This is a genomic window from Paenibacillus rhizosphaerae (genome assembly GCF_014192015.1).
In the GTDB taxonomy this organism is placed as follows: Bacteria; Bacillota; Bacilli; order Paenibacillales; family Paenibacillaceae; genus Paenibacillus_AQ; species Paenibacillus_AQ rhizosphaerae.
The window spans coordinates 1,497,923-1,613,265 of the sequence record NZ_JACHXJ010000001.1; the positions used below are offsets into that span (position 1 = coordinate 1,497,923).

Sequence of the window (115,343 nt, forward strand, 5' to 3'; positions counted from 1 at the left end):
GTCCGAAAGGAACCGGTGTGGTGTTTGAATCGAGCCAGGGCATGTCTGGCTATGCGAAGACCCAGCATCCGAAGGAAGTGGCCGAGCTGATGAACTTCTGGATCAACGATCCGGAAGCGGTAAAAATCCTGGGCAGCAACCGTGGTGTTCCGGTAACGGCGGAAGGCCGCAAGACGCTGGAGGCCGAGGCCAGCGCTGCAGACAAGATCGTCTATGATTTCACGAGCCGCGTGTCCGAAGCGAACAAAAAAGAGCCTTTTGCCATCAGCTACAACCCGCCGGGGAACGCCGAGTTTATCAAGCTTGCGGATAATACGGTCCAGCTGATCGGCTTTGGGAAAGAAAGCGTGGAAAAAGCGGTGACCGACTTCTATGCGGGTACGGTGAAAATTTTCCAAAGCAATCAGTAAGCGTTGCGGTTGTGTCGCCGATCCAATGAAAGATGCCCCCGATGGGTCCTCCGTTTCGGTGCGACCTTGACGGGGCTTTCTTTCGATATAAGAAAGTATCAGATCCGGCTTAGAAGGTACCCCGATAGGTTTCTTGATATAAGTTAGCACAGAAAGCGAGGAGAACGATTGTGGATGAGAAGGAGCTGTTAAAAAAATTAAGGTCGATGAACGTGGAACAGCGGATTGGGGAAACCGGTAAAGCGCCGGACCCGGATATTGCTGCCGAATGGAAACGGAGCGGTGTCCGGTTTGCCGCATCCGAAGGCAGGCTGGAGGAGGTCTATTATAAGGGGCTGCGGAGGCTGCATGATTGCATTGCCATGATAGACGGCATCCCGATGCTGCAGGAAGGAGGGATTTACCTTGGCTGCTGGCTCGAAAGCACCGGCACGATCAATGCGGAGCTGCTGTCGCGTTTCCTGCCGAGCGTGGCCCAATCGACGTTCCGCTCCTTTGCGGTACACCAGCGGGCCGATGGGCTGCTCCCTTACAAAATTACGGGTGGCGGGCCGGCTTACCGCCAAATTCAGCTCGTGACTCCGCTTGCCCGCAGCGTCTGGAATCATTATTTGCTGCAAGGGCGGGATGAAGCGTTTCTGCGAATGATGTACCAAGCAATGGAGCGTTATGACCGCTGGCTAGACACGTATCGCAATACCCGGGGGACCGGCTGCGTTGAGGCATTTTCCGCTTTCGATACGGGCCATGACCTGTCGCCGCGTTTCTGGCATGTTCCGGATACGCCGCACCGGAACGATCCGTGCCGGTATGATCCGGATTCGCCTGTTTTGCCGTTTCTGGCGCCGGACCTTACGGCGAACGTATATTGTCAGCGTTTATATTTAGCCAAAATCGCCGAGGAGCTGGGCTTACCAGGTGATGGGTGGATCTCCAAGGCTGAGCAGAGTGTTGACCACCTCTTTCGGTACTGCTTCGACGAGGAAGACGCCTTCTTCTACGACCGTGACCGTCAGGACCGATTTGTCCGTGTTCAGTCCGATATTCTGCTGCGTGTACTCGCGTGTGAAGTCGGTGACCGCGAATTCTTTGATGACATGCTGTCGCGATATTTGCTCAACACGCGCAAGTTTTTTGCCAAATATCCGTTTACTTCCTTGGCGATGGATGATCCGCGGTTCGACCCGTTCTCCAGCTACAACAGCTGGGCGGGACCGTCGAATTTTCTCAGCCTGATCCGGGCTCCGCATGCCTTTGAGCATCATCACCGGCATGTCGAGCTGACATGGGCAATGCAGCCGATCTTGTGTTCATTAGCCAGGGCCGAGCGTTTCGCGCAGACCGTCAGTCCCTGGACGGGGGAGGAGGGCTTCACCGAAGCGTATTCGCCTGCCATCCTGTGCCTGCTCGACTACGTGGAGCGGCTCTGCGGAATTCTGCCCAGACCCGATGGGGAAGTCTGGTTTACGGGGCTCCTCCCGTCTGCGATGGATCACGGGGAGGAGGTCGCCGGCGAAACGGCTTACGCGCGATCCGTAGACAGGGTGCTCTATGAACTGGTCAACCTGCGGGACAAGTCTGTTATGTATCGGGAGGGCCAAGCCTATATGACGTTCCCTTCCGGTGTCCGGGTCATTACGGATCGGCAGGGAAGCCTGCTGGGTATCGTTGGGATGAGTGTGCGGACGGTCAATGGCCGATTGGAATGGGAAGGCCGGAGCATCCCATTTTCCGTCAAAGGAAATGAGTATCTCAGGTACAGTCAGGGGGGACTGAAACAAGCCAGAGATGTTGGCATCCTTTATCCTACTTTTTCTTAAGGAGGTCTTGTCATGAACAGGAAGGAAATTCAAATTCGGGACCCGTTTGTATTACCTCTCCAAGAGGAAGGCAAATATTATTTATACGGAAGCACGGATGCCAATATTTGGGGACCTGGGACCGGATTCGACGCCTATTTGAGCAACGATCTGGAGGATTGGGACGGGCCGTACCCCGTATTCAGGCCGGGTAGCGATTTTTATTCCGATACAAATTTTTGGGCACCTGAGGTTTATGCATGGCAAGATAAGTTCTATATGTTCGCCACCTTTCGCCGCCGCGATAACGGACTTCTTGGTACGGCGGTTCTGCTGGCATCCGGCCCGTTGGGTCCTTTCGTGCCTCACAGCCGCGGCCCTGTCACTCCGGAAGCCTGGAGCTCATTGGATGGAAGTCTGTTTATGGACGCAGAAGGGCAGCCGTGGATGATCTTCTGCCATGAATGGCAGCAGATCGGAGACGGCGAAGTGTGCGCGATGCGATTGAGCACCGATTTATCCGAGCCGGCCGGAGAACCTGTCACGCTGTTTCGGGCGTCTGAAGCGCCGTGGGCGACACCTTACGAGTCTCCGCGATACAAGGATACGGCCAATTATGTCACGGATGGACCTTTTTTGTTCCGCGGTGAATCCGGTCATGTATACATGCTGTGGGCCAGCTTTATCGACAACCGGTATGCGCTGGGCGTCGCACGGTCGGCGACGGGGGACGTCATTGGACCATGGATTCATCAGCCGGAAGCGCTGTATCGCAATGACGGGGGACACGGCATGGTATTCCGGACGTTTAACGGGCAGCTTGTATTGACCATTCATGCTCCTAACCGTACACCTGACGAACGTCCGTTATTTCTGCGGATAGTGGAAACAGAGGGACGGATTCAGCTCCTCTGAAAATTTACAAATTCGATCATTTAAAGAAAGACTCTGCCACTCATACTGGCAAAGTCTTTATGAAAGAACCCGTTGAACGCGTTTGACGGTCCAAAAGGGTACGAGGACAGGTTTACGGTCAGTGGAAACGATAACGAATGTCCTGGGGTCGTCGGTCCTTTGGCAAATTCCGGTATAGAACTCTCCGCTCACCAGATGAATCGTAATTTTTGTATTCGTTTCAACTGCAGAAAGAATTAAATCCTTATTCAATTTGGAATGGTCACCCCCGTGCATGATCATTAATCAACTATAATTAAACAGAATATCGGAAATTAATCAAGATTTTTGTCGAATGATTAGAAAAACTTTTATCGACAAACATGCGAGGGAGACAGACCGCATTTAGCGGTTGTTATCTTGCGAACTAAGGCAGCCGTGTCTCCGAAACCTGTATTTCTATCTTAAAAAAGAGCCGAATACTTCCTGTAAAGGAAGCAACAGCTCATGAGAACAATGGTGAGAAGTAGTTCATTCTTTATTTCGCTTCGGCAATCTTGCTGAACAAATCGCGGAATACGGCATCCCGGTTCACATGATAAATATATCTGATCTGATGCCGCGTAGGGTCATTCACCCAACGGAAATCTTCAGAGATGCGCGGGCTGGGTACCAAAATACTGGGGCAAGCTTCCGGAACAGCCAGCCAGGCGATTACGGATATATCCCAAATGACACGGGAGTACGCGTAATGATCCGGCGAACAATTCCGGTACGTGTCGTAGAGATATTGTCCCACTTCTCCCTTATGCTTAATATGGGTTTCCAGCTCCGAGAGGGTCGTCAGGAGATGGGAGGCCGCTCCCATGCACGGGACAAGAACAAGAGGTACACCGCAGCCGAGCAGCAGCCTTGAGCCATGCAGATCCTGCGCGAGATTGAACTCTCGCGTATCCGGCCAATGCAGCGAATGGCCGCCCAGCCATACGACGACGATCCGGTTAATAATCTCCGGTTCCAGCAGAATGGCCGAGGCCACATTCGTGATGGCTCCGATCGCAACGACATACAGCGGATCGTCCGGCGGTGAGGCCAGAGCCCGTCTGACCAGATCCCGTGCCGCATCACTTTCCACAGGCATATCGGGGCCGGGTAGATAGCTTCCTGATCCCCGGTATACAGGAATATCTTCCCGCTGGGCAAGCTGCCGGATTTTAACGATTTCCTGGTAGCTTTTTTCCATGCCGTCTAACGGGCTTTCCGACAGTTCGTTGTAAAAGGGGGCGGCATACAACGCTTCGACAGTAACGCTGGTGTTTGATTGCATGGCATAGATGACAGCAAATTGGTCATCGATTTCGTTAAAGGTATCCGTATCCAAAACGATTCTTACCGGTCTTCCAGGATGCTCCAGACGTCTGATCCGCTCATTGTCCGGGATATGAGGAAATGTGGTCACGCCTTACGTCCTCCTTTTCTCCATTCCGCTATTGAATTTCCATCTTTAACCTCAATATATCACAGAAATGGGCAGGCAGGCTGGTTCAAGGCATGTTTATTTTAATTCTACTATAGGTGTCAGCTCTTCCCCCGGAACTTACAAGTCTGTAAGACAGGTGTAAGTCAAATCAATAGGTGGCAAACCGGTTCACATGTATACTTTGAATAAATAGGAAAGGGAAAGAGAAGGTGAACCGTATGGAAGAGAAACAACCAAACCATCTATTGAACATCCTGCTATACGTCATGCTGTTTGTCATTCTGATCTCCTGCTTCGGGCGGCTGATCGATCACTCGATCTATTTCGCGGAGAATGCTCTTAGTATGCTGATCCGAGTGATTGAACGTATTTTATCGTTTTGAGTCCAAAAGTTTGTTCCGTGCGCTGTGATTCGTCACAGCTTTTTTTGTTATGACTTTGATACGGCTGAAGGAGGATATCCTTTGATCGACTTAAATACGTTGCTGAAATACGAGATATCATGGAATCCGCAGCGGTCCGCAACCTGGGTCACCGTGAAGCCTCCGGTGGACAGCAGCATTTCCGCCTGGTTGATCCGGATCTGGTTCACATATTCCTTAAAGGAATATCCCGTAACTTGTTTGAACAATTTGCCGAAATAGACGGGGTTCAGGTTAACGATGTCCGCCATGCCGGTTAAATGCAGATCTTCCGGATAATGGTCGATGATATATTCGAGCACCTTATTGACGCGAGGGTCAACAAGGTGCTGTGCATCGCTGCGGTAGGCGTTGGTGATGAGGACATGATGGACGATGAGCATAAACAGCGCTCTTGCATGCATGATATAGCCCGGATGCTTGCGCATCCATACCTGGGTGAACTGCTTGATGTAACCCAGAATTTCGCTCGTGATGAGGTTCTTCGTCACCGTCTGAAGTGGCAGCGCTTCCGATTCACCGGAAGAAAGCCATTTGAAGTTAAACGCATAAGAGTGCATGGGACAGTCCGTAAACGTGTATGCTTCGCGGACGCTGCCCACGGGGATGTAAATCACATCCCCGGCTTCCACCGTATATTTAACTCCGTTAATAAAATAATTGGATTTTCCTTCGACAACAAACGTCAAATCCTGAAAGTCGATCGTCTGGCGAATAATTTCCCATTGCGGAAAACAGCGTCTGTCTACGAAGAAAACGACGTCGGGAACGAGATGCTGCAGCCTCTCCAAATTTATGCGGATCACCCCTTTTCCGTTTTAATGAACGATCGGCCGGCATGATGAAAGCCATATTTAATAATTACAAATAATATTTAGTTGCTCTATGGATTCTAAAAATGGTTTAATTTTATAATAAGCATAGTAGTAATGAGGGAATCCAACCACCACCAGTCAGTGCAAGCCGGATAACATGATTAAAAATGTGCCAATTCCTATTTACTTGTTACAAATTTTATCATCGTATTGAGGAACAGCCATGAGTACCATATCACGAATGGTGCGTTCGATCAAACCGTTTTTGTAAGCGATTACCGAAATGTTGAGCTATCAGGTTTGCTAGGATTGCATGCTGGGATTTTCACGCTGGAATTGCCATGCTAAGAAAACGTTTTTGATGATAGAGGGTCAACAAATTTTAACGGATAAGGGGTTCGCATGACGAAGGATACGGTACTACAGGAACTATTCAACTTGGAATCCAATTTGAAAGAAATTATCCATGGCCTGCGGCAGATTGATGGCACGTGGAGTAAGCATTTTGATCCGGCTGATCCGGACGATATGTATCTCTGTACGACATTCGCCAAAGTGGAAGACGAGCTGTCCGCCGTCCGCCGAATGATTCAAGGCATTGGGGCCCGGGTGGTTGCCCAAGGCATGTTAATTAAGAACGGTGATGGGCAGTATGTCATTGAAAACGCAGACGCTGTATTAACTGCAGGATCTGTCGTCGAGGTGTTGTTCCGCAGTTCGGAACAGGATGCCGAATGGATTGAAAGCGGTGTCGAATTGTGCGGTGGGGAGTATGTTTTGACTGGTTTTCCCAGACTTGACTTAGAGGGTCTAACGGTAAGGATCAAGCAGTATCCCTCCGAATAGAGAGCGCGGTGTATCGAGCGCCCCGCGTTTGTCATGAGAAGATGAGATGTGCTAGAATGGCAGCAGCTTTAAGCACTGGGAACGAGGGGGCAGCGTGAGTGGAAGTGACGTTAACTCAAGTCAAAACCGAAGAGGAGATTGCAGCTCTGGCTGACTTAGCCTTCGGGATTTGGCACGAATACTTTATCCGCATCATCTCAAGGGAACAAATTGACTATATGGTCGACAAATTTCAATCGGTTTCTGCGATGACCGACCAAATTCATCATCAGGGATACGAGTATTACTTCATCAATGTCGACGGAGCCCATATTGGGTATATCGGCGTCAAGCAGGATGAGGGCAAGCTGTTCCTGAGCAAATTTTACATTGCCAAAGAGTACCGGGGACAAGGGTACGCAAGCCGGGCCATGGAGTTTCTGAAGGCTCTGTGCAAAGAACGGAGCTTAAGCGCCATCTGGCTTACCGTGAACCGGCATAACGACTCGACGATCGCGGTATATGAGAAAAAAGGGTTCAAAACCGTGCGTACGCAAGTAGCGGATATCGGAAACGGTTTTGTCATGGATGATTATGTGATGGAAAAACCGATCGTGTAAAACGAATGAAAGCACCCTGCACGGGTGCTTTTTTGCTGTTACAGCTTCCTGATATACCAGGCGTCACAGGCAAAATGCTCGGTCGCACTCAGCGGCTTGTCCAACGGAACAAACCCGTGCTTGAGATAAAATTTGTTGGCCGCCGTCATGTTGTGGAAGGTTTCAAGGTAGCACTGTTCGTAACGCTCTTTGGCAAAATCTAGCGCAACCCGCAGCAGCTCCGCCGCAATCCCCGTTCCCCTGGCTTCTTTGTAGGCGTACATTTTCTGCAGTTCGCAAATGTGCGGAAAGCCCGGCACCGGTCCAATGCCGCATCCGGCGGCAATACGGCCCTCATCGTCAGCAACCCAATAGTTTGATCCTTCAGGGCGGTATACGTGATAAAAGTTCCCCAGATCGGGATCAGCCCATGCGGTTCCGGGCTTGTTCGCTCCAAACTCAATCAAGCATGTCCGGATCAGCTGCTCGACCGGCTTATTGTCTTTTTCCTCGATTTCTCGGATGAACATGATGACAACCTCCATTACTGAAAACCAATCTACCGTACTATCATACGACCTAACCGGAGATTCTGTATACCCCGCCAAAGACAGTGGATCAGAAATTTGAATTAGCAATTGAAATTATTAATCCCTACTTGTTGAATCGGAATTAGAATGATAAAGTGCTGTCATAACTCCCAGTAAACGGATGGGATATTAATTATTTAACCTGTCGGCATGATTAGATTCCTAGAGGAGGCAGAGGCGATATGGCGGAGACTTTGCTGGACATCACGGCGCTGAGTAAAAACTTTGATACGGCCAAAGGACGTGTTGAAGCACTGCACAAAGTGGATTTGAATATCCGGGAAGGAGAGTTCATTACGGTCATCGGTCCGAGCGGATGCGGGAAGAGCACGCTGCTGCGCATCATCGCCGGGCTGGACGGACAGTATTCCGGCACCATTACGCTAGGCGGCCAGAAAATTACGGGACCGGGCATCGACAAAGGATTTATTTTTCAGGAGCATCGTCTATTTCCTTGGCTAACCGTGGAGAAAAATATTGCTGCGGATTTGTCACTGCGTGATCCGGAGATTAGACGCAAGGTCGACGATCTCATTGAACTGGTCAAACTTGGCGGTTTTGAGAAGGCCTATCCCAAGGAGCTGTCCGGAGGGATGGCCCAACGGGTGGCGATTGCAAGGGCACTGCTGCGAAATCCCCGGGTGCTGCTGCTGGATGAACCGTTCGGCGCATTGGACGCGTTCACCAGGGCGCATATGCAGGATGTGCTGCTGGACATTTGGCGCAGAAATCAGACGACGATGATTTTTGTCACCCATGACATTGATGAAGCGGTTTTTCTGGCCAACCGGGTCGTCATTCTCAAGCCGCGGCCGGGTCAAATCAAGAGCATCGTGCCGATCGATCTACCCTATCCCCGAAAGAAAACGACGTCATCCTTTCAAGAGCTTCGGCTCCGCGTGCTTAAGCTGCTGGACTCAATGAATGAGCTGGAGCTTACAGATGGGGCCGGTATATAAAAAATTTTTACTCTTGTCAGGAAGGCAGGTGGTTGTATGAGTCACGATATTTCAGCATCAGCAGGTCCATCCCTAAAAACAGGCTTCGGAAGGTGGAAGCTTCTCGGGCTGGGGCTGATCCTGCCGGCAGGCATCCTTGTTCTGTGGCAAATCCTCGGACAGATGGGGTATATATCCGATCTGCTGTTTCCGACGCCGCTCGAGATCTTGAAAGCCTTTGTCGGCCTCGTCCAGTCCGGTGATTTATGGGATCATTTCCGGATCAGCGCCGTGCGGGCACTTGCAGGATTTGCGCTCGGAGGAGGCCTCGGACTATTGTTCGGACTGCTGGTCGGTCTGTTTGCGAAGGCCGAAAAGATGCTTGATCCAACCCTTCAGATGATCCGTATGATTCCGAGCCTTGCTGTTGTGCCGCTGTTTATTCTTTGGTTCGGGATAGGCGAGGAATCCAAAATTCTGTTGATTGCCAAAGGGGCCTTCTTTCCGCTCTATATCAATACCTATCTCGGTATCCGGAATGTGGATAACAAATGGTTCGAAGTGACCCGTGTGCTCGGGTACAGCCGCATCCAGCAGATCAGAAGGCTGGTGATCCCGGCGGCGCTCCCTAACATTCTCCTGGGAACCCGGTTATCGATCGGGTTATCGTGGCTGGGTCTGGTGGTGGCCGAATTGATTGCTTCAACCTCGGGGGTCGGTTATATGATGTCCGATGCCCGCCAGTTTGCCGATACGCCGGTTGTTTTCGTAGGCATTATCGTGTTTGCGGCCGCAGGACTCATCACAGATTATGTCGTTCGGCTGGCGGAACGCAGGCTGTTGAGGTGAAAGGAAAGCTATAACAGGTAAGGAGGTGTTCAAATGAGCTTGCAGAGCGAAATACCTATTCCGCAAACAACGGTTAAACAAGAACGAGAAATCCATACACCTCCGCATTCACATCCCGAGGCTGGGGAGGGTGCAGTTAAAGCTGCAAAGGATATCGTCCAAACGAACAGGCAGCCGAGGAGCACCAAGAGCTGGTGGGCCGATCTATTATGGGCATCCGTGATACCGGTTGTTGTGGTGGTGTTATGGCAATGGGCAGGCGGTGCAGGTTGGATTTCTCCCGAGTTCATGCCGACGCCGTGGGTCATTCTGAATTCGTTGATTCATCTCGTTGCCTCGGGTGACCTTGCCTACCATATTGGAGTCAGTATACAGCGTACGCTCCTCGGTTTTGCGATCGGAGGGCTGCTTGGACTGGTGCTCGGATGTTTTACCGGCATGTTCCGCAAGGCGGAGTATTTGCTCGATCCCAGCATCCAGGTGCTGCGGCTGGTTCCGCATTTGGCCATCGCGCCATTGATCATTTTATGGTTTGGTTTTGGAGAAACCTCCAAGATTGCCATCATTATTTCCGGTTCTTTTTTTCCCATGTATATCAATACATACGCGGGAATTCGCCAAGTGGACGGTAAATGGTTTGAAGTGGGCAGGGTGCTCGAATTCAAGCCGTATCAACGGTTCACGCGGTTAATTGTTCCCGGGGCGCTGCCGAGTATCCTGCTTGGCGTCAGATTGTCGCTGGCCGTATCGTGGATCAGCCTGGTCGTTGCGGAACTCGTAGGTTCCACGGCCGGTATCGGTTTTATGATCAATGAAGCCAAGCAAAACTCGGATACCCCGGTTATTTTTGTCGGCATTCTCATCTTCGCGGTTGTAGGCAAGCTGATCGATTCGCTCGTTCGTCTGCTGGAGCGCAGATGGCTTCATTGGCGTGATGCTTACCGAGGTTAAATCCAATTCCGAATAAAAGAATGGGAGGCGTGTCAAATGGCAATTCAGGAACAGGCGCAGCATTTGAGAACGGACGTATTGGTGATCGGCGGGGGACCGGCGGGAACTTGGGCCGCCGTTACGGCAGCAGCCAAGGGAGCCAGAGTGGTGCTGGCCGATAAAGGGTATTGCGGCTCCAGCGGAGCAACAGCGCCTTCAGGCACGGGAGTGTGGTATGTGAAGCCCGATGAACGGCTGAGGGAAGAAGCCAAAGCCAGCCGCTATGACTTGGGCGGAAGGCTGGCGGAACACCGCTGGATGAACCGGGTGCTGGGCCGCACCTATGCCAATATGAATCAGCTGGCAGGCTGGGGGTACCCGTTCCCGCTGGATGACGACGGCAATCAGCATCGGCGCAGCCTGCAGGGGCCGGAATATATGCGCCTTATGCGCAAAGTAGTCAGGAAGGCGGGCGTGACGATTCTGGATCACAGCCCGGCGCTGGAGCTGTTGGCCGACGAGCATGGCGTGGGAGGTGCTGCGGGCGTCAATACGCAGACGGGTATTCCGTGGACGGTGGAAGCCGGAGCGGTTGTGATCGCCACAGGCGGCTGTGCCTTCCTCAGCAAGGCACTCGGCTGCAATGTCCTCACAGGCGACGGCTATCTGATGGCCGCTGAAGCCGGTGCAAATTTGTCCGGCATGGAATTTTCCAACGCCTACGCGATTTGTCCTACATTTTCGTCCGTGACCAAGACGGCTTATTACAGCTATGCCAGCTTCTATTACGAAGACGGCACGATTGTCGAAGGAGCCGGTTCCAAGCGGGGGCGTTCCGTGATCGCGCGCAACCTTATGGAAGGCAAGCAGGTTTATGCCGTTCTGGATCAGGCACCGGAGCATTTGAAGCCGCTGCTTCGGGTGGGCCAGACCAACTTTTTCTTACCGTTCGACCGCCGCGGCATCGATCCGTTCACGGACCCGTTCCCGGTGACGCTTCGTCTGGAAGGGACGGTCCGAGGTACCGGGGGCATCCGGCTGGCGGATGAGCTCTGCGCAACCGATGTGCCCGGGCTCTACGCGGCAGGCGACGCCGCCACACGGGAGCTGATTTGCGGCGGGTTTACCGGAGGAGGAAGCCACAATGCGGCTTGGGCCATGTCCTCCGGCTCCTTCGCCGGAGAAGGTGCGGCGGCCTATGTCAAGAAGCTGGGTGCCGATGATGGAAGCCGCAAATTAGAGCGAAAGTCCACCCAGCCGATCGTTGAGGAAGGCAAGGGCAGCGTTAAACCAAGCCGGGCAGCGGAATGGGTGCAGGCCGTTCAGGATGAGGTCAAACCTTACGACCGCAACCTGTTCCGGACCGGTGAGGTGATGACCCAATCCTTGAACAGGCTGAACGGCTTATGGAATGACCAGCGGGAGCAGGCTATTGAGCACACGGTGGACGGCGTCAAAGCAAGGGAAGCGGCAGCCATGACGGCAACCGCCCGTTGGATGTATACATCCGCATTGGCCCGGACGGAATCCAGGGGCATGCATAAACGCAGCGATTTTGCCGGGATGGACGACAATCAGCACTACCGTCTGATCACAGGCGGATTGGACCAATTGTGGGTTCGTCCGGAACAAGTCCGTAAGGAGGTCGTCATCCATTGATCGAAGTTATTAGTGAAAGCAAATGCATTGCTTGTAATCAATGCGTGTCCGTGTGTCCTACCAACGTATTCGAACGTGTTGTTGACGGGATCCCCGTCATCGCCCGGCAAAGCGATTGCCAGACCTGCTTTATGTGCGAGCTGTACTGCCCGGTTGACGCCTTGTATGTCGCCCCGGAATCCGAGTCGGTTATCGGTGTCACGGAAAGCGAGCTGTCAGAACAAGGCTTCATGGGGGGATACCGGGAAAAGGTTGGCTGGGGAAAAGGCCGCAAGCCTGTCGCCAGTCACGAATATATGTATCAGCTGTCGAAGCGGAGCGGATTTTAATTATCGACTAAAGTGGGGGAGCCAATCATGAATACAACGCGTCATAAACACACCCAATACGGCCGCTTTTGGAAGTCGGCTGTCATTCTGGCAGGTCTGCTAGCCGTCATCGTCGTTCAGGGCTGCTCACCGTCCAAGCGCTCCGGGGATGCTGCCGAAGCTGCTGCGGATAAGCCGACGGTCCTCAATTATGGCTATATCGGGATCAATACATTAAATGTTCCGTCAAGCGGAGCTGAAGGCTGGGGATTCCATAAAGGGATTATCCAGGAGGAACTGAAGAAGCATGGGATTACACAGGTGAACCTGACCGGCTTCCCCAACGGACCCGACCAGACGGAATCGTTAGTCAGCGGCCGGCTGGACGCGGGCAGCCTTGGCGATACGCCGGCGATCATCGCTTATGCATCCGGTGCGAAAACACGCTTGATTTCCCAGCCAGCGACCTATTCCATCGGGTACTTGTTTGCGAAAAAAGGCGGAGCTGCGTCCATCAAGGATTTGGAAGGCAAAACGATTGCCATTCAAAAGGGATCTTTTATGCACCGCTATGTCGTTGGCCTGCTCAAGCAGGAGGGCGTGAAGGATTATAAGCTGGTCCACATGCTGATTCCCGATGCGCAGGCTGCTTTGGCAAGGGGAGATGTTGACGCGTTGACCAACAACGGCGTGCAGGCGATGAAGCAAATTGACGAAGGTTATCCGCTGCTTGACGATGCCACCAAGCATCCCGATCTCATTGGAACGAGTGCTACCGTCGTGTCCGACGCTTTTCTGGCCCAATTCCCCGACTTTCCAAAAATATGGAACGAAGCGCGTAAAAAGGCGCTGGATGACTTAAAGCAGCATGAAGACGAATACTACCAGTTTGTCGCGGATGCGCAGGGAACGACTCCGGATATTGTCAAGAAGATCAGCCCGATCAGCGAGATTAAGGATACGCCCTTTACCGATGAGGGCTTAAAACTAATTGAGGGAACGAAAAATTTTCTGGTAGAAGAAAAGCTGGCGAAAAAAGATTTTGATATGAACGACTGGGTGCTGAAATAACCACGCACAAGACGACGGGAGGGAAGGCGCCTATGGCACCCAAGGCAGATATTCAATTAACCACGGATGTACTGGTTCTGGGAGGCGGACCTGCCGGAGCCTGGGCGGCATGGAGAGCCGCGTCCAAGGGAGCCAGAGTTGTGCTTGCGGATAAAGGCTTCTTGGGCAGCAGCGGAGCGACGGCCCCCGGAGGAACCACCCTGTTGGTGATACCTCCGGTTGTCGAGCTGCGGGAAGATGCCGTGCAGAGCAGGCTCAAGGCAGGCGGCTACCTGTCGGAGAACGCCTGGATTCATCGGGTCCTGGATGAGGTGGAGACCTATTTGGAAAAAGTCGGAGAATGGGGATATCCCTTTCCGAAAGATCATAACGGCAATCCGCTCCGTACGCATCTGCACGGCCCCGAATATATGAAGCTGATGCGCCGGGCGGTCCGGCAGGCCGGTGTGCGCCTATTGGATCAATCCCCTGCGCTGGAGCTGCTCCGCGATGCGAATGGCGTCGGAGGAGCAAGGGGCGTGAACCGGCTGACGGGCCAAGAATGGGAAGTTCGCTCCAATGCGGTGGTTCTGGCTACCGGCGGGTGCGCGTTTCTAAGCAATGGATTGGGCTGCAACGTACTGACCGGCGAAGGGCTGCTTATGGCCGCTGAAACGGGAGCCGAGCTTTCCGGGATGGAATTCAGCCGCCAATATGCGCCTAGCTCAGCCTTTGGCAGTGTGACCCGGGGGAGAATGCTGGCTTGGTCTACGCTTTATGATCAAGAAGGACGCGTGATCGGCCGAGGTGACCGCGCTTTCGGCAGCCTGCAGCAGCATCTTTTGAATGGACCGGTGTATGCCTCGATCAATTTGGCCGACACGGAGGAGAAGCGCCGGTTTCTTCGTCACGCGCATCCTATTTTCTTTATGCCCCTTGAGCGCGCAGGCATCGATCCGTTCCGGGATAAGTTTCCGCTCACGCTCCGGTACGAAGGGACGATGCGCGGGACGGGAGGGCTGCGGCTCACCGGGAACGATTGCCGTACGAGCGTTCCCGGTTTATATGCGGCGGGCGATGCCGCCTCCCGCGAGAAAGTAACGGGCGCCATTTCAGGCGGAGGTGCGTATAACGCTTCCTGGGCGATATGCAGCGGAAACTGGGCGGGTGAAGGTGCAGCCGAGTATGCTTTATCCCAAGCAGGGGATACCGGTAAGCGGAATCTGATGCCGGCAGGCCGATACGGCTTGGTGCAGCATTCGGACGCCGGCCGGTTGATGGACGTCCCACAAATTATCTCGGCTGTTCAGAGCGAAGTGTTTCCCCTCTCGATAAACTTTTTCCGCAGTGAACCGGTCATCAGGGCGTCTCTCGACCGTTTGCACGGGCTTGTTCCCTTTTTGCATGACAGCGTATCTGACGATCACCGTCATCGCGTCCGTGCCCGGGAAGCGGCAGGCATGGTGGCTACCGCAAGATGGATGTACTCAGCCGCCCTTGCGCGCAAAGAGAGCCGCGGTCTACATGCCCTTGCGGAATACCCCCGGCTGGATCCCCGCCAAACCCACCGCATCCTGGTGTCGGGAGTTGACCGAATCCACATCCGGGCGGAAAAGGTCCCCCATTCATCCGAACTCACGCCGGAGGAGGGGATGGTCTTATGATCGAGCTGGTCAGCCGGGAGCGGTGCATCGGTTGTTCGATATGCGTGAAGGTCTGTCCGACCAACGTGTTTGATATGGAGGATGGACAGCTCGTGATCGCCAGGCAGGAAGACTGTCAGACATGTTTTATGTGCGAAGCGTACTGTCCTGTTGATGCATTGTACGTTGCGCCATATGCGGATCGGTCTGTGGAGGTCAGCGAACAGGCTTTGCTGCATCAAGGATGGCTCGGCAGCTGGAGGGCTGAAATGGGTTGGACACCAGGCAGTGAAACGACGATGGCCGCGCGGGATACCACGCCGTTTTTCGAACAATTTACGAAAACCCACCGGCCGAAGGAAAGCTAATATGAAGTTTAGAAGCATTTGTCATGATCGTGTGAGGAGCCATCCTGTTTCCTAACAAGGGTGGCTTTTGGCGTACTGCAAACTCTTTGCCCGGAGAATGGACTGGCCATCAATTTTTCTATATAAATGCATGCATCGTTTGAGAGCGAGGGGCTTATTCGGGCTTTACAAAATCCTGGCGGCTTATCCGTTCACAAATTTCTCCTCACTATCTATTGCTCTAAAGAGTAATTTTAATTACTATATAGAGTAAGGAGGTGCTAAAAATGGATGAGGAATTACAGCTTAACGTTCCGCTGCTGCGCCGACGCGTACCGAATTTAACGACTGCGGCACGTGAGGCTGGTCTAAGAGCGGCAACGGTTTCCAATCTATGTACAGGGAAAATCCCCGTCGGCCGCGCTGAAGTGAGAACGTTGGTGGCCCTTGCTTCTTTGGCGGGATGCAGTCTTGATGAACTCATTATTAGAGGGAGTGGTGTTCGTATGATCGAGACAGGTGTAAAAGCGTTGGATTTGCTCGCCCCGGTTGTTCGCGGGGGAACGGTTGGGTTTGTGGCGCGGCCGAACATGGGTCAGCTGGTGATGCTCGCAGAGCTGATGCTCCGCATGAAGAAACGGGGATTCGCAACCGTGTTTTGGGACCCGCAATCGGATTTATCGGGAGTCGAGCTGGTCCAGGCACAATCCGAGTTTTCCTATTCAGCCAAAGAGGACGTTTATCAGCAAATCGTTCAGCTCCGCGGAGAGAAAGATATCCTCCTAGGCGTTGATCGGAGCAAGGTTTTATCCGGTGAGTTATTATCCTTGCGAGAAAGTCTTAAAGAGGTGGGTGCCCGGCCAATTACGATTGCCCTTGTAGATATCAAGTGTGAAGCGGCGGACGATGATAATGCGTATGGACCTTTGGACACCCTCTGGAGATTTGACACCGATCTGATCAGCCGCGGCATTTATCCTGCGATCGATCCGATCGGATCGACCTCGACTGTTCTGGAAGGGGCGCATCTGGATGCCGTTCATCTGACCACCCAGCAAGCGGCACGGAAATTGCTCCGCCGTTATCGAGAGCTGAGATCGCTGGTGACCGTTCTGGGGGTGGAGAAGATTTCGGATAGTGATTTGCAGCTGTACCAACGTGGCGAAAGGCTCGAAGCTTATCTTGCACAGCCTTTCTACGTATCCGAGCCCTATACCAAGAAACCGGGTGAATGGTTGACGCTTTATGATACGCTGGCCGATGTGAAGCGGATCTTGGACGGTGAAATGGATACAACCGAGCCTTCCGAGCTGTTTTTTAAAGGCCGGCTTGAAGTCACCAGCTGAAGCATGATGATTGAGATATGGTAAACGGTGCAAAGGGCCGGTTCTGCCGACCGGCTCTTACGGACCGTAGATTTTTACTTGGATCGAATGTTTATCGAAAGAGGTGAACGGTTTGATTCGCGGTGTCATACTCGAAGGCTTATCCACAACAGGGAAAACATCCGTATTGTCTGCATTAAAAAGAGTACATAGTTTAAGTTCGCATGCCGAGCGAACGATGATCGCGTTAAGTGAACATTATTCGCAAATCCTGCATTCCGATCACGGCGTGCTCCGGTCATTGGATCACAATGAACATATGAAGCTGTTGAATCAGCATATCTCTTATCTTGAACAGCTTCACGGTTGGATTGAATCTCTGGGACATACCAAACCGTCTAACGGAATTTTTTTCATCTTGGAGAGATTTCATCTTAATCATCGCGCCGCATTCGCAGATCATTCAGAAATTGAGGCTCTGGAACAGCGATTGCTGAGTCTTAATGCAAAATGCGTTCTTTTGACGATATCCCGGGAAGCAATTCCGAGCCGATTTGTCGAAAGCCGTGGTGAAGCCTGGCGGAAATATGTAATGTCGAATCACCCGTCTGCAGACGATGCTTGCCGCAAGTTTGTTGAGGATCAGGAAATTCTGCGAAGGTGTATGAAACAATCGCTTATTCCTGCTATGGAAATCAACACCGACGAAGCGTCTTGGGATGGTTATGCGAGTCAAATTTTGAAAGCGTTGGACGAATAAAGCACCAGAGCGATATACCCGGTTAAACAAACTACAGGTCTCCGAATATCGGGGGCCTGTTTGTGTTAGATAGGAGTCATCCATAATCAAAAGGAGATGTAGTGCTGGGCAACGAACTAATATTATGGAAACGGTTTAAAATCGTGGCAGAGAAGAGGACTTACCAAAGGAGAGAATCGGCCAATGAAGAGAAAAATAATGATAATATTTGGTACTCGACCCGAAGCAACGAAAATGTGTCCTGTGGTTCAAGAATTGCGCCACCATCATGAGTGGTTTGAGACGAAGGTGGTTGTAACCGGCCAGCACCGAGAACAATTGTCTCAGGCTCTTCTACATTTTAATATTCAATCCGATGTTGACCTTGCTCTTATGAAAGAGAATCAATCATTGGCCTACTTGACTTCAGCGGCAATTATTGGCCTCGACAACATCATTAATGAAGATAAACCTGATTTGATACTGGTTCACGGCGATACGCAAACCGCCATGTGTGGTAGCTTGGCAGCGTTCTTTCATAAGATACCGGTTGGGCATGTCGAAGCAGGCTTACGATCTCATCAAAAATATTCACCTTGGCCCGAAGAAGTGAATCGCAGGATTGTCGATGTCATTACAGATTTACTATTTGCGCCGACATCTGTTAGCAAGGATAATTTGATTAGAGAGGGTTATGATTCCGAAAATATCTTTATTACCGGTCAAACTGCCGTCGATGCAGCAATTCTCACCAATAAAGCGGATTATACTTTTCATAATGAACAATTAAACGATCTTGTCGAACTTCAAGGAAGATTGATTACAGTAACGGCTCACCGCCGTGAAAATTATGGGGAGCCCATGCGGCAAATGTTCAATGCGATCCGCCGTGTGGCTGATGAACATCGAGATGTTCATATTGTTTATCCGGTTCATTTAAGTCCATATGTCCAAGAGACCGCATTTAATATGTTATCCGGTCATGATCGGATCCATTTGCTGGATCCCATTGAATATCCAGATATGATCAATCTATTATCACGTTCTCATCTAGTATTAAGTGATTCAGGCGGATTACAAGAGGAAACGCCAGTATTCAACAAACCATTGATTCTCATGCGAGATACAACAGAACGGCCGGAAGCCGTTTCGGCCAATGCTGTGTACCTGTCCGGAACCCAAGAGGATTCTATTTTTAACATAGCCAACAAACTATTAACGGACTCGGATTTCTATCATCGGATGGCAAATGCGAGAAACCCATTTGGAGACGGGCTCGCCTCCAAAAGAATCGTACATATTATTGCCCATCATTTCGGATTAACCGAAGACCTGCCTAATGAATTCGAGGAGTGAGCCTCATGACCCAATACTACTATATCGCTTCAAGCCGAGAGCTTCCTATCGGCTCATTCGGTAAGAACAAAACGGTAATGACCATTCGGGATTACTTCAAAAATAAGAACCCCTCCGCTAAAGATCAGATTGTTATGGAGGCTTTGTTGGAAAAGGATCCGCAGGGGGATCAGCTGATGGAAATCTACGAAACGGAATTGGATGCAGCCGGCTTGTATGTAGCGGGTCACCCTATTTTCAGGGATTTCTGTTACAGAAATAGTAATGAAATTCATGGCGGGCAGTACCTCAGTTCGCTAACATGAGACATGGAGGTTCAAATGGTCACAGCGGATATTTTGTCCAAGGCGGCCGTATCGTTTGACTTTGATGTGAATACGCTGGAGTTTGTTAGCCATTCAACAAATGAGGTATACCGGTTTTCGAAAAACAATACATTTTATTTCCTGCGAATATCGGCTAAGCCTCTCGCCTACGCAGAAAAGATACACGCTGAAATGGAATGGGTACACGATTTGGTACAGCATGGCGTAAACGCATCTTTGCCGATCTTAACGAAGGATCAACAGTTAACCGCCGTGTATGAAAAAGAGGGGCAATATTATATGGCTTCCGTTTTCCGTATGGCACCTGGAAAGTTCTTTGATAAGGGCAACCCTCACTTATGGGGGACAAACATCTATCATGCATGGGGAGAAACCATGGGGCAGATGCACAGGCATTCGAAATCGTATAAACCCTTATTAAAGGGCAGGCAAAGAGATCATTGGAGCAAGAGCGAGTTCAGCAATCCGAATTTGCAGCATGGGAAGTACAGGGTGCTTCTCGAAAAATTACAAAGCCTTGAAGACCAAATCGATTCGCTCCCTCGGGAGGAGAATGCTTATGGGCTGATCCACAACGATTTTCATCCGTATAATTTCATGATCGACGGAGATACGATTACCGTATTTGATTTTGACGACTGCATTTATGCCTGGTACGCACTGGACATCGCCATTGCGACAGTACACGCGGTTTGGTGGGGGTCCCCAGGAGAAGACCGAAAGTCAAAAAATGAATTTGCCCGGAGATTTTTGGACGATTTTCTTGCAGGGTACTTCAAGCATCATCCGTTGGACTTCCATTGGATTCAGCGGATTCCATTGTTTATGGATTACCGAAATATATGTTCCTTCTTCTGGTGGCTGCAGGATTGGGATGGGGATGAAGGCAAACTGAATGATTTTCAGAGGAATGCTATTACTGAGGCTGTTAAAATCATCTCGGATGGCCGCTCCTTTGACGGCTGTGAGATTGAAATGTAGCGTTGCCAATATCCAATGTGACTGAGCCGGGTTCCGGAATAATCTTCAGCGATTGGAAGGTCATGGGGATTCATTTACAGTAATCCTGTTGATTCAGAATGATTAAACGATGATTGATGATTGGGCTACCTTAAGAAGACAAGGTGTTGAACAATAAGCAAAAGCCGGAGATTCCCCATCAAGGGATTCCGGCTTTGTTTGTTTTGAGGATGATAAGCGCTTAGGCCGTGAGCTGCTTCAAGATCTGCTTCGGCAGAATCCCCGATTCCTGATAAACGAGCTTGCCATCTCTAAAAACAAGGGTGGTCGGTATGCTCATAATCTGAAATTGGGAAGAGGTCACCGGGTTTTCATCCACATTCACTTTAATCACGTTAACCGAACCACTTGTATCCCTTTCAAATTCCTCCAGAATGGGAGCAAATATTTTGCAAGGACCGCACCATGATGCCCAAAAATTCACGACCGTTACGCCTTCTGTCTGCATCATATTTTTAAACGTTGAGTCTGTTGCATGCTGAATCGCCATCGTTATCTTCCTTTCAATAATAAATTTCCCGACCCTCAAATCTCTCTGGTGTACATGTTCTGATCCTGCAGTCGAATCAGTACCTTGCCAAAACGCCCACCCTGTTGAAAGGTTACTTGTCCAGACGGGTATGCTTGATCCAGATAGTCTGCAACGATTGTCTTGTTTTGCTCATCGGCAGGCAGACCATGTCTGCGAAGCCAGCTCATCATCTCCTGCAGCGCAGCTTCTATCGTCATTTCCACCGTTTTGGTTTCCCGGGTGACCAGGGACTCATAGGAATAGCCTTTGAGATACAGCAGATGGAATAGGTATCCCATTTCCGCTGGCTTGGACCTGTAAGGTTCACCGGTGACGAGCGGCCAAATTTCATTGACCAGACTATGTTCAGCGGAAGAGACAGGCAGACTGATATAACAGAATTTACGGGCACATTGAAGCACTTTCTCGACGCTCTCCCAGTCGCGAATGACCGGGCACATCGAAACGAAGACGAGGTCGAAAGCCTGGTTCAGGCCACTCGCTTGAACGTCGATTTCCTCAAACGGTACAGGGATAATCTTTACCTGGTTTTCGTCAAACTTGGCTATGTTTTCACGCAGTAATTCGACTTGCGGAGGAGAGGACTCGACGGCCGTTACACGGGCTCCCCGCTCTGCAAACGGCACCGAAAATACGCCCGAAGCGGCACCGATGTCCAGCACAGAGGCATTTTCGAATGATACCCCTTGTCCCTCAATCCAGTTCAGGATCCGATGTGTTCGTCTTCTTCCTTCAGGACTAAATGACTGCTCATGGAAAGACTTGGCTTTCTGATCAAAGTCTCGCGACGGGTCGATGCCGGCCTGTTTGGACCTGTTGATATAGGTATCTGGATCTTCTTTCCATGCTTTTTCCCAGCTGGCTTCATTAAAAAAATCGCTCATGACCTTTTAAACCTCCATAGATCTGTTATATCCATAATTGGAACAAAAAAATAAATTTGTCTGTATGTTTAAATCATTAAGTCTCTTGCTAGGCCGAAACCATCGTATACCTCACACCAAAGTACCTATAGGGAAGAGATATGGTTCAAGTGAGATCCTCCTTTCTGTTTGGCAATATTATAGATCTTTAATATCCATAATAAAATATACTCCAAGGATTTGCAATGCCTTCTTCAGAAAAATTCATTGTATAGCTGTCAATATCACTTCATAATTTTGATACGAGAGACTGAGATCTTTTTAGAGAACGTTTATGTTTGACAAAGGAGGAGTAATTTGATGTACAAGGCTATAGTCAATGATGATACATACATTTCGATTCTGGAAGACAGGCATGCTAACGAGCTTTATCAATTAATTGACAGCAGTCGTGAATCTATACGGCAGTGGCTGCAGTTTCCTGATCTTACTCATAAAGTCGAGGATACAAGAGCCTTTATTGGCCGGGCGTTAAAAAGATTCGCCAATAACGATGGGTACTGGGCAGGGATATGGTACAAGGGACAGGTTGCAGGATCCATAGGTTTTTTAGGGATAGATTGGGAAGCAGGTCGAACAGAAATAGGCTACTGGCTAGGTTCGCAATTTGAAGGGAAGGGTTTAATGACTTCAGCATGCAGAACGTTTGTCGCTCATGCGTTCCGTGATCTGCGGCTTCGTAAAGTCGAGATCGGCGCAGCTGTAGGCAATATCAGGAGCCGGGCGATTCCGGAACGATTGGGCTTCACGCAGGAAGGGATTATCCGGAATTACGAACGTTTACATGATCAATATGTAGACAGAGTCATTTACGGTCTTACTCAAAAGGAGTGGTTAGACCAGCAAGCCATGTCCTGATTGGCTATCTGATCATTGGTAACTTCCAAAACGAATATAAACGAATGTTACCAAACAGGTGTAACGTAAAATGGTAAAATAAACCTATTAGAGAAGCATTACAGATCACTAAAAAGTGAGGTTCGTGAATGACACTGATTGAAGTCCGCCATTTTACGAAAGATGATTTTCAGATGCTGGGTGATTTGTATGCTGCCGTAACTTCAAAAGGAGAAACAGTTTTCTGGTGGGTTGGAGACGAAGCAAATTGGCCGAATGTGTTCATTGCGGTGGAGGGAGAACGAATCATTGGTAAAGGGCAGGTCAGCGTCATTTCGGAAATCCCGGCTGGCAGCCCACAGGACCATAAACACCATATTTATCTCAACTTAAAGACGCTTCCGGATAGGGATAGTGACTACATACTCTATGATCTGCTATACGAACCTTTGCTGAACAGGGCATACGAGTTGAAAGCAGCCCTGCCTCCGACTCACCAGACGTTGATTGGGATCGGTAACCAGTCCACTGAAGTGAACAATACCCAGTATTTTATATCGAAAGGGTTCAGCTACAGTAAAAGTTTATATACCATGCAACGACAACTGGTTGGAGAAATGGATCCATTCGCTCTTTCCGCACCATATCGCTGTATCCAGTGGGACATACCGTCGGAAGCCGGCCTCCATGAATACTTGGCAGCAGACATGGAAATTTGGCCGGAAGCTCCAATTGGAATGGAGCGGCTCATGGAAAACCGGAAGAATCGAGCGTGGACTTCTTTTGTCGTAAGGGAGAATGATACGCTGGTCGGAAGCGTGATGGCTTGGGTGGATGCAGAGGGGGATGGCGTCATTGAGGATGTTTTTGTCAGAGAACCTTGGCGAAAACAGGGAATTGCCAAGCATTTGCTGTTCCAAGCGCTGACCTATCTCAAAAATATCGGATGTGACTGTGCCGAACTGCAGGTTGAAACCGCTAATTCATCGGCTTTATCCTTGTATCATGCCGTGGGGTTCAGAGAGGTATCGAAGGAAGTTCGGTATGAGCGGGACTTGTAACCATTAAAAATACAATCGGGCAGCCGGATCGTTTTGTCGACCGGCTGCCTGATTCGCCATTCGGATGCTTTAATTACTCATCTTGTCATCCAAGCCGGGCTGTGGGCCGAACCACCAGCTCGTTCACATCGACGTCCGCCGGCTGCTCGATCGCATAGGCGATGGCTCGGGCAATTGCGGAAGCCGGAAGAGCGTTGCGCCGGTACGATTTCATAAATTCCCTTGCCTCATCGTCCGTAATGCTCTCAGCGAGCTCGGATTCCGTTACGCCGGGTGAAACGAGCGTTACCCGGATGCCTGCACCTATTTCCTGCCGCAAGCCTTCCGTGATGGCGCGAACGGCGTATTTGGTTGCACAGTATACCGCCGCCGTTGGCGTCACCGAATAGGCACCGATGGAAGCCACGTTAATCATATGTCCAGATTGCTGTTCCTTCATTACGGGGAGAGCCGCAGCAATACCGTGCAGAACCCCGCGGATATTGACGTCGATCATCCGGTTCCATTCGTCGATTTTTAAAGCTTCCAAGGGGGATAGCGGCATCACGCCGGCGTTGTTCACGATGACATCGACCCGTCCAAAACGGCTTTGAGCCAAGCGGATGATCGACTGCATTTGATCAAGGTTCGTCACATCCAGCTGTTGATATAAGGCGGAGCCTCCTTCTGCTTCAATAAGGGAAGCCAACGCTTCCAGTCTTTCCACGCGTCTGGCCCCCATGACGACATCGGCGCCCCGGCTCGCAAGAAGCTTCGCTGTGGCTTCGCCGATTCCGCTGCTTGCTCCTGTAATGACCACGACTTTTCCATTGATTTCGGACATTGAACATTTCTCCTTTGGAATGGATTTGTGCTAAATTGCTCGATTCGAACGACTGTGATGAAAAAGGGGCATCTCCCCGCTAATTTCACGATAGAGAACCATGCCGGCGTGGTAGAGCACCGAATCGCGGAAATCGCCGTCCGCTGTAAACCCTGTATCATCCACATATTCGATATGGTCGCCTACGATGGTATATCTGCCTTGATATGCGCTCTTCCGATTACCGCGCGCTTCGTCATACCGCCCGTTCGGCAGCAGCTCATGCCGGATGTAGCCGTCTTTTGTCACCCACATGCCGACATAGGGATGGGATTGTTCGTTTTGAGTCGTCATTGAATATTCTCCTTTCATTTGCGAAAGCCGGATTGAATCCTGCCTTGTCATCGTGTTCTACGGTTAGGTTATCCGGACCATGTATCGCATTTCTTACATGTTCATTATCGTTGCAATGGGAATCAAGGCGGTAGCCGGATCATACAAGATGATTGCCTAATCCTCCAGAAGAGGATAAAGTAAAGCTAATCTTATGGATCAAAGGGGGAAGAAGAGGATGGACGAATGGTTCGAGAAACAAAGATTAGAACTGCTCCGGATCATCGAGAAGTTCACACCGGAGGACGGTACGCATGAGACGGAAGTTCCCGGTTTGCGCTTGATTCGCTTTTCCCGGTTATCCGAGCCGGTATACGCTGTCTATGAGCCTTCCCTTTGCGTCGTGGCGCAGGGTTCCAAGGTCGTTATGTTGGGACAAGAGGCGTATCAGTATGACCCTAGCAGCTATTTAACCGCTTCGGTCCATTTACCGATTACAGGGCAAGTGATGGAGGCATCGAATGAAACGCCGTATTTAAGCCTGCAGATCCTTTTTGATATGAACCAAATTTTGGATGTGATTCAGGTATCCGGTGATGCCATACGAGCTGGAAATGAGACCAGCCGGGGGTTGAAGGTAAGCCGGGTGAACGATACGCTTCTGGATGCCGTGCTGCGGCTTGTGAAGCTGGTCGAAACGCCGCGGGATATTCCGGTGCTTGCGCCATATGCCATGCGGGAAATCATTTACCGCGTGCTCCAGAATGAAAACAGCTCATCTCTGATGCAATTTGCCGTTACCGGAAGCCACGCACAGCGAATCGCGGGGGTGGTTGAGAAGATTAACCGCGATTTTGCCCTGCCTCTGCGCGTAGAAGAATTGGCTGCGGAGGCCCGTATGAGCACGTCGTCTTTGTACGATTATTTTAAGGAAGTCACAGGGATGAGTCCGATCCAGTACCAAAAGCAGATCCGATTGCAAGAGGCGCGCCGGCTGCTCTTCTCCGAATCGATCGATGCGGCGGAAGCTGCGTTTCAGGTCGGGTACGAGAGCCCGTCGCATTTTAGCCGGGAATATGCGCGGATGTTTGGAATGCCGCCGGTCCGGGACGTACGCCGATTACGGAGCACCATTGTTGACGAAATGACGATTTCAGCGGAAATCAAAGGAAAGGAAAAGAATTTATGGATTTTAAGTTAAGCCTTATTCCTTATGAAGATAAGACACTGCTCTACCATCTCATACAACTGTATCGCTACGACAGCAGTGAGTTTGACGGGCATGTGCTGAACAGACACGGACAATACTTATACAAATACATGGATCACCAATGGACGGATAAATACCGGAGGCCCTTTATGGTCACTGTGGACGGGGAAATCGCTGGATTTGTTCTGGTCAGTCTGGACGTACCACAGGAGTATATGAAATTGAGCAGGGCTGAGAAATCCAATTCAATCAGTGACTTTTTTATCATGAGAAAATACAGGCGGAGAGGGGTAGGCAAAAAAGCTGCCTTTACCTTATTCGGGGAGTTCAAAGGGACATGGGAGATCAGGCAGACGGTTGGCAATAAGCCGGCCTATGCTTTTTGGAAACATGTGATTTCAGAGTATACACAAAACGATCGTTATTGCGAAGAATTTCTTCAGAACGAGCAGTGGCATGGTCCGGTCTTTGTCTTTAATTCTGCTTTTGACGAGTCCGATGAAAGACGGTGACACAATCAGAAAGGGTTTATCCATACCTTTAACATCGTGTTGACATATCGGGAATTATCGATATAATAAAGCTCATGAAATCACTAGAACCCATTGAAGTGTTTAAAGCATTGTCCAATGAAGCGCGTTTGCAAATTTTAGAGTGGTTGAAAGATCCTAAAGCCTATTTTGGCCCCCAGGAAGGGGTGGACTTGATCGACGTTGGGGTATGCGTAAGCCAAATTACTGCCAAGTTGAACATGACTCAATCGACCACATCCCAGTATTTGTCCGTGCTGCAGCGGGCGGGGCTGATCCACGCAACCCGGATCGGCAAGTGGACCTATTACAAACGAGATGAAGAAGCGATTCAGGCCATCGCCACGTACATCCGGAAAGACTTGTAACGATAGAGACTGGATTCAATCCAATGAATTCAGTTTTTATTCACCAAACGAATCGATAATTCGGGATATGTAGTATCGATTTATTTTTTATCCAATACATCGACATATCACGAATTGTATTTTAACTATAAGGAGATGTTTTTGAATGACCAGTCCTTCTATCTTAACCAACGATACGCATTCCAGCCAGCCTAATCGGACCTCGAGCACCGCCACGCTTGTGATCGTTGCCCATCCCGATTTGGAGCATTCCCGCATTAACAGGCGACTGGCGGAAGAGCTGGAGCGGCGGGGCAATGTGACCGTACATCGGCTGTATGAAGTCTATCCGGACGAAAAGATCGATATCGCAAACGAGCAGTCGCTGCTTCTGGCGCACGACCGTGTCGTGCTTCAATTTCCTTTTTTCTGGTACAGCTCGCCTTCCTTGCTTAAGAAATGGATGGATGAAGTGTTCGAGTTCGGATGGGCTCATGGGCCAGGTGGGGACAAGCTGAATGGAAAAGAGGTGATCATCGCCATCTCCTCCGGGGGCTCTCCGAGCATGTACCAGGCCGGCGGCTTTCACAATTACTCTTACAGCGAGCTGCTCCGTCCGTTTCAACAGACGGCTAACCTGACCGGAATGGTCTATCGGTCGCCGTTTGTCATTGGCAGAATCCGTGAGATCAGTGATGAGCAGTTGGAAAAGTATGCCGCGGAATACGCAGACTATATAGAAGGCGCGAAAGCCATATCAGGTATAAGAGCTTAACACGGTAATTGATAGCTTCACATGCATAAAATCAAAGCCCCTCCAAGCGCCAAGAGCCGCAGTGGAGAGGCTTTATTCGTTTAGCTGATAGGGCTTCCGCTATGAGGTATGTTTTCGCGAATGCAATCCGTTGCCAGCTATTGTACCGCTTTTTGCTGGCTTGTAATCGTCCCCAGGTGGATAGATTCGTGCATCAAGGCAAAGTTGAATAACTCGGCAGCGGTCGTGAATTCAAAGGGTCCCAGCACGAACGGGGATTTCAGATCCTGCTCAAGCATTTCCGGCGTAATCTCCGAAATCTGGGACAGCTGATTGGCAAGCTGCTGCACCAGTTCTTCTTGGGATGGCGGCGCAATCGTCCAGTCGGCCGGCTTTGTACCGCTGTTGAACAACGTTTCATAGGATGCCGGAACCGTCGATGCTGAACCGAAGCACAGCTGCTGATATCGATCGAGCCAAAACACGATATGCCCGGCGTTCCAGCGGATCGTATTTCGGAAACCTGCCGGCGTTATGTCGACGAGCGATTCCGGTATGCCCTGAACCTGACCGATCACCAGCTGATGCAGCACCTTGCCCGTATTGATAATAGATTGTGTACTCATTTGTAATTCCTCCTTAGTGGTTTGTGGAGTGGTTTATTTCGTTCTTGTTACCAAGTTTACCGGTCCAGATCCTAAGCAACAATCACGTAATTCCGATGGTATGAATCGTTTTCACTAATGGATCATTCATCGTATGGGAAATCCTTCCGTCCTCCGTTATACTGGATGTATCACTACATATGGCAGCATACGAACCAATGGGAAGGAGACGTCCATGGAACTTCGACAGCTTGAATACTTTGCAGCGATATGTAAAGAGATGCATTTCTCCCGGGCCGCCGAAAATCTCTGCACGACGCAGTCGAATTTGAGCCAGCAAATCAAGTTTCTGGAAAAGGAGCTGGGGATGCCGCTGTTTGACAGGATCGGCAAAAAAATTGCTTTAACCGATGCCGGCCGGATCCTGCTCGAACAAAGCCAGCTCATCTTTGAAAGGGTGGATTACATTCAGGGAGCCATCTCGGATCTGAAAAAAATGGAGGGCGGCACGCTGGACATCGGCATTCTGCCAGGGGATGGGGACCTGCTGTTTGACGCGCTGCTTCTTGATTTTCACCGGGCTTACCCCAAGCTGTCCATTTCGGTCAGTGAAACGACGAACGTGTATGAAGAGGTTCTGGCCGGGACCAGAGACTTGGGCGTCACGACAATGCCAGAGCGGCCCGACGACCGTATGGCCATCATCCCGCTGTTTCATGAAGAGTTTGCGCTTGCCGTACGCTCGGATCATCCCGCTGCCCGATTAAAGGCCATCCCCTTTGAACAGCTGAATGAGCTGGATATGGTCACATTCGGCCCCGATCACCAGATCACGAAGCTGATTCGAGCCTGCTGCCAGGAAAAAGGCATGGAGCTGCATCATCCGATGGTGACGTCGACGCTATCGACGCTTCTCTCCATGGTGGAGCAGGGGATTGGTGCGTGCATACTTCCCCGGCTGCTGCTCGAACATCTCGGCCGGGAACAGATCACCGCTGTCTCGCTCCTGCATCCCACGCCGAGTCAGGAGATCTGCATCATTTACCGGACGGATAAGTATTTGGGCAAGGCAGGACGTATATTCATTGAGGCTTTGCAATCCTACATACAACGCGTGATTGAAAGTGCAAACCGTTCGCTTGGATAAATGGGGAATCTAATGAATTACAAGTAAACGACCGAATTGAAGCATCTACCTAAAGGGGAGGAGATAAAATCTATGCGCATCCAACTGGACCGTTTTCCTAATGGTGTGAATAAGGCGGTTACGCTCAGCTTTGACGACGGGCGGGATCATGACCGCAAATTGGTCCGCCTGCTGAACGACTATGGCCTTAAGGGGACATTTCATCTGAACAGCGGGAATCTTGGCAAAGCAGGATATATTGACAAAACGGAAGTCGCGGTCCTGTTTCAGGGTCATGAGGTTTCGGCTCATACGGTGGACCATCCCTTTCTGGAACAGACGCCACCGGACCAAGTGCTGGAGCAGGTGGTAGCGGACCGCAAAGCTTTGGAGGAGCTCGTCAACTATCCGGTGAAAGGGATGAGCTATCCGTTTGGGACCTACAGCGATCAGGTTGTGGCCCTATTGCGGTCCATCGGTATCGAATACGCCCGTACGGTGAACAGTCATGGCGGCTTCCATAAGCCGGAGGACTGGCTCCGCTGGCATCCGACCTGCCACCATAAGCAAATGGTCGAGTACGCCGATCAATGGATTCATATGCAGCAGCGATATCCGAGAATGTCGCTTTTTTACGTGTGGGGCCACAGCTATGAATTCGATAACGACAATAACTGGGATTTGGTAGAGCGGTTCGGTGAGATGATCGGCGGCAAGGACGACATTTGGTACGCAACCAATGCGGAAATTTACGCCTACTGCAAGGCCTTGGAAGGACTCCGGTACGCCGCCGACTCACGCCTCATTCATAATCCGTCGGCCCAATCGGTGTGGGTTAGCGTAGATGGGGACCCCATCGAAGTACGCTCAGGGGAAATCGTTCGTTTATAAACTGACCATATGAGTCAGACCCTTTTACGAGGAAGCCGCCAGGTGCGGCTTTCTTTTTTGTCGCCACCCTTAGATTGGTGCGGCTCGTCGTTTCGTAACAAATTCCATGTCCACCGTAACTTATTCATACTGGCCGTATCCCGCGCACGTTTATTATAGACATGGATTCACCATTTAGCGTGAAAGCGTAAGGCTTTTTTATCACACACGCAGGGAGTGCAGGCCAGTGAAAAAAGCAGTGGAATCTCAAGCTTCAAACATCGATATGCGCGAGCATGTCTCACGGGCGGATTTGCATTACCGCCATACCGTAGAGCGTAGTGAGGGCGGCCTTCCGCTTGGAAATGGCCGGATGGGCAGTCTCATTTGGACTTCCCCCTCGGCGCTCAAGTTTCAAATCAACCGGGCCGATGTGTACGCGAACAACAGCCGTACCAACAGCTTCAACCAGCGGCACTCGGATTATGCTTACGGATGCGGCTTTGTCGATATCGACCTGGTGGATTACGGCGGGGATGTGTTTCATGACAAAGGAATTCGCCAGCATCTAAGTCTGTATGACGCGACGGCATCGATTTCGGGTATTGGGGTGGCTGCGGAGGCCTTTGCTGCGTCCGGGCATGATGTGTTCGGCGTCCGGATCCAAGATCGCCGGCCGGTGCCGCAGGTGATCAACATTAAGCTTAAAATGCTGCGTCCGGCAGAGGTCGTGACCAAAAACCACTCGGCTGTATCACGCCTCATGATAAGGGACGGAATGATGGTGCTTCATCAGCAATTCCGCGAAGGCGATTATTTCTGCGCTTCAGCGGTCGTCATCGCCATCACGGGAAGGGACGCGCAGGTGAGGATGAACGACGAGTACGGCGGCCGGAAGCCGGTCGGCGCTTATCGGGAGAGTCTGGTGATCGGTCAGCCGAATGAAACAGAAATGCGCCTGTGTATTCAACCTGGAAACGGCAGTTTTGATATCTTTATGAGCAGTGCAGCCAGCTTTGATGAGCAGGAAGATGTCATCGAGGAAGCGATCCGAACGGTACGTCATGCCATGCGGTCGGGATATGACGCGCTGCTTTCGGAACATCGCCAATGGTGGCATTCTTTTTGGGACAAATCGTATATCCGCCTTAGAAGCGGGGACGGCCGTGCCGAATTTGTCGAACAGCATTATACGTATTATGTTTACCTGATGGCATCGAACTCACGGGATTCGCGGTTTCCTCCGAATTTCGGCGGCATGCTGCTCAGCCCGCGCGGGGATCTTCGGCACTGGGGCGCCATGCATTGGTGGAACAATATGAATTTGTATTATAACGCCGTGCTTCCAACCGGGCATTATGAGCTGTTCCATCCATATTTCAACATGTATTCGGCCATGTACGACTCCTGTGCAGCCGCCGCAAGGCAGCAGTGGGGAAGCCAAGGCATTTATATTCCGGAAGTCGTGTCCTTTGACGGGGTGGAGGAGCTGTCGGAAGACATTGCCGAAGAAATGAGGGACCTCTATTTGCTGCGCAAGCCGTGGAAGCAGATGTCCGCCCGGTTTCGCGAGTATGCTTACTCCAAGCGGCCGCATGAGAGCCGCTGGAACTGGAAGTATCACGAAAAGTATGTGGACGGCAGGTTCACGTACAAGGAACGAGGCTATGGCCCCTTTGGGTTCACGACGCACATGTTCGCTACCCAGGTCGGAATTGCATATCACTACTGGTTGTACTATGAGTTCACCAAGGATGAAGAATGGCTGCGTGAGCGGGCCTATCCAATCATCCGGGGCGCCGCCGAGTTTTTCCGCCACTACCCCAACCTGCGGAAGGATGAGGACGGTCTGTATCATATGTATCACACGACCAGCGACGAAAAATATTACGGCGGCAAAGACACGATGGACGCGATGGCGGGCATGCATACAATCTTCCCGATCGTCCTCCGGGCATCGGGCATTCTCGGAGTGGACCGCGATGTCCGACCGGCGTGGAAGGAGCTTTACGAGCATCTGGCCCCGCTGCCGCGAAGCGACCAAGCAGACGCCGTCCTGAAAACGGGAGAGGGGGAAGCGGCCGTATGGGTCGGCGCTCTAGGCCCGGTGTTGGATCATAAAAGCCATATCGACGTAAAGCCTGCCTATTTCGGCAGCCTATGTTCCCTCGAAACCGCCGATAGAAACCGTGACATGTTCGAGACGACTCTGGCGACGATTCGATATCAGGAGGAGCTTCTCGGCCACGACTGGAGCCGGGCTGCCTCTGAAATGTCGGGCATGGCGCGCGTTCTGGCCAACATGGGGCTGGCCGAGCCTTTTAAGCAGGTTGTGCTGGCCCAGCTGGAATGTGTCAACGCGGAGCGGGATTACTGCTATTTTGACGATACAGGCCAAATCCGATCGTTTGAAAACCGTTTGACCGTCAGGGAAGGGGTGAACTGCATCAGCATTCAGCGTCTCGGCAACGCCGCTGCTGCGTTACAATCGGCGCTGTGTCAAAGTCAGCCTGCAGGCCCTGGCCAGGATGCGGTTATCCGGCTGTTCCCGGCATGCCCTGTAGATTGGGACGCGGAATTTTCGTTATGGTGTCCTGGTGGATTTAACGTCAGATCGGCAGTTCAGGGCGGCCATGTACAATATGTGCTCGTTACTTCCACTTTGGGTGGGAAGTGCCGTATCCGGAATCCATGGGATGGGGTGCAGGTTCAGCTGCGGAAAAAGAGCGGCGGAGTGCAGGTGTTGGAAGGCTCGCTGCTCCAGTTTGACACGGAATCAGGAGATCGATTCGAACTGTATCCGAAACGATAAATGAGTTGGAAAAGGCCGATTCACAGCGATGTGAATCGGCCTTTTTGGATACGCTGCTGTTACTCTTACGGTCGAACGTTCATAGGTACATGAATTTCATTACGCCGCAGCCAAGCATTCCCGTCGTTTGGATCGGGCCTGACAGGTCCTATGCTCCGGTAATTCTCGGCATTGGCATGGATTCTTTGCCGAGCTCCGCCCAGGCGTATTTCAGCAGGAGTTCGGTTTTGAGGGCCGCGTGCTCCGGATCATCCCATAAATTGTTCAGCTCTCCGGGGTCTTCCTGCAGATCGAAGATTTCACCGTAAGTCTGATTGTAGTAGACCGTGATTTTATAGCGTTCATCTACATACGTTTTTTGGTGGATGGTGGTCGGTTCATGCCTGAACTCACACATAGCGTGATCCCGCGCTTGCGCGGCTTCCCCGAGCCATACCTTCTTCTGGTCGATGCCCGTCATGGCATAAGGAACCGGCAGATCGCATAGGGACAAGAAGGTCGGAGCCAGGTCCACCAAAGATTGAATGGCGCTGCTCCGCTTGCCGGCCGGCACTTCACCGGGATACCGGACGATAAACGGCAGCTTGATCAAGTCCTCATAATGAAACCCGCCCTTTGCCTGCAGACCGTGCTGTCCGAAGAAATGCCCATGATCCGACGTAAAGACGACGATCGTGTTATCGGCCATTCCCAGCTCCTCCAGCTTATCGAGAATATGCCCGATGTACTTATCCATCATGCTGATCATGCCGTAATAGACGGCGACCAGCTTTTTCTTGTCATAGGCCGTCAATCGCTTCCTGCTGCCGTACTCGTAATAATGATGCGAACGGTAACCGTGAATGCCATGTCCCGTTTCCTGCAGGTATGTGAAGTCGGGATGCGCCTCCTGCGTTTTGGCAAAATGCGGCGGATTGCGGTCATGCTCGCCCGGAACCATCTCCGGGATGGTGAGCTGTTCGGGATCGTACATCGTATCCCATGGCTCGGGAACGAGGTATTCCGGGTGCGGGTCGAAGAAGCTGGACCACAGGAAAAAGCTTTCGTCGTTTTCATGATATTGTTCCAGTAAAGCATTGGTCCGCTCGGCGATCCAGGTATTGTAATGGTACTCTTCGGGGATCGGCCATTTATACGTTTGATCCCGGTCCATGGTGCCCGTAGGCGGCAGGAAGTAGTCTCTCCAGTTATGGCAGCCTTTCTCTTCCATCCACAGCGCATAATGCTGTCCGACATGGGCTTCATTGGTGTGGTTCCGCGCCAGCTCCACGTGGTCAAAACCGTAGAACCCACCTTTGTAATTTTTCCAAAACTCCAAATCCTGAAGAATGGGGTAGGCTTCCAGGGACGGAAATTCCTCGGTCGACGTTAGCGGCTGAAAATGTGCTTTACCGATCAGCCCGGTCCGGTAACCGGCTTGCTTGAAATCTTCGCCTACCGTATGTCGGTCCTCCAGCAATTTGGTGCCGAGCGTCCACGCGCCATGCTGGCTCGGGTACATGCCGGTAATCATCGAAGCACGGCTCGGCGTGCAGGTCGGATTGGGGCAATACGCCCGATCGAACGTGGTCCCTTCCCGGACAAGCCGGTCCAGATTCGGGGTATGTATTTCAGGATTAAAGGCGCCAATCGTATTCCAGTGCTGCTGATCGCTGGTAATGAACAAAATATTAGGTTTCTTCATCCGTCATCCTCCTCGAACTGATTATATGTAAAGGGGTGCTCAAAGAGAATGGCGTATTGTATGATAGATTTATCATTTTGTCGGTTCATGTAAAGGTGATTGGGAGGATGAGAATACATGATGCAGGAATATGATCACGAATTCGCGGAGTTTTTATATTACACGCCGACCAGGATCGACAAAGGCACTCCATTCTGGTTGGTCAGGGCGGGTCAGAGTACGGCTAAGCCGGGATACCGGATCGGTCCGCGCAGAATTGAATGCTACAGTATTCATTTTGTCAGGGCTGGCAGCCTGATGGTTGAATATGAGGGGCACACGTACAGGCTCCAGGCAGGCGATGCCTTTTGCATGTATCCGAACCGTACCTATATGTATTACAAGCCGGACGACGATCATTCTCTGCAGTTAACATGGCTGGCCATGGATGGTTCCGGCATGGAACCGATGCTGAATCTGGCAGGCTTTCACCCGGATGTACCCTGCTCCAGAGGGCTGTGGAGTCCCGAAGCAGCGAACTTGATCCGGCGCCTGTTTGCGGAGTGGAAGGAAGGTAAGACGGATCAGGTTGCCGCCGCCTTAAACCTAAAAGGGTTGCTGTACCAGGTGTTATCCCAGCTTATCTCAAGCTCCAAAGCAGCGGAAGAACCTCATCGGCCCGCTGCAACAGTGATAAAAAAAAGCAAAGCATCCCAGTGGACCGAGTACATCGATTGGCATGCCGCGGAGGGGATCACCGTTCAGCAGGTAGCCGAATATGCCGGCCTGAACCGTACCTATTTTTCGACACAGTTTACGAAGTTTGTAGGGATGACGCCAGCCGAGTATATTGCCAAGGTCAAGATGGACAAGGCCAAGCAAATGCTGTCCGGGACGTCGGCCGCCGTTACGGAGATCGCCTATTCCCTTGGCTATCCGACCCTGTTTGCATTTACCCGTGCCTTTAAAAACTACTGTTCGATGTCCCCGTCAGCGTACCGGAAGCAGCGCTAAATTTTGGGGAAGATGATGCATTAAGAGGACGCCACCTAAAACGGCATCCTCTTTGCATTGGTCTCTCTAGTGTTCTGCGGACGACTAATGGACCACCTCGATAAATCTTGTTGCTGCTGCCGAAATCGGCATGTTTCGCATCACCATGAGGCCTACCTTGGAAGGGGGGATCTCAACATCCAGCTCAATTTCAAAAAGAGAGCCTTCCTTCAGCTCTTTCGCTACGAATTCGCGCGTGACATACGAAATGCCCAGCCCTCGCTTGGCGAATTCGATCAGCAAATCGACGCTTCCCACCTCGATGTCGGGCTTCAGCTCGTGTCCGTATTTTTCAAACAGCTCTGTAATGGCCATACGCACCCGGCTGTTCCGTGAGAACAGAATTACGGGATATTCCATCAGCTGTTCCATGGACAGCGCCTGTCCTTTCAGCTCCGCATATCGTTCGCCCGCCACAAAGCAGTCCTGCAGCTCAATGCTCTCTGTTACCTCCAGCTGGGAGTCAAAGATCGGCATCCGAACAACGCCGAGGTCGATCCGTCCCTCCTTCAGATAGGAGATCACTTCCGGTGTCGTGCCGTGATTCAGGTGCAGCTTGATTCCCGGATACTTGACATGGAAGTCCTCGAGAAAAGGAAGCAAATAGTGCTTGAACAACGAATCGCTTCCGCCGATCCGCAGCTCGCCGCTGTCCAAATTTTTGAGGGCCACCATTTTTTCTTCTGCCAGCGAAATGAGGATTTGTGATTGCTCAATATAGGAAAATAAAATCTTGCCTTCCTGTGTCAGGCTGACCCCTTTGGAGTTGCGATAAAACAACGTGACGCCGATCCGCTCCTCCAGCTGCTTGATAGCATGGCTGACGCTAGGTTGTGTCAGGTACAGTGCCTTGGCAGCCTGCGTTAAACTTCCCGTCTTTGCGGCCCAATAAAACACTTTATACAACTCGTAATTGTTAGTCATAGATATGGTCTATATCTCCTCAGAAATATATTGATTACATGTATGGCACATATTTGTATTATAGTGAATCCAAGACACAGAAACCAGAGCTTTTTCGACAGCAGCAAAAAGTGGAAGTCGTAGAGCTTTGAAAGGAAGGAGCAATTGAGATGAATCCTACAACTTTTGTATTGTTTGGTGCGACTGGCGATTTGGCCAAGCGCAAAATATACCCTGCTCTGTATCATTTATATATTCATGGAAAGCTTCCGGAAGCTTTCTCCGTGATCGGCCTCGGCCGTAAAGAAATGACGGATGAGACATTCCAGGCTCACGTCAAGCAGTCGCTGTACGACTTTTACCGGCTGGACGTGAAAGAGGACGACTCCCTGCAGTCTTTCATCCGGCTCTTCGGATTCAACATCCTGCACATTGATGAGACGGATCACTTCGTCCGGTTAAAAGATCGGGTGGAAGCCTGGGAGCAAGGAATCGGCGGTAACGCGAACCGCTTGTTCTACTTGTCCGTTGCTCCGAACTTCTTCGGTACGATCGCTTCCCAAATCGAGAACAGCGGTCTTGGCAGCGTATCAGGCTGGAAACGCCTCGTGATCGAGAAGCCGTTCGGCCATGACGTTGCTTCGGCCCGCGAGCTGAACGCCCAGCTCAGCCAAGCTTTTGCGGAAGAAGAAATTTACCGGATCGACCATTACCTCGGCAAATCCATGGTACAGCGGCTTGAAGCATTGAAGCAGGCGAATCCTGTGATTCAGGCGCTGTGGACGAACCGCTTTATCGCCAACGTCCAAATTACGGCCGACGAAACTGTAGGCGTAGAGGAGCGCGCTGGATACTACGATAAAGCCGGCGCCCTGCGGGATATGTTCCAGAACCACATGATGCAGCTGCTCATGATGCTGACCATTCACGCACCGCACAACATGGCTTCGGCAGAGAACGTCCAGCTCAAGAAAAAGCAAGTGCTTGAAGCGCTGGATCCGCTGCAAAAGCAGGATGTGCTTACCAACATCGTGCGCGGGCAATACACAGCCGGATCCATTCAAGGCAAACCGGTTCCTGCATACACAGCCGAGCCCGGCATCTCCGAGGGTTCGATGAACGATACGTTTATCGCGGCCAAGCTGCATATCGATAATTACTACTGGCGCGGCGTTCCGTTCTACATCCGGACAGGCAAACGTCTGGCCTCGAAGAGCACGCGCATCGTGATCGAATTCAAGGAACCGCTCACCACGGCGACGCAAGCAGAGCAGGCCACCGTGCCGAACCTGCTGGTCATTGAAATCGGCCCGAAGGAAGGCATTACGCTGCAGCTCAATGCAAAAGACCCGGATCACCCGAACGGCTTTAAACCGGTATACATCGATATGTATCCGGACCGCAAAGAAGCCCAGGAAGCTTACGAAACGCTGATTCACGATGCACTGAACGGAGATTCGACTTTCTTCGTCCATTGGGATGAGGTCGACCTGTCCTGGCAGTGGGTGCAGCCGATCCTGGAAGCCTTCGCCGCGGGTGAGGTGCCGCTGCATCCTTATGCCGCCGGCTCGCACGGTCCGGAAGCGGCTCACGAGCTGCTTGCCGCAGACGGATTCCATTGGTGGTTCGACGAGGAAGGGGAAGCCGGCCAGGCCGCTTCCGAGCCGCTTGTCGAGCAAGTTACCGCCAGCTGATTTTGGGTTCTATGCTCGGTTTACCGAGCCAATCATATATTGAACATTCACAGGAGGTTGTAAGATGAAATTTTTTATTGATACCGCCAATCTGCAGGATATTCAATCCGCCTACAAAATCGGGGTTCTGTCCGGAGTCACCACGAATCCGTCCCTGGTTGCCAAGGAAGGCGTGAAATTCGAAGACCGGATCGCCGAGATTTGCCAGGCTGTGCCGGAAGTGGAGTCTGTGTCGGCGGAAGTGACGCCGGATGCGGAAACCGCTGAGGAAATGATCGCGCAGGCAAATGAGCTGATCAAGATCAACAACAACGATGAGAAAATCACGATCAAGCTGCCGATGACCCTTGCCGGTCTGGAAGCCTGCCGTTATTTGTCCCAAAAAGGGGTCAAAACGAACGTGACCCTGATCTTTACCGTGAATCAGGCGCTGCTGGCAGCCCGTGCCGGGGCAACTTACGTATCGCCATTCCTGGGTCGTCTGGACGACATTTCCGAAGACGGCGTTCTACTGGTGGACAAAATTGCGCAGCTGTTCCGCACGCATAACCTGGACACGCAAATTATCGCAGCTTCGGTACGCCATCCGGACCATGTCACCCGCGTCGCCATGGCTGGCGCCCACATTGCGACCGTTCCGTTCGGCGTGATTGCACAAATCGCCAAGCACCCGTTGACGGACCAAGGTTTGGTTAAATTTGCGGCCGACTGGAAAAGCAGCGTCAAGTAAAAAGAGAGAGATCTGGAGGAGAGAGAAACGATGAGCAAACAGCAAATCGGTGTGGCCGGTCTTGCCGTCATGGGTAAAAACCTGGCTATGAATATGGAAAGCAAAGGCTTCGCAGTCGCTTTATATAACCGTTCGCCGGAAAAAACGAAAGAACTGCTCGCCGAAGCCGAAGGGAAAAACTTCGTCGGCACATTCAGCATCGAGGAGTTTGTGCAGTCCCTGGAAACACCACGCAAAATTATGATGATGGTCAAAGCCGGCGGACCGACAGACGCACTGATCGAGCAGCTCGTTCCGCATCTGGAAGAGGGGGACATCCTGATTGACGGCGGGAACGCCTTCTTCCCGGATACCGAGCGCAGATATCGGGAGCTTCAGGCGAAGGGCATCCGCTTCATCGGAGCCGGAGTATCCGGCGGCGAAGAAGGTGCCCTGAAAGGACCGGCCATTATGCCTGGCGGCCAGAAGGACGCTTACGAGCTCGTTGAACCGATCCTTACGGCCATCTCAGCCAAAGTCAATGGAGATCCTTGCTCGACGTACATCGGTGAAGGGGGATCCGGCCATTACGTGAAAATGGTCCATAACGGCATTGAGTATGGCGACATGCAGCTGATCGGCGAAGCCTATCACCTGCTGAAGGATGTGCTGGGACTCGGAACGGAAGAGCTGCACGACATTTTCACTGAGTGGAACCGTGGCGAGCTGGACAGCTACCTGATCGAGATTACGGCTGATATTTTCTCCAAGAAGGATCCCGACACCGGCAAACCGATGGTTGACGTCATTCTGGATGCGGCGGGACAAAAGGGAACAGGTAAATGGACGAGCCAGAGCTCGCTGGATCTCGGCGTACCGCTGTCCATCGTGACCGAATCGGTATTTGCCCGCTTCTTGTCCGCGATGAAGGAAGAGCGTGTGGAGGCGAGCAAAATCCTGAAAGGGCCGCACACCGCTCCATATGAAGGCGATGAGCGGGAGTTCGTGGAAGCCGTACGCAAGGCGCTGTACGCCAGCAAAATCTGTTCGTACGCCCAAGGCTTCGCGCAGCTCCGTGCCGCATCCGAAGAGTTTAACTGGAATCTGAACTTCGGCAGCATTGCGATGATTTTCCGAGGCGGCTGCATTATCCGCGCCCGTTTCCTGGAAAACATCAAGCAGGCTTACGACAAAAATCCGGAACTGAAGAATCTTCTTCTGGACGATTACTTCGGCTGGGTCGTTACCAACTACCAGGATGCTTGGAGAAACGTTGTGGCCGTTGCCATGCAGCGCGGCATTCCGGTTCCGGCCTTCGCTTCCGCACTGGCTTATTACGACAGCTACCGTACGGAGCGTCTGCCGGCCAACCTGCTGCAAGCGCAGCGCGACTATTTTGGCGCGCATACGTTCCAGCGTGTCGACAAAGAAGGCACCTTCCATTTCCAATGGATCGAGTCCGAAGAATAATCGGTTAGTGTATTAAAGAAAGCGTGTCGATGCGAGAGCATCGGCACGCTTTTTTTGTTTAGCTATAAGAACGTTTAGGCGGCAGACGTATTTGATCAGCGAAGGGAACTCCTAGTCATCGAGTGGGCCGGTGTCATAAACGATTTGTCCTCGATCATCATATCCGGTAAACCGCATTGGCGGGTATTGCGGCTCATCCAAAAGCACATACCAGTATACGGTGCCGTCGGATGTTGAGATCAATTGGGCTTCGGTCTTTACTTTGCGTGTCTCTACGATGACGGTTCGGATATCCTTGTTATTGACCGTTCCGACAAACATCGGACTAAGCTCGTTTAAGTTGCAGTAACTCCAATCTATATCCTGCTCAAGCTTGATATCCGAGTTTGTTCCGACGATCCAGGTCCAACTTTGACGCTTGTGCTTCAGCAGGCCAACATTGTATTGGTGGTCATTTCTATAGAAAACCACCGTATGCTTATTGTCTGGATCAAAGGTTTTTAAAATGTCGTCATAAGGAATGTCGGATTCGTTCATTGCTTCTTCGATCGTAGATGGGGAATGGGAACAGCCCGCAATCAGTACGAAACATAACAGGATGAGCCATCTGATTTTCATTCGTCACATCCTTCACCAGAGATCACAGCGTACGGGTACTTTTCACTTCAATAGTAAGACGCAGTATTTCGTGGTTTGGTTGGAGCGGTAAATACATATTTTTGCTTAGGCATCCGATTTCTGCGCTCCCATCATCTCCACAATACACGAAATCGCCCTAGATGCCGCTGGGGAGCATTTCTTAAAGGACACCGCGGCTAGAGCAATGGACCTCGAAGCTTCCGGGGACAGCGGCCGGACCACCAGCCCTGCGGGAGCTGAAGCAAGGATCGTTTCCGGCAGGATGCTGACGCCGAGTCCGCTACGCACCATCGCCATGATGGCGTGGTCGTCCTCAAGCTCAAATCGCACGCGGGGAGCCGCTCGTTGTCCGTCAAACCACGCTCTCACATCCGTATCGCAGCCTTTGGCAGGCATAATAAACGGTTCATCCGCAATATCCTCCAGCGATATCGCAGATTTCATGCCTTGTTTATGGCCTGCCGGAAGAACGCACATCATCAGATCCCGTATGAGCGTCCTCGTTTCCAGGCCATGCGAAGAAGGCATATTCACGAATCCAAAGTCTGCAGTCCCATCGGCAATCCAGCGCTCGATATCGTGATAATGCCCGTCGAGCAGCCTGATTTCGATCTGCGGGTACTTCTGCTGGAAACGGTGAAGAATATCCGGCAGCCAATGGATCGATATGCTGGTGAATGTTCCAATGGTGACGGTTCCCCGCAGCAGCCCCTTGATCTGATCCGCCTCCTGCAGCATGTTTTCATGAAGTTGGAGCATTTCCTTCATATATCCCCACAACCGTTCTCCGTCATGGGACAGCCGGACGCCAGACCGGCCCCGGGCAAGGATTTGGATGCCCAATTCCTGCTCCAGGCTGATGATGGCACGGCTTACTGCCGACTGTGTTAAGCTCAACTGTTCCGCCGCTTTGGTCAGGTTTCCGGTTTCGACGACTTTTCCGAGAATTTCGTATTTCGCCAAGGTCATTTTCAAACACTCCCGCCATGAAAAATAATCATTACAACCATTTTAAACATTCATTTTATTTATTGTAAGAGTCTCGGTATAATTCAGATAAAAAACGGATAAGGGGAGAACAGGGATGGGAGCTATAGCAAAAACGCCGCAACCGCCGTACTATGCGGTTATTTTTACTTCGGAAATGTCCGAAGGAGAGAACAGAGGGTACGGGAAAATGGGAGATAAGATGGTCGAGATCGCATCGAAACAGCCGGGTTTTCTCGGAGTCGAAAGCGTTCGGGGAACGGATGGGATCGGAATTACCGTCTCGTATTGGGAGTCGCTTGAGGCAATCAAGGCCTGGAAAGAAAATTCCCTGCACAGGGTGGCTCAGGACAAAGGGAAAACCGCGTGGTACGCACGGTTCGGTTTGCGGGTGAGCAAGGTCGAGAGGGACGATTTTATGAATATCTAAGCCTAAACGAGCCCGAGTCTGAAGGGGAGCCCCCATTTCATGAACACTCATAACTAAAATGTATGATTACGCGGTAAAAATATATTTTTAATATGCAGCGGACTAACATACAATGAATTTAATTAAGCGACAGAGTACGAATGGGGGGATTCAAATGGGGAAACAATTTCCGGCCATGCTGCCTGAGCATATGGACTTTATACGCAAGCAGCACATGTTTTTCGTTGGTACGGCACCGTTATCACAGGAAGGACACGTCAACTTGTCCCCAAAAGGGTATAACACGTTCCGAATCTTGTCCGAGCGCCGGGTCGCGTATCTGGACTTGACCGGAAGCGGCAATGAAACCAGTGCCCACTTGGATGAAAACGGCCGGATCACGATTATGTTCTGCGCGTTTGAAGGGCCAGCGAACATCATGCGGCTGTACGGAACCGGGGCGGTGGTTTTACCGGAAAGCAGCGAGTGGGAGACGTTATACCCTTTGTTTGATCCGATGCTCGGGGCCAGGCAGATTATAACGATCGATGTGCATAAAGTACAGACGTCCTGCGGTTATGCGGTCCCCTTCATGACCTATGAAAAGGAGCGGGATACACTTCAACGGTGGGCGGAGCATAAAGGTGAACAGGGCCTGCACGACTACTGGCAGGAGAAAAACAGTAGCACGATCGACGGCCTGCCGACTCCTTTAGGAAAACGGTTGGGACGATAGTCATTGTAAAAGAAGCCGTATGATCAAAATAACCGATAACGAAAAACAAGCCGGGAAGGATCCGGGCTTGTTTTTTTGTATAGGCAGCGTCGTTGTATCGGGCTTGTGAAAAGGGGGTGGGGAGCATCTCACCAATTTTTTTCTTATCCAGCAATCAATCTGCAAGGTCGTCGCCAGAGGGCAAGCTAAGCACAGGCACACCCAGAAAACGGGAAATCGCCAGCGCGCAGGCACCCATGACGCAGGATTTCCGCCCCATGCCGGACAGTGTGATCTCCCGGTAATGGCTGATTTGCGAGTGGAGTTGGTTTTGAATACTCTGCAGTGAATTGGGAATTACGCGCAGGAGCTCGCTATCGATGACGACGACGTCCGGATTGTACATATTGATGACATTGTTCAACCCGATCGACAGGTAATAGATGAATTGATTCAGGGCATCAAGTACTTGTGCGTCGCCTTCGGCAATACGCCGGCCAATCCATTCATAATTCGAGGCTTCGTCAGGTTCGGCCGCGAGGATGTTCCGAAGCACACTGGTCTCCGAAGCATACTTCTCCCAACACCCGCGGTTGCCGCATGCACAGGGCTCCCCGCCGGGAACGACGATCATATGTCCGATCTCGCCGGCAAAGCCTTCATGACCGCGAAAGAACTTGCCATCCATGATCATGCCGAGTCCGATGCCGGAATATAGCGTCACGCAGAGCAGGTTGTCGGTCGTATGGTGAGCGTACGCACGTTCTGCAAAAGCGCTGAGGTTCGCATTATTTTCCAAATGGATGACCGTACCGACTGCGCGCTCCAGGTCCTGCTTCAAGTCAACATCCTGCCATTGGAAACGGGGCACGAATTTGATTTTCTCTTCATTGGATACGAGGCCGTGGACGGCCAATACAATGCCGACCATTCCGTAGCGGCTGCCCGCGCATTGGCTTTGATATCGGCGGATCGAGGAGGCAAGCAGCTGCACGATATCCTTATAGGTCTTAGCTTGGATCGGAATGATGTCCGTTGCAACCGGTTGGCCGGTTAAATCGGATAGCATGAATGTCGCTTGTCCTGCGTCCAGGTCAATGCCGAGCGCATATCCAGCCTGGGCATTCAGGGAGAGCATGATCGGCTTGCGTCCAACGGGATTATGCTCCAGCTCGGTTTCGACGACCAGCTCTTCTTCCAGCAAATCCGCTACCTGCGCCGAGATCGTAGCCCGGGTCAGGGCCGTGATCTTGGACAGATCCGCTCTGGAAATCTTTCCTTCCTTCAAAATTTCCCGTATAATCAACGCCCGGTTGATCTTTTTAATATATGAGGCGTCACCCGTTACCATTTGTTTCCTCCAATTTCTGAACATAATAACAATTCAGCATAAACCATTTTGTAGCACGGAACAGCCCCTCCCGCTCTGAAATTACCCGATTGACAAAGACGTAGGGAGTTGGTACAGTACGAATATATTTTGTAAGTTTAATAAACAAATTAATTTTTGTAAAGGGTTTCACCATTCTATTGATCCTTGGAGAGGAGAACAGGATGAGCCATTTTCTCGATTCGGAATTTTTGCTTGATACCCCTGCAGCGGTTCGGTTATATGAAAAGGCGGCTGCTGATTTGCCGATTTTCGATTTTCACTGCCATTTGGATCCGAAGGAAGTATGGGAGAACAAGCCTTGGGCCAACATTACGCAGCTATGGCTGGGAGGCGACCATTATAAGTGGCGCACGATGCGGATGCATGGCATCGGAGAGCATCTCATCACCGGTGAGGCGGAGGATTGGGATAAGTTTATGGCCTGGGCGGAGACGGTTCCATACCTGATCGGTAACCCGCTGTACCATTGGACGCATTTGGAGCTCAAGAACGTATTCGGCATCGAACAAATCCTGAGCCCGGCCACGGCCAGCGACATCTGGGAGGCATGCAACGCCAAGCTGCAGCAGCCCGATTTCCTGCCGAGGGCGCTGATCGCCAGAGCCCGGGTGAAATTCATCGGCACGACCGACGATCCGCTGTCCCCGCTGGAATACCACGAGCGGCTGGCAGCTGACGACAGCTTCCAAACCATCATCGCACCGACGTTCAGACCGGACGGAGCGCTGTATATCGAGCGGCCCACTTACACTGAATGGGTGCGTAAGCTCGGGGAGATTACAGGTCAACCCATCAATTCCCTGGATGCTTTCTTGAATGCGCTTCAGCAGTGCGTGGATTACTTCGATGAGCATGGCGGACGCGCATCCGACCACGATATTCCGCACCTGGATTTCGCAGATGTCACGAAGGAAGAAATCAACCCTGTCTTTACTAAAAGAATGAATGGTGAAGATCTGTCAGGCACTGAAATTAACGCATACCGCTCTTTCCTGCTGAAGGAGCTCGGCAAAATGTACGCCGGCAAGCAGTGGGTCATGCAGCTGCATATGGGCGCGCTGCGCAACACCAATACAAAGATGAAAAACCGCATTGGTGCGGATACCGGTTTTGACTCTGTGGGAGAAACAAACCTTGCGCAGGGTTTGGCCCGCTTCCTTGATGCGCTGGATCAGGAGGACGCCCTGCCGAGAACGGTGCTGTTCAATTTGAATCCGAAAGACAATGCCGTCTTGGCCGCAATGACGGGCAACTTTTATGAGGAAGGCGTACCTGGTAAAGTCCAGTTCGGGTCTGGCTGGTGGTTTAACGATCATATAGATGGTATGGAAAAGCAGATGAAGGACCTGGCGAATGTTGGACTGCTCAGCCATTTTATCGGCATGCTGACCGATTCGCGCAGCTTCCTGTCCTATGCAAGGCACGTATACTTTCGGCGTATTCTTTGCAATCTTCTCGGCACTTGGGTGGAGAAGGGGCTCGTGCCGGATGATATGGAGGCTCTGGAACGGATGGTTCGAAACATCGGTTACGGCAACGCCGAAGCCTATTTCATGAAACGATAGCGGGGAAGGGGAAAACGCATGGGTATTTTGCAGGAGCTTTTGAAGGATATTCCGATTCCGAAAATGGCTAAGGTCAACGTCCAGTTCAACGCTGAACAGATCGTGGACTTGGGCGGCGACCTTGGGGCCAAGCTGCGTCGGCCGCATATCCTGGAGAAGATTAAGCCCGGCATGGAAATTGCGATCGCTGTCGGCAGCCGGGGTCTTGACCGCATCGTGGAATTAACCGCTGTGACCGTTAAAGCATTGAAGGAAGCGGGGGCCAAGCCGTTTATCGTGCCAAGCATGGGCAGCCACGGAGGTGCCACGGCGGAAGGACAGCGGGAGGTGCTGGCGCATTTGGGCGTTACGGAGGAGAGCGCCGGCTGCGAAATCCGCTCGTCGATGGAAGTCGTTCAGCTCGGCACGCTTCCGAACGGTCTTCCGGTGTATTTGGACAAATACGCCGCAGCGGCGGACGGCATCGTCGTCATTAACCGGATCAAGCCGCATACGGCTTTTCGGGGACCGGTAGAGAGCGGCATCATGAAAATGATCAGCATCGGCCTTGGCAAGCAAAAGGGGGCGGAGGCCTGCCACCAGCTAGGGTTTAAATATATGGCCGAGAATGTCCCGGCCATGGCCAATATGATCATGGAGAAGAAGCCGGTTCTGTTCGGCGTAGCTACGATCGAAAATGCGTTTGACAAGGTTTCGGTCGTTGAGGTCCTAACACCGGAGGAAATTATCGACAAGGAACCGCAGCTGCAGATCCAGGCCAAGGAACTGCTGCCTAGGCTGTTTTTTGACCAGCTGGAAGTGCTGATTATTGACGAGATCGGCAAAAACATCAGCGGCGACGGCATGGATCCGAACATCACGGGCCGGTATCCGACGCCATATGCGCATGGTGGGCCGGATGTCAACAAAATGGTCGTCCTGGATCTGACCCCGCAATCGGAGGGAAACGCAAACGGCGTGGGCACGGCGGACTTTACGACGCAGCGGCTCGTTGACAAGATGGATTTGGAGGTTACGTATGCCAACGGGCTGACGTCCACCGTCGTTGCGCCGACAAAGATCGCCACCACGCTGCCAAATGACAAGGAAGCGATTCAGGCGGCGGTAAAAACGAGCAATGTGCTGGATTTTAACCAGGCGAAGATCGTCCGGATCAAAAATACGCTCGTTCTGAGCCAAATCGAGGTGTCCGAGGCGCTGTTTGAATATGTGAAGCAGCATCCGCAAATGGAGCTGGCCTCGGAGCCGTATGATCTGACTTTTGACGAGCACGGAAATTTACCGAAAACGGAGGGGAGACACTAGATGACGGGTTTGTTTGATTTATCGGGGAAAACGGCGGTAGCGGTCGGCGGTAACAGCGTGCTCGGCTCGGCGATTGCCGAGGGCTTCGCCGAACACGGCGCCAAGGTGGCGATCGTAGGCCGGAACCTGGACAAAGCGGAGGAGGTCGTGAGCGCCATCCGGAGCCAAGGCGGCGAAGCCAAAGCATTTCAGGCGGATGTCGGTTCTCGGGAGTCTCTGGTCCAAGCGGCCGCAGATATCGAAGCATGGTCAGGCGGATGGGATATTCTGCTTAATGCTCCTGGCACGAACAGCACGACGCCCTTTTTCGAGCTTGAGATGGAAGAATGGGACAACATTATGGACGTGAACCTGAAGGGCATCGTGCTTACCTGCCAAATTTTCGCCAAGCGCATGGTCGAGCAGAAGCGCAAGGGCAGCATCATCAACATCTCGTCAGTGTCCTCAACGACACCGCTCTCCAAGGTGTTTACGTATTCCGTGTCCAAAGCCGGATTGAACAGCGTCACCCAATTCCTGGCTCGGGAGCTTGCGCCGGAGGGGATCCGTGTGAACGCGATCATTCCAGGATTCTTCCCGGCTGTGCAGAACCAGAAAATATTAAGCCCGGAACGGGTGGAATCGATCATGCGGCACACGCCAATGAACCGCTTTGGTACGCCGGATGAATTAAAAGGGGCTGCGATCCTGCTTGCATCGGATCAGGCGTCAAGCTTTATCACCGGCTCGCTGCTCCGGGTAGACGGCGGATTTGGCAGCATGACGATCTAAGATCATACGGGAAGGAGGCATGAGTGTGCTCACCGAAAAATATGAGAAACTACAGTCTATCCTGCGGGAGCTAAATTCGGTCGTGGTTGCGTTTTCGGGAGGGGTGGACAGCACTTTTCTGCTTAAAGCGGCTGTCGATACGCTCGGTCCCGATCAGGTGCTGGCGGTGACCGCGGATTCGGAAACGTATCCGTCGACGGAGCTTGCGGAGGCGAGGGAGCTGGCCGAATGGATCGGAGCGCGGCATCAGGTCATTGAAACCTCCGAACTGGCCATTCCCGGATATGCCGAAAACACGAAAAACCGCTGCTATTTTTGCAAAAGCAGTCTCTTCGACCACTTGGTCCCCGTACTGACGGAGCAATCCTATAAAAATATCGTTTACGGCGTCATTGCCGATGACATGAATGAATTCCGGCCCGGCATGCAGGCGGCGAAGGAAAGGGGCATTCGCGGGCCGCTGCTGGAAGCCGGACTCTATAAGGCAGAAATCCGCGAGCTGTCCAGAGGATTCAGCCTGCCCACTTGGGATAAGCCATCCTTTGCCTGCTTGTCCTCAAGAATCGCTTACGGGGAACGGATCACCAAGGAGAAGCTGAGCAAGGTCGAAAAAGCGGAGGCCTATTTGAAATCGCTCGGCATCCGCCAGGTTCGGGTGCGTACGCACCAGGATACGGCCCGGATCGAAGTGGAACCGAAGGACATGCAAATCGTTCTGGAGCATCACTCGCAAATTTCCGGCAGGCTGCAGGAGTACGGCTACAAATACGTAACACTTGACCTGGTGGGTTATCAGAGCGGCAGCATGAACAAAATTTTGGCATAACGAAAGCTCTGGAGGAGGATGAGAACTTTGCTGGACGACGTTCTGGAGCAAGTGCGCAGTGGAGCCCTGAGCGTGGCGGAAGCCAAGGCGCGGTTGTCGGCATTTGAAGATCTTGGCTTTGCCAAGGTAGACCACCAGCGCAGTAAACGCCAGGGTTTCCCCGAGATCGTGTATGGGGAAGGCAAAACGGCGGATCATATCATTTCCATCACCAGCGCTCTGCAAGCCCGTGGCAGCAGCGTTCTGGTTACACGTGTGGACAAGGAAAAAGCCGAGACGGTGCTGCGGGCTTGCCCGGATTACATATATCACGAGACGGCAAGGGTTTTGTATTGGAAAAAGGAAGAAATACATGCTGACGATCCGCAAGGGTATATCGCCGTAATTGCGGCAGGAACCTCGGACCTGAGCGTGGCGGAGGAGGCGGCTGTGACCGCCGAAGTGCTTGGCAGCACGGTCCATCGGATATATGATGTGGGCGTTGCGGGGATCCACCGCTTGTTCAGCCATCTAGAAGAGATTCAGCACGCGACAGTCTCCGTCGTGGTGGCCGGGATGGAAGGAGCGCTTCCCAGCGTCGTCGGCGGCCTGGTCTCCCATCCGGTTATCGCGGTGCCGACCAGCGTCGGGTACGGAGCGCATTTCCAAGGCTTGTCGGCGCTGCTCACCATGCTGAATTCATGCGCCTCAGGTATCAGTGTGGTGAATATCGACAACGGATTCGGCGGGGGTTATAACGCCGCGCTGATCCATCAGCTTGTACATAGAGGGGGGCAACGGATTGAAAACACTATACCTTGACTGCTTTTCCGGCATCAGCGGAGACATGTTCATCGGGGCGCTGCTGGATGCCGGCGGCGATGCGCAGCGGATGCAGAAGGAGCTGCAAAAGTTAAACATCGAAGAAGAATATACGCTGCAGTGGAGCAAGGTGAACAAAAACGGGATCACCGCGACCAAATTTGATGTGCATTTGCAAGAAGCGCAAGAGAAGGGTCCTGTCCATTCCCATGAGGATCATCTCGCAGTGGATGGCTCCGGCGAAGTTCATCACGGGCATGATGGAGCGCATCTCCACAGCCATAGCCATGAACACAATCACGAACAAAATGATGGGCATGATCACAGCCACGAACATGTGCACGATAACCATCACGACCACGCTCACGATCCTCATGAGCATATCCACCATCATCATGCCCATGATGACCATGACCACGACCATGCTCATCACAAGCATAGCCATAATCATCACCATCATAGCCATGAACATTCGCATAGTCACAGCCATCATCACCATCATCACCGGGCTTACAAGGATATCGTCCAAATGATTGATGCGGCCGGCTTTGAGGAGCAGGTACGCGACACGGCACTCCGTATTTTCAAATTGATCGGGGAAGCTGAGGGAAAGATACACGGGGTTCCGTTAGACGAAGTTCATTTTCACGAAGTAGGCGCCGTAGACTCCATCGTCGATATTGTCGGCGCCTCGATTTTGATCCATCAAATGGGCATTGAAGCGATCCATTCCTCGCCGGTACCGGTCGGTATGGGCAAAATCCGGATCGACCACGGCATTTATCCGGTGCCGGCACCTGCGACCCTGGAGATTTTGAAGGGGGTGCCGCTGGAAGCGTCGGACGTCCGCTTTGAACTGACAACACCGACGGGTGCGGCGATTGTATCGGTGCTGGCGCAGCAGTACGGACCTATTCCGTCCATAAAGGTGTCCGCTATCGGTTATGGAGCAGGGACTAAAACGTTTGCCGACCGGCCGAACGTGCTGCGTGTCATCGTGGGCGAATAACGCTCTGGAGCCGAAAGGAGCCTGTCTTATGAAATCTGAGCTGCCCCCAAATCATGAACATGTCGATCACGACATGGTGAAGATGGAAGTCAATTACGACGATATTTCGGGTGAATGGCTGGGCTACGTGATGGAGCTTCTCCTCGAAAATGGCGCAAACGACGTGTTCTATACGCCCATTTATATGAAGAAAAACCGGCCGGGAACGATGCTTCAGCTGCTATGCACCAAAGAAAAGATCGACCGGATGAAAGAAATCATCTTTCGTGAGACGACCACGCTCGGCATTCGGTATTATCCCCTAACGGTGCATCGTCTGGAACGAATGTTTACTCAGGTCCCTACGGAATGGGGAGCCGTTACCGTAAAACTGGGCATTCATAACGGAGTGACCGTCCAATGCGCTCCGGAGTTCGAGGATTGCAAACGTATAGCCCAAGAGAACAGTATTCCGATAAAGTCCGTTTACGAACAAGTGTGGAAATCTGTCGGGTTCCTGCCTGCCAAGTTATAAATGCTCCCAATCTCCTTTTATTGGTAATTCCCCCATACGTTCTCTAGCATTTCCGCATAGCTTAGTAGAGAACTGGACATGAAAGCTTCCCGAAAGGGAAGTTTTCGTTTGTCTGATCGAGAAAGGAGAATGAAGATGGGGAGAAGAACGATTCAGGAACTTCAATCCGGCTACAAAACAGGCTCATGGACGACGCAGGACATCACGAAGTATTATTTGAAACGGATTAAAAAGAAAGAGCCTGTACTGAATTCATATATTACGGTAGCCAAGGATCGGGCAACGGGAGAAGCCAAGCGGCTTGAAGCCAAATCCTCTGCGGGAGAGCAGACCGGTCTCCTGTACGGAATTCCGCTTTCATATAAGGATAATATCGATACCAGAGGTATCCGCACCACTTACGGCTCCTCGATTGACGCCAACCACGTACCAGACAAGAATGCTGCCATCGTTCAGCGGCTGCTGCTGCAGGATTCAATCCTGCTGGGTAAAAACAATCTGCATGAATATGCCCTCGGTGTCACCTCAAATAACCCGCATTACGGACCTGTGCACAATCCTTGGAATCATGAATACACGCCGGGAGGCTCCAGCGGCGGATCAGCCGCGGCAGTAGCCGCTGATTTGACGGTAGCTGCCATCGGCACCGATACGGGCGGCTCCGTCCGGATCCCAGCCGCATCCTGTGGCGTTGTCGGGTTAAAACCTACGTACAACAAAGTACCTACCGAGGGCGTATTTTACGTTTCTTGGACACTGGATCATGTGGGACCGATCACGGCCAATATGACCGACTTGGCTGTCCTGTTCGGTGCCATGACGAAGCAGTCCTACCTGCCATATCTGAATCAAGACATCCGGGGACTACGCGTCGGCGTGCCGACCAGTTATTTTAACGAGCACATCGACCCGGAAACCTATGCATTGTATCTTCAGTCACTTGAGTCGCTTGAGTCGCTCGGTGCCATTTTGATCGATACGGACGTCTCCTTTGTGGAGGGGAACAGCGAAGTATCGCTGATAATCGCGGCGTCAGAAGCCGGTTATGTCCACAAGAGCCGGATGGAATGCTGCATAGCGCAATACGGAACGGATGCGAGAGCTTTTTTGGAATCGTCCCGGGATATCACCTCCCTGCAGTATATTGAGGCGCTCAAGACAAAAGAGATGTACATGAACACGTTTAACCAACTGTTCCATGAACGCATCGATGTGTTGGCCACACCGACGATCCCGATCCCTGCGCGGAAAATTGGCGTGGACGAAGTCCGGTTTGGCGATTATACGGAAAGTGTCTTTGACGCGATGACCCGTTATACGGGGTTGTTCAACATGGTGGAGGTTCCCGCTTTATCCGTCCCGTGCGGACTGACAAGCGAAGGCCTTCCCGTAGGATTGCAGCTCGTGGCCGGAAAGGATCGAGAAGACTTGCTGATTCGCGCCGGATACGCCTACGAGCAGGACCAGCTGAAGGAATTCTACCGTCTGCGAGATCAGATATGCGCAGGATATTAATTAAGTACCTTGAGAGGAACACTGTCTGCACTGCCGTGCAGCGGTGTTCCTTTCTTATTTTCTGTTCATCCGCTAGGCCGGAGAAATTAGAGAACTCTCGTTTACCGAATTTTTCAAGCTGTTCTGACCATACTAAAAACATGTATCGAAGAAACTTCAAAGTAGCCAGACCGCGTTTAGAGGAAGTTTTTAGTGCAATATAAGAAGGCGATTCAACGAAGCCATGACTGTTCTTATATCTAACTAAAATGTATATTGATGTACCTTCAAAGAAGTCGGACCACGTTTAGCGGAAATTTTTAGTGCGATATAAGGGAGATGGCTCTCGGAAGCCTACACAATTTTATATCTAACTAAAAACATGTATCGAAGAAACTTCAAAGTAGCCAGACCGCGTTTAGAGGAAGTTTTTAATGCGATATAAGGGGGGCGATTCAACGAAGCCATGACTGTTCTTATATCTAACTAAAAACATGTATCGAAGAAACTTCTAGGAAGCCAACCCGCATATAGCGGAAATTTTTATTTTGCCACCAGTATGGACTTTTGCCGGTTGGGGGTGTGGACATGCAAACCAATGAAAAGGTCATCTTCTCGGATCATTTACAAGAAAATATATCTCATCTTAAACAGCGGTATGCGGATTGCTTTGATGTCGTGTTCCACGACTTCAACTGCGGCCAAACGCCTGCGGTCATCGTCTACTTTATGGGTTTGACCGACAGCGATATGATTAACCGGTACATACTCGAACCCACGCTGAAACAGATATCCAAAGACGGAGGCACCACCCTGGGGGATTTTTGCAAATGCTTGCCGGTGTCCTCGTATACCATGATCCAAACGATGGATCAAGCATTGATGGAGATTGGTGACGGTAATGTCGTCATGCTGATGGATGGGGAAGACCGGGCCATCTCTCTGTATCTGGCAAAATGGGAGCAGCGCTCGATCACGGAACCTGAGGCGGAATCCGTCGTCAGAGGCCCGCGCGAAGGGTTTATCGAAACGCTGATGGTCAATGTATCCATGATCCGCCGGAAGCTGAAGTCGCCCGACTTGAAGATGAAATCGATCCGGATCGGACGGTTTTCCCAGACCGAAGTTGTCGTCGCTTTCGTGAGTGGAATCATCGAATCCTCGCTGGTCACTGAAATCGAAAGCCGTCTTACCCGCATTGACATCGACGGAATCTTGGAAAGCGGGATGATTGAGGAGCTTATCGAGGATAATCCATATTCGCCCTTTCCGCAATTACAGACGACGGAGCGGCCGGACGTGGTAGCGGCCAATCTGCTTGAAGGCAAAGCGGCCATACTCGTAGAAGGAACTCCCATTGCCTTGATTGCTCCAGCAACGATTTTTACCTTTCTGCAATCGCCGGAAGATCATTACCAGCGCTATTACATCGGGACAGCCATCCGCTGGCTGCGATATTTTTTCACGTTCATTGCTCTCATCGGGCCCTCATTCTATGTCGCTATCGTTACCTATCATCAGGAGATGATTCCTACGACGCTGCTGCTTAATATGACCAAATCGAGGGAGCAAATACCGTTCCCGGCTCTGGTCGAAGCGCTGCTGATGGAAATCACGTTCGAAGCCCTGAGAGAAGCCGGGGTCAGACTGCCTAAGCAGATTGGCGCCGCGGTCAGCATCGTGGGAGCGCTGGTCATTGGTCAGGCGGCTATTGCCGCCGGCCTCGTCTCTTCGCCGATGGTCATGGTCGTAGCGATCACCGGTATCTCCTCGTTTCTGATTCCCCATTTCGCCTTTGGCATATCGATCCGGCTGCTTCGGTTTCCCATGATGCTGCTGGCAGGTTTTATGGGCTTTTTCGGACTGATGATGGGGCTCACCTTAATCCTGACGCATCTGTTCGCGCTTCGTTCGTTTGGCGTTCCTTATGTTTCGCTGTCAACCGCCACCCGTCTCAGCCAGCTGAAGGACATCCTGGTCCGCGTCCCATCTTGGAAAATGAATACAAGGCCGCGAACCGGCGTTTGGAACAGGTATCGCCAAGGTGCTAACCAGCGCCCAGGACCCGGCCGGGGAGGCCGCGGAAGATGACAAGCGCAAGACTTGCCGCTGCATTTCTTCTGTGTACGATAATTCCATTCATTTCAGGGTGCTGGGACCGCACCGAAGTGAACGATCTGGCTTTAATTATGGCCGCTGGGATGGATGCCGCGCCAAACGGAAAGGTAGAGCTCTCCGTGCAGGTATACACGCCCAACCAGTCCAGAACGAGCAGCGACGGCGAGATGATGAACAGTGGAAACAAAGGAGATATGGTTATCGTGAAAAGCGCCATCGGGACGGATTTGGCGGATGCGGCCCAACGGCTGCAGGAGGAAATGCCCCGCAAAGTCTTTTGGGGCCACAGCGAAGTATTTATCGCCGGGGAGGAGCTCGCCAAGAGGGGAATATTGGACCAGGTCGATTTCCTCTTTCGCCATCCTCAGCCAAGGGAGCATGCTTATTTTTTTGTCAGCAAGGGCAGGGCTAAGAACATTCTGAGCATAAACACGCGGATGGAGCGGGACAGCGCTGAAACCCTTCGCGAGTTGACCGTTCTATCGGGGGGGATGGGGCTGACGCTAAAAGATTTGAGCGGGATGCTGACAGGGCGGTCGAAGGCTCTCGTTGTTCCCCTGGTTGGACGAAAGGAGGAAGCTGGAGGCAGCAATACTTATCCGTACATTAACGGGGCAGCGGTTTTAATCAAGGGGAAGATGACAGGCCAATATCAAGGGGAGGCCAAACGGTACGTTCAGATCATCCGCAACGAGCTGGAATCAACGACGGTAACGTTTCCTATACAGGAGATTAAGGGCAAGGGCGGGGGCGTTATGTCCGTCCGGCTAATCAAATGCCATACGAAATTAATCCCGACGATTCGCAGAAATCAATGGAGTATTCTGGTCCGGATTCATGGTGAAGCAAGTGTGCTTCAGAATGAGAGCCATGTCAATGTGATGCTGCCCAATGAATTGCCCCGATTGGAACAGCAGCTGAACAAAGAAATCGAGTCCAAGGTGAAAGAGACGTTTCGGCAGATCCAGGATGAGACCCACGCCGATATTTTTGGTACGGGCGATGCGTTTTGGCGAAAATATCCGAAACGTTGGACCAAGGAACAGTCCCGATGGGACGAGATTTTCCCGGAAGTCAGTGTCTACGCCGATTCTGCTGTGAACATAAAATCGCCTGGTTTTGCCGGAAAAAGCTATAAATGAGGGATAAGCGATGTTCGTTCTAAAGCTGCTAGGCATTACGCTGCTCTCTGCGGCCGTGTTTCTATATGATTTTTCGATTGTAGACCCCAAGAAGAAGAAGGAACGGGCAGCGATTGCCGTTATTACTTGCGCAGGGTGGGTGGTGGCGGTCCTGCTGCTGTTTGCTCCCGGCTTGCCCGGTCCGACCGAATGGATCAACCAAGTGACGAAACCGATTTGGATTATTTTTTATCCCGAGGGCTAGAAGGGGGGCGGCGGTATGGACAAGGAGAAAGTTTCGAATCTTCAGCTGTGCTTGATGATGTACCTGATGATCGGCGGGACCTCCATCCTCGTCGTGCCTTCCTTTACAGCGATGTATGCCAAGCAGGACATGTGGATATCGCCGATCATAGGCTCTGTTTTCGGTTTCTTCAACGTCACCGTAGCTTGGCTTCTGCATCGAAGGAATCCGGGACTAACTTTGATCGAGCAGGCGCAGCGGCTTTTTGGAAAATGGATGGGAAGCATTCTGGGGATAGTCTTCCTCTTATTCCAAATCGACGCGATTGGCTTGATTACCCGGGAATATGCCGAATTTATCGTACAGGCGTTTCTGCCCAAAACCCCGCTGGTCATGATTATCGGGTGCATTGTTTTGACATGCTCATTCGCTGTACGGTCCGGCGTTGAAGTGATCGGACGATTCGCACAGATTTTCGGTCCCATTTTTTTGTGCTTCGTCCTGGCGATTTTTCTGTTTCTTCTAGCGGAATACAACTATTCCAATATGCTCCCCGTTCTGGGGACCGGAGTCATGCCTTCGCTCAAAGGATCACTGGAGCCTTCCGTCTGGTTCATGGAGTTCATCTTCATTTCATCGGTCTACCCGTCCGTCCGACAAGGTGGCAACGGCCTCAAGGGTGGGCTGTTTGCCGTACTCCTAATGATGATCACGATGGTCATCACGAATTTTACTTGTTTGTTTTTGTTTGGGGAATCGACGGCCAACCTCACATTCCCGTTCCTGTCTGCTTCGCGCTTTGTGAATATCGCCGATTTCTTCTCCCATGTAGAAGCCATCGTGATGGCGCTTTGGATCCTTGGCGGCTTTGTACAAATCTCGATGTGGTATTATACGCTTGCTCTGGGGACGGCCCAATGGATGAAGATGACGGATTTCCGTCCGCTGGTATTTCCGGTTGGCCTGCTGATCGGCGTGTTTAGCATTTGGGTTGCGAAAAATTTTCAGCAAATGCTGCAGTATTTTCCCACTGGGGGAACGGGCAGTTCCATCATCACGTTGCTGCTGCTGCCGATCCTTTTCCTCCTGGTCAGCCTTGTTCGCGGAAGCGGAACTCGGAACTAAACTTTTTTTACAATTCTTCGCAAAGAGATGTCGATTCGGGAATATCTCTCTCGTCGTCTTATATAGGCAGCGTTATAATGCTGTATAAGACGATAAGGAGATGAAGTTATGAAATATCTATGTTTAGGTTACCTTGAGCCGGAGCTGATGGATGCCAGACCTCAGGAGGAAATCAACGGAGTGATGCAGGAGTGCAAGCCCCATCTTGAACACTTGTATCAAAGCGGGAAGGTGCTTCTAGATGCCGGGCTGGACAAGGTCGCGACGACCCTGCAGCGCAAGAACGGAAAGCTGAGAATTCTGGACGGTCCGTTTACCGAATCAAAGGAGCTGATTGGCAGCGCGTTTTTGATCGAGGCTGAGGATCTGGACGAGGCGGCCCGAGTGGCATCGCTTCATCCGGCCGTTCAGGTGAGTGCTGGCGAATCGTTTGGCTGGCGTATCGAAATTCGCCCCGTTCATCATTTTGAATCGTTCAGCCCAGAGGGCTAACCGTCGTTTTGCTTTATCTTTGATGTAATTTCACTGTTACAAAAACGGCACCCGCGACCGAAACTGCAGCCAGCACCGCCGCAAACATCGAGGCACCCAGAGAAATGCCGGTCATATCGATCAAAAATCCTGTTCCGATCGGCAGCAATGCGGCAGGTACGTATCCACCGATATTCAGTACCGCATTAGCCTCGGCGCGGTGATGTGCCGGGACATGCACGCTGATCAGCGTCAGTCCTCCGAGCTGCCCCAATCCCTGTCCTGCTCCTGCGGATATCGCGGCCAGAACAAGGAACGCGGGTGCCGAATAAATGACAGCAGAAACCAGGCATATCATAGACAAAAGGGTTGCCGCGCTTCCCAGGAGAAACAGGCTGCGAACCGGCAGTCTTTTGACAACGATTTGTATCCCCGTCGCCGCCAAGAACATGATACAGGCCGTTCCTCCAGCCACGAAGGGACTGGTCACATGAAGCAGCTTGGACAGCAGCGACGGACCCAGCGACAGCACAAAGGAGGTCGAGGTAATGCCCGGGGCAAATGCGGATATTCCCAAAGCTAGATGCAGACGGTTATGCTCAGGAACTGACGGGAAACGCAGTTTCCATTCTTCATGTGCAGGATGCCGCCGGGAGGGGAGACGGGCTGCCACCACAAAGGCTGTTGCCAAAATGATAAATTGAACGAGAAACACCGGCATAACAGGATGTGTAAGAAATTGGGCCATCATTCCGGCCAGCAGTGGCCCAAGTCCTGCTCCGAGGACCATAGCCATGGAGGCTGCAAGGGAAGCCAGCTGTTTCTTGCTGTGGCCGCCGGAGTCCACAACCGCCGCCATGCCGGCGGAGACGATGACACCGACGGCGATGCCTGTCAGCAGCCGCGCCGCGAGCAGCATGCCGACCGAATCGGCCGAAGCAAACAGCGCACAAGCGGCCACCGCTGCTAAAAGACCCGGGAACAGTACAGCCTTGCGTCCGAAGCGGTCCGATAATTGGCCGGCTGCGAGCAGGGTGCCAAGCAAGCCAATGATATATGCCGCAAAAATGACCGTCAGGGTTCCGTTCGTGAATCCCATCGCCGTCTGCCATTGTACATACAACGGCGTCGCTGAATTGGACAGCATGAATACGGCTGTTACGATCCAGGCGGTAGTCCAGATGCGGCTTGTTGATATGCGGGATTCCTCCGATGCCTGTGGAATTTCCGCGTTTTTTGCATGATCGATCAAGGTAATCTCCTCCTTTTCAAACAACCCTTCGAATGTGTACAGTGCCTCAGTGTTGTCGTGCCCTTAGAATACGTTATAATAGTTCATAACTGAAATACACATTTGGAATAGAGGGGATAACCGTCAGGTTATGTTATTGCGCGATGAAAATAAACTTGAACCATCTGAATGTCTTTATGACAGCCGCCGAGAAATTGAACATTACCGAAGCGGCGAAAGCGTTGTTTATATCTCAGCCGGCGGTGAGCAAAACCATCAAACAGCTTGAAGATGCGCTGCAAGTGAGGCTCTTTGTGAGGGATAAGCAGAAGGGGATCATTCTGACCGATGTCGGCAGAGAGATTCTCGTATTGGCCAGGCAGATGCAGTCCATTGAAAACCGTATTCACCAAGTCGCCAGCCGGGAGAGCCAGTTGCTAACCGGAAAAGTCAAAATCGGATCGTTTCCCGCTGCGTCGACCCTGTTACTCCCGGAGGCTATCGCCAGGTTCCGGGCCAAGTATCCTCAAGTTCAAATCGAACTTAGTGAGGGGGTATCCGACCAGATCAAGGAATGGGTAACCGACCGTACCGTGGAAATCGGGCTCGTCGCTTCCCCGTTTACGGGATTTGAGCATCATAGCCTGGTTCAGGATCATATGGTGGCTGTCATTCCGGATGATCATGAGCTGCAGAATACAGAGATTGTCGATCTCGGAAGATATCAGCATGACATGATTTATTGTAAAGGCGGGCATGAAGCGGCGATGAACAGCCTACTTGAACAGTACCCTATTCGTCTCGAAAGCAACTTGACCGTCCAAACCGCCGAAACCTTGATCCATATGGTCAGCAGACGGCTCGGGATCGGTCTTGTTTTCGACTTTACGCTGTCTTCCGTGTCCCATGAACTTACCGTTAAGCCCATAACGCCTGTCATCACTAGGGAGATTGGGATCATCGCGCTTTCATTTACGGAGATTTCACCGGCGTCCATGGAGTTTGTTCGAATGATGAAAGAAACTTGAACAAGCCGCTTCCGGCATATCCGGAGCGGCTTGTTTGTTCATCTATATTCAATGGATAGCTGAACAGGACGAAAATACTACTTAACGGCTGCTCTGACGATTCTCAACAGATTTCATGCGGTTTTGTTCATCGGGCGCGCGGTCATGGCCGAATTCCTGGCCGGCCTCCATTTCAGTGTGTCCCGACTGGCTGCGGGCGAATTCAGTGAATTCCGTCTTCTGCTCATCTTGCTCATGCTTTTGTTTCAGTATCTTTTTCGGATCTTGGGTTGTCATGGGGAAAGCCTCCTCGGATTCAAATTCACTTTCTTATTATTACCCGCCTCGATGCTTGCCAAACTTACGCTTCATGTACGTATAAAGATGCGGCACAGGAATCGTTATACGAAAAAAGTAAGCGGAACAAAGGTTTTAAATATTTTGCATATGGGAATGGGCGTGTTAGCATGTCGTTGAGTAGGACAAAGGGGATATGATCCATGATTCGTCTCTTTTTATGTATCGTTTGCATACTTTGGCTCAGCTCATGCGACATCTTGCCGGGCCATTCAACAGACCAATCGAAGGAACAAACGCCAACAACGGGGGTGGAAACGGTGACTCGGGAATTCATTCCATCGGCCGAAGCGGGTGATCTTGAGGCGGTAAAGAAGCTGCTTCAGGACGGAACCGATATCAACGCACAGGATGAACGCGGCAGAACGGCTGTCATGTCTGCGACATACAACCATCAGACGGAGATGGTCCAGCTGCTGATCAGCCAAGGGGCGGACATCAACATCAGGGATCATCAGCTCAACAATGTATTTCTGTACGCCGGAGCAGAAGGAATGCTGGATATTCTCCAACTGGCGATCCATGCTGGAGCAGACACCAAACTGACCAACCGCTATGGCGGAACGGCGCTGATCCCGGCTTCCGAACGGGGCCATGTCGAAGTGGTCCGGGAGCTGCTGACCCGCACTGATATCGATGTCAATCATATCAACCGCCTGCACTGGACTGCTTTGCTGGAAGCGGTCATTTTGGGCAACGGCGGGGGGAAGCATCAGCAAATCGTTCAACTGCTGATCGATCATGGCGCGGATAGGGAGATCACCGACGCGGAAGGCATCACTCCGCTGCAGCACGCCGAAAGCAAAGGTTATCGCGAAATCGCCGCAATACTGGAACGAGCAGGTTCGTAACGATCAGCATAACCTCCGAAATTGTGCATGTGAAAACCCATGCGTTAAAGAGCGAACGGTGAGGACCGTTCGCTTTTTCTGTACACATCAAAGTGAAACGGAGGTGAGCAATTGTCCATCCGCATTAAGCTCTTATTATCCTATACCGGCATGCTGCTCATCAGCCTGTTGGTTTTTGTGATGACGGCCAGCCTGTTCACGATCGCGGCGACAGGCGACGTACACAGCCTGCGCGATTTTTACAAAGTCCACTATCAGCTCAATCCGCTGACGGAACAAGAAGAGTCCATCTTTGTGGAATTGAAGTATCTTGCCAAAAATGAGCCGGATCGCCTGCAGGATAATGAGCTGCTGAAAGATTTCGATTTCAAGCTCAAAACGGTCAGAGCGGGACTCTATGTCCGCCGTGAGACCGGACGGATCTACCAGTCGTATACGTTCAACCAGCCTGAGCTGGAACAGCATTTGCCGCCTTATGATCTGAACAACAACCAAATCCGCAGTACGTTTAATATCGGTGAACGTTTTTATGCGTATGCCAAATACGACTTTCATTACTCGGATGGCCAGAAAGGCAGCGTGTTCGTCATTCGCGAGCGGAGTCCGTTCGGTGAAGTGACGAGAAAGCTTCTTCCCGCATTCGTCATTAGCTTGGCAGGCATCATCGTGGTATTCAATGCGCTGCTATTCCGCTGGATTACTCGCAGCGTTGTTAAGCCACTGGACCGGCTTCGTCACTTGGCGGAGCATATTCAGATGGGCAATCTGCAGTTTTCTCTTGAACCGAGTACGAGGGATGAGATCGGGCAGTTGAATGCAGCTTTTGAAAATATGCGGAAAAGGCTGCAGGGGTCGGTTCAGCTGCGGCTGGAGGATGAGGCGAACCGGAAGGAGCTCATTTCGAACATTTCCCATGACCTGCGGACGCCCATAACCAACATTAAAGGCTATATTGAAGGCATTCGCGATGGAGTAGCGGATACGCCCGAGAAAATGAACAAGTACGTTAACATCATCTACTCCAAGGCCGTCGACCTGGACAAGCTTGTGGATGAGCTTTTCCTGTACTCCAAGCTGGATTTGAAGCAGGTGCCCTTTACGCTTGAGGCGGTTGACATCGTTGAATTTCTGGACGACTGCATTGAAGAGCAGCGATACGTTCTGGAAGAGAAGGGAGTTGTCATTGGATGGTCTCATCGGCCGATTCCGCCGGTTGACGTGTTTGCCGATCCGGAAAAAATAAAGCGTACCGTGCTGAATATGATCGGAAACGCACAGAACTACATGGACAAAGAACAGAGGAGCATCCTGATCTCCGTTCAACCCGGACGGGAATGGGTAACCGTCGAAATCAGGGATAACGGAACGGGGATCCCGCAAGAGTCGCTGCCGCATATTTTCGAACGGTTCTACCGCGCGGAAGCTTCGCGGAATTCTTCAACCGGTGGCAGCGGTTTGGGTCTGGCCATAGCCAGCCAGATTATTGAGGGGCACGGGGGCAGGATCTGGGTGGAAAGCGAGGTAGGTGTGGGCACCCGCCTATTCTTCACACTGAGACGTACAGCTGACCAAGAGGGGGGAAGGCAGACATGGCCGGCAGCATTCTGATTATTGAAGACGAGACGACCATCGCGCAATTGGAACAGGATTATTTTGAATTGAACGGATTTCATGTGGATTTATGTCATCATGGAGATGATGGGCTGCAGCTTGCCCTTGAAACGGACTACAATCTCATCATTGTCGACCTGCAGCTTCCGGGATTGAACGGTTTTGAATTGTGCAGCCGGATCAGGCAGGCGAAGGAAGTTCCGATCCTGATCGTCTCCGCCAAAAATGAAGAGATCGATAAAATTCGGGCGTTTAACCTGGGCGCCGACGATTATATTACGAAGCCGTTCAGCCCGAGTGAGCTGGTTGCCAGGGCAAAAGCGCATGTGACCCGGTATGAACGGCTCATGAGCAGGCATGAAGCGGTTCACAAGACCGAAATCCATATCCGCGGCCTGGTCATGGATCAGGCGGCACGCCGGGTGTACGTCCGCAACAAGGAGGTCATATTTACTTCACGGGAATTCAGCCTGCTTGAATTTCTGGCCAGCCATCCGAACCGGGTATTCAGCAAAAGCGAGCTGTTTGAACGGATCTGGGGCATGGATTCGAACGGGGATATCGCCACCGTCACCGTACATGTCCGCAGACTGAGGGAGAAGATGGAGGTCGATCCCTCCAACCCGCAGTATATTGAAACGGTATGGGGAGCGGGTTACCGGTTCACTGTGTGACCGATTTAATAAATTGTTAATATAAAGTTTCGAATCTGTTCATACCGGGTTTCTTGGCTGTTTATCCTCCTCGATTACGATAGAGACATGACAAACACCAATCCATTAAAGGGATTGAAGGAGGAACCATCGATGAATAAACATGCCAACAAACTCGCCGGCTTGATGCTGGCCGCAGCACTGGGAACAGCCGCCCTGCCTATCGGAGCAGCGCATGCCGCAGGGGATTCAAGCACGCTGGCAGCAGGAGATATCAGCCAAGCAGTCAATCAGCTGTCGCGTCTTCATATCATGCAGGGGTACGAGGACGGTTCACTCGCTGTAGGACAACCTGTCACGCGTGCAGAGCTGGCCAAATTGCTTGCCCTGGCGTTTAGCCTGCAGGGAACAGATCAGGCCCAGGAAGAATTCACGGACGTCGATCCGCAGGCTTGGTTTTCGAAATACGCGGCTGAAGTGGCAGCACAAGGAATCATGCAGTCAAACGACGGGCGTTTTGAGCCTCGCGGAACCGTAACGAAAACGGAACTCGTACAGATGGTAACCAAAGCATTAAAGCGGGATGCGAAATCCGTGGAATACTGGGCCGAACGTCTTGACTCAGGCAGCGTTCCGGTTACCCGTGGTGAAGCCGCGTTTTTACTGGATACGGCGCATCGGGCGATTCCGTCAGACAAAGCCACAATCACCAGCCTTCGTTCCTTGAATGCGATTACGCTGATCGTGACGTTTGATGCGCCCTTGACGGCGGACAAAGAGGTATTTACGAAAGCTAAAGAAGACTTTGCCTTTACCGGCGGTCTTACGTTAACCAATCTGCCGCGGCTGAAAACGGGTTCCATTGCTACCTATATAGTACCGACCTCTGTTCAGCAGCCGGGTTTCCAATACTCCCTGACTTACAGAGGAGCGAATGCGGGGACATTTACCGGGAATGGGGAAAAACTGAACATGACGGAGACCAGACAGGTAACGAATGATACGTTTGAGCTGGAATCTCTTCAGGCGAACGGCGTGGTTGACTACGGATATGTCATTTCCGCATACAGCGCCGGCCGGGGAGCAGATGCCTTCGTCCTCGACGGGAACAACCGCGCAAACGGTGTGACTTATCAGATCATTTCCTCTGGACAAGCCAGGGAGGTAACGATTACGCCGGAGGGCGGACAACCGATGGTAGCTAAATATGTACCGTTCACGCAATCGACCGATGGCAGACAGGAACCGAAATTCCGTCTGCCTGAGGGCAAAACCCTGACTCCAGGCGTCACCTACACGGTGACTTCGGATTGGGCGCAGATCGAACGCCCGTCTTTCGTGGCGCAAAGCATCGCTCCGCTTGACATCATCGGTGCCGAAGCCATGAGCGACACCTCGATCGCTGTCACGCTGTCGGAGGATCCGGGAGACGAGCTCTTCTCGGGCCGCAGCGTGGAGCTGACGAATGCGGAAGGGCATAAGTTAACCGCGACGTATAAATACTCCAGCCGGAAAGGTGCCGTTGGCATTTTTGATCTTGCCCCAGACAGCAAGCTTGTGAAAGGCACGGCCTACACCGTCACGCCGGTGGGAGAGTGGGCCGGTTCTTCCCGGACTCAACTGACGGCGGATTAATTCATATAGACGTTTACTTGTTTCGGCTGCCGGATGTCCCGGCGGCTTTTTATTATTCTGTAACGCTCAGGGTTAATTGGGTCACCCTTAGCCAAGGCTTTAATAATGAGCAGTGGTTCTTCAGGTTGACACCTGACCATCCTGTAACTATAATAGTTACATATTTATTTGTTACCAATATGGTTACAATTAAGATCATCATGTGACAATGAGATCATAACGTTACAATGGAGGAATCAGGATGAAATTATTGGTGACCGGAGCAACCGGGAAACTGGGCAGAAAAGTGGTGGAGATCCTATTGCAGACCGTCCCTGCCAGTCAATTGGCGGTCAGCGTGCGCAATCCGGACAAGGCTGAGGATCTTCGGGACAGGGGCGTTGACGTCCGCCATGGTGACTTTGACCTGCCGGAAACGTTGGATACAGCCTTTGCCGGGATTGACCGGCTGCTCATGATCTCTGCAGACGGAGACAACGAAACCCGGATTCGGCAGCATACGAATGCGGTGGAGGCTGCCGCAAGAGCCAATGTCCGTTTCATCGCCTACACGAGCTTGGGGAATGCAGCTGAGAGCAAGCTGTTTCTTGCACCGCCGCATCAAGCAGCAGAACAAGCAGTTTTGAAGACAGGGATTCCGTATTCGTTCCTGCGGAACAACTGGTACCTGGAGAATGAGATTCCGAGCATTGAGGGGGTCCTAGCCGGAGCGTCGTGGGTGACGTCCGCAGGTTCCGGCAAGGTTGGCTGGGCACTGCAGCAGGAGTATGCCGAAGCGGCCGCAGCTGTTTTAGCGGGGGAAGGTCATGAGAACACCGTATACGAGCTGTCCGGCAAACCGCTGACCCAAGCGGAACTGGTGACTGCGCTGGGCGAGGTGCTGGGTAAAGAGGTACCGCTCCAACAGGTCGACGACGAACAATATGCCAACATCATGAAACAAGCTGGAGTACCGGAGTTTGCCCTCCCGATGGTTGTAGGCATTCAGCAGGGGATCCGGGGAGGCCAGCTCGAGATCGAGAGCCAGGATTTCGAGAAGCTGCTCGGCCGGCCGCTAACGCCGATAAAGAAAGCGCTGGATCAGATTGTAAGCGGGCTTAAATAAGGAAGCTTCGGCGGCGGCCTGGAGCTTGATGCGAAATGAAGAAAGCTGGAGTACCGTCAGGTCATATGCGACCCGGTCTGCAGCTTTTTTGCCGGTGTGATATCTAATGGTCTAGCTTTAGGTTATTCTTCTTAGCATCTGTCTGTTTCATCGGAAAAGCCTCTTCTTTGGAAACGCGAATCCGGTCAGGCTGGAAATGTTTGTTGAAGTATTTCAATACCCGATGATGAATATCTTTGTCGTACCAACGCGTTAATCCGTGCTCCTCGAAAAGAGCTGGCATCCCCAGTCTGGCTGAGCGTTTGCCAAGCATGCCGTCTCCAATCAGCAGTGTATCGATCCATACGTAATCCGCAATGCCTCTCAAGACTTTGGGGAAATCAGGTGTAAAAGGGAGTACCGGCGAGATGGAAGCCTGCGTCACGATGCCTGCTTCATGAATTTCCTGTAAGGCGCTGAGACGGAGGTGTATACCAGGTGCTTGCGGGGCAAAGATCCGCTTCATATCCTCCCGGTCGGTCTCCACCGTCATCGATACCAGCAGTTCGCATTTATCCTTGAGCTGGTTCAACAAGTCAATGTCTCGCGTGATGAGCGGCCCGCGCGTTTGAATTTGCAGCGAATCCGGCGGATAGCCGATCATTTCCTCGAGAACCCCCCGGGTAATGTTCGCTTTGCGTTCTATAGGTTGGTAAGGATCGGTGGCGGATGACATAAAAATATGAACCGGTTTGTTTTTCTTCCGCAGCTTTAATATCTCCTTGCGGTAATTTTCAGCCGCGTTCGTTTTGACCTCCAGCCAGGTTCCCCAAGGCATGTCTTTAAATTTCTGGATGGGCATTTCCCTTACATAACAGTATTTGCAGGCAAAGGCACAGCCGCTGTATGAATTTAACGAATGGGTGAACCCCACATCCAAGTATCCTTTTACTTCGGTGAGGATCGTTTTGGCCGTGATTTCTTTCGTATTGATGTTCATATCCACAGCTCCTTTCCCATATTGTAACCGATATGGCGGCGGTTTAGGGAGAGGCCTCTTTATTGGTTTACATAATAATTATTACGTAACCATTTATGTATCGATTATAGAACAGGCAAACTCCACCGTGCTTTTTTTTCATTTTCTAAGGTATCTTTTAGGCATTCGGTTGTGGCAATCCTTGATGAGACAACAGATATTCGGGTGACTGATAAATTCCGTACGTCGTCCCCATTAAAATTGATCTCAGCATCGGTATAATGGAATAGTGAGATGGAGTGTTTTTACAAAATGGTTTTCCTCGGTTATTAATGTTAAGAAAGGACGCGATCCCATGAAGAAAATTATGAACCGACCCGAGACACTCGTCGCGGAGATGTGCAGCGGCATCGTTTTGGCCCACCCTGAGCTGGAGTTTATCCGTAAATATAACATGATCAAGAAGAAAGTGATCCAGCAGGATAAAGTGACGCTGATCAGCGGCGGCGGCAGCGGCCATGAACCGGCACATGCCGGATTCGTCGGCAAAGGGATGCTGGATGTGGCCGTGTGCGGCGACGTGTTTGCTTCACCATCCCAGATTCAGGTGTACCAGGCGATTCGCTCTACTGCGAGCAAGAAGGGGACGCTGCTCATCATTAAAAACTATAGCGGCGACATCATGAACTTTAACAATGCGGCCCATCTGGCTGCCGAGGACGGCATCCAGGTCGACTACGTAAAGGTAGATGACGATATCGCCGTTGAAGACAGCCTGTATACCGTCGGCAAAAGAGGCGTCGCCGGAACGGTACTCGTACATAAAATCGCAGGAGCCGCTGCGGAAGCGGGCTTACCGCTGGAGGAAGTCAAGCAGGCCGCCCAGAATGCGGTCGATAACGTCAAAAGCATCGGTTTTGCCCTCACGTCCTGCACAGTGCCGGCGAAAGGCAGCCCGACGTTTGAGATCGGCGATCAGGAAATGGAATACGGCGTCGGCATTCATGGCGAGCCCGGCATCCGGCGCGAGAAGCTGATCACGGCTGACGAACTGGCCTCCCGAATGGTTGCCGAGCTGCTGCAAAGCTTACGCGTCAGCGAAAGCGCTCCCACGGAGGTGGCCGTTCTGGTGAACGGATTCGGCGGTACGCCGCTGCAGGAACTATACCTGTTGAATTATGCTGTCATACGTGAGCTTGCCTCCCGGAACGTCACTGTATATAAAGTATTCGTCGGCAACTACATGACAAGCATTGATATGGCCGGTGCGTCACTCTCGATCATGAAGCTGAATCCCCAGTTGAAGCAGCTTCTCAGCAAGGAATGCGATACGCCGGCTCTGACTGTCCGCGGACCATTTGAGCCGGTACTGTACGAACCTGATGAAGAGACCGTACTACAACCGGCATCCTTCGGCGCAGTGACGGAAGAAGCACATGGGGTCATACACGACAATCAGCTTACGCTGGATAACCTGATTTATTTGGTTGATCGTATGAGCGGCGTCATTATCGAAAATGAGATTCCGTTCTGTGAGCTGGATGCTCATGCCGGCGACGGTGACTTTGGAATGAGCGTGGCCAAAGGGTTTAAGCAGCTCAAAGCGGAATGGGCGGAGCTCATTTCCCAGACGCAGGGCATCGGCGGATTTCTCGATGCCTGCTCTCTGATCATTATGGAGCATTGCGGCGGTGCCTCCGGTCCGATCTGGGGTTCGGCCTTCCGGGCGGCAGGCAAATTTGCGGGGAACCGGAGTGAGCTGTCCGTAACAGACATTGCCGGCATGATGAGTGCCGCTGTTAAGGGGATCCAGGATACGGGCGAACGTTCCTTTGGACGGGGGGCCATCGTTGGAGACAAAACGCTGATCGATGCGCTTGTCCCGTATGCGGCAGCCTGGGCGAAGGCGGCCGAACAGGGCACAGATCTGATCGGCGCAGGCCTGTCCGCGGCAGAGGCAGCTGTTGAGGGGGCCAAGCAGACCGAGCTTATTTCGGCCCGGATGGGCCGGGCCGGAACAGTTGGCGACCGGAGCATCGGATACCCGGATGCGGGAGCCTACGCGTTAGGCGTGATATTTACCGAACTCGCACATTCCCTCAAATCGTCGGATCAGTGAGATTCTATTAATGGACTAAGGGGGCATGGAATATTGAAAGATGGCTATTTTCTCAAACCCTCCGCCCGGGATCTCATGGAATATCATGCGGAAGCTATGTTTACCCATGACCGCAGAGGGCGTCTGCATCTGGTCAATGAACCTTGGCCTGGTTCAGGCACGGCTCCGCGATTTTTCCTGGGAAGGACGACGGAGGGAAGGAACGTTTGGCGTTTCCGTCATGACGTACCCGACCAACTGGTCCAACAGCTGGAGAGTTGGTGTGCTGAAGAGGCTGCGGTCGTTGACTTTCAGGCCAGGCCGAAGCATGAGAAGGACTATTGGAACCTGCTGCAAGGTGAAAGGGCGACGATGGGGCCTTGCTTTCATATTGAAAATGAGACGGAGCATCCGTCTACCGAAGTACAGCGAGTCACGCCAGAAAATGTAAAGCAGCTCTCGCGTGGAGGATTCGAATGGCTTGCGGACGAGATCAGCTATGCACAGCCCTGTATTGCGGTTCTTCAAGGGGGCCGGGCCGTCAGCGTGTGCCGCAGCGTCCGCATCGGTACGATGGCGCATGAAGCCGGGCTGGAAACGTTGGAAGCATTCCGCGGCAGGGGGTACGCCGCTGCAGCGACAGCGGGATGGGCCGAAGCCGTTCGGGAGCTCGGCTGTATTCCGCTGTACAGTACCTCAATGGATAATGTATCTTCACAGCGCGTTGCGAGAAAAATGGGGCTTTCTTTCTATGGCGTGAACTTTTCGATCTATTAATAATAGTGGTGAGGGCGTTAGTTGATTCGCGGAAATGATTGTAGAATTCATGGAAATCGATTATAAATTCAGGTGGACGTATGGTAGTCTTTTGGTATTAGAAAGCATTCATCCCCATTCAAAGAGGTACAATCCATGACAAACGAAGAACTGGATCAGCTGGCACTAAGGTTTGGCATCCATGGGGCGTCATTCGATTTTCTCCGGCATAACGAAAACAAAACTTACAAGGTAAACGCGGGCGCCGGTCGCAAATATGCGCTGCGAATCCATCAGCCCTTTCAAGAGGGAATGACCGGTAAGCAGCACACCTATGAAGGACTGCTGGGTGAACTGCATTTGCTGGAGGAGCTATCGCATAACAGCGGCTTTAGCGTCCAGACCCCGATCCGTAATGTGGAAGGGAACTTGATCACCGTGATGGAGCATAATGGACGTCAGCTGAATTGCTCCATGCTCTCATGGTTAGAGGGGAGGGACCTCAATAAAACGGATGTCAGCCAACCCGAATTGGTACGCAGGCTCGGCACCCAAATCGGCGAGCTGCATGCTTTTTTTCGCGGTTACCATCACAAAACGCTGGAAAATCGGCCCAGCCAGGGGATGGCTTACAATCAATGGCTGGCCGAAACGGTCGGGAAAGGACTCGGCCTAGGCCTGTTTACAGCATCCGATGTAGACATCATTGACGAAACCTTGCGGGAAATCAACAAGCTTTTATCTGCGTCAGCTGAGACTCCTTCCGGCCGGTTAGGGCTCATCCATGGAGATCTGGGATTAGGCAATGTACTGATTTCACCCGAAGGCATCATGAGCTTTATCGATTTTGGTTTTTTCGGACAGGGATACGAGCTTCTGGACGTGGCGATGGGGGCCATCATGGTGCCGCCCGAACACAGGGACGTGCTGCTGGATGGATATTACGAAGCGATCGGGCGCAGCATAAGCCCAGACGATAGAGTGCTGCTGGACGGGTTTGCGCTCGTGGCAATCATCGGGTATTATGCTTTTCAAATGCCGAATGAAACGGTTCATGCGTGGATGCGGGAGAGAATGCCGCGCCTGTGCGCACAATACTGCAAGCCGTTCCTTCAGGGTGAGCGGATCTTTTCCAAAGTGTAAGCTGTAAGCAGAAGCCGGAAGCCCAAGTGGGCTTCTCTTTTGTTGTTAAAGCCTTTTATTAGATGCAGACTGGGCTGGGAACAATGGGAAATAATCGGAGAGGCATGGTTTTGTATTGGTTTGTTCATATGCCGTTCATCTCTGGAACTGCGCCCTCGAAAAATGGGAATTATTTTTCAGAATGCCAATCTGATTCCATATCTCAAGGTGGAGGAGCAGCTGATGATCGTGGCAAAGCTGGCGGGGAGCAGCAGGGAGGATTGCGCTACGAGGGCGGACGAACTGCTTCAGAAGATGGGGCTAACGCATCGAAAAAATGCCTATCCGCATAAGCTTTCCGGGGGGAACGGCAGCGGGTGGCGATCCCCAGGGCGTTGATGAATGACCCCGCGGTATTGTTCGCCGATGAGCCGACAGCAAGTCTGGATGCTTCGCGAGGGTTGGAAGTGGTCGCCATGATGGCGAAGCAGGTCAAGGAGCAGCGGAAAAGCGCGGTGATGGTTACGCATGATGACAGGGTGCTCCCATATTGCGACCGGGTATTTTATCTGGATAAAGGAAAGCTGACGGAGCATCCGGCATGACATTCGATGAACCCAGTTAACATTTCTGCCATGTATCTGGGATCTGCCCGAACAGCAGCAATGGTCTAAAGTGAACAAACGGCAATCCCCCAACACAGTTTGTGAGGAGATTGCCGTTATTTGTTTTATGTGGTTTTTGTAACATATCATTACGCCTTAAAATCGTCGGCATGTCCCCTTCACACTACCGGAAGACCCACTCGTTGTATCCATAAAACGCTTACCGTTACTGCGTCCATCTATGATACAATGGAGCATATTGGTATTTATACAATGGTCAATTCAATGACTTGGGAGAGGGGCTTTGTACATGTCGAAAATTTTAACACGGGCCGAAGTGCCGGTGGAAACCACCTGGAACCTGGATGATATTTTTCCGTCCAAAGAAGCGTGGGAACAAGAGTTAAGTGATATTCAGCGGGATATCGGCACGGTCGCGAAGTATGAAGGCAAGCTCGGGGAAGGCGCCGGAACTTTGCTGGCCTGCCTGCAGGCTCAGGAAGCGCTTTCCGGCAGAATGAGCCGGGCAGGAGCGTATGCTTACCTGCATCAGTCCGGCGACAGCATCAATCCGGAGAATCAGACGAACGCTTCAAAAGCGCGCGACCTTGCTTCACAGGTCAGCTCGGCGTTGTCTTTTATCAAATCCGAAATCATTGCACTTCCGGATGGGACGATTGACCAGTACATAGCAGATCAGCCCGAACTGCGGGAATTCGAGCGCAGCCTTCGTCTGCTCCTGCAAACCAAGCCTCACCGCTTGACGGCAGAAACGGAGAAGGTGCTGGCGTCGCTGGGCGAGGTACTGGATGCCCCGTACCGTATTTATGAACGGAGCAAGCTGGCTGATATGACATTCAAGCCGGCGGTGAACGGCCAAGGGGAAGAAGTACCGGTCTCGTTTGCACTATACGAGAATAAGTACTGCGAATCGCCTGATACTGAACTGCGCCGCAGCTCCTTTAAAGCGTTTAGCGACACACTGCACAAGTACCGGAATACGTTTGCCGAGGCATACGGCACGGAAGTCAAGCGACAGGTCATTGAATCAAGGCTTCGCGGTTACGAGTCCGTGACCGATATGCTTCTGCAGCCACAGCAGGTCACCAAGGAGATGTACAACAACGTCCTGGATATTTTACAGGAGGAACTGGCACCGCATATGCGCAGATATGCCGCTCTTAAGAAAAAGGTGCTCCAGTTGGATGAGATGACGTTTGCCGACCTGAAAGCGCCGCTCGATCCTGATTACAACCCGGAAATATCTTTTCAGGAAGCCGGAGAACGGATCAAGGAAGCCTTGGCCATCCTCGGACCGGAGTACGGAGAAATCGTATCGGATGCCTTCCGCAACCGCTGGGTGGATTACGCGGACAATGCCGGCAAACGCACGGGGGCTTTCTGCTCGTCGATTCCGGGTGTACACTCGTACATTCTGATCAGCTGGTCCGACAGCATGCGCGGGGCGTTTACGCTCGCTCACGAAGTAGGGCATGCCGGCCATTTGATGCTCGCAGGGAAATACCAGCGGCTGACGAATGCCCGTCCATCCTTGTATTTTATCGAAGCACCGTCGACGATGAACGAACTCTTGCTGGCGGATCATTTGCTGGCACAGTCGGATGAACCTAGAATGCGCCGCTGGGTGATTTCGCAGCTGCTCGGCACGTACTTCCACAATTTTGTTACGCATTTATTGGAAGGCGAGCTTCAGCGTAGAGTTTATGATCTGGCCATGAAGAATGTGCCGATTACTGCGGTAACCTTGTGCGATCTGAAGGGCGATATCCTGTCATCGTTCTGGGGAGCGGACGTGGTCATCGACGAAGAAGCCAAGTTAACGTGGATGCGGCAGCCGCATTATTATATGAGCTTGTATCCATACACCTATGCGGCCGGTCTCTCTGCATCCACTGCCGTCGCCAAGCTGATCCGGGAGGAAGGACAGCCTGCAGTTGACCGCTGGCTCGAAGTGTTAAAAGCCGGTGGCTCAATGAGCCCTCTGGAACTGATGAAGCTGGCCGGCGTGGATATGTCGCAGCCCGATCCGATCCGAAGTGCGGCCGCTTACGTCGGTTCCCTGATCGATGAGCTTGAGCGCTTGTATTGATTGATTGTAATATGGAAGAGGAGAAGAGCCCGAATGTTCGGGCTTTTCTATTTTTTTTGTTCCATGATTGACCGACTTGTTATAAACGAATTGACATCTGAATCCCTACCATATTAGTCTGATTAAAACGATAAAGGAGGAATTCGCATGGCCAAACCTGGATTAACGAATACCAGTTCCGATACGGGGCTGCGGGATCGCCTGGTGGACATTCGCCGCAATCTGCATTTGGAGCCCGAATTATCCAATGAAGAGTTCGAAACGACGCGCAAAATCAAAGCGTGGCTGAAGGAAGCCAATATTGAAATTTTGGATTTACCCAATCTGAAGACGGGGGTCATCGCCCAAATCGGGACTGGCAAAGAACCGGTCATGGCGCTTCGGGCAGACATTGACGCGCTGCCAATCGATGAAGAGACGGACGTTCCGTTCCGATCCAAGTTTGCGGGGAAAATGCATGCTTGCGGCCACGATTTTCATGCGACTGTCGCCTTGGGAGCCGCCTATTTGCTGAAGGAAAAAGAGGATGAGCTTCAAGGAACGGTACGTATTATTTTTCAGCCGGCGGAAGAGACTGGACACGGAGCTAAAGACGTAGTGGATTCAGGAGGACTGGAAGGCGTATCGGCGATCTTCGGCCTTCACAATTCGCCGGAGCTTGCGGTTGGAGAATTGGGCACATGCGAAGGCGCCATTACCGCTGGCGTCGACCGGTTCGAAATTGTCATTAACGGAATCGGTGCGCATGCAGCGACGCCTGAAAAAGGGACCGATGCGATTGTCGCCGCATCCCAAATCATCCTGGCACTGCAAACGATCAGCAGCCGCCGGGTCAGCGCACTCGATGCCGTCGTGGTCAGCGTGACCCGCATTTCCGGTGGCAATACGTGGAACGTCCTTCCTGGAACGGTGGAACTTGAAGGGACAGTGAGGACGCTGGATGTGGGGGTGCAGCATCGCATTCCGGAAACGATCCGCCAAATTATTGACGGGATCGGAGCATCGTCGGGCGTGTCGGCCGAGCTGAAATGGTATCCGGGGCCTCTAGCCACGATCAACGATGCATACTGGGCCAAGTTCGCCAGCGATGCGGCGGCGGAATCCGGGTATATCACCAAAGTGCTCGGACCAAGCATGGGGGGCGAGGATTTCTCCTATTACCTCCAGCACATTCCCGGCGCATTTGTGTATGTAGGGTCTAACTCGCCTTATGCGCTGCATCATCCGAAGTTTAATCCGGAAGAGGATGCGCTGCTCCCGGCTGCGGAATATTACAGCCATCTGGCGATGCGGTGCCTGAACGAATTGAATACCCGATAAGCCGCGAGCTTCGCGGCTTTTTTTATTTCCCTGTTTTCATCAACTTACGGTAGTATGTGCGACATGTTCAAGACACTTGGGCAAATCCGTGCAACTGATCGATCCATAAGCCATGACAATTCCTGCCTGAATGTTTAAAATGGATTGTAATCTTACAAAAGAAAGCCATTTACAGAGGAGACTTATATGAATGATCGATAGCGTCTTGTCATTTGCGAATTTAAGCAAAACGATATCCGCGGTCTCTAACCGAATCATCTTTGCGCAAATAGCCGGCACCGTCCTCGCAGGAGAGAAAATCGTATTCGTCGGGCCGTCCGGTCAAGGCAAAAGCACCCTGCTGCGCATTCTTGGTCTGCTCGATGAAGCGGACAGCGGGGAGATGGTTCTGCTCGGAAGGCCGCTGCACCAGTGGGATCCGCAAGCCTGGCGAATGAACGTCTGTTACGTCAGCCAAACACCGGTCATGCTTGAGGGTACGGTCGAGGATAATCTGCGTACGGTGAGCAGGCTGCATCATGCGGAATATGATCCTTCCTATGCGGCTCATCTGTTGTCAAGCGTAGGGCTTGAAGAAATGGGCTTGTCCAAAGAAGCTTCCACCCTTTCGGGTGGCGAAAAGCAGCGGGTGGCTCTGGTGCGGTCCTTATTGCTGCGTCCAAAGCTTCTTCTGCTGGACGAGATCACCTCCTCACTCGACGATGTCAGCAAATATGCGGTGGAACGTTTGATCACAGACATCAACCGGCAAGAGGGAACGGGTTATGTCTGGATATCCCATGACCGTGACCAAGCAGCACGGATCGGGGAAAAGGTCTGGTCGCTCTCCAATGGGACTTTGTCGGAGGGAGGGGTATCATGTCTCTGATCGCGCTGGCTTCGACACTTGTTTTTATTGCGGTATCCGTCGGCATATCCATATGGCAAAAGCTCGGATTGGAGCGGGATATTCTGTATGGAACGATCCGCTCCGCGATACAGCTGCTCGCTGTCGGGTTTGTTCTTCAATACATATTTGGTACGCAACATGTCCTGCTCATAGTTTTGATCCTGGCCGTTATGATTGCGGTAGCTACCTGGCATGCGGGCAAGCGCGGAAAAGGGCTTAAGCGCATTTATCTGTACGTCGGTTTGACCATCACGATGACGGAAGTCGTAACGATGGGGCTTCTGCTCGCTCTAAGCATTATCCCGTTCACTGCCCGTTATGTGATCCCAATCAGCGGCATGACCATCGGGAACGCCATGGTCGTGTCCAGTTTGTTTTTGAACCAAATGAAGCGGGAAGCGGTAACGTCGAGGGGGGAAGTAGAGACGCTGCTGTCTCTCGGCGCTAGCCCACGCCAGGCCATCCATCGCATGCTGAACCGCTCGGCGCGTTTCAGCATGATCCCGACGATCGACGGGATGAAGACCGTCGGGCTCGTCCAGCTGCCCGGGATGATGACGGGCATGATCGTGGCCGGAGCCAGTCCGCTGGAGGCGGTCCGTTATCAAATTTTGATCATGTTTGCGTTCGCTTCGTCGGCAGCGCTCACCAGCATATTGCTGGCCCTGATGAGCTACCGGCTGTGGTTCGGTAAGCTGGGCCAATTTACGCGTTCGGATACATAATTTGTTGCCATGGTGATTTGGATCCCTTACAAGATGATGGCCTGCAGTACTTCCTTTCAACTTCACGGCATGTGCTTGGATAAAATTGCATATGGGATATACTGGATATTCTCATCATTTTTTAATATCTATCGTCTATAACTAGTTGTGAAGGGTGAAGTGTTATACGAATGGATTCCACTCCACTCAATACGACTTCTAGGGGAGGGTCTTTATGAATAACAACACGAACCTCATCAGAAAGAGCCGTATCGTCAAAACTTATATGGGAATCGGCTTGTGTCTCTCCGTTGCTTTTTCCGGAAGTATGCTGCTGCCAGCCCATCCGGTTCACGCAGCCTCGGTATCTGACAGCTCCGTGTCGGATCAGGTCATCGCGACAGGTAAACAATTTCTAGGCGTGCGTTATCAGTTTGGAGCAACATCCGGCCGAACGGACGAATTCGATTGTTCCTCATTCACGCAATATGTTTTCAAGCAAAACGGTATCGATCTGCCGCGCTCATCTAAAGAGCAATCGCAGGTTGGTACGCCGGTGTCCAAGGATCGACTGCAGCCGGGGGACTTGGTTTTCTCCGATACAAATCATGACGGCGTCATTAATCACGTCAGCATTTATATAGGCAATGGACAGCTTCTGCATACCTACAGCGTCGGTATTGGTGTAACGGTATCCGATTTTGATGGGAGCACATGGGATGACACCTTTGTAACCGCTCGTCGTGTCATCTCTGACAATGGACAGGCTTCCGGTGGGCAGATTGCAAACTTGAATCAATCCGAAAGTACAAATGGAGAACATCAACAAGGGGAACACTAGATCATCATACAAGGCAGGGTCTCATTAGGGGCTCTGCTTTTTTGTATACAGAAAATGTTAGGAAGGATTATCATTTGTTTACAATCTCAAGGTATGATCAAACTGGTACTGATTGTTGATATGGCAGCAGTGCTTATCTTCTCATCGAGTGCGGACACTGGAAGACCTGTACGGTTTTGCACATCTTGACCGCACCTCAGACAGCAACCGATCCGGAATCTGTGGAAACCGTCTTCAATGAAATTTAAGCCATGGAATTTGAATATAGATGGGGAGGAGTGAGAAGCATGTATGAGCAGCTTCAGGATATGGATTTGTTTTTGCAGTCGATGCATGACTTGGAAACACGTATTCGCCATATGATTCTACGGTCCGGCCTTTCCGAGAAAGAGCAGCAATTTATTTTGGACCATATATTGGTCATTCCCGGCAAGGATTTCTCATATCAGCGAAACCACGGTTAAACTCTTGGCAGATCATCCTGACCGGATCAGGCATCGACTAGTGTCGCCTGGGAAATCCGATGTGACCATAGGGAGGGAACAAGCATGCTTAACCGTCACCCGCGTATTTTAATTTTGACTGCCGGTTTTGGAGACGGCCATCTTCAGGTATCCTCGGCAATATTGCACTATTTTCATGCGCAGCAGGTCAACCAGGTGCAAATTATTGACCTCATGAAGGAAGCTCATCCGGTACTGAACTCCTTATTCTCAAAAGTGTATCAAATGAGCACGTTTACGTCCCAATTGGGCTTCGACTATTATGGCTGGAGCTATTACATGACCAGGGATTCCAGTCCATCCGGTCCGGTGATGCGGTACCTGAACGGACTCGTTAAACGCAAAATGCTGGAGACCATCAGCCGTTTCCGGCCCGATGCGATCATCAATACATTCCCTTTCGGCGTCGTTTCGCAGCGGGAATGCGTCCACGCGGCACGCACGTTTACCGTTATTACCGATTATGCCCTGCATTCCCGTTGGATTCATCCGGATACATTCACCTATTATGTGGCTACCAACGAGATCAAGGATAGGATGGTCCAAAATTATGACGGCGTGGCGGAGAAAATTAGCGTTACCGGTATCCCGGTGCGCCCCCAATTCTATACAGCTGCCGCCGAAGCCCCGTTGCGCGGTGCTGCACAAGGAACGGCCAAAGGTAAGCGTATATTGATGATGGCAGGAACATTTACGGTGTTCCAGCAGCTTGTCGAGCTCATTCATCTGCTGGTTGATCAAGAAGTTTGCGAAATTACAGTCGTATGCGGACGCAAACAGCAAGCCTATGAGAAATTGACAGCACTGTTTGCGGGGCAGCCGCAGGTGAATATTCTTGGATACGTCAAGAACATTCACGATCTGATGGCCGTGTCCTCATGTATCGTAACGAAAGCGGGGGGCATTACATTATCCGAGGCGGTCATTCTGAAGCTGCCGATCTTTATTCTGAGTCCTTACGGCGGACAGGAAAGGGAAAACGCCCGGTATTTCAAAAATAACGGAATGGCCCAGATTGCATCCAATGTCCGTCAGCTCGCGGAGCAGCTGCGGCACTTTCTCAGTGCACCGGTAATATCCGATCGGATCCGCGGGAATATGGCTCAATTTCATAGAGGAACAGCAGGCGAGCTGATCGTGAATGATATTTTGAGGACGCTGCACAATCATCAAAATGCAAACCGTGATTATGAGCTTTTGGTTCGCCCGTAAACGATGAAAAACTCGTTCAAATGGTTCGGGATACTGCTCCTAACGGGTATATATTCCGTTTATCTGCTGCAAACAGGAGATGGGGAATATATTATCGCGTGGATACGCCACTATCGATTCCTTGGCTTCGTCGCTGTGTTTCTGTTTCAAACCCTGCTTAATATGCTCCCGCTGCCAGGAGAACTCACCGCTGTAATGGTTCTGGAAATCTACGGAGCTTATTGGGGAGGTCTCTGCCTGTGGGCATCGGGAATCATCGGGGGCATCGGAGGGTATTGGCTTGCCCGATCTTTTACTTCATATTTTGCAGGTACGCGGGTTGAACCGTATTTGGCCAAAATGGAGGATTGGCTGGGAACGAGTGAATACAAAGGTCTTCTGATCGCACGCTTCGTTCCCTTCATCCCTTATCATGCCGTCAACTATGCCGCCGGTCTGTTAAAGGTCAACCTATTTCGTTACATGCTGACGACGGCTGTCGGCGTGTTTCCGCATACAGTGGCCATGAGCGCAATGTACGCCGGTATTCGGAAAGGATCGCTGCTCGGGGCAGTGATCGGGTGCATCTTATTAATCATCCTTGCCGGTTTGTCATGGTATGTCAAGAAGCGGAGTTCCGTCAAATCCCGAGAAAGCAGGGTGACGGCGGAGTAGTCGTTACATCAGCAGAAAAGGCCCAGGCTGTTTCCAAACTTTCCTGTCTCATTGCAGAGCTACAGGTGGCAAATTCTGCTCGATACCATATTCGCTTGCTGACTGCCCTTTTCAAACGGGGGACGTTTTGCTAACATAAAATCAAAAAAGCAAAGGATTTGTGAGGAACATGTCTTCCCCGACATTGGAAACTAGGGCTTATCAAGAACTTCGACGCAGAATCATTTACGCGGAATACTTGCCCGGTACGCTCCTCTCCGAGAATGATCTGGCCGAACAGCTGCAAATGAGCCGGACGCCAATCCGGGCCGCCATCTCGCTTCTGGTGACGGAAGGGTTTGTTGAATCGTTCCGGGGACGGGGAGTGCTGGTTAAGGACTTGACGTTTCGGGAGTATGCTGAGATCCTCGAACTGCTTATCTCGATGCAGGTTTATGTCATTAACACGGCTGAACGGCGGGAGCTTACTTTTGATCTGCATACGCTCCGCAAACATCTAGAGCGTCAAATCCAGGCAAAGGAAGACGACGATATTTCCGGTTATTATGAGAGCTTCCTTGATTTTATTGAAACGATCATCCGGACGCTGCATAACCAGCATATGCTGAACGTGATGGAGCAGTCCAAGGGAAAAATTTTATACAAGATGATTTCGTACCGCAAGCTGTATCCCCAATACAAGCCGCATAAATCACTTGATTCAAACCAGAAGGCTTATGACGCGCTGGTACAAGGGGATTTGGCCGCGGCCAAAGCAGCGTTATTGGAGATCTACACGGTTACTTACGAACAGCTGATTACGAACGGAATCATTTAGTTCACGAAAGCGGGCTCTTTACAGAGCCCGCTTTTACATTTATCTGCACAACAAGCACTGACCCTGCGGTTTGGCAAGGATTCACAGTCGATTTATACTGCGTATCATTCGAAACCGGATCAGCACATGTTAAATGCGTGAAATTGAGGGCAAATATAGAGAGGGCGGCATCTATTAAGCCAATCAAGTAAATGAATACGATTAAATAAGTTATAACCGCTAGTGCAGAGGGAGCTGGAAGTACGTATGCTGACGAATTTGCTTGAGCACTATGGTTACGCATTGATTTGTCTGTTCTTGTGCCTGGAAATGCTTGCCCTTCCTCTTCCCGGTGAAATGATGATGAGCTATACCGGCCTGTTTGTGTATGAAGGGAAATTGAACTGGCTGCTGAGCATGGCGTCGGCCGGAGCCGGCGTCTTGACCGGCGTGACTTTGTCGCATTGGATCGGATACCGGCTGACGCCCTTTTATTTCACGCCATGGCAGCAAGGTCCATCTCACCGAAGAGAGGATGGATCAAATCACGGGCTGGTTTGAGCGCTACGGGGACAAGCTTCTATTTGCCGCTTATTTCATACCGGGGGTCCGTCACATTACCGGTTACTTTTGCGGCGTAACGCGGATGCCATTCCGGCGTTATGCGCTGTTTGCCTACACCGGCGCTCTTTTTTGGGTAGGCCTGTTCATTTCACTTGGTAAAGTGCTCGGCCCGAAATGGGAAGCCTATCACTCTACGGTTAATCGGTACATGGTCGTGTTCGGGATCGGTTCAGCACTGGTGACAGCGGCCATTTATGTGTACCGCAAGTATAAACATCAAGCGATCGAGCGGTTGATGGATTTGCTGGTAAGCGGCGTGCGTCACTTCCAGTCGTTCGGGAAGGTCCGTCTATTGCTGCTGGCCTCCTTTGCTGCGTTCGTATTGTTTTTTTCGTTAATGCTCGGCGTCATTCAGGATTTCTTGGCGCATGAGTACGGACAATTCGACCCAATTGCCTCATATTTAGTATCGGTTCTGTTCGGTCCAGAGTGGGCGGGATGGATGCACGTATTCGAGAGGTTCGGGACTTTGGATTTGTATGGGCCGGTTCTATGCCTGACAGGCTTGTGGATCGTGCTCCACAGCCGGGACCGCAGGCTGGACTTAACGTTCCTGGTTTGGGTCGTGGCCGGCGGAGAGTTCTTGGACAGGGTGCTTCGCCTGTTGTTTCATCGTCCAGGCCCGGTGGCAGCTGGCGTACAGCTGTTCCATACTTTTCCGAGCGAGGAGACGTTAGTTACGCTGACGGTATGCGGTTTTTCGGCCTTTTTATTGCTGCGGCATTATCACTTCCGTAACGTCCGGATCCCCATCGTTTTGGCGGTGATCCTGATCTGTTTGGCCGTCGGGATCAGCCGGGTTTATTTTCAGGTGCAGTTCCCAAGCGATGTGTTTGCCGGATACATTTTTGGCGGTGTCTGGGTCAGTCTGCATGTGATGCTGCTGGAAATCATGCGCAAATTCAAGGAGTCGGAACTTGGCATCTCCGCAGAACAAGGCAGCGGCAACAAAGGTGTGTAATCCGGTTATTTAACGGCAACCAGCAGTGCGCCGATTGCGATCAATACGACGCCGGCCGAGTTCAGCCAAGATATTTTTTCGCCGAGGAACAAAAAGGCCAGAATGACGGCGATCACGACGCTTAACTTGTCGATCGGCCCTACCTGCGAAACTTTGCCGTACTTGAGGGCCAAAAAATAGAACAGCCACGATGTTGCACCTGCCACTCCGCTGAGCACGATAAAGCTGAGTGCTTTTTTCTGTGTAAAAATGCTTCCAAGCTGGCCGAACTTCCCCTGCACGGCAATGACACCGAGCAGAAACAGGGCCATGATCACGGCCCGGATCGCCGTTGCGGCGTTGGCATCGATGTTTTGCAGACCGATTTTCCCGAAAATGGATACCAACGCAGCCGCTGCGGCTGAAAGCAGCGCGTAAATAAGCCATGCAGGCATAAGCATCCCCCTTTTCCATAAAAGACTTTTCAACAGCGGTAAGGATTCCCTATTATAGTATTGTTCATCACTGACTCAAATCATGAATGATTTTACAAAATATCCATTCCCCGAATCCCTGGCACGTTTTTGCGCGTAAAGAGGGGTAGGATGAACAGAAATAGATGAAAAGAGGTGGACTGCCATAGGGAATCAGACCAAGGTTTTTCCTGACCATATCCAATTTCGCTATCCGTGGCGTTCCTATCAAAAGCGGGTACTGGACCGTTTGGACGAGCATTTGCGCAATCGTCACCTGCATCTTGTCGCGCCTCCCGGATCCGGCAAAACGGTTTTGGGCCTGGAAGTCATGCTGCGCATCAACCGGCCGACGATCATTTTGGCACCGACCTTGACGATTAAGGAGCAGTGGGCAAACCGCTTCATGGAGCTCTTTTTGGATACAGACATACGCCCGGATTGGTTGTCGACTTCCATTCATCATCCGGCAATGGTCACGAATACAACTTATCAGGCCTTACATACCGTTCTCAGTGCCGCTGAGAAAAAATTTGAGGAGCTGGGTGACAAGCTGTCTAACGTTCCAATTGAACATGGGATGAAAACGGCGGTCGATGATACAGAAGATGCTGCGACTGAACATGGATCGGTTCCGGAGGAGCAGGAGATTCAAGAAGACATGAAGGTGGCGGAGAAAGAAGACGAAGGGGACCAGCCGTCACCAGCGGTGGAGATTATTGAAAGGCTGAAGAAGTTGGGCCTGCACACCGTCATCTTTGACGAAGCCCATCATTTGCGCGTGTCCTGGTGGAGGAGCGCCGTTCAGCTGTGCGGCATGCTGGAGCGGCCGACCAAAATTGCGCTGACGGCAACGCCGCCGTATGACGTGAACCCGAACGAGTGGCAGCGGTATATCGAGCTGTGCGGTCCGATGGATGAGGAGATCAGCGTGCCGGAGCTTGTCCGTCATGGCGAGTTGTGCCCGCATCAGGATTACATCATGCTGACCCCGCCAGAGGAGAATGAAGCGGCACAGCTCCGCGAGTTTCGCATGCATGCGGCTAGGCTACGGGGCGAGCTCATCCGGGACAAGTTCATGACCGGGCTGATCGCCGGCCATCCTTGGATCACAAACGGGGAATCCCATATGGAAGAGATTTTATCTTCTCCGGGATATTACTCCAGCATGGTTATTTTCTTACGGGCGGCGAATCAGCCGGTGTGGCGCGATGCGGTAAAGCTGCTGGGGCTTAAAGAAGCAGATACGCCTAATCTTAGCGACGAATGGCTGGAGGAACTGTTGAACGGGGTATTGTTTAAAGATGCCTATGTGGAATCAGATCGGCCTGAGCTGAAGGAACTTCGCAGACGGCTCAGCCAACTCGGCATGATTGAACGGCGAAAACTGTACTTGCGGACTACCCCGGCACTGGATAAGATGCTGGTTCACAGCGTTTCGAAGCTGAAGCAAATCGGGCATATCCTCGATTTTGAGAGATCGGTCCTTGGGGAAGGCCTGCGAATGGTCATCCTGACCGATTATATCCGGAAGGAAGACATGCCTAAGCAAGCGGGGGATGAACAGCCAATTCAGCGCCTCGGGGTGGTCCCGATTTTCGAAACCATACGCAGACGGCTTAAAGAAAAAGAACCGAGCGTGCGAGATCTCCCCATCGGCGTCCTGACCGGCTCACTTGTGATCCTGCCAGTCGATGCGGCTGCTTGGGTACGGGAGACGGCCGGTCAGCGCGGAATTATGCTCACGGAGCGACCGCTCGCCCATGATTCCGAATACGTGTCGATTGAAGTGCGCGATGCAAATCGTTCAGCGATTGTCGAATGGGTCACCGAGCTCTTTGACCAAGGTGGCGTTCATGTACTTATCGGTACGGCCGCGCTGCTGGGCGAAGGTTGGGATGCGCCGGGGATCAACTCGATGATCATGGCCTCCTACGTAGGCTCATTTATGCTGTCCAATCAAATGCGGGGCCGTGCGATCCGTGCTCAGCGCGGAAATCCGGATAAAAGCGGGGTGATATGGCATTTGGCCTGCGTCGATACGGAGCTTGCGGATGGCGGAGAAGATATGGCGTCTCTAGCCAGACGTTTCCGCTCGCTGGTGGGCTTGTCCGTTACGAATGAAACGATCGAGTCCGGCATGGAGCGTATGGGATGGGTGCCGGGACAGTTCGCGGAAAGGGATATTGAGCTGTACAATGCACAAACATTGGAAAGGGCGAAGGAGCGGCATTTGCTTAAAGAGCACTGGGCATCAGCCGTCGCCCTGCAGGGTTCGATGACCGAGGAGCTGAAGGCAGGGGGAAATATTGTTCCAAGGCCAGTGGTTTTTCCTTATACGATCAAAGCGGTTGTTATTTTTGCGTTGGTGTTCGCATTGGAGACTTTTTTTGACGCGGCTTCATCGCCTCAAATGATGAACTCGGATGCACCGGGGTGGTTCAAATTCAGCATCGCTGCCGGTTTGGCTGCCGTCTGTGCCAGCCCCTGGATCTTCAAGGCTGCAAAAATGACGATCAAGCACCAGTCGCTGGAACGAAGGATTCGCGAAGTCGGATTAGCCGTATACACCGTGCTGTTTGAAATGAAGCTGGTTCAACCCGCTCCGAGCATCCATCTGATCGGAACCCAGGAGGAAGGGGGGACGGTCGTATGCTGGCTGAGGGATGGGAGTACGCATGAAAAGACACTGTTCCTAAATGCCCTGCAGCAGCTGCTCGATCCGATTGACAATCCCCGCTATCTAGTCTATCGCACATCGTGGCGGTGGTTCGGCCGGCCGCATGATTACCATGCCGTGCCGGAGGAGATCGGGCGCCGCAAGGAACATGCCGAGCGGTTTGCCGTTCTGTGGCGAAAGCATATCGGACCGGCCGAGCTGGTCTATACCCGGACTCCCGAGGGCCGCAAGAAACTGCTCGATGCAAGGGCGAAATCCCTAACGTCGATGTTTGTCCGCAAATCCGAGCGGGTCAGCGCTTGGCGGTAAGCCGAGCAAACCAAAACATGCGGCACTGAAGCTGGTGAATTTATTGCGGAGAATTTTCCCAGGGTGGCAACCAACAGCTGATTCCAGGCGTTTATTGAATCTGAATTACGCCCATGAGAACCAGACACCGTATCCTGGAGATACGCTGAGCTTCGCCGGGGACGGTGGGTATCCTGAGTATGGAATATTAGATTTCGCTTATCTCAGTCCGTTCCAAAAAAACGCCAACTCTGAGCGGCTGACCTACTGCCCAAAGAGCGCAGTTTTCAGGAGATGGCCGCTTCATGCACTGTCGACACCGTGAAAATCTGTTCATATGCAGGATGGAGATATCACGTACAAACCGCTGATCGCAGCGAACAAGCAGGATCAGGAGGGGATTCGTACCGTTTGCCGGATCCTTAAAAAAATGACTTCGGAAGGCACGGAAGTGATGCTGCCTCGGATATTTCCCGAAACGTTTTTCCACGGCATGACGGTAGAGTTCACTGCCGGGGATTCCGTCAGTATTTACATGGCTGAAGGAAACAAGTTGGCCATGGGTTCCGAATTAGGAGGGAAAACTATTTTTCTGGAGGATGCCGGATTGGTTAAAGAATTCATAAGTTTTAAAGTGAAACCTGAAGAATGAAGAGTTGAAACAAGCCGCTTTGCAAGTCGGCTTGTTTTTTTGTTTATCATGCAAAACTAATTTGTGTAAAGCCCAATTCTAGGATTTTATCTGTAAAAATAACCCTTGACACAAAAAACCAACCCAGGTATATTATTAATTAACAAAATGTTAATTGTGAATCGATACAGGAAAGGCGCTATCAAATATGTCCAACGAACACGCACTTCAGCAATACGATGTCCGAAAATACCGCACACCTGACGGCTATACGTCCGACATCGCGGTCTTTACCATCCGTTCGGAGAAGACGGAAGCATTTAAACCGCCGGTCATGGAGCTGCAAATTATGCTCATTAAACGGAGCATGACGGACAGTGAAGGCCGTCCCAATATCGAAGCTGGAAAATGGGCGCTGCCGGGAGGCTTTGTCGAAGCAACGGATTCCGCGTTTCAAACAGCGCAGCGGGAGCTGAAAGAAGAGACTGGGGTCGAGCATATTCATCTGGAGCATTTTGGCGTATACGACACGCCGGGCCGGGACCCGCGGGGCTGGATCATATCGAATGCGCATTACGCGATCGTACCCGAGCGCCATCTGTCCCAGAGAGCAGCCAATGATGACGCGATCGAGGTCGAGCTGTTTCCGGTCAACGATGTCCTGTCTCTGGACTTGGCGTTTGACCATGAAGTCATCATTAAGGACGCCATCGCCGTCATCCGGCGGAAGCTGCTGGAGACGACGGCCGCCAAGGATTTTTTGCTTGAGGAGTTCACCTATTCGGAGCTTCAGAGCGTACTGCTCACCGTAACGAACGATTCGGCGATTGCTCTGGATGCGGCATTTGCTAGAAAGATCAAGTCCCTCCCGTTTATCCAGGAGGTGGCCGGCAAGAAGACGAGCCGAACGTCGAAGAAACCGACGCAGCTGTATCGCTTTGTGGATGTGGATATCAGTAGCTCCATATATCACAGCAAGAAGTAAATCCACTTTACGGAAACTGTTCGGCATTCCGACTGCAGGAACGCATGCCCATGCGATGGTTCAGGCTTACAGGGATGAGTATACCGCTTTCTGTACGTATGCAGAGTCCCACCGGGACTGCGTTTTCCTAGTCGATACGTATGACACGCTAAAGTCCGGGGTACCGAACGCAATTAAGGCGGCCAAAGCGTACGGTGATCGGATCACCTTTAAAGGCATACGTTTGGATAGCGGCGATCTGGCTTATTTATCTAAAGAGGCCAGAAAAATGCTCGACGATGCCGGATTTCCGCAAGCCCGAATATATGCTTCCAACGATCTGGATGAACAAACGATCAGCGCTTATCGATGTGTGGGGTGTCGGAACCAAACTCATTACCGCTTACGATCAGCCCGCACTGGGAGCCGTTTACAAGCTGATTGCCATTGAGAATGAAACTGGTGAAATGGTCGACACCATCAAGATCAGCTCGATCCAGAGAAGATTACAACTCCGGGCAGAAAACGGGTTTATCGCATCATCAACCGGAACAACGGCAAATCGGAAGGCGATTATATTGCGCTGGAGGATGAAGAACCACAGAAGGAGACGGGTCTCAAAATGTTCCATCCGGTGCATACGTATATTGCCAAATTCGTGACCGATTTTGAGGCCAGGGAACTCCATCATCTGGTTTTGGACAGGGGCGGTCTGGTGTATGAACTGCCAGACTTGAAGGGTATCAGGGCGTTTGCGCGTGACAACCTTCAGGTGCTGTGGGAGGAATATCAGCGGATCCTGAATCCGGCTGAGTATCCGGTGAACCTGAGCCAGGCATGCTGGGATAACAAAATGAGGCTGATCGACGAAATTCAGCGGGACATACAGCGGCAGCTGCAGCCTTAAGGAGGAGAACATGGCGAAAATCGGAATATACGGATCCTCGTTCGATCCCATTACCAACGTGCATCTGTGGACGGCCAGCACCGTGGCCCACCGCTGCCGGCTGGACCGGGTGATCTTCCTGCCCTGTTCAAGCAAAAGGCCGGATAAATCGCTGCGTGCCAGCGACGAGCATCGGTGGAACATGATTCAACTTGCGATCGATGGCAATGATAAATTTGTCGCGGACGAATACGAGATGAAGCAAGCAGGATGGGAAATTGCCACCTATCTGACGCTGAAGCATTACAAGGAGGCTTTCCCGGACGACGACATTTACTTTATCATGGGAGCGGACCTGCTGCTTGATATCGGGGAAGGGAAATGGAAGAAATCCGAGGAGCTCATTCAGGAAAACAAGTTTATCGTGATGGCCCGGGACGGAATCAACATGCTGGCGGCCATCAGCAAATCGCCGATCCTGCGTAACGCCGACGACGGACAAACGTTCCATCTGATCGACAAAGGGCTCGCGATGGAAATCAGCTCGACGTACATCAGGGATGAATTCAAACGAGGCGGAGAGCCGCGTTATTTGGTTCCCGACAACTGCTATGCTTATATGTGCCAACATCAACTGTACCGATAGAAGGGAGTCATTTATATGAAAAACCAACAACAAATTATTCAAGAACTTAACGTGAAGCCTGAGATTAAGCCGGAAGAGGAAATTCGCAGACGAATCGGTTTCCTCAAGGATTACTGCAAAAAGGCAGGGGCCAAAGGGTTTGTGCTCGGCATCAGCGGCGGACAGGACTCGACCCTGGCCGGACGTCTTGCCCAGCTTGCGGTCCAGGAGCTGCGTAAGGAAGGATATGAGGCGAAATTCTACGCGGTGCGGCTCCCTTTCGGCATTCAGCAGGATGAGGACGATGCGCAGAAGGCGCTGGATTTTATCAAGCCTGACGAGAGCTATGATTTCAACATCATGAATGCCGTCAACGCTTTCGCCCTTACGTATTCTGAATCAACCGGAACCGGGCTTCCCGATTACCATAAAGGAAACGTCAAAGCGAGAATGCGGATGATCGCCCAGTACGCCATTGCTGGTGAGCGCCAGTGTTTGGTGATCGGGACGGACCATGCCGCCGAAGCGCTCACCGGGTTTTTCACGAAATTCGGCGACGGGGGAGCGGATATTCTGCCGCTGACCGGGCTGACCAAAGAGCAGGGCCGCCAGCTGCTTAAAGCTTTGGGCGCCGAAGCGCGGTTGTATCTGAAGACGCCTACGGCCGATTTGCTGGACAACAAGCCGCAGCAGCCGGATGAAACCGAGCTGGGCATGGAATATGAAGTGATCGACCAGTATTTGACCGGTCAGCAGGTTGATCCACAGGAGCAGCTCAAGATCGAGCAGCGTTACGATCGTTCGCAGCATAAACGTGAGCTGCCTGTAACCCCTTTTGATGAATGGTGGAAATAAGGCCAAGCGCCGGCTTTAGCCGGTGCTTTTCACGTTTAAAAAGTTTTCTACCGTAAATCCGGTTTGTGCGGCTGCTATAATAAAATGTATGGAGTCGAGTGAGGTGAGCCGGCATGGATATCCAGTCCATAATCCATCGAATTACACAAGATCTTAGTCAGGTGAGTGGGGTTAAGGCCATCGTACTTGGCGGTTCCAGAGCCAGGGGAACGCATCATCCCGGATCCGATATCGATATCGGTATCTATTATGATTCAAGGGAAGGATTGGACGTCAAAGAACTCCGTCGAATCGCTGCTGCCCTCGATGATGAAGGCCGAAAGGACCTGATCACGGAGATTGGCGGATGGGGACCTTGGATCAACGGCGGGGGCTGGCTGCAAGTCGAACAAACTCCGGTTGATTTTTTGTACCGCGATATCCGTAAAGTCTCCATGGTGATGGATGAATGCCTCAAGGGAAACGTCACGATTGATTATCAGCCAGGCCATCCTCACGGCTTTATTAACGCCATTTACATGGCGGAAGCCGCGTTGTGCCAAGTGCTATGGGATCCTGCTGACATTTTTACCCCGCTGAAGTCTACAACGGCGCCTTTCCCAGCTGTGTATCGGCAAGCGGTCATCGGCAAGTTTTTGTGGGAAGCCGAATTTTCGCTTGACATCGGGATGAAAGGGGTTGCCAAGAAAGACACCTCTTATGTGAGCGGATGCTGCTTCAGGGCGGTATCCTGCTTGAACCAGGTGCTGTTCGCCATAAATCATCAGTATTGCATGAACGAAAAGGGAGCGACAGCCATCGCCGACGCTTTCGATATCGTGCCGCCAGCCTATGCAGAGCGGATCCAGCAAATGTTTACCTTGGTATCGGCAGATGCCGAACGGTTACAGGAGGCGCTTGATATTCTGCGCAAGCTGGTACAGGAAACCAAGCGGCTGGTCACAGCAGGGGATTGAAGCAGGTGGGTAATAGTAAGCATGAAAGAGAATATAAAAAAGCTGCCGGGTTAATCGGCAGCTTTTTTGCATTTATTTGGATTGACTACACCATTATCTTAAAGTCTTGAGGGCTCCGCTCCAAGCTACGACTTGATCCAGCATCGCATTGACATTGTCCAGATGAAGGGCTTGCGGTTTAAAGACCGATCCGTTTTCAAAATCGGTGAACAGAGACAGCGTTGGATGAACGCGAACATCGGCAACCAAAAGTTCTCCCAGGATACCGCGGAGATGTTCAGCTGCGCGCGCGCCGCCGGTGGATCCGTAGCTCACAATACCTGCTGCCTTGTTGTTCCACGCTTCACGGGCGAAATCAATCGCATTCTTCAGCGCGCCGGTAATGCTGTGGTTGTATTCCTGAACGATGAACACAAAGCCGTCCAGTTCTCCGAGCTTTTGGTTCCAGGCGGCGATGCCAGGTTCGGAACCGTCTGTCGTTCCGAGGAAAGGCAGCTGATAATCGCTGATATCCACGATTTCGTAGTTAGCGTCACCGCGCTTTTCTGCAATCTCTTTGATCCATTGTCCCACTTGCGGGCTTACCCGGCCTTGACGCGTGCTTCCCAAAATAATTCCGATGTTCAATTTGCTCATTGTAACTTCCTCCTTGGCTGCTGTGCCAAATATTTTTTTGAAAAACGACATCTTTGCACCACCTGAACCATCTATGATGTGTATTTTGATTATGAACCGACTGCAGTCTGAATTCATCAGTAAGTTACTTTACGTAAGTTATTATATTTTTTAAATTTAATGTTGTCAACATAAAAACTTTATTTAAGTAATTTAGATGCCAACGATGAGATGGACCAGCTGAGGAAGGAAGCGTCGGCTGCGGCGTGGAAGTAAATCAGCGGCATGACGCAAGATAGAGAGCGAAAGGTGAGATTATACGATGAGGGCTACAGACGATATAAAAATGCTGGACGTTCCGTGGCATCGGTTGACTACGGCATATGGGAGAGGGACGGACGTTCCCGGATGGATTGAAGAACAACAGTTGAAAAAACGTTCGCACTTACGCTATAAACAAAAGCACACACCGCATTAAGCGGCGTGTGCTTTTGTCGCATCAACAGCCTGTTACTTGCCTTGAATGCTCAGCTCGGCAAGATGGGGATTCCAATCGACCTGGCATCCCAGCTGCTTGAACAGGGAGGCCGGCACCATGACGGCGCCGTTGATCATACTTACCGGGCCGGACAATGCCATGGACCGCCCCTGTATGGCAGCTTCGGCTGAGCCGGTACGGAAAGTCACCGTAGTTTGGCCGTATTGAAGCCTGTAAGTGGTCCCTTCCTGAGTTGTAGAGGCCTCGAGTGAGCCTCCGAACTCTTTCGCTATGCTTTTTACAGGCACGCTGATCGAGTTATTCTTGTTGATTGCCGGGAAGGAGGCGGGAAGCAGGCTGCCGTTGATACGAATGGTGATCGGCCGTTGAATGGGAACCGGTGCGTATTCCATGCCGTCACCCGCATTCCGCGGGACACCAACCTCGTTCCAATTGTTCGCCCCCCAGCCGTATACCTGACCTTTGGCATCAACGGCCAAACGGTGGGTATCCCCGGCTGCTGCCGATACGATCCGCTGCAGTCCTTTTATTTTAACGGCTGATCTGCCCGGTTTGCCGTCGTACATCCACACTTCGCCTTGCCGGCTCACCAGCAACATATAACCGATGGAAGCATACACATTTTGAACCTGAAGGGACGGCTGAATGCTCACTGGCTTTACATACAGCTTTTCTGTGCCGGAAGAAGCTTGGATAGACGACCATTTCCAAACCTTGCCGGAACTGTCTACTCCATAAGCGTCATAGGCATGCTGCGTGGAAATTTGCTTCAATGCCGGCAAACCCTGTATTCGGACCGGTACGGAGAGGTGAAGCTGATTCTCTGAGGTGTTCACCGTAAACCTCCAGACAGATCCGGCGGAATCCAGCGCACAGATATAATCGGATGCTGACTGCAGCTGGACGATATTTTTCAAGCCCTTAACTGAAATCGGCTGGCCCGAATCGCCGCTCTTCTGATCTCTCATCCACGCTTTAACGGATCCATCGCTTCCGAGACCAAAGCTGTACTTTTGCAATGTCGTTACTTGCGAGATTCCGGATAAACCCGGGAGTACTCTCGGAACCTGGGTTTCCCGGACGTAGCCCGGCCGTGATCCCCATTCCCATACCGTACCGTCGCGTGTTACGCCCAATTGGTAACCATACCCGTCGGTAGCTATCGAGTTCAATGGTGGCAGTGTGCTGAGCCGTATAGGTGCCGCCATGCTGGAAACCGCTGTGGTATCGGGAATCCCGAGTTCGCCCATTAAGTTTCTTCCCCAGGTCCATACCGAGCCGTCTGCCCTTAATCCGACCGAATAATAATTCCCGGCTGCCACCTGAACGAAAGCCGTTCCCATAGCAGCGGTGCTGGAAGCTGATAACCGTGCTGCAGCATCCATGCGATCTCCCGGTTGAGTGGGTGCAGCCGAAAGCGTTTGGGGTGATACCTCCGCCACAATTACTGCAGATAGCAGTACGCCTTGCATAAAGCGGGAATATTTCATGATCATCCTCCGTGCTCTTTTTTCATGAATCTACTAATCAAGACGCTCGCATAATACGGGAAGTTGCGTTAATCCAAGCGTAATCTTTATCGGAAAAGATTCATGTCCGGCCAATCGTTGCCCCGGCGGATCCCTACGTTTCATAATTCTATTTAGCAGAATCTAGCAGACAGGAGGTGGATATGATCGATCAGCAGGAGTATGGAAAATACGTGCTTGGATTGATGGATGAAGAAGAGGCTGAAGATTCGACAGGGCCTATTGAAGAGGAGATGTTTTACGGCTATTTTTAAATCTATATGCCCAGCGGAAAAGGGGTGGAAGCCACGTTCGCGCCCCTGGATGAGGTTGAATCTTTTTACAACGCATCCTCCCGATCTATGAAATGCTGGATCCGCAGGACTTTCAAGGGGAATCGATGCCTGGGTATTTTAACGGAACATCTGATCATGTATCCGAAGAAGAGCTCAGGGATCTCGGCAATAGGCATCTCCTCGATTTGAAACAGCTGATGGACGATCATGCCGAGCTGGAGGAAGCGGTAGAGGCATCGACGTATCTCGGAACGGTCTCTGAGGTCTTCATCGTATCCGGCGGCGAAATCGATAAAATCCGGCAGGAGTACGATCCCGTCGTACACGAATCGTTGTTTGAGCTGGTGAGTGAACATACGGATGATCAGGAACCCGTTCAAATGTTGAGCGAGGCTTATTATTCCATTGCCTGTGACTATTGGATTTCGTACTACCTTCAATGGCCCCGCTACGGGCTTGAAGGAGATCCGCTGGCCCCGTATTTCGAGCTGTACAAGCTCGGATATTCGGCGATTTTTGCGAACGGTAAGCTGTATATCGGTAAGCCGTAGTAATAGAAGCCGTTGTCGCAACGGAATGCTATGAAAAAGGCGCCCATCCAAGATGGCCGCCTTTTTGTGCTCATACAGTAATGATCAGTTTGATGTGCCGCGTACCTTGCCTTTCCTGAACAGCAGCGGGTAAAACAGAATGCCGCTGACGATCAATGCAATTCCAAGCAGGAAGGTTTTCAAATCCGCCGTTCCCGCGATGATGACCCAAAGCGAATACAATGCGGCAAGACCCGCGATAATGCCCTCGGTTACCCGTTCTTTGCGAGCCGTAAAGGTTTCTCCGGTCCAAATCAGCTTAATATGATAGAGAGAAGCAATCAAATAAGGGACCAGATATGCAAGTGTGGCAATATAGATGATAAAATCGAATGCCGCCGAGATCGAGCCGGAGATCGTCGACAGCAGCAACACCTGACCGACCGCGTTCGAGATCCAAAGCGACGTCTTCGGCATGCCCTTTCGGTTCTCTTTGGAAAAGGAAGGCAGAAAGACGCCCCGCTTGGCGGCCTGAAACGGCACCTCGGCGCTCAGCAGCACCCAGCCGATCGTCGATCCGAGCAGGCTGATCAAGCCGAGCGCAGCGAGCAGTTTGCCGCCGATCGGGCCGACCACGGCGGTGATGCCGTCCACGAGCGGATTCTGGGAAGCCATCAACTGGTCCTGCGTCAGCAGTCCCATCGTCAGGATGCTGATGCCCACATACAGAACGATGGAGATGAGCAGACCGGCAATGGTAGCACGGCGGATGTCCTGCTTGCGGCGGGCGCGGGCGGCAAAGACCATGGCGGATTCGACGCCGATAAAAGCCCATAGCGTCCCAACGGCGGCCGCATTGACCTGGGACAGCAGGCTGAGCGTTTCGCCATTGTCATCGGAACGAGGAGCCAGAAACGGACCGATGTTACTTTTTTGAAAAGCGAATAAAGCAATGATAATAAACAAGGCAAAGCCAACCACTTTGGTTGCCGTCGCGATAAAATTTAATCGGCCCGCACCGTTCATGCCTTTCATGCATATGGCGTGCGTGCCCCACAGAAGAAGCGAGCAGACGATAAATGTCAGCACATTGCCTGCCTTTAACGTTAATAATCCGGTATCGAGCCACACCTTATCACTGGTCAGCACCGGAAAAAGAGTGGAAAGGTAACTGGCGAAGGTCGTAATGACCGCCACAAATCCGGCTATATTGCCTACCCAGTATCCCCATGTGGACATGAAGCCGGCCAGGCGAGAGCCGTGTGAGCCTTCCCGGAACAGCTCCTTCGCATAAATTTGCGGCCCGCCGCTCAGCTCCGGTTTACGGACAGCCAGGCTTCCGAAGACAAGGGCCAGCATAAGAACCCCGAGCCCTGTCGCCAGCCAGGCCAGGATGACGCCCATAGGGCTGGCCGCTTCGGACAGCGAGCGGGGCAGCATAAAAATTCCGGAACCGACCATATTCCCCACGACGAGAGCGGTCAAAATCCAGAATCCCAATTTGTGTCTGGTCATGATGTTAAACTCCTTTTGATTGAATAATGCATCGACTTGTTGAAAAAACACTGACAAGTATTAATCATACACTTTCTTCTGGTAAAGCACCAGAGTAAATTTCAGGGGAGCCGATTTTATGCTGTTAAGGCATCTGCAGGTTTCGCTTGTCCATTCGGCGGGGAAGAATAAAGAAGATAGAACGATGGAACAATTCTGCACAAGGAGCGTGGGAATAATGAGAGAAATCCGTGAAGCGGGTCAAGGGTTTGTGATGGTGGAGGATGATCGGGCGGTGGCGGAAATTACTTTCCAGCCCGTAGACGACCGGACAATCGTCATTGATCATACGTATGTGTCCGAAGAGCTGCGAGGACAGCGGATCGGGGATGAACTGGTCAAAGCGGTGGTGGATATGGCCCGGAAGGAAGGCAAGAAGATTATCCCTGCATGCTCATTTGCCCATGTTCAATTCAAGCGGCATAAAGACTATAAGGATGTGTGGCAGCAAGAATAACGCTGATCGAACATATTGAAAAGAGGTGGGAGCTGTGAAACGAAAAATACTGGTTACCGGTGCAGCCGGACGGATCGGAAGCTGTGTTGCGGATGGACTCCGGTCGACAGGAAAATATGAAGTGATCGCGACGGATATTCGTCCTGATCCGGAGCATGAAGTCGGCAAGCTGGACATCACGGATGGAGAGGCTGTAGCGAAAGCGCTGGAGGGTGTTGATACGGTGCTTCATTTTGGCTGGGCTAAAGACGAAGACGATTTCCTCGGTAAGGTGCTTCCCATTAACGTGACAGGTGCTTATCACATTTATGAAGGCGCCCGTAAGGGCGGCGTATCAAGGGTCATCTTCGCGAGTTCTAATCATGCCACCGGTTTTTATAAAGTAGGAGAGCATATTAAGCCTGAGAATCATCGGCCCGACAGCTTTTATGGGCTCAGCAAAAGCTATATCGAGCTACTGGGCCGTTATTATTCCGATAAGTACGGAGTGTCCTCCATGAACATCCGGATCGGTAATTTTCCGGGTGACGACCGTCCGCACTCGGACCGCACCGCGCATATTTGGATCTCCCGGCGCGATATGGTGCAATTGGCCGAATGCTGCATTGAGGCAGATCCAGCCCTACATTTTTTAACGTTGTACGGGACCTCAGCGAATGACGACAATTATTATGATATCGGTTACCTGCGCGAAAAAATCGGTTATGTGCCCAAGGATAACGCGGCGGACGTTCTGGCACGGCAGGGGCTGGACGAAGACGACATCAAGCAGGAAGAAGGGGTATACCAAGGTGGTCCAGGGGTAAAGAAGGAATAGGTATAGGGAATTGTAGTGATGAACTCAGCCGAATAAGCGGGGAATCGCGATCAAATGAAAAGGAGTTATGCCGTCTGCAGGCGGTGTAACTCCTTTAACGTTTATATTTCTACCGGTGTAACACAGCATGTTACATCACGTTTGCGTATGGCAATGTAAAAAACTCCGCCTTAGGGAGGTGCTTCCCGTTAATAGGCGGAGTTAGAAAGTAAACAAAAATAAAGTTGCCAAAAAGAATGCAACATGATAAATTAAAATATGCGTCATGTGTTAATTCGTGCAATTAATCAGTATTTCCTAATTATATCTTACACTAAAGAATCGGCTCCGTCAACCCCCATTTTTCGCGTACTCACGATTAGTTATGTAAAGGAGAGTTGCTTAATGAGTCAAGAATTTCCGCAGGAGCAGCAGCGGGTGAATCAAGTGATCGGCATCATTCAAGATCAGATCGACGCATATGAGGAGTCAACGGCCCGCCGCCGTCAAGAAGTCGTGGACATCCGGAAGCATTTCTGGGAAGACGTCACAGTGAACACGGACAACTTTGACGATTTTCTTGAAACGATTATCAGCTTGCGGCAGCAGTCCGAGGTCCTCTCTTTAAGCCAGGGGAGCCACCGCCAGTCCGCCAAGCGGCTGTCCCAGCTTCAGCGCATGCAGGATGTGCCGTATTTCGGGCGGATAGATTTTACCGAAGAGGGAATGGGCGAGACAGAGCGCGTGTATATCGGCGTTTCGTCGCTCACGGACGCCACCGGGGAGAAGTTTCTGATTTATGACTGGAGAGCTCCGGTCTCAAGCATGTATTACGACTGCACGCCGGGTCCGGCTGAATATATCACGCCCGGCGGGCCGATCCACGGCACGCTGGAGCAAAAATGGCAGTATATCATCCGCAGCGGAGTTATCCAGTCGATGTTTGATACCCGGCTCACCATCGGTGACGAGATTCTACAGCAGGTGCTCGGCCAATCTGCAGACACGCACATGCGAAGCATCGTGGCGACGATTCAGCAGGAGCAGAACCGGATTATCCGCCATGACAGCGCACGCCTGCTTATTGTTCAGGGCGCAGCCGGTAGCGGCAAGACGTCGGCCGCTCTGCAGCGGATCGCTTATTTGCTGTATAAATACCGGAACCGCTTGACTGCGGACCAAATGCTTCTATTTTCACCGAACGCCATGTTCAAGAGTTATGTCTCGAGTGTTCTGCCTGAGCTTGGGGAAGAGAACATGCAGCAGGTCACGTTTCAGGAGTATCTGAACCACCGGCTGAGCGGCTCCTTCGACGTCGAAGATCCTTACACCCAGCTGGAATACGTCCTTACGGCTTCGGAAGACCCGAACTACCGGGTTCGAATGGCGGGAATCCGCTTTAAGGCGACAAAGGCTTTTTTTGATAGGATTCAATCCTGCCGCCAAGCGCTGGAACAATCCGGAATGGTATTCAGGGATATTTCCTTCAAAGGCAAAACGCTCGTTTCCGCCGAGCAAATCACGGAAAGATTTTACCGTGAGCATACGACGCTTCGTTTTGCAAACAGACTGGAAAAGTTGTCGGAGTGGCTGAAGGAGCTGGTCAAGGAAGCGGAGAAGACCGAGCGGAGAAAACCTTGGGTGCAGGACGCCATTGAGCTGGTCAGCAACGATGAATACCAGCAAGCTTATGCGCATCTCCGAAAAAAACACGGGCTATCGGAGGAATCGGAGGAGGATGTGGATCTCGAACTTGTCCGCAAAGAGCTCGCGCGCCGAATCGTCAGCAAAAAATTCAAGCGTATCCGGCAACAAATTAAAGATATGGGCTTTATCGATATGCCGGCCATCTATAAGCAGATGTTGGTTTCCCAGCCGGCCGCCGGCGAGGTTGAAGGAGCAGAACTCCCACCGGAATGGAACGGGATCGGCGAAATGACGTCCCAGCTGCTGGACGAAGAGAAGCTCTTATACGAGGACGCGACACCTTATCTGCTTTTAAAAGAGCTGATTGAAGGCTTTCAGACGAATGTTTCGATCCGGCATGTCCTCGTGGATGAGGCGCAGGATTATTCGCCGTTTCAATTCGAATTTATTAAAAGGCTTTTTCCGGCGGCTAAAATGACGGTGCTTGGCGACTTCAACCAGGCTGTCTTCGCCCACGCCGACGGTACGGATGATTTCGGCATGCTGTCCGAATTGTACGGAGAGGAACAAACCGATGCCATGATCTTGAACCGAAGCTACCGGTCCACCAGACCGATCGTCGAATTTACACGTGCGATTATCCCCAGCGGGGAAGAGATCATTCCTTTTGACCGGAACGGAAGCCGCCCTGTACTCACGAGAGCTGCCGACGCGGATCAATTACATCAGTCCATTCGGCAAAAAGTAAAACAATTCCGGGAACAGGGACACCGGACCGTTGCGATTATTTGCAAATCCGCAGCCCAAAGCGCATCCGTATTTGAATCCCTTCACGATCTGGAGGACATCAAGCTCATCACCAGCGGTTCGATCGAATACAAACAGGGTACCGTCGTCATTCCGGTATATTTGGCCAAAGGAATCGAATTCGATGCTGTGATCGTCTATGACGCTTCAGACGAAGAATACGGAGAAGAGAGCTTGCGTCGAGTGTTCTATACCGCCTGTACCCGGGCCATGCATGAGCTGCAGCTGTACAGCATCGGTGAGCCGAACCGTTTTGTTCAAGGGGCCGCTGCATGGATTACGGAAGAATCGATTTGATGAATTGAAAACCAACCCTGTTTCATGTATCGTCTAACTCAATGGAAAACGCTGCATAATGGGAGGACCATACCATGACGGGTAAGATCATTGTCGTTTTAAAAGCTGTAATCATCCATCAAGGCCGTATCCTGATCCTCAGACGTTCCGGTTCAGATGATGTGGGCGCGGGAGGCTGGGAAACGGCCGGGGGGAATCTGGAATTTGGCGAGGATTTGGAAACCGCCTTGATTCGTGAAATTAAAGAAGAAGCGGGGATTCATGCAAGTATCGATCGATTGCTGTTTGCAACGACGTTTTTTACGGATCCGGGCAGGCAATTCGTACTTTTATCTTATTTGTGCAGGTCGGACGAACCGCACGTAATCCTATCGCATGAGCACGACGAGTATAGATGGGCCACGAAGTCGGAGCTCGTTCAATATTTGCCTGAGGCGATTATCAGCGACTTTCAGAAGCACGGCATCTTTACTCTTCCCGAATTGGTTTAATTCATTTGTCAATGCACGGGCGGAAGATCTTTTATCGCAATTCCCCCCTCAACGCCTCTTTAGGAGCGAAGCACATGTATACTCACAGAGCATTATCTAAGGTGGATTTGACAGATATTTGCGGGTTTCCGCAAACTCAACAGGAGCTGCTTTTTGTAGGTCCAAGTTTTATATTTCCGCTAACACCAGAACAGATATTGCATTCACTTATGAACCGCTTTGAACCAACCGTCGTTATTGAAGAAGAATCCGGTCAAATTGCTGCTTATGCTAATTTATACAATAATAACGGTCATACTTGTTGGCTTGGCAATGTCATTGTTTCACCAAATCACAGAGGGCGAGGAGCCGGTGAGTTTTTATTGCATGCTATGATGGATAAGGCTAAGGAGAACTATGGGGTGAGGGAGCTCTTCCTCTCCTGTCAACACGCGAATTCAAGAGGGCTCGCATTCTACCATAAGCATTCCTTCAGGCCTTTTGATCTGAAAATTTCAAAGCTAGATGACGGCCGCAAAATCATCACCGTACAAATGAAAATAAATTTGCAGTGAGTTCAAACGATTGAGAGAAGAGGCCGATGACAGAGCACATAGCAAAAGCCCGCTGTGAAGCGGGCTTTTCTTCCTGTCTATCGAATCCTCTTTCAATCCTGCGCCTCGGCCGCCAGAATCATACCCGAATATTCCAGAGCCTGGATTCGGTATGTGCCGCCACTCCCCATGACAATTTGCCTGTACCCGAGCTTCTATTCCTTTCCATCCGCCGTTCGTATGCGGTCCCCGCCACGTCTAGGATCCCATATTTCGACGACGTGAACGATTTTGACGACCGGGCCCTGAACGATATCCACTGTTACTCTTCCCAGCATAATTAAAGGGAATAACGAGAAGTAGATCATAATTATATCGAATAACAAGTCTGCTTTACGCGTAAAGGGTTGCCGTTTGCCGAACCGAAGCACCACGTATGTAAAAAGATAGCTGAAAAAGATTAATGCCGCGCTGTATCCGGCGATTCCCCGCCACAAAAATTGGCGGACATGGCCTTCATACTTCACCCCGGCAGCAATCAGTTCTCCCAGGCATAGTATCAGCAGGGCGATCCGCAGGATGTTTCTTTTCTTTTGGTACCAAACCCTTGTTGGAGGAGAAACCAGAGCTCCCAACTCGTTCATGGGCATCAACCTTCCGTCATTCGATCATATCCGGATTTATCGAACCCGACTCCTGCAAGCAGATGCTGCACACGCCAGTATCATACAAAAAGGTAATGGAAGATCCTGCAAATTGCAAGCCTGAATATCAGGAACAGGAAAAGTGGGCGAATGATAGGCACACAGGTGTGCTGCTGAAACCCAATCTAGCACGGCTCCGTAATGTTACAATGACAATTTTTTTGAGCTCACAGGGGGAACAGTTGTGGCCAGGAATTCGACAACTCCACAAAAGCACCGCAGCACAAAGTGTCATCAAGGCAATCGCAGAGGTAAATCCAAGCGGAAGGGGAAAACGGCCGGAAGCCGGGCTTCCCGTTTTTGGCTGGGTTTATTAAAATTTCTAGGCTTTTTCGTATTAGCCGGCTTATTGCTGCTGTATTGGGACTCGGCCAGGTTGGCCTCATTAATCTCCCATGCGGTTCCGGTCCAGCAGCTGACGGCAGACACGAACGGAATCGTCCGGATAGAAGGAATCGCTGAAGGAGAGGCCGCTGCAGCGGATGAAGGCAAGTTACGGCAGCGTTACCTGCTGCTTCAAAAGGAAAAGTTTAATTGGCACTGCAGCAAAAGCGGATGTAACTACATGTGGAATGAAGACGCCGTCCCGCCAGTATGGGGGAATTTAAGCATTCAAGGTGTTAAAGTGGAAAGTGAGCGTTTCAAATTCTACTCGGACTGGCTGCCGCTTGATTACGAAACTGTGGAACCGGACCAGATTGCGTTTATCCATGAGGGGGGAACTTCCCGCCCGCTGCTTGTGGAGAGCCCTAAGGAAACGGCCTACGGTTATCATGCGCTTATGCCTGGCGAAAGGATCACGGTAATCGGCCGGGCCGCTAACGGACATTTGGAGCCCATTCATTTGCCCGGCGAGGAAGAAGATCAGCGTATGATTTTGATAGGAAGCAGTGTAGAGGAAATGCTCTCCAGCGAAAAGGAAACGCAAACCGGGGTTCTCATCGCTGCCGGATTTGTTTCGTTGTTTTTGGTACCCGTGATTATAGGCTGGATCTGGAAAGGGTTCCGGAAGATTCAGACTGTGCATAGCAAGTAGTCTTTGTTAACGTAACGTCCGCAAACGTCGCTGCCGACCAATTGAAAGCCGAAAGCAAGTTGATGCGAATAAGCCAAGAAGCCGTTCAACTGGACATCACCGGCTTGATCAGAAAACATTATCGTGACGTCAAATCAGCAGCGCCCGGCACACGGAGAGCAAGCCGGCCTTTGCCTCTCAGAAGCGGCCGGGGTCCATCGACCGGCATTCGCCGCACTGAGGAGAACGGGGCGATCGTAGATCCATTCAGCTCCATTCTGTTTTTGACGGCCATGGACACGGATCCTTGGCAGGATGACAATTCGTCAGGCGATTGGAATCCTTCAGACAGCGATCCTTCGACTAATCCAGGGGAGGATGATTCAGGCCCATCTCCGGACTGCGATAGCTCTAGCGGCGATGATTCCGGTAATTCTTCCTGCAGTTCATCCAGCGATTCTTCCTGCAGCTCGTCCTCATGCAGTTCTTCATCCTGCAGTTCATCGTCTTGCAGTTCCTGTGGCGGGGGAGGAGATTAGGAAGCTGTACTAAAAATAAATCCTTCTGCGCCGCAGGTGGATTTTTTTGTCATTTATATTGACCGATTGATCAGCATGATATATGATTTTACTAACCAATTGGTCAGCAAATTCGAAACGAGGTGATGAGCCTGCCGATACAGCTTTACGAACGGGATAAGATTTTGCAAGCCTGCTTAACCGTGTTTGCCCGCAACGGTTATAAGAACACTTCAACGGAAATGTTGGCGGATGCTGCCGGTATTTCCAAAGCTTTGATCTTTCATCATTTCACGAGCAAGAAGAAACTGTATCTTAGCTTAGTTGACCACTGCTTTGAGAAGGTCCGAACCGGCATCCATTACGATGAGTGGACGGAACACACCGATTTTTTTACAGCCATCATTCAGTTAAGCCGTACGAAGCTCGACTATTTTCGGGAGCACCCTGATGAATGGAAGTTAGTATATGAGGCATTTTATGCTACACCTGATGGCTTGAAGGAGGAAGTCGAGGATAAATACGGTCAAGTGAGCGAAGCACGTAATGCGATGTTCGCACAGCTTTTTGACAAGGTTCCCCTCCGCGAGGGCGTAAATCGAACGTATGCATTCGAGCTCGTCATGGCTGTAACCAGACATTTCGAAACGAAGTTTCTGAAAGAGTCGACCGGTATGAGCCATATTAGCGAAGCCTATACCCACAGCTTAATGGAGGAATTGGAAGCTTTTTGCGACATGATCCGATACGGTATGGAAAATTAAGTGAAGAGGTGAGCGGCCGTGAAAGACATCACAAGCAATGATTTAGTGGCACCGGAAACGATGCGTGATTTCAACGCGTTCTATCAAAAGCTGGCCTATCGTCAAGAAGGGCTTTACCGGATTGAAGACTTTTTTGGCGTGGGTAAAGCTTGGGTAGCTTTTCGGTATGAGGATGTCTCAGCGATTTTGAAAGATCCCCGGTTCCTCTCGGACCGGCGAAAGTACGCTTCACAGCAACAATCTTCACCTGAGAACAGCTCGGTCAATGAATTGCTCGAATGGTTCAAAAGTATGCCCAATATGCTCACGGTGGACCCACCCGACCACACCCGTCTACGGCGTTTGGTTTCCAAAGCGTTTACGCCCCGAATGATTGAGGATCTCCGCCCGCGAATCCAACAGATCGCCGACGAGCTGCTGGATAAGGTGGCCAGCCGGGGCAGGATGGAACTCATATCTGAATTTGCTTATCCGCTGCCGATCATCGTGATCTCGGAGATGCTGGGAATCCCTGGCCATCATCAGGCTCGTTTTCGCGAGTGGACCCACAAGCTGGCCGAATCCGCGCTGAACCCCGGCCAAGCCAATAAGGTTCAGGAAGCCCTTCAGGAGTTTATCGACTACATTCAATCTTTGATTTCTGAAAAGAGAGCTCGCCCCGGTAGCGATGTCATCAGCGGTTTGCTTCAGGCTTATGACGAGGGAGATAAACTTAACGAGAACGAGCTGCTCTCCACCATTTGGCTGCTCATTACGGCAGGACATGAAACGACCGTGAATCTGATCGTTAACGGAACCCTGGCTCTGCTTCAGCATCCAGAACAAATGCAGCTGCTTCGAGAGAATCCGGCTCTCTTGCCGGCGGCGGTGGAAGAACTGCTGCGGTACGCGGGTCCGGTCATGATTACGAGCCGGATCGCGGACGAAGATATCGAGCTCCACGGCACACAAATTCGAAAAGGCGAAATGGTTGTGGTGTCACTGGCCGGAGCGGATATGGATGCAAGCCGATTTGACGCGCCGGAGCGGCTGGATATCACAAGACAAGAGACCGATCATTTGGCATTTGGCAGAGGAATCCATCTTTGCTTGGGGGCGCCTCTTGCCCGCATGGAGGGACAAATCGCGTTCGGCTCGTTGTTACGGCGCTTTCCCAACCTGCGTCTTGACGTTAAACCGGAAGACCTGGCGTATCACTACAGCACGCTCCGATCGTTGGTGAGCCTTCCCGTCAGCTTCTAAAGCTGTTTCATATCTATGTAAGAGAAAATAGTCCGCAATAGCGGGCTTTTTCTTTTTATCACCATTAACCTCCATATGATTGAGCCGCTCGTCTGGAAACAGGCGAGTTTTATTTTTTGCGCCCTTTTATCAATTTAAGGTTCCTGTAAGGTTGGGATTAACATGCTGAAAGGTTCGGGATTTAACATAAATCATGTAAGCGATAAGGAACGAACATAACACAACTGAAGGAGATACCTCATGAAAACGATACTGCAAGCTAAGAACGTCAATAAAACCTTTGGCACCAAAGGAAACCAATATACCGCACTGAACAATATCAACCTCAGTATCGAAGAGGGCGAATTTGTCGGCATCATGGGACCCTCCGGTGCGGGAAAATCCACACTGCTGAATATATTTTCGACGATTGATACACCGACCTCCGGAGAAATCATCATCGACGGGCACAACATCGTGACCATGAATGAGGAGAAGCTGTCCGATTTCCGCCGCAATAAACTCGGCTTTATTTTTCAGGATTATAATCTGCTCGATACGCTCACGGTCAAGGAAAACATCCTGCTTCCGTTGGCTCTGTCCAAAGTACCGGCGGCCGAAATCGAACAGAGGGTTCAAGAGATTGCCGACACGTTTGGGATCCGCGAAATTCTGGACAAATACCCATATCATATTTCGGGCGGACAAAAGCAGCGGGCGGCAGCCTCGCGGGCGATCGTGGCCAATCCGAGCCTGATTTTGGCGGATGAGCCGACCGGCGCGCTGGATTCGAAATCCGCGACCCGCCTGTTGGAGAGCCTGAGCGCGCTCAATCAGGCCAACCGGTCCACCATTATGATGGTGACGCATGATGCGAATGCGGCGAGCTACTGCAAGCGGGTGATTTTCATCAACGACGGCCGGCTGTTCATGGAACTCCGTAAGGGTGATCTATCGCGAAAGCAGTTTTTTGGTCAGATACTCGAGGTTCTGGCTACGCTTGGAGGTGAGGAACATGACGCTGTTTAAAATCGCCGGGAAAAACATCCGGAATAACTTCAAAAATTACTTTCTATATTTTGCCTCGATGATATTCAGCATCGTCATCTATTTTACGTTTGTGTCGTTGAAGTACGACCATACCATTCAATCGGCATCGGACGGGTCGCCGAAAATCAGCTCGGCGTTCAGTGGAGCGGCCGTCGTTCTGATTATTTTCGTCGCTATCTTTATCTGGTATTCGAATTCGTTTTTCACGCGCAAGCGCAAAAAGGAGGTCGGGCTGTATTCACTGCTTGGTGTCCGTAAAAAGCAGATCGGCCGGATGCTCTTTTATGAAAATTTCCTGATGGGCGTTTTGGCGCTGCTGGTCGGCATTGCGCTCGGAACCGTGCTCAGCCGATTATTTGTCATGCTTCTGATGAACGTGATGGGTTACGATGCCATGCCGGACTTTGGCATTTCCCCGGCAGCCATCCTCAATACGATTACTGTGTTTTTAATCATTACGCTGATTACTTCGGTTCAAGGCTACCGCTTGATTTATCGGTTCAAGCTGATCGAGCTGTTCCGTGCAGACCAGGAGCGGGAGAAGGAACCACGGTCATCGGTGTGGATTGCGCTACTATCCGTCTTGCTTGTTGGATTCGGCTACTGGCTCGCGCTGCAAAACATGCTGACGTCAGAGGCTTGGAAGACGATTGGCGTGCTGGTGACGCCGCTGGTTATTCTGGTTTCGGTTATTCTCGGCACGTATCTGCTCTTTAACACGTTGACCGTTACGCTGCTGAAGCTGGCCCGCAAACGGAAAAGAAGCTATTGGCGGGGACTGAACCTGATCGGAACTTCCCAGCTTTTGTACCGGATGAAAGGAAATGCACGTACGCTGACGATCATCGCCGTGCTTAGCGCAACGACGCTGACGGCGGTCGGCACGGCTTACAGCTTGTATTATAACAACCGGATTAATGTGGCGCTGGCGAACCCGAACAGCTACATGTTTATCGGAGGGGACAAAGCGGCAGTGAACAAAGCGAATCAGGCTATCGAACAAGCATCGGGTCACAAAGTGATCTACCATGAGTCCGTTCCTTTGCTTGAAGTGGATGCCGATATTACAGGACTCGGACAAACAACCGGCTCCAATGAGCAGACCTTTACAGTGATATCGAACCACACCTTCAACAAGCTGGCCAAGCTTCAAGGACGAAACGACGTGTTCAGCCTTCAAGGCAGCGATGCAGCCGTCCTGGAGCCTGGGTATATGAAGGGTATTTCGCCGGCCTATGAGGGATCCACGATTCTACTCACTGGGAAGGGAATCCATGAAAAGATCCATTTTACCGCATTGAAAACATACAACGTACTGAACCTCGGGACCGTCTATTCCACCTTGGTCGTCAGCGACGATTTATTCGCGGCGCTTCAGCCCAAGGCCAAAACCATGACCGCCCAAGCATACGAGATCACGCATCAGGACAAGGCCAAGGAACTGACCAAACAGTTGGAAACCATTCTGCCGGAGACCGCCGGCCTGGCAAGCTTCTATAGTGATTATGCGCGGGGAATGGAGTCAACCGGACTGATGATCTTTATGGGCGGATTCCTTGGGCTCGTGTTCCTGGCGGCGACGGGCAGCATCATTTACTTCAAGCAGCTTACGGAAGCCAGCAGCGACAAAGCCCGGTATTTGATTTTGCATAAAATCGGCGTCAAAAAAAGCGAAATCCGCAAATCGGTCGCCAAGCAGGTGCTGTTTGTATTTGCGCTGCCCCTTGCCGCAGGCATCGCCCACTGCGCCGTGGCCTTATCGGCTTTATCGAACCTGATGATGACCAGCCTGGTCGTTCCCGTGGTCAGCTGCATGGGCATTTATATTGGCATTTATCTCGTTTATTATTTCCTGACCGTCAACAGCTACTACAAAATCGTTACGAATGTAAAGTGAGGAGTGGATTGAAATGAAAAAAGGGCTTATCGCAATAGCGGTCATTTTGATCGTACTGGTCGGATTCGTCGTATTCATCCAAAACGTGAATGTAAACCGTCTCGGCACGCAGCAGTATTATGTACAGATTAACGAGGACGGAAAGAAAGTGGAAGACAAATCGGACAACGGGCAGAAGTATGTCTATTACGAATATACCTTGGATGGCTTTGATCCAAGCGGGAAAGAAAAAGCTCTGACTTTTACAGCACAGAAGGAACTGCGTAGGGATGCTTATTTGCGGATTTATGTCAAAGGAGATATGGTCAGTTCCTATCAAGAAGTGAAGGCCGATAAGCTGCCGGAAGGGGCGAAGCAGAAGCTGAGCGATGCGCGGAATTAACCCTTCTGCGTAACCACGTTTTATTCAATAAAACACATAATAGAGGAGAGAATCCAATGTATCGTACAACGTTAAAAAGCGTATCCCAGAAAGCGCTGACTTATTCGCTGGCTTTGACGCTGGCAGCTTGTCCCATAGCAGGCTATTCCCATGTGCTGGCCGCCCCGGCGGTGCCAACGCTCTTATCCGCTGCATCCGCACAGGTTCATGCTCCGGTGAAGTATCAGATCGACGCGCGGCTTGACGAAAAATCGATGCATATTCAGGGAAGCGAATTGGTCACCTACCGGAACCTGTCCAAGGATACGCTGCAGGAGATCGTATTCCACACATTTGCCGACGCGAACCGGTCCAAAGCGACCCAAACGTCGACGTTTGAACGCAATAATGAGGAGATCCGGAAGGAAAATCCGCAGAAGAAGCCAGAGGACTTTCTGGGCGGGATCGACATCCGGAGCGCTGGAGTTAACGGGCAAACCGCGGATTTCTCGAATAGTAATCAAGCGTTAACCGTTCAGTTGAAGCAGGGTTTGAAACCTGGCGAGTCGGTGACGGTCCAAATCGGCTTTGACGTCAAGATCCCGTATGGGATGCAGCGTCTGTCGTATTACAAAGATATCGTAAACGGTGCGCATTGGTTCCCGGCGGCATCGGTCTATGACGAAAGCAAGCATCAATGGGACAACGCGCCGTACAGCAAAACCTTCGAATCCGATTATTACGACGCCTCGGATTTTGAAGTACATTTAAATGTTCCCGCATCCTACCAAATCCTAATGCCAGGGACGATAACGACGCAGGAGGCTGCAGGGGAACCGGGTAGAAAAACGGTTAACGCGATCGCGGATAACACCAGGGAGCTCGTCTTTTTTGCCAGCCCGAATTACAAGGTGGAGAGCGTGACACGCGAAGGCTTGACGGTTGAATATTATTACTTCGATAATATGCCGGACAAGAAAAAACTCGTGAATCAGTACATCGACGCTGCTTTTGATGCGATACGTTTTTTTAACGAAAAATACGGCAAGTACCCTTATCCGGAATTCCGGATTGCGGAATCTTATGTAGAGGGGGTTGCTGTCGAATTTTCCCGGGTCATTCAAATGGGGCAAATCGCTCAGAACAGCGATCCGGCGCATGATGATGTATTCGTCCATGAAATCGCCCATCAATGGTTCCACGGCTTAATCGGCAACAATTCGGAGGCAGAGTCGTTTTTGGATGAAGGATTTGCCGACTTCTCCAAAGTGTATTTTGCGGAAAAACGAGGCGATGTGCTTGGTGGATTTCAATCGATCCAGATGGATGACTTGTCGTCCATTGACAAACCGATCGCTTCAACCAATGCAGATGCGGGAGACGTAGAGAATCCGGTCTTTTACGGAAAAGGACGTCAGGCAATCTACCAGCTGTACCGCATGGTGGGCGAGGAGAAATTCGATGGGTTCATGAGGGAATACTTCAAGCGCTATGAATATAAAAACGCAACCATCGACGGTCTGCTGCAGACGATTCAGGATACGCTCGGAAATGATGCACGGCAGGAAATAGACCGGGCGCTGCATGATCCGAATTTTACATTAAAGTCCGAATACCGGCTGTCCGAGGCGGAAGAAGCTGCGTATTGGCATGGGCAGTTCAAGAGCATCTACCACTCGTCCCTGTCCCAGATTCCTAATCTTAGGGAGGAAGCGATGAGCCGCATTGTGGATAAGGCGCTTCAGGGCGAACCCCTTACGATCGTGATGAGCGACCGGGCAGACGGTACGTCAGACAAGCAGGAGCAATCGATACTTGAGCAGCTGCAAAGTTCGCTGCAATTGATGGGAATACAAGCCGATGTCATTACAGAGCGTCAAGTTCTCAAGAAGCAAATGGAGAAAGAGCTGGCCGCCAGCAACATGATCGCCATCGGCAGCGCCGGGTCGAACAGCCTGATCCAGGCGCTCAAGCCCGGCATCATGCAAAACGCCAAGTCGATCGGTCTGAACTGGACAAACTTGATGGGACAAAAAGCAGCTTCAGGCGCTTATATCATCAAGCATCCATACAACCAAAACCGTCTGCTGCTGCACTTATTCTGGAACGGAAAGGCGCTCAGCGAACCGGCGATGAAGATTTACCCTGCTCAGATGCTGAATGCCCTCAACTTCAGCACGAATTACTATCAATACTACGTCATGGATGAGGCAGGTAAAATCATCTCCGACCAGAAAATCGCCAATCCAATGGCTAAGTTTTTTGAGCAAGAATGAGACGGGCGGCGTTTCAAAGGAGGACAGCGGCTTGAAAATAGAGTTATAGTAGATGTCAGGGTGGAAATGATGAAGAAAGGAGGTACTGATCGTATGCCGCAAAGTCAGAAAGTGCTGATCGTCGATGATGAGGAAGATATCGTCAAGCTTTTGAAAACCGTTCTTCTGAAGGAAGGTTTCGAGCATGTGTTTGCCGCTTTTTCCGCGGAAGAGGGTTGGGAACAGTTTCAGGACAAGCGCCCTGACGTCGTCATCCTGGATATTATGCTGCCGGACGGAGAAGGCTATGACGTCTGCAGGCAAATCCGCAGCGTTTCGAACGTACCGATTTTCTTCCTATCGGCCAAGACGGAGGAAATCGATAAAATACTCGGATTTGCCATCGGAGGCGACGACTACATTACGAAACCCTTTAGCCCAAAGGAAGTGGCTTACCGGATCAAAGCCCGCTTCCGCAGACAGGAAACTGCCTCTGATGATGTGGAAAGAAAGCATGTCGTGCAAGCAGGCCCGTTTGTGTTTGACGAGCAAAAAATCGAACTAAAGAAAAATGGGGAAATCATCGAGCTGAAGCCGAAAGAGCTGGGATTGTTCACCCACTTGCTGAAGCACCCGAACCAAATCATCAGCAAAGAAAGCTTATATGACCAGGTGTGGGGTGAAGATACCTTCGGGTACGACAATACCGTCATGGTTCACATTCGACGGCTCCGGGAAAAAATTGAAGACGACCCGTCTAATCCGCAGTATTTGGTCACCGTAAAGGGTCTGGGGTACAAGCTGGCGCTGGAGGGCGCAAAGCGATGAAATGGAGACTGACCGGAAGATACCTGGTATCCGTCGTTCTCATCGTCGTCATCGTCATTTTCATGAATATCGTGGTTGTGACCGGTCTTTATTTGAACCAGTTTGCCTTTCCCCATTATTCTTTTCAATCCGAACAGAACAATCCGGATTTGATTACCCGGTCGTTCGGCAAAGAAATAATCCTCTCCGATTCGGGGATGACAATTACAGGCGAGGGGAAGGAACTGCTGGACCGTAATCAGGCCTGGATTCAAATTTTAGATGAGAACGGCAGGCAGGTTTATGGTTACCACGTCCCCCCCGATGCAAAGTCCAAATATACGCCGATCGATATGGTCCAGACTTACAAGTATATCGAAAAGGAGCTCATGTCGACCGTTTTTGTCGGGGAAAAGCAGGGAAAACAGCAGCGGTACAGCTATTTGATCGGTTTTAAAAATACTTATTTGGAGCGGAACGTATTAACGTATGATGTTCGCTCTGTGGTTCGATTTTTCAAAATCGGAAGCTTGGCCGTCATTGTGGTCGACGGTGTTATTGCGCTGTGCATCGCTTACCTGTTCAGCAAAAAGCTGACCCGGCCGCTTCATACGCTGATCAATGCGATCAAGCAGCTTGCGCATAAAAAATATGGGATTCATTACGAGCCTAAAGGGGTTTACAAAGACGTGTTCCATCATGTCAACCTGCTGAGCGAGGAGCTGAGGGCCAGCGAGGCCGAACGTAAAAAGCTGGACCGCATGAGGGAAGAGTGGATTGCGAACATCACGCATGATATCAAAACGCCGCTGGCTTCAATCCAAGGATACGCCGAAATGATGAGGGACAAGGATTATGAGTTCACGACCGTAGAAATGCAGGAATACGCGGAAATCATTGAACAGAAATCTCACTACTTGAAAGACGTCATCGAGGATTTGAACCTGTCCACCCGCCTTAAGAACAAAAACATCACGCTCAACCTGAAAAGCGTCAATCTGGTCAGTCTGACCCGCAGCGTAGTCATCGATGTGCTGAACGATCCCCACTACAGCGGCAGGAACATCGATTTCAGCTACAGCGAAGAGACGATTCAGGTTAAAGTGGACGAGCTCCTCATTCGCAGGGCCGTCAGCAATTTGATATACAACGCGATGGTTCACAATGCAGAGGATACGGTCATTGAGGTGGGGGTTGAGAGAACGGCGGATTCGGTGAACATTGTCGTTGAGGATCACGGCAAGGGCATTCGGGAAGAAGAATTGGAACGGATTTTTGACCGCTACTACCGTGGGACCCATACGGGCGAGAAGCATAAAGGTTCGGGACTGGGGATGGCCATTGCGCATGATATCGTGGAGGCACATGGAGGAGAGATCCGCGTCACCAGCGAGCTCGATCAAGGAACGAGGATCGAAATCAGGCTTCAACCGCTTCCAGAAGTTCACATATCCGATGAGATCTTATAAGATAAAGATTCCTATATCATTGTGATCGATGATAAAGAGTCAAGATCCATGGGAGGTAGAGTTTGAATTTGGCCGAATGGATGACGAGTCTAGGCGAATATCCGATGATGCGTATTGCAGAGGGAGACGGGCATCGGTCATTCGGATAAGCTGCCTGTCCTGTTCAAATCATAAGAGAAGGACCCCCCTTTGCGGGTGGTCCTTCTTCAGTTACCGGCGGCCGTGAAAGGTCCGGCGCAGATCTTGAACCCACAGCTCCGGCACTTCCCACGGTATAAAGTGTCCTCCTTCTTCGTGGGCAGTAATATTGACGTGGTTGTACCACGCAGCACGGTCGGTCTTGAGAAAATGCTCCACTCGTTGATCCGTCGTCACGCCCGGCGGATTTTCGTAGCCGACGAAAGTGATGCCGGTCGGCGCTTCGATAACAGGCTGTCGTGAATGAGACGGCTCCCAAGGATATCGGTTATTATTCGCATACACGCGCATCGACGTTTCGATGGCATTATTTACCCAGAAAATCGTAGCGTGCGTAAGCAGATCGTCCTTGGAAAACACCTGTTCAATATTGCCTTTGTTGTCGCTCCACTTGATCCAGCGTTCGAGGATCCAGGCGAGCATGCCGACGGGTGAATCGCTGAGTCCGTAAGCGAGCGTGCCGGGATCCAGAACGTGTACGGCAAGATGCGAAGCAAACTTGCGGTCCAGCTGCAGCAATTGATTGCGGATCTCCCCAGGCAGTTCATCCGGAATCGGACGTCCGCCGGCATAATCCCAAGCGCGTTCCCCATTAAAGAAGTCCAGCTTGAGCGCCGATCCGATATGAATACCATAAAGCTCGGATCCGTATTTATGCCCAAGTTGACCGGTTACCAGCGCGCCGACATCGCATCCGGCTGCAGCATACTTCTCGTATCCGAGCATGTCCGTCATGAGGGTGTGCCAGAGATCGGCCATCTTCCAGAAGTTCATGTCCGGATGGTCGGGAAGCGGAGCAGAGAAGCCAAAGCCCGGCAGGGATGGGACGATGACATCAAAAGCATCGGAGGGATCACCTCCATACGCGCCCGGATCAGCGAGCGGATCCACCACTTTGGACCAATGCCAGAACGTCCATGGCCAGCCATGGGACAGAATGAGGGGAACAGGGCTTGGCCCGACTCCGGGCTTGCGCATAAAATGGACAGGCACACCCTCAACGTAGACATGATAATGCTCATAGGCGTTGATTGCCTTCTCGGATTTACGCCAGTCGAATTCATGAATCCAGTAATCGACGAGCGCTTTCAGATCTTCACGGCGTACGCCGTAGTAGCTGTCTTCATTGCCCACATCGAGGGGCCATCTGACGGAAGTAAGACGACGGTGCAGATCGTTAAGCACTTCTTCAGAAACATGGATGGGGCTTTCTTTAAGCGGAAAAACGGCATGGGACATAAATATCCTCCTCTGACGTGAATTAGGAGCTGACGAAAAGGCAAACGATTCAAGCGAAATATCCGCTAAGCGTCGCTTGCCATCCCGACAAGCCGCATCAATGCCGGGATGGCGTCAGCTATCGCCTGTCTCTCTTCTGGCGTAAGGTGTTCCGCGAAACCGGCAATCCTTCTGATCCGTTCCAGGCGCCGGGAATCGATCACGTTTTCTCCCTGGGGGGTAATATGTACGAGAACTACGCGGCCGTCATTCGGATCGGATCTTCGTTCTACGAGACCATCCCGCTCCAGCCGGGTTACAATTTGCGTGATCGCCGACTGGGTTACCTGCTCGGTGGCGGTCAGTTCCGTTAGGCGCATCGGACTGTTGTGGGTTAACGTGTGCAGGACCGACAGGGCGGTGAAGCTGAGCTTTTCAATGGACGGCAGTCGAATATTGATCCGGGTCAGATTTTCAATCACTCGAACAAAATCGGCGACATCCAATTCTTTAGATAGATGTTTAGGTTTCATGTCTATAATATATAAGGAATTTATATAAATGTCTAATATAAAACGGGAATGGATGAGAAATGGAACTGAATGATTTTCGTGGAATCGCATCATAATAGCAGGATAAGCAGGATCTGCTCCAAACACCATGATGAAACGAGTGATGAGGCTTGAGATGGACATCCGCGGCATGCCTCCTGTTCATGCTGCTGCATAATCCGACTGCAGATCAAGAACAGGCACAGGACAAGCTTACGGTCACCCATGAAGGAAAAACCATCTCCGTGCTCAACCGCGACGCGCACAGCTTGGGGGTGTT

General features: G+C 51.5%; 114 protein-coding genes and 1 pseudogene (2 of these 115 running past the window's edge). 92 read left to right on the plus strand and 23 right to left on the minus strand.

Translation table 11 applies throughout. The features are described from left to right. From FHS19_RS06475 to FHS19_RS06485, 3 genes are all read left to right on the plus strand, one after another. On the plus strand, positions 1-410 hold the 3' portion of the coding sequence (locus tag FHS19_RS06475; RefSeq protein WP_183580276.1) for an ABC transporter substrate-binding protein. The gene continues 919 nt to the left of window position 1, outside the view; the window shows 410 of its 1,329 coding nt (coding positions 920-1,329); its start codon lies beyond the left edge, outside the window; it ends in the stop codon at positions 408-410. Positions 411-616: 206 nt separating this feature from the next. After that, a complete protein-coding gene (locus FHS19_RS06480) occupies positions 617-2,230 on the plus strand; it encodes an MGH1-like glycoside hydrolase domain-containing protein (protein ID WP_183581479.1) in 1,614 nt (537 codons plus the stop codon). A 12-nt stretch (positions 2,231-2,242) separates the two neighbouring features. Next, a complete protein-coding gene (locus FHS19_RS06485; RefSeq protein ID WP_183580279.1) occupies positions 2,243-3,124 on the plus strand; it encodes a glycoside hydrolase family 43 protein in 882 nt (293 codons plus the stop codon). A gap of 517 nt (positions 3,125-3,641) precedes the next feature. On the opposite strand, the gene FHS19_RS06490 is transcribed toward FHS19_RS06485, so the two are convergent. Further along, on the minus strand, positions 3,642-4,562 hold the full coding sequence (locus tag FHS19_RS06490) for a nucleoside hydrolase (protein WP_183580282.1): 921 nt from the start codon (positions 4,560-4,562) through the stop codon (positions 3,642-3,644). Between the two features lie 239 nt (positions 4,563-4,801). Between FHS19_RS06490 and FHS19_RS06495 the strand changes: the two genes are divergently transcribed. Next, entirely contained in the window at positions 4,802-4,966 is a 165-nt protein-coding gene (locus FHS19_RS06495) for a hypothetical protein (protein ID WP_183580285.1), read from the plus strand. A 47-nt stretch (positions 4,967-5,013) separates the two neighbouring features. Here the strand turns inward: FHS19_RS06495 and FHS19_RS06500 are convergent, their stop codons facing one another. Continuing rightward, positions 5,014-5,802 (minus strand): AraC family transcriptional regulator, encoded by a 789-nt coding sequence (locus tag FHS19_RS06500; protein WP_183581480.1) that lies wholly within the window; start codon positions 5,800-5,802, stop codon positions 5,014-5,016. Positions 5,803-6,222: 420 nt separating this feature from the next. Between FHS19_RS06500 and FHS19_RS06505 the strand changes: the two genes are divergently transcribed. Together FHS19_RS06505 and FHS19_RS06510 are read left to right on the plus strand one after the other, a co-directional pair. Next, positions 6,223-6,666: a DUF5348 domain-containing protein gene (locus FHS19_RS06505; RefSeq protein ID WP_183580288.1), complete on the plus strand. Its 444-nt coding sequence runs from the start codon at positions 6,223-6,225 to the stop codon at positions 6,664-6,666. A 98-nt stretch (positions 6,667-6,764) separates the two neighbouring features. Then, entirely contained in the window at positions 6,765-7,265 is a 501-nt protein-coding gene (locus FHS19_RS06510) for a GNAT family N-acetyltransferase (protein WP_183580291.1), read from the plus strand. A gap of 38 nt (positions 7,266-7,303) precedes the next feature. Here FHS19_RS06510 and FHS19_RS06515 read toward each other — a convergent pair whose 3' ends face one another. After that, entirely contained in the window at positions 7,304-7,774 is a 471-nt protein-coding gene (locus tag FHS19_RS06515; RefSeq protein WP_183580294.1) for a GNAT family N-acetyltransferase, read from the minus strand. A 242-nt stretch (positions 7,775-8,016) separates the two neighbouring features. On the opposite strand from FHS19_RS06515, the gene FHS19_RS06520 reads away from it, so the two are divergent. The 13 genes from FHS19_RS06520 (at position 8,017) to FHS19_RS06580 (ending at position 20,285) form a co-directional block, all read left to right on the plus strand. Beyond that, positions 8,017-8,793, plus strand: coding sequence for an ABC transporter ATP-binding protein (locus FHS19_RS06520; protein WP_183580297.1), 777 nt, complete (start codon positions 8,017-8,019; stop codon positions 8,791-8,793). Between the two features lie 36 nt (positions 8,794-8,829). Continuing rightward, positions 8,830-9,621, plus strand: coding sequence for an ABC transporter permease (locus FHS19_RS06525; RefSeq protein ID WP_183580299.1), 792 nt, complete (start codon positions 8,830-8,832; stop codon positions 9,619-9,621). Between the two features lie 33 nt (positions 9,622-9,654). After that, a complete protein-coding gene (locus FHS19_RS06530; protein ID WP_183580302.1) occupies positions 9,655-10,572 on the plus strand; it encodes an ABC transporter permease in 918 nt (305 codons plus the stop codon). A 36-nt stretch (positions 10,573-10,608) separates the two neighbouring features. Next, complete coding sequence (locus FHS19_RS06535; RefSeq protein ID WP_183580305.1) at positions 10,609-12,210, plus strand: FAD-dependent oxidoreductase; 1,602 nt, start codon at positions 10,609-10,611, stop codon at positions 12,208-12,210. Then, positions 12,207-12,539, plus strand: coding sequence for a 4Fe-4S dicluster domain-containing protein (locus FHS19_RS06540; RefSeq protein WP_183580308.1), 333 nt, complete (start codon positions 12,207-12,209; stop codon positions 12,537-12,539). The genes FHS19_RS06535 and FHS19_RS06540 overlap by 4 nt, the downstream gene beginning before the upstream one ends. 27 nt (positions 12,540-12,566) lie before the next feature. After that, positions 12,567-13,589, plus strand: coding sequence for an ABC transporter substrate-binding protein (locus tag FHS19_RS06545; protein ID WP_183580311.1), 1,023 nt, complete (start codon positions 12,567-12,569; stop codon positions 13,587-13,589). A 32-nt stretch (positions 13,590-13,621) separates the two neighbouring features. Next, positions 13,622-15,232 (plus strand): FAD-dependent oxidoreductase, encoded by a 1,611-nt coding sequence (locus tag FHS19_RS06550; RefSeq protein WP_183580315.1) that lies wholly within the window; start codon positions 13,622-13,624, stop codon positions 15,230-15,232. Further along, positions 15,229-15,579 carry a 4Fe-4S binding protein gene (locus FHS19_RS06555; RefSeq protein WP_183580318.1) on the plus strand — a complete coding sequence of 117 codons (351 nt, stop codon included), beginning with the start codon at positions 15,229-15,231 and terminating at the stop codon, positions 15,577-15,579. Before FHS19_RS06550 ends, FHS19_RS06555 begins: the two co-directional genes overlap by 4 nt. A gap of 266 nt (positions 15,580-15,845) precedes the next feature. Beyond that, on the plus strand, positions 15,846-16,904 hold the full coding sequence (locus FHS19_RS06560; protein ID WP_183580321.1) for an ATP synthase beta subunit C-terminal domain-containing protein: 1,059 nt from the start codon (positions 15,846-15,848) through the stop codon (positions 16,902-16,904). Positions 16,905-17,016: 112 nt separating this feature from the next. Then, entirely contained in the window at positions 17,017-17,643 is a 627-nt protein-coding gene (locus tag FHS19_RS06565; RefSeq protein WP_183580324.1) for a hypothetical protein, read from the plus strand. Positions 17,644-17,826: 183 nt separating this feature from the next. Next, positions 17,827-18,978, plus strand: a complete 1,152-nt coding sequence (gene wecB, locus FHS19_RS06570; RefSeq protein ID WP_183580327.1) for a non-hydrolyzing UDP-N-acetylglucosamine 2-epimerase — start codon at positions 17,827-17,829, stop codon at positions 18,976-18,978. A 5-nt stretch (positions 18,979-18,983) separates the two neighbouring features. After that, positions 18,984-19,283 (plus strand): hypothetical protein, encoded by a 300-nt coding sequence (locus FHS19_RS06575; protein ID WP_183580330.1) that lies wholly within the window; start codon positions 18,984-18,986, stop codon positions 19,281-19,283. Between the two features lie 66 nt (positions 19,284-19,349). Beyond that, positions 19,350-20,285, plus strand: coding sequence for a phosphotransferase enzyme family protein (locus FHS19_RS06580; protein ID WP_183580333.1), 936 nt, complete (start codon positions 19,350-19,352; stop codon positions 20,283-20,285). 220 nt (positions 20,286-20,505) lie between these two features. Here the strand turns inward: FHS19_RS06580 and trxA are convergent, their stop codons facing one another. Together trxA and FHS19_RS06590 are read right to left on the minus strand one after the other, a co-directional pair. Further along, entirely contained in the window at positions 20,506-20,814 is a 309-nt protein-coding gene (gene trxA / locus FHS19_RS06585; RefSeq protein ID WP_183580336.1) for a thioredoxin, read from the minus strand. Between the two features lie 35 nt (positions 20,815-20,849). Beyond that, positions 20,850-21,740, minus strand: coding sequence for a class I SAM-dependent methyltransferase (locus FHS19_RS06590; RefSeq protein WP_183580339.1), 891 nt, complete (start codon positions 21,738-21,740; stop codon positions 20,850-20,852). 339 nt (positions 21,741-22,079) lie between these two features. Between FHS19_RS06590 and FHS19_RS06595 the strand changes: the two genes are divergently transcribed. Next, positions 22,080-22,637: a GNAT family N-acetyltransferase gene (locus tag FHS19_RS06595; RefSeq protein WP_183580342.1), complete on the plus strand. Its 558-nt coding sequence runs from the start codon at positions 22,080-22,082 to the stop codon at positions 22,635-22,637. Between the two features lie 128 nt (positions 22,638-22,765). Continuing rightward, positions 22,766-23,677 carry a GNAT family N-acetyltransferase gene (locus FHS19_RS06600; RefSeq protein WP_183580345.1) on the plus strand — a complete coding sequence of 304 codons (912 nt, stop codon included), beginning with the start codon at positions 22,766-22,768 and terminating at the stop codon, positions 23,675-23,677. A gap of 85 nt (positions 23,678-23,762) precedes the next feature. On the opposite strand, the gene FHS19_RS06605 is transcribed toward FHS19_RS06600, so the two are convergent. Further along, positions 23,763-24,500 (minus strand): SDR family oxidoreductase, encoded by a 738-nt coding sequence (locus FHS19_RS06605; protein WP_183580348.1) that lies wholly within the window; start codon positions 24,498-24,500, stop codon positions 23,763-23,765. A gap of 30 nt (positions 24,501-24,530) precedes the next feature. Next, complete coding sequence (locus tag FHS19_RS06610; RefSeq protein WP_183580351.1) at positions 24,531-24,833, minus strand: Atu4866 domain-containing protein; 303 nt, start codon at positions 24,831-24,833, stop codon at positions 24,531-24,533. Between the two features lie 217 nt (positions 24,834-25,050). Between FHS19_RS06610 and FHS19_RS06615 the strand changes: the two genes are divergently transcribed. From FHS19_RS06615 to FHS19_RS06630, 4 genes are all read left to right on the plus strand, one after another. Beyond that, complete coding sequence (locus FHS19_RS06615; RefSeq protein ID WP_183580354.1) at positions 25,051-26,013, plus strand: AraC family transcriptional regulator; 963 nt, start codon at positions 25,051-25,053, stop codon at positions 26,011-26,013. Continuing rightward, positions 25,998-26,534 carry a GNAT family N-acetyltransferase gene (locus FHS19_RS06620; protein ID WP_183580356.1) on the plus strand — a complete coding sequence of 179 codons (537 nt, stop codon included), beginning with the start codon at positions 25,998-26,000 and terminating at the stop codon, positions 26,532-26,534. Before FHS19_RS06615 ends, FHS19_RS06620 begins: the two co-directional genes overlap by 16 nt. Before the next feature lie 74 nt (positions 26,535-26,608). Further along, positions 26,609-26,920 (plus strand): ArsR/SmtB family transcription factor, encoded by a 312-nt coding sequence (locus tag FHS19_RS06625; protein WP_183580358.1) that lies wholly within the window; start codon positions 26,609-26,611, stop codon positions 26,918-26,920. Positions 26,921-27,065: 145 nt separating this feature from the next. Continuing rightward, on the plus strand, positions 27,066-27,674 hold the full coding sequence (locus FHS19_RS06630) for an NAD(P)H-dependent oxidoreductase (RefSeq protein WP_183580359.1): 609 nt from the start codon (positions 27,066-27,068) through the stop codon (positions 27,672-27,674). Positions 27,675-27,811: 137 nt separating this feature from the next. On the opposite strand, the gene FHS19_RS06635 is transcribed toward FHS19_RS06630, so the two are convergent. Beyond that, positions 27,812-28,279: a DinB family protein gene (locus tag FHS19_RS06635; RefSeq protein ID WP_183580360.1), complete on the minus strand. Its 468-nt coding sequence runs from the start codon at positions 28,277-28,279 to the stop codon at positions 27,812-27,814. Between the two features lie 214 nt (positions 28,280-28,493). Between FHS19_RS06635 and FHS19_RS06640 the strand changes: the two genes are divergently transcribed. The 3 genes from FHS19_RS06640 to FHS19_RS06650 all read left to right on the plus strand — a co-directional run bounded on the left by FHS19_RS06640 (position 28,494) and on the right by FHS19_RS06650 (position 33,066). Continuing rightward, entirely contained in the window at positions 28,494-29,405 is a 912-nt protein-coding gene (locus FHS19_RS06640) for a LysR family transcriptional regulator (protein WP_183580361.1), read from the plus strand. A 72-nt stretch (positions 29,406-29,477) separates the two neighbouring features. Continuing rightward, positions 29,478-30,275 (plus strand): polysaccharide deacetylase family protein, encoded by a 798-nt coding sequence (locus FHS19_RS06645; RefSeq protein ID WP_183580362.1) that lies wholly within the window; start codon positions 29,478-29,480, stop codon positions 30,273-30,275. 226 nt (positions 30,276-30,501) lie between these two features. Continuing rightward, entirely contained in the window at positions 30,502-33,066 is a 2,565-nt protein-coding gene (locus FHS19_RS06650; RefSeq protein WP_183580363.1) for a glycosyl hydrolase family 95 catalytic domain-containing protein, read from the plus strand. Positions 33,067-33,214: 148 nt separating this feature from the next. Here the strand turns inward: FHS19_RS06650 and FHS19_RS06655 are convergent, their stop codons facing one another. Beyond that, complete coding sequence (locus FHS19_RS06655; protein WP_183580365.1) at positions 33,215-34,750, minus strand: sulfatase family protein; 1,536 nt, start codon at positions 34,748-34,750, stop codon at positions 33,215-33,217. Positions 34,751-34,867: 117 nt separating this feature from the next. Here FHS19_RS06655 and FHS19_RS06660 point away from each other — a divergent pair, with 117 nt between their 5' ends. Then, positions 34,868-35,743, plus strand: coding sequence for an AraC family transcriptional regulator (locus FHS19_RS06660; RefSeq protein WP_183580367.1), 876 nt, complete (start codon positions 34,868-34,870; stop codon positions 35,741-35,743). A gap of 84 nt (positions 35,744-35,827) precedes the next feature. Here FHS19_RS06660 and FHS19_RS06665 read toward each other — a convergent pair whose 3' ends face one another. Then, positions 35,828-36,706, minus strand: coding sequence for a LysR family transcriptional regulator (locus FHS19_RS06665; protein WP_183580369.1), 879 nt, complete (start codon positions 36,704-36,706; stop codon positions 35,828-35,830). A gap of 149 nt (positions 36,707-36,855) precedes the next feature. On the opposite strand from FHS19_RS06665, the gene zwf reads away from it, so the two are divergent. From zwf to gnd, 3 genes are all read left to right on the plus strand, one after another. Next, the gene (gene zwf, locus FHS19_RS06670) at positions 36,856-38,379 is read left to right on the plus strand and encodes a glucose-6-phosphate dehydrogenase (protein ID WP_183580372.1); all 1,524 of its coding nucleotides are present in this window, start codon (positions 36,856-36,858) and stop codon (positions 38,377-38,379) included. A gap of 64 nt (positions 38,380-38,443) precedes the next feature. Further along, on the plus strand, positions 38,444-39,109 hold the full coding sequence (gene fsa, locus FHS19_RS06675; protein WP_076166067.1) for a fructose-6-phosphate aldolase: 666 nt from the start codon (positions 38,444-38,446) through the stop codon (positions 39,107-39,109). 30 nt (positions 39,110-39,139) lie between these two features. After that, positions 39,140-40,558, plus strand: a complete 1,419-nt coding sequence (gnd, locus tag FHS19_RS06680) for an NADP-dependent phosphogluconate dehydrogenase (protein ID WP_183580374.1) — start codon at positions 39,140-39,142, stop codon at positions 40,556-40,558. A 111-nt stretch (positions 40,559-40,669) separates the two neighbouring features. On the opposite strand, the gene FHS19_RS06685 is transcribed toward gnd, so the two are convergent. Further along, entirely contained in the window at positions 40,670-41,176 is a 507-nt protein-coding gene (locus FHS19_RS06685) for a hypothetical protein (RefSeq protein WP_183580376.1), read from the minus strand. A gap of 105 nt (positions 41,177-41,281) precedes the next feature. Beyond that, a complete protein-coding gene (locus tag FHS19_RS06690) occupies positions 41,282-42,166 on the minus strand; it encodes a LysR family transcriptional regulator (RefSeq protein ID WP_183580382.1) in 885 nt (294 codons plus the stop codon). A 115-nt stretch (positions 42,167-42,281) separates the two neighbouring features. Here FHS19_RS06690 and FHS19_RS06695 point away from each other — a divergent pair, with 115 nt between their 5' ends. Continuing rightward, on the plus strand, positions 42,282-42,614 hold the full coding sequence (locus FHS19_RS06695) for an antibiotic biosynthesis monooxygenase family protein (protein WP_183580384.1): 333 nt from the start codon (positions 42,282-42,284) through the stop codon (positions 42,612-42,614). A gap of 154 nt (positions 42,615-42,768) precedes the next feature. After that, complete coding sequence (locus FHS19_RS06700) at positions 42,769-43,329, plus strand: pyridoxamine 5'-phosphate oxidase family protein (protein ID WP_183580385.1); 561 nt, start codon at positions 42,769-42,771, stop codon at positions 43,327-43,329. A 154-nt stretch (positions 43,330-43,483) separates the two neighbouring features. Here FHS19_RS06700 and FHS19_RS06705 read toward each other — a convergent pair whose 3' ends face one another. Then, positions 43,484-44,659 carry an ROK family protein gene (locus FHS19_RS06705; RefSeq protein WP_183580387.1) on the minus strand — a complete coding sequence of 392 codons (1,176 nt, stop codon included), beginning with the start codon at positions 44,657-44,659 and terminating at the stop codon, positions 43,484-43,486. A gap of 203 nt (positions 44,660-44,862) precedes the next feature. Between FHS19_RS06705 and uxaC the strand changes: the two genes are divergently transcribed. The 13 genes from uxaC (at position 44,863) to FHS19_RS06770 (ending at position 58,086) form a co-directional block, all read left to right on the plus strand. Continuing rightward, positions 44,863-46,266 carry a glucuronate isomerase gene (gene uxaC / locus FHS19_RS06710; protein ID WP_183580400.1) on the plus strand — a complete coding sequence of 468 codons (1,404 nt, stop codon included), beginning with the start codon at positions 44,863-44,865 and terminating at the stop codon, positions 46,264-46,266. An 18-nt stretch (positions 46,267-46,284) separates the two neighbouring features. Beyond that, positions 46,285-47,571: a nickel pincer cofactor-dependent isomerase, group 22 gene (locus FHS19_RS06715; RefSeq protein WP_183580403.1), complete on the plus strand. Its 1,287-nt coding sequence runs from the start codon at positions 46,285-46,287 to the stop codon at positions 47,569-47,571. Further along, positions 47,572-48,342: an SDR family oxidoreductase gene (locus FHS19_RS06720; protein WP_183580406.1), complete on the plus strand. Its 771-nt coding sequence runs from the start codon at positions 47,572-47,574 to the stop codon at positions 48,340-48,342. Positions 48,343-48,367: 25 nt separating this feature from the next. Then, the gene (gene larE / locus FHS19_RS06725; RefSeq protein WP_183580409.1) at positions 48,368-49,168 is read left to right on the plus strand and encodes an ATP-dependent sacrificial sulfur transferase LarE; all 801 of its coding nucleotides are present in this window, start codon (positions 48,368-48,370) and stop codon (positions 49,166-49,168) included. A gap of 27 nt (positions 49,169-49,195) precedes the next feature. Then, positions 49,196-49,969 (plus strand): nickel pincer cofactor biosynthesis protein LarB, encoded by a 774-nt coding sequence (gene larB / locus FHS19_RS06730; RefSeq protein WP_183581481.1) that lies wholly within the window; start codon positions 49,196-49,198, stop codon positions 49,967-49,969. Continuing rightward, positions 49,950-50,978 (plus strand): nickel pincer cofactor biosynthesis protein LarC, encoded by a 1,029-nt coding sequence (gene larC / locus FHS19_RS35240; protein ID WP_183580412.1) that lies wholly within the window; start codon positions 49,950-49,952, stop codon positions 50,976-50,978. The genes larB and larC overlap by 20 nt, the downstream gene beginning before the upstream one ends. A 28-nt stretch (positions 50,979-51,006) precedes the next feature. Then, positions 51,007-51,492 (plus strand): nickel pincer cofactor biosynthesis protein LarC2, encoded by a 486-nt coding sequence (gene larC2 / locus FHS19_RS35245; protein WP_183580414.1) that lies wholly within the window; start codon positions 51,007-51,009, stop codon positions 51,490-51,492. Positions 51,493-51,627: 135 nt separating this feature from the next. Next, positions 51,628-53,007, plus strand: coding sequence for an amidase (locus FHS19_RS06745; protein WP_183580417.1), 1,380 nt, complete (start codon positions 51,628-51,630; stop codon positions 53,005-53,007). 567 nt (positions 53,008-53,574) lie between these two features. Next, positions 53,575-55,077 (plus strand): spore germination protein, encoded by a 1,503-nt coding sequence (locus tag FHS19_RS06750; RefSeq protein ID WP_183580419.1) that lies wholly within the window; start codon positions 53,575-53,577, stop codon positions 55,075-55,077. Beyond that, positions 55,074-56,246 carry a Ger(x)C family spore germination protein gene (locus tag FHS19_RS06755; protein WP_183580422.1) on the plus strand — a complete coding sequence of 391 codons (1,173 nt, stop codon included), beginning with the start codon at positions 55,074-55,076 and terminating at the stop codon, positions 56,244-56,246. Before FHS19_RS06750 ends, FHS19_RS06755 begins: the two co-directional genes overlap by 4 nt. A 10-nt stretch (positions 56,247-56,256) precedes the next feature. Beyond that, positions 56,257-56,490, plus strand: coding sequence for a hypothetical protein (locus tag FHS19_RS06760; RefSeq protein WP_183580425.1), 234 nt, complete (start codon positions 56,257-56,259; stop codon positions 56,488-56,490). Positions 56,491-56,505: 15 nt separating this feature from the next. Next, positions 56,506-57,594, plus strand: a complete 1,089-nt coding sequence (locus FHS19_RS06765; RefSeq protein WP_183580428.1) for a GerAB/ArcD/ProY family transporter — start codon at positions 56,506-56,508, stop codon at positions 57,592-57,594. 108 nt (positions 57,595-57,702) lie between these two features. Next, positions 57,703-58,086 carry a YciI family protein gene (locus FHS19_RS06770; protein WP_183580431.1) on the plus strand — a complete coding sequence of 128 codons (384 nt, stop codon included), beginning with the start codon at positions 57,703-57,705 and terminating at the stop codon, positions 58,084-58,086. 13 nt (positions 58,087-58,099) lie between these two features. On the opposite strand, the gene FHS19_RS06775 is transcribed toward FHS19_RS06770, so the two are convergent. Beyond that, complete coding sequence (locus FHS19_RS06775) at positions 58,100-59,317, minus strand: MFS transporter (protein ID WP_183580434.1); 1,218 nt, start codon at positions 59,315-59,317, stop codon at positions 58,100-58,102. Between the two features lie 143 nt (positions 59,318-59,460). Between FHS19_RS06775 and FHS19_RS06780 the strand changes: the two genes are divergently transcribed. Next, positions 59,461-60,324, plus strand: a complete 864-nt coding sequence (locus FHS19_RS06780) for a LysR family transcriptional regulator (protein WP_183580437.1) — start codon at positions 59,461-59,463, stop codon at positions 60,322-60,324. Positions 60,325-60,405: 81 nt separating this feature from the next. Here FHS19_RS06780 and FHS19_RS06785 read toward each other — a convergent pair whose 3' ends face one another. After that, a complete protein-coding gene (locus FHS19_RS06785; protein WP_183580440.1) occupies positions 60,406-60,600 on the minus strand; it encodes a hypothetical protein in 195 nt (64 codons plus the stop codon). 320 nt (positions 60,601-60,920) lie between these two features. Between FHS19_RS06785 and FHS19_RS06790 the strand changes: the two genes are divergently transcribed. From FHS19_RS06790 to FHS19_RS06810, 5 genes are all read left to right on the plus strand, one after another. Next, positions 60,921-61,511: an ankyrin repeat domain-containing protein gene (locus FHS19_RS06790; RefSeq protein ID WP_312887154.1), complete on the plus strand. Its 591-nt coding sequence runs from the start codon at positions 60,921-60,923 to the stop codon at positions 61,509-61,511. Positions 61,512-61,622: 111 nt separating this feature from the next. Then, a complete protein-coding gene (locus tag FHS19_RS06795) occupies positions 61,623-63,119 on the plus strand; it encodes a sensor histidine kinase (protein ID WP_183580446.1) in 1,497 nt (498 codons plus the stop codon). Then, entirely contained in the window at positions 63,101-63,796 is a 696-nt protein-coding gene (locus tag FHS19_RS06800; protein WP_183580449.1) for a response regulator transcription factor, read from the plus strand. The genes FHS19_RS06795 and FHS19_RS06800 overlap by 19 nt, the downstream gene beginning before the upstream one ends. Positions 63,797-63,928: 132 nt before the next feature. Next, complete coding sequence (locus FHS19_RS06805; RefSeq protein WP_183580452.1) at positions 63,929-65,410, plus strand: S-layer homology domain-containing protein; 1,482 nt, start codon at positions 63,929-63,931, stop codon at positions 65,408-65,410. A gap of 241 nt (positions 65,411-65,651) precedes the next feature. Next, complete coding sequence (locus FHS19_RS06810; RefSeq protein ID WP_183580456.1) at positions 65,652-66,515, plus strand: SDR family oxidoreductase; 864 nt, start codon at positions 65,652-65,654, stop codon at positions 66,513-66,515. Between the two features lie 103 nt (positions 66,516-66,618). On the opposite strand, the gene FHS19_RS06815 is transcribed toward FHS19_RS06810, so the two are convergent. Next, on the minus strand, positions 66,619-67,494 hold the full coding sequence (locus FHS19_RS06815; protein ID WP_183580459.1) for an SPL family radical SAM protein: 876 nt from the start codon (positions 67,492-67,494) through the stop codon (positions 66,619-66,621). 334 nt (positions 67,495-67,828) lie between these two features. Between FHS19_RS06815 and dhaK the strand changes: the two genes are divergently transcribed. The 16 genes from dhaK (at position 67,829) to FHS19_RS06890 (ending at position 82,668) form a co-directional block, all read left to right on the plus strand. Beyond that, complete coding sequence (dhaK, locus tag FHS19_RS06820) at positions 67,829-69,592, plus strand: dihydroxyacetone kinase subunit DhaK (RefSeq protein WP_183580462.1); 1,764 nt, start codon at positions 67,829-67,831, stop codon at positions 69,590-69,592. A gap of 33 nt (positions 69,593-69,625) precedes the next feature. Then, positions 69,626-70,348: a GNAT family N-acetyltransferase gene (locus FHS19_RS06825; protein WP_246426439.1), complete on the plus strand. Its 723-nt coding sequence runs from the start codon at positions 69,626-69,628 to the stop codon at positions 70,346-70,348. Between the two features lie 135 nt (positions 70,349-70,483). Beyond that, on the plus strand, positions 70,484-71,470 hold the full coding sequence (locus FHS19_RS06830) for a phosphotransferase enzyme family protein (RefSeq protein WP_183580465.1): 987 nt from the start codon (positions 70,484-70,486) through the stop codon (positions 71,468-71,470). A 222-nt stretch (positions 71,471-71,692) separates the two neighbouring features. Then, a complete protein-coding gene (locus FHS19_RS34785; protein WP_246426440.1) occupies positions 71,693-71,848 on the plus strand; it encodes a hypothetical protein in 156 nt (51 codons plus the stop codon). Beyond that, positions 71,827-72,054 carry an ATP-binding cassette domain-containing protein gene (locus FHS19_RS34790; protein WP_312887155.1) on the plus strand — a complete coding sequence of 76 codons (228 nt, stop codon included), beginning with the start codon at positions 71,827-71,829 and terminating at the stop codon, positions 72,052-72,054. Before FHS19_RS34785 ends, FHS19_RS34790 begins: the two co-directional genes overlap by 22 nt. A gap of 310 nt (positions 72,055-72,364) precedes the next feature. Beyond that, complete coding sequence (gene pepF / locus FHS19_RS06840) at positions 72,365-74,164, plus strand: oligoendopeptidase F (RefSeq protein WP_183580469.1); 1,800 nt, start codon at positions 72,365-72,367, stop codon at positions 74,162-74,164. Positions 74,165-74,311: 147 nt separating this feature from the next. Continuing rightward, entirely contained in the window at positions 74,312-75,484 is a 1,173-nt protein-coding gene (locus tag FHS19_RS06845; protein ID WP_183580472.1) for an amidohydrolase, read from the plus strand. A 190-nt stretch (positions 75,485-75,674) separates the two neighbouring features. Beyond that, entirely contained in the window at positions 75,675-76,352 is a 678-nt protein-coding gene (locus FHS19_RS06850; RefSeq protein WP_183580475.1) for an ABC transporter ATP-binding protein, read from the plus strand. Beyond that, on the plus strand, positions 76,343-77,098 hold the full coding sequence (locus tag FHS19_RS06855) for an ABC transporter permease (RefSeq protein WP_183580479.1): 756 nt from the start codon (positions 76,343-76,345) through the stop codon (positions 77,096-77,098). The genes FHS19_RS06850 and FHS19_RS06855 overlap by 10 nt, the downstream gene beginning before the upstream one ends. Positions 77,099-77,312: 214 nt before the next feature. Then, positions 77,313-77,918 carry a C40 family peptidase gene (locus FHS19_RS06860; RefSeq protein WP_183580482.1) on the plus strand — a complete coding sequence of 202 codons (606 nt, stop codon included), beginning with the start codon at positions 77,313-77,315 and terminating at the stop codon, positions 77,916-77,918. Positions 77,919-78,205: 287 nt separating this feature from the next. Then, positions 78,206-78,382: a hypothetical protein gene (locus tag FHS19_RS06865; protein WP_183580485.1), complete on the plus strand. Its 177-nt coding sequence runs from the start codon at positions 78,206-78,208 to the stop codon at positions 78,380-78,382. 84 nt (positions 78,383-78,466) lie between these two features. Then, a complete protein-coding gene (locus tag FHS19_RS06870; RefSeq protein ID WP_183580488.1) occupies positions 78,467-79,633 on the plus strand; it encodes an MGDG synthase family glycosyltransferase in 1,167 nt (388 codons plus the stop codon). A 162-nt stretch (positions 79,634-79,795) separates the two neighbouring features. Beyond that, positions 79,796-80,287 carry a TVP38/TMEM64 family protein gene (locus FHS19_RS06875; protein WP_281382508.1) on the plus strand — a complete coding sequence of 164 codons (492 nt, stop codon included), beginning with the start codon at positions 79,796-79,798 and terminating at the stop codon, positions 80,285-80,287. Between the two features lie 169 nt (positions 80,288-80,456). Further along, positions 80,457-81,104, plus strand: a complete 648-nt coding sequence (locus FHS19_RS06880) for a GntR family transcriptional regulator (protein ID WP_183580494.1) — start codon at positions 80,457-80,459, stop codon at positions 81,102-81,104. Between the two features lie 246 nt (positions 81,105-81,350). Next, positions 81,351-81,644, plus strand: a complete 294-nt coding sequence (locus FHS19_RS06885) for a DedA family protein (RefSeq protein ID WP_183580497.1) — start codon at positions 81,351-81,353, stop codon at positions 81,642-81,644. Then, positions 81,619-82,668: a VTT domain-containing protein gene (locus tag FHS19_RS06890; RefSeq protein WP_183580501.1), complete on the plus strand. Its 1,050-nt coding sequence runs from the start codon at positions 81,619-81,621 to the stop codon at positions 82,666-82,668. Before FHS19_RS06885 ends, FHS19_RS06890 begins: the two co-directional genes overlap by 26 nt. A 5-nt stretch (positions 82,669-82,673) precedes the next feature. Here FHS19_RS06890 and FHS19_RS06895 read toward each other — a convergent pair whose 3' ends face one another. Then, positions 82,674-83,102: an EamA family transporter gene (locus FHS19_RS06895; protein ID WP_183580504.1), complete on the minus strand. Its 429-nt coding sequence runs from the start codon at positions 83,100-83,102 to the stop codon at positions 82,674-82,676. A gap of 217 nt (positions 83,103-83,319) precedes the next feature. Here FHS19_RS06895 and FHS19_RS06900 point away from each other — a divergent pair, with 217 nt between their 5' ends. The 7 genes and pseudogenes from FHS19_RS06900 (at position 83,320) to FHS19_RS06930 (ending at position 91,005) form a co-directional block, all read left to right on the plus strand. Beyond that, on the plus strand, positions 83,320-86,109 hold the full coding sequence (locus FHS19_RS06900) for a DEAD/DEAH box helicase family protein (protein WP_312887169.1): 2,790 nt from the start codon (positions 83,320-83,322) through the stop codon (positions 86,107-86,109). Between the two features lie 409 nt (positions 86,110-86,518). Further along, a complete protein-coding gene (locus FHS19_RS06905; protein ID WP_183580507.1) occupies positions 86,519-86,740 on the plus strand; it encodes a hypothetical protein in 222 nt (73 codons plus the stop codon). A gap of 187 nt (positions 86,741-86,927) precedes the next feature. Beyond that, on the plus strand, positions 86,928-87,704 hold the full coding sequence (locus tag FHS19_RS06910) for an NUDIX domain-containing protein (RefSeq protein WP_183580510.1): 777 nt from the start codon (positions 86,928-86,930) through the stop codon (positions 87,702-87,704). Continuing rightward, positions 87,664-88,590: pseudogene (locus FHS19_RS06915) on the plus strand (beta/alpha barrel domain-containing protein); the annotation flags it as partial. The gene FHS19_RS06910 and the pseudogene FHS19_RS06915, both read left to right, overlap by 41 nt. Positions 88,591-88,600: 10 nt before the next feature. Continuing rightward, positions 88,601-89,215, plus strand: a complete 615-nt coding sequence (nadD, locus tag FHS19_RS06920; RefSeq protein ID WP_183580513.1) for a nicotinate (nicotinamide) nucleotide adenylyltransferase — start codon at positions 88,601-88,603, stop codon at positions 89,213-89,215. Positions 89,216-89,230: 15 nt separating this feature from the next. After that, complete coding sequence (nadE, locus tag FHS19_RS06925) at positions 89,231-90,049, plus strand: NAD(+) synthase (protein WP_183580516.1); 819 nt, start codon at positions 89,231-89,233, stop codon at positions 90,047-90,049. Between the two features lie 113 nt (positions 90,050-90,162). Next, positions 90,163-91,005 carry a nucleotidyltransferase family protein gene (locus tag FHS19_RS06930; protein WP_183580519.1) on the plus strand — a complete coding sequence of 281 codons (843 nt, stop codon included), beginning with the start codon at positions 90,163-90,165 and terminating at the stop codon, positions 91,003-91,005. A 93-nt stretch (positions 91,006-91,098) separates the two neighbouring features. On the opposite strand, the gene FHS19_RS06935 is transcribed toward FHS19_RS06930, so the two are convergent. Both FHS19_RS06935 and FHS19_RS06940 read right to left on the minus strand, forming a co-directional pair. Beyond that, positions 91,099-91,692 carry an NADPH-dependent FMN reductase gene (locus FHS19_RS06935; RefSeq protein WP_183580522.1) on the minus strand — a complete coding sequence of 198 codons (594 nt, stop codon included), beginning with the start codon at positions 91,690-91,692 and terminating at the stop codon, positions 91,099-91,101. Positions 91,693-92,130: 438 nt separating this feature from the next. Next, positions 92,131-93,609 carry a stalk domain-containing protein gene (locus FHS19_RS06940; RefSeq protein WP_183580525.1) on the minus strand — a complete coding sequence of 493 codons (1,479 nt, stop codon included), beginning with the start codon at positions 93,607-93,609 and terminating at the stop codon, positions 92,131-92,133. A gap of 418 nt (positions 93,610-94,027) precedes the next feature. Between FHS19_RS06940 and FHS19_RS06945 the strand changes: the two genes are divergently transcribed. Beyond that, positions 94,028-94,474 (plus strand): hypothetical protein, encoded by a 447-nt coding sequence (locus FHS19_RS06945; RefSeq protein WP_246426442.1) that lies wholly within the window; start codon positions 94,028-94,030, stop codon positions 94,472-94,474. Positions 94,475-94,558: 84 nt separating this feature from the next. On the opposite strand, the gene FHS19_RS06950 is transcribed toward FHS19_RS06945, so the two are convergent. Beyond that, entirely contained in the window at positions 94,559-95,968 is a 1,410-nt protein-coding gene (locus tag FHS19_RS06950; protein WP_183580529.1) for an amino acid permease, read from the minus strand. A 184-nt stretch (positions 95,969-96,152) separates the two neighbouring features. Between FHS19_RS06950 and FHS19_RS06955 the strand changes: the two genes are divergently transcribed. The 5 genes from FHS19_RS06955 to FHS19_RS06975 all read left to right on the plus strand — a co-directional run bounded on the left by FHS19_RS06955 (position 96,153) and on the right by FHS19_RS06975 (position 101,056). Continuing rightward, positions 96,153-96,464 (plus strand): GNAT family N-acetyltransferase, encoded by a 312-nt coding sequence (locus FHS19_RS06955; protein ID WP_183581484.1) that lies wholly within the window; start codon positions 96,153-96,155, stop codon positions 96,462-96,464. Between the two features lie 34 nt (positions 96,465-96,498). Further along, on the plus strand, positions 96,499-97,281 hold the full coding sequence (locus FHS19_RS06960; protein ID WP_183580532.1) for an NAD-dependent epimerase/dehydratase family protein: 783 nt from the start codon (positions 96,499-96,501) through the stop codon (positions 97,279-97,281). 384 nt (positions 97,282-97,665) lie between these two features. Continuing rightward, on the plus strand, positions 97,666-100,011 hold the full coding sequence (gene helD, locus FHS19_RS06965) for an RNA polymerase recycling motor HelD (protein WP_183580535.1): 2,346 nt from the start codon (positions 97,666-97,668) through the stop codon (positions 100,009-100,011). Between the two features lie 74 nt (positions 100,012-100,085). Continuing rightward, the gene (locus FHS19_RS06970; protein ID WP_183580538.1) at positions 100,086-100,502 is read left to right on the plus strand and encodes an NUDIX hydrolase; all 417 of its coding nucleotides are present in this window, start codon (positions 100,086-100,088) and stop codon (positions 100,500-100,502) included. 74 nt (positions 100,503-100,576) lie between these two features. Then, positions 100,577-101,056 carry a GNAT family N-acetyltransferase gene (locus FHS19_RS06975; protein ID WP_183580541.1) on the plus strand — a complete coding sequence of 160 codons (480 nt, stop codon included), beginning with the start codon at positions 100,577-100,579 and terminating at the stop codon, positions 101,054-101,056. 194 nt (positions 101,057-101,250) lie between these two features. Here the strand turns inward: FHS19_RS06975 and FHS19_RS06980 are convergent, their stop codons facing one another. Next, positions 101,251-101,679 (minus strand): hypothetical protein, encoded by a 429-nt coding sequence (locus FHS19_RS06980; RefSeq protein ID WP_183580544.1) that lies wholly within the window; start codon positions 101,677-101,679, stop codon positions 101,251-101,253. Positions 101,680-101,923: 244 nt separating this feature from the next. Between FHS19_RS06980 and FHS19_RS06985 the strand changes: the two genes are divergently transcribed. The 9 genes from FHS19_RS06985 (at position 101,924) to FHS19_RS07025 (ending at position 113,096) form a co-directional block, all read left to right on the plus strand. After that, positions 101,924-102,775, plus strand: coding sequence for a hypothetical protein (locus FHS19_RS06985; protein WP_183580547.1), 852 nt, complete (start codon positions 101,924-101,926; stop codon positions 102,773-102,775). 643 nt (positions 102,776-103,418) lie between these two features. Continuing rightward, a complete protein-coding gene (locus FHS19_RS06990) occupies positions 103,419-104,036 on the plus strand; it encodes a TetR/AcrR family transcriptional regulator (RefSeq protein WP_246426444.1) in 618 nt (205 codons plus the stop codon). Positions 104,037-104,054: 18 nt separating this feature from the next. Continuing rightward, complete coding sequence (locus FHS19_RS06995) at positions 104,055-105,278, plus strand: cytochrome P450 family protein (RefSeq protein ID WP_183580550.1); 1,224 nt, start codon at positions 104,055-104,057, stop codon at positions 105,276-105,278. A 240-nt stretch (positions 105,279-105,518) separates the two neighbouring features. Then, on the plus strand, positions 105,519-106,286 hold the full coding sequence (locus tag FHS19_RS07000; protein WP_183580553.1) for an ABC transporter ATP-binding protein: 768 nt from the start codon (positions 105,519-105,521) through the stop codon (positions 106,284-106,286). Beyond that, the gene (locus tag FHS19_RS07005) at positions 106,273-108,204 is read left to right on the plus strand and encodes an FtsX-like permease family protein (protein ID WP_183580556.1); all 1,932 of its coding nucleotides are present in this window, start codon (positions 106,273-106,275) and stop codon (positions 108,202-108,204) included. Before FHS19_RS07000 ends, FHS19_RS07005 begins: the two co-directional genes overlap by 14 nt. Before the next feature lie 13 nt (positions 108,205-108,217). Continuing rightward, complete coding sequence (locus FHS19_RS07010; protein ID WP_183580559.1) at positions 108,218-108,586, plus strand: YxeA family protein; 369 nt, start codon at positions 108,218-108,220, stop codon at positions 108,584-108,586. A gap of 56 nt (positions 108,587-108,642) precedes the next feature. Next, positions 108,643-110,841, plus strand: coding sequence for a M1 family metallopeptidase (locus FHS19_RS07015; RefSeq protein ID WP_183580563.1), 2,199 nt, complete (start codon positions 108,643-108,645; stop codon positions 110,839-110,841). A 93-nt stretch (positions 110,842-110,934) separates the two neighbouring features. Beyond that, positions 110,935-111,648, plus strand: coding sequence for a response regulator transcription factor (locus FHS19_RS07020; RefSeq protein ID WP_183580566.1), 714 nt, complete (start codon positions 110,935-110,937; stop codon positions 111,646-111,648). Beyond that, positions 111,645-113,096: a sensor histidine kinase gene (locus FHS19_RS07025; protein WP_183580569.1), complete on the plus strand. Its 1,452-nt coding sequence runs from the start codon at positions 111,645-111,647 to the stop codon at positions 113,094-113,096. Before FHS19_RS07020 ends, FHS19_RS07025 begins: the two co-directional genes overlap by 4 nt. A gap of 210 nt (positions 113,097-113,306) precedes the next feature. On the opposite strand, the gene FHS19_RS07030 is transcribed toward FHS19_RS07025, so the two are convergent. Both FHS19_RS07030 and FHS19_RS07035 read right to left on the minus strand, forming a co-directional pair. Continuing rightward, entirely contained in the window at positions 113,307-114,533 is a 1,227-nt protein-coding gene (locus tag FHS19_RS07030; RefSeq protein WP_183580572.1) for an epoxide hydrolase family protein, read from the minus strand. Positions 114,534-114,598: 65 nt separating this feature from the next. Continuing rightward, positions 114,599-115,207 (minus strand): MarR family winged helix-turn-helix transcriptional regulator, encoded by a 609-nt coding sequence (locus FHS19_RS07035; protein WP_246426445.1) that lies wholly within the window; start codon positions 115,205-115,207, stop codon positions 114,599-114,601. A gap of 20 nt (positions 115,208-115,227) precedes the next feature. Here FHS19_RS07035 and FHS19_RS07040 point away from each other — a divergent pair, with 20 nt between their 5' ends. Then, on the plus strand, positions 115,228-115,343 hold the 5' end (the start) of the coding sequence (locus FHS19_RS07040) for a VanW family protein (protein WP_183581487.1). Its footprint extends 805 nt past the window's final position; 116 of the gene's 921 nt are visible here — the first part of the coding sequence; the start codon lies at positions 115,228-115,230; its stop codon lies beyond the right edge, outside the window.

Coding starts and splice junctions, on each gene's coding strand:
- FHS19_RS06480 (WP_183581479.1), top strand. CDS start 617: ATGAACGTGGAACAGCGGATTGGGGAAACCGGTAAAGCGCCGGACCCG.
- FHS19_RS06485 (WP_183580279.1), top strand. CDS start 2,243: ATGAACAGGAAGGAAATTCAAATTCGGGACCCGTTTGTATTACCTCTC.
- FHS19_RS06495 (WP_183580285.1), top strand. CDS start 4,802: ATGGAAGAGAAACAACCAAACCATCTATTGAACATCCTGCTATACGTC.
- FHS19_RS06505 (WP_183580288.1), top strand. CDS start 6,223: ATGACGAAGGATACGGTACTACAGGAACTATTCAACTTGGAATCCAAT.
- FHS19_RS06515 (WP_183580294.1), bottom strand. CDS start 7,774: ATGTTCATCCGAGAAATCGAGGAAAAAGACAATAAGCCGGTCGAGCAG.
- FHS19_RS06520 (WP_183580297.1), top strand. CDS start 8,017: ATGGCGGAGACTTTGCTGGACATCACGGCGCTGAGTAAAAACTTTGAT.
- FHS19_RS06525 (WP_183580299.1), top strand. CDS start 8,830: ATGAGTCACGATATTTCAGCATCAGCAGGTCCATCCCTAAAAACAGGC.
- FHS19_RS06530 (WP_183580302.1), top strand. CDS start 9,655: ATGAGCTTGCAGAGCGAAATACCTATTCCGCAAACAACGGTTAAACAA.
- FHS19_RS06535 (WP_183580305.1), top strand. CDS start 10,609: ATGGCAATTCAGGAACAGGCGCAGCATTTGAGAACGGACGTATTGGTG.
- FHS19_RS06545 (WP_183580311.1), top strand. CDS start 12,567: ATGAATACAACGCGTCATAAACACACCCAATACGGCCGCTTTTGGAAG.
- FHS19_RS06550 (WP_183580315.1), top strand. CDS start 13,622: ATGGCACCCAAGGCAGATATTCAATTAACCACGGATGTACTGGTTCTG.
- FHS19_RS06555 (WP_183580318.1), top strand. CDS start 15,229: ATGATCGAGCTGGTCAGCCGGGAGCGGTGCATCGGTTGTTCGATATGC.
- FHS19_RS06560 (WP_183580321.1), top strand. CDS start 15,846: ATGGATGAGGAATTACAGCTTAACGTTCCGCTGCTGCGCCGACGCGTA.
- wecB (WP_183580327.1), top strand. CDS start 17,827: ATGAAGAGAAAAATAATGATAATATTTGGTACTCGACCCGAAGCAACG.
- FHS19_RS06575 (WP_183580330.1), top strand. CDS start 18,984: ATGACCCAATACTACTATATCGCTTCAAGCCGAGAGCTTCCTATCGGC.
- trxA (WP_183580336.1), bottom strand. CDS start 20,814: ATGGCGATTCAGCATGCAACAGACTCAACGTTTAAAAATATGATGCAG.
- FHS19_RS06590 (WP_183580339.1), bottom strand. CDS start 21,740: ATGAGCGATTTTTTTAATGAAGCCAGCTGGGAAAAAGCATGGAAAGAA.
- FHS19_RS06595 (WP_183580342.1), top strand. CDS start 22,080: ATGTACAAGGCTATAGTCAATGATGATACATACATTTCGATTCTGGAA.
- FHS19_RS06600 (WP_183580345.1), top strand. CDS start 22,766: ATGACACTGATTGAAGTCCGCCATTTTACGAAAGATGATTTTCAGATG.
- FHS19_RS06605 (WP_183580348.1), bottom strand. CDS start 24,500: ATGTCCGAAATCAATGGAAAAGTCGTGGTCATTACAGGAGCAAGCAGC.
- FHS19_RS06610 (WP_183580351.1), bottom strand. CDS start 24,833: ATGACGACTCAAAACGAACAATCCCATCCCTATGTCGGCATGTGGGTG.
- FHS19_RS06615 (WP_183580354.1), top strand. CDS start 25,051: ATGGACGAATGGTTCGAGAAACAAAGATTAGAACTGCTCCGGATCATC.
- FHS19_RS06620 (WP_183580356.1), top strand. CDS start 25,998: ATGGATTTTAAGTTAAGCCTTATTCCTTATGAAGATAAGACACTGCTC.
- FHS19_RS06625 (WP_183580358.1), top strand. CDS start 26,609: ATGAAATCACTAGAACCCATTGAAGTGTTTAAAGCATTGTCCAATGAA.
- FHS19_RS06630 (WP_183580359.1), top strand. CDS start 27,066: ATGACCAGTCCTTCTATCTTAACCAACGATACGCATTCCAGCCAGCCT.
- FHS19_RS06635 (WP_183580360.1), bottom strand. CDS start 28,279: ATGAGTACACAATCTATTATCAATACGGGCAAGGTGCTGCATCAGCTG.
- FHS19_RS06640 (WP_183580361.1), top strand. CDS start 28,494: ATGGAACTTCGACAGCTTGAATACTTTGCAGCGATATGTAAAGAGATG.
- FHS19_RS06645 (WP_183580362.1), top strand. CDS start 29,478: ATGCGCATCCAACTGGACCGTTTTCCTAATGGTGTGAATAAGGCGGTT.
- FHS19_RS06655 (WP_183580365.1), bottom strand. CDS start 34,750: ATGAAGAAACCTAATATTTTGTTCATTACCAGCGATCAGCAGCACTGG.
- FHS19_RS06660 (WP_183580367.1), top strand. CDS start 34,868: ATGATGCAGGAATATGATCACGAATTCGCGGAGTTTTTATATTACACG.
- FHS19_RS06665 (WP_183580369.1), bottom strand. CDS start 36,706: ATGACTAACAATTACGAGTTGTATAAAGTGTTTTATTGGGCCGCAAAG.
- zwf (WP_183580372.1), top strand. CDS start 36,856: ATGAATCCTACAACTTTTGTATTGTTTGGTGCGACTGGCGATTTGGCC.
- fsa (WP_076166067.1), top strand. CDS start 38,444: ATGAAATTTTTTATTGATACCGCCAATCTGCAGGATATTCAATCCGCC.
- gnd (WP_183580374.1), top strand. CDS start 39,140: ATGAGCAAACAGCAAATCGGTGTGGCCGGTCTTGCCGTCATGGGTAAA.
- FHS19_RS06685 (WP_183580376.1), bottom strand. CDS start 41,176: ATGAAAATCAGATGGCTCATCCTGTTATGTTTCGTACTGATTGCGGGC.
- FHS19_RS06690 (WP_183580382.1), bottom strand. CDS start 42,166: ATGACCTTGGCGAAATACGAAATTCTCGGAAAAGTCGTCGAAACCGGA.
- FHS19_RS06695 (WP_183580384.1), top strand. CDS start 42,282: ATGGGAGCTATAGCAAAAACGCCGCAACCGCCGTACTATGCGGTTATT.
- FHS19_RS06700 (WP_183580385.1), top strand. CDS start 42,769: ATGGGGAAACAATTTCCGGCCATGCTGCCTGAGCATATGGACTTTATA.
- FHS19_RS06705 (WP_183580387.1), bottom strand. CDS start 44,659: ATGGTAACGGGTGACGCCTCATATATTAAAAAGATCAACCGGGCGTTG.
- uxaC (WP_183580400.1), top strand. CDS start 44,863: ATGAGCCATTTTCTCGATTCGGAATTTTTGCTTGATACCCCTGCAGCG.
- FHS19_RS06715 (WP_183580403.1), top strand. CDS start 46,285: ATGGGTATTTTGCAGGAGCTTTTGAAGGATATTCCGATTCCGAAAATG.
- FHS19_RS06720 (WP_183580406.1), top strand. CDS start 47,572: ATGACGGGTTTGTTTGATTTATCGGGGAAAACGGCGGTAGCGGTCGGC.
- larC2 (WP_183580414.1), top strand. CDS start 51,007: ATGAAATCTGAGCTGCCCCCAAATCATGAACATGTCGATCACGACATG.
- FHS19_RS06745 (WP_183580417.1), top strand. CDS start 51,628: ATGGGGAGAAGAACGATTCAGGAACTTCAATCCGGCTACAAAACAGGC.
- FHS19_RS06750 (WP_183580419.1), top strand. CDS start 53,575: ATGCAAACCAATGAAAAGGTCATCTTCTCGGATCATTTACAAGAAAAT.
- FHS19_RS06755 (WP_183580422.1), top strand. CDS start 55,074: ATGACAAGCGCAAGACTTGCCGCTGCATTTCTTCTGTGTACGATAATT.
- FHS19_RS06760 (WP_183580425.1), top strand. CDS start 56,257: ATGTTCGTTCTAAAGCTGCTAGGCATTACGCTGCTCTCTGCGGCCGTG.
- FHS19_RS06765 (WP_183580428.1), top strand. CDS start 56,506: ATGGACAAGGAGAAAGTTTCGAATCTTCAGCTGTGCTTGATGATGTAC.
- FHS19_RS06770 (WP_183580431.1), top strand. CDS start 57,703: ATGAAATATCTATGTTTAGGTTACCTTGAGCCGGAGCTGATGGATGCC.
- FHS19_RS06780 (WP_183580437.1), top strand. CDS start 59,461: ATGAAAATAAACTTGAACCATCTGAATGTCTTTATGACAGCCGCCGAG.
- FHS19_RS06785 (WP_183580440.1), bottom strand. CDS start 60,600: ATGACAACCCAAGATCCGAAAAAGATACTGAAACAAAAGCATGAGCAA.
- FHS19_RS06800 (WP_183580449.1), top strand. CDS start 63,101: ATGGCCGGCAGCATTCTGATTATTGAAGACGAGACGACCATCGCGCAA.
- FHS19_RS06805 (WP_183580452.1), top strand. CDS start 63,929: ATGAATAAACATGCCAACAAACTCGCCGGCTTGATGCTGGCCGCAGCA.
- FHS19_RS06810 (WP_183580456.1), top strand. CDS start 65,652: ATGAAATTATTGGTGACCGGAGCAACCGGGAAACTGGGCAGAAAAGTG.
- FHS19_RS06815 (WP_183580459.1), bottom strand. CDS start 67,494: ATGAACATCAATACGAAAGAAATCACGGCCAAAACGATCCTCACCGAA.
- dhaK (WP_183580462.1), top strand. CDS start 67,829: ATGAAGAAAATTATGAACCGACCCGAGACACTCGTCGCGGAGATGTGC.
- FHS19_RS06830 (WP_183580465.1), top strand. CDS start 70,484: ATGACAAACGAAGAACTGGATCAGCTGGCACTAAGGTTTGGCATCCAT.
- FHS19_RS34785 (WP_246426440.1), top strand. CDS start 71,693: ATGATCGTGGCAAAGCTGGCGGGGAGCAGCAGGGAGGATTGCGCTACG.
- pepF (WP_183580469.1), top strand. CDS start 72,365: ATGTCGAAAATTTTAACACGGGCCGAAGTGCCGGTGGAAACCACCTGG.
- FHS19_RS06845 (WP_183580472.1), top strand. CDS start 74,312: ATGGCCAAACCTGGATTAACGAATACCAGTTCCGATACGGGGCTGCGG.
- FHS19_RS06850 (WP_183580475.1), top strand. CDS start 75,675: ATGATCGATAGCGTCTTGTCATTTGCGAATTTAAGCAAAACGATATCC.
- FHS19_RS06855 (WP_183580479.1), top strand. CDS start 76,343: ATGTCTCTGATCGCGCTGGCTTCGACACTTGTTTTTATTGCGGTATCC.
- FHS19_RS06860 (WP_183580482.1), top strand. CDS start 77,313: ATGAATAACAACACGAACCTCATCAGAAAGAGCCGTATCGTCAAAACT.
- FHS19_RS06865 (WP_183580485.1), top strand. CDS start 78,206: ATGTATGAGCAGCTTCAGGATATGGATTTGTTTTTGCAGTCGATGCAT.
- FHS19_RS06870 (WP_183580488.1), top strand. CDS start 78,467: ATGCTTAACCGTCACCCGCGTATTTTAATTTTGACTGCCGGTTTTGGA.
- FHS19_RS06875 (WP_281382508.1), top strand. CDS start 79,796: ATGCTCCCGCTGCCAGGAGAACTCACCGCTGTAATGGTTCTGGAAATC.
- FHS19_RS06880 (WP_183580494.1), top strand. CDS start 80,457: ATGTCTTCCCCGACATTGGAAACTAGGGCTTATCAAGAACTTCGACGC.
- FHS19_RS06885 (WP_183580497.1), top strand. CDS start 81,351: ATGCTGACGAATTTGCTTGAGCACTATGGTTACGCATTGATTTGTCTG.
- FHS19_RS06890 (WP_183580501.1), top strand. CDS start 81,619: ATGGATCAAATCACGGGCTGGTTTGAGCGCTACGGGGACAAGCTTCTA.
- FHS19_RS06895 (WP_183580504.1), bottom strand. CDS start 83,102: ATGCCTGCATGGCTTATTTACGCGCTGCTTTCAGCCGCAGCGGCTGCG.
- FHS19_RS06905 (WP_183580507.1), top strand. CDS start 86,519: ATGACTTCGGAAGGCACGGAAGTGATGCTGCCTCGGATATTTCCCGAA.
- FHS19_RS06910 (WP_183580510.1), top strand. CDS start 86,928: ATGTCCAACGAACACGCACTTCAGCAATACGATGTCCGAAAATACCGC.
- nadD (WP_183580513.1), top strand. CDS start 88,601: ATGGCGAAAATCGGAATATACGGATCCTCGTTCGATCCCATTACCAAC.
- nadE (WP_183580516.1), top strand. CDS start 89,231: ATGAAAAACCAACAACAAATTATTCAAGAACTTAACGTGAAGCCTGAG.
- FHS19_RS06930 (WP_183580519.1), top strand. CDS start 90,163: ATGGATATCCAGTCCATAATCCATCGAATTACACAAGATCTTAGTCAG.
- FHS19_RS06935 (WP_183580522.1), bottom strand. CDS start 91,692: ATGTCGTTTTTCAAAAAAATATTTGGCACAGCAGCCAAGGAGGAAGTT.
- FHS19_RS06940 (WP_183580525.1), bottom strand. CDS start 93,609: ATGAAATATTCCCGCTTTATGCAAGGCGTACTGCTATCTGCAGTAATT.
- FHS19_RS06945 (WP_246426442.1), top strand. CDS start 94,028: ATGCCTGGGTATTTTAACGGAACATCTGATCATGTATCCGAAGAAGAG.
- FHS19_RS06950 (WP_183580529.1), bottom strand. CDS start 95,968: ATGACCAGACACAAATTGGGATTCTGGATTTTGACCGCTCTCGTCGTG.
- FHS19_RS06955 (WP_183581484.1), top strand. CDS start 96,153: ATGGAACAATTCTGCACAAGGAGCGTGGGAATAATGAGAGAAATCCGT.
- helD (WP_183580535.1), top strand. CDS start 97,666: ATGAGTCAAGAATTTCCGCAGGAGCAGCAGCGGGTGAATCAAGTGATC.
- FHS19_RS06970 (WP_183580538.1), top strand. CDS start 100,086: ATGACGGGTAAGATCATTGTCGTTTTAAAAGCTGTAATCATCCATCAA.
- FHS19_RS06975 (WP_183580541.1), top strand. CDS start 100,577: ATGTATACTCACAGAGCATTATCTAAGGTGGATTTGACAGATATTTGC.
- FHS19_RS06980 (WP_183580544.1), bottom strand. CDS start 101,679: ATGAACGAGTTGGGAGCTCTGGTTTCTCCTCCAACAAGGGTTTGGTAC.
- FHS19_RS06990 (WP_246426444.1), top strand. CDS start 103,419: ATGAGCCTGCCGATACAGCTTTACGAACGGGATAAGATTTTGCAAGCC.
- FHS19_RS07000 (WP_183580553.1), top strand. CDS start 105,519: ATGAAAACGATACTGCAAGCTAAGAACGTCAATAAAACCTTTGGCACC.
- FHS19_RS07005 (WP_183580556.1), top strand. CDS start 106,273: ATGACGCTGTTTAAAATCGCCGGGAAAAACATCCGGAATAACTTCAAA.
- FHS19_RS07010 (WP_183580559.1), top strand. CDS start 108,218: ATGAAAAAAGGGCTTATCGCAATAGCGGTCATTTTGATCGTACTGGTC.
- FHS19_RS07015 (WP_183580563.1), top strand. CDS start 108,643: ATGTATCGTACAACGTTAAAAAGCGTATCCCAGAAAGCGCTGACTTAT.
- FHS19_RS07020 (WP_183580566.1), top strand. CDS start 110,935: ATGCCGCAAAGTCAGAAAGTGCTGATCGTCGATGATGAGGAAGATATC.
- FHS19_RS07025 (WP_183580569.1), top strand. CDS start 111,645: ATGAAATGGAGACTGACCGGAAGATACCTGGTATCCGTCGTTCTCATC.
- FHS19_RS07030 (WP_183580572.1), bottom strand. CDS start 114,533: ATGTCCCATGCCGTTTTTCCGCTTAAAGAAAGCCCCATCCATGTTTCT.
- FHS19_RS07035 (WP_246426445.1), bottom strand. CDS start 115,207: ATGTCCATCTCAAGCCTCATCACTCGTTTCATCATGGTGTTTGGAGCA.